Here is a 112,748-nt window from a genome sequence, read left to right as displayed (position 1 = left end):
GTATCAGCTACCTGCTGCTCGCCGTTGGTACCGGCCTGCTCGCCATGCCGTTTGGCACGTGGTGGCTGCTCTTTGCCCTTAGCATCTACTTTATCGCCTTCTACCGCCTCGAAACCGGCCTGCCGCACTGGGTGGCGCACATCGCCTCACCCGATGCGCGCGGGCGGGCGATGGGCCTCTATTCCAGTGCCCAATTCCTCGGCAGCTTCTGCGGCGGCGCGGTGGCGGGGCGCCTGTGGCACGACCTGCCGCCGGCGGTCGTCCTGCTGCCGCTCGTTGCCGTCTGCGCCTGCGCCGCGCTTCTTTTGCTGAAAATAGGCAAAACGACTACACTACGCGCCGCAACGCACAGCAACCCTTAACTCTTAACTTATTGAAACAGGAAAAAAAATGGCAGGCGTCAACAAAGTCATCATCATCGGAAACCTCGGCAACGATCCGGATATGCGCTACATGCCCAGCGGCGAAGCCGTAGCAAACCTCTCCATCGCGACCTCGGAAACCTGGAACGACCGCAACACCGGCGAAAAACGCGAAAAAACCGAATGGCACCGCGTCGTCGCCTTCCGCAAACTGGCAGAAATCATCGGTCAGTACTGCAAAAAAGGCAGCAAAATCTACATCGAAGGCAAACTGCAAACCCGCAAATGGACTGACCAGAGCGGGCAAAACCGCTACACCACCGAAATCATCGCCGACCAGATGCAAATGCTTGACAGCCGCAACAGCGGCGGCGACTGGGGGGGAAATCACCAGGGACAGGATTACGGCAACAGCAGCCAGGGCAGCTACAACCCCAACCGTGGCGGCGACGAAGACTACTATGGCAACAGTGGCGGCAATGCGCGCAACCCCATGCCGAACAAACCCGTCCCCCCGCAAAGCGATAACGGCAGCTTCGGCGGCCCGGCGCTTGATCAAGACACCTTCGACGATGACATCCCGTTCTGAGTTACCCACAAAACCGCGCCCGGCGCGGTTTTTTACTACGCGGCTGCCAAGCGGCGTCATTGCCGGGTTTTGTAGAGACGTTGCCTGCAACGTCTCAAAACAAAAACCGCGTCATAACCCCGCTTGGCGGTCACGTTTGCCGCAAAGTCGGCAAAATCGCCAACCTAACCCTCGAAACCCCATGACCTACCGCATCATCCTCTTCGACTTCGACGGCACCCTTGCCGACAGTGCCCAATGCAGCATCCTTGCCACCCAGGCCGCCTTCGCCGCGCAGCACCTGCCCGTGCCGGATGCCGCTGCCATCGTGCATAGCATGGGCATCCCCATTGAAACCACTTTCCGCAGCCTCGGCGCGGCAGCGCTGAGTGACGCGGCCTACGCCGCGTTGCTGGCCGATTTCCGCCGCTATTACAGCGACTATACCGCCGACCACGTCCGCCTCTTCCCCGGTATCCCCGCCCTGCTCGCCACCCTCAAAGCGCAGCACAAAACCCTCGCTATCGTCAGCAGCAAGCGAAACGCCCGTCTGCGTGATAACAGCGCCCGGCTCGGCATCGACGGCTACATTGACGTCTGCATCGGCTCGGACCAGGTGACGCACTACAAACCGCATCCTGACAGCGTCCACGTTGCCCTTGCCGCCCTCGGCTACCACGGCGCACCCGAAGCGGTCATCACCGTCGGCGACGCGACAGGCGACATCCGCATGGGGCAAGCAGCCGGCATCCGCACCTGTGCCGTCACCTGGGGCGCACATGACGCCGCCGCCCTGCGCGCCGCCGAACCCGACTATCTCGCCGACAGTGTCGCTACCCTGCAACACATCCTGCTCGCCTGATATTCCCCCTTTGCACACGATAAAAATCGGTAAATTCAGGCAGTTGCGCGCCCCCCTTTTTTCTGCTTGCGGGAGGCACCGCGCGGTAACAGAAGGGGGGGGCGCCAAGCGGCGTGGCTGCGGGGTGTTGTCGGTCCGGAGACGGGCATAAAAATAGCGCCAACGATGTTGGCGCAAGGAAAAGGAAAAACAATGAAAAACTGGCCCGCCCGAAGGGATTCGAACCCCTGACCTTTGCCTCCGGAGGGCAACGCTCTATCCACTAAGCTACGGGCGGGAAGGTGGCGCATTGTAGCGGAAGCCTTATCCTTCGGCAATTCTCCCGCGCGGTGGCACCGGCCGCGTATTCTCGTGCGTATTCCCGTTTCCCGGCCTCATCTGTCCGTTTCCTTTTTTCACCATGAGAGATCTGCTGTTAACGGTATTTTTTCGCTTTATCGGCAAAAGTCGCTCAAGTTTTCGCAAAGAACATAAAAAATAGCGTGCCGGAATAAAATATTCACGCACCACGCTTTCCCGCTTCTTTGTGGTGAATGTCGCCATTGTTTCCCGCTCGATCGACAACCTCTTCCCGCTTGCTGCGGTGAATATCGCCGTTTCTACCGCCGCCTGCCCTCATCTCGCCGCTTGCCACCCGTCAGGCGGGACCATGCGCGGCTTGACGCTCTGCAATGTGATGCGTACCGTTATCCGTCCGTAACGAGAAGAAACAGCTATGGCGAAGAAAAAACATCACATCAGCGGTGCAGACATCATCATTGAGGCATTGCGCGAGGAGCAGGTTACGCACGTTTTCGGTTATCCGGGCGGCGCGGTGCTGCATATCTATGACGCGATTTACAAGCAGAAGGACATCACCCACATCCTCGCCCGTCACGAGCAGGGCGCGGTACACGAGGCAGACGGTTACGCGCGCGCGTCCGGCAAAGTCGGCGTGGCAATTGTCACCTCCGGGCCGGGGCTGACCAATGCCGTGACCGGGATTGCCACCGCCCATGCCGATTCCATTCCGCTGGTCGTCATTTCCGGGCAGGTGCCGTCGGTATTGATTGGTAACGATGCTTTTCAGGAGGTGGATGCGGTTGGCATCACCCGCCCCTGCGTCAAACACAGTTTTTTGGTGAAGGACGTAACCGAGCTGGCGCTGACCATCAAAAAGGCTTTCCACATCGCGCGCAGCGGCAGGCCCGGTCCGGTGCTGATTGATGTCGCCAAAGACGTGACCGGTGCTTTCACCGATTTCCACTACCCCGACGAGGTCTCGTTGCGCTCTTATCAGCCGACGGTGGAAGGGCACGTCGGGCAGATCAAGCGTGCGCTGAAATCGCTGAAAAAAGCGAAGCGCCCGGTGCTGTACTTCGGCGGCGGCGTCATTCTCGACAATGCCCATGCGGAACTGATTGATGTGGCGCGCCGCCTGCACCTGCCCGTGACGGGCACGCTGATGGGTCTCGGCGGTTATCCCGGCAACGACCCGCAATTCTTGGGGATGCTGGGGATGCACGGCACCTATGAAGCGAACATGGTGATGCATCATGCCGATGTGCTCTTTGCCGTTGGCGCCCGCTTCGACGACCGCGTGACGGGCGATGTGAACAAATTCTGCCCGCATGCGGAAATCATCCACGTGGATATTGATCCCTCTTCCATCTCGAAAAACGTCACCGTGCACATCCCCATCGTCGGCTCGGTGCGCGCCGTGCTCGGCGAGATGCTGCACCAGATAGGCGAAGAGACAGCCGATCCCGCGCACACCGCCGACTGGTGGGCGCAAATCGCCAAATGGCGCGCGGTTGACTCGCTCAAGTACGAAACCGACGGCGAACGCATCAAGCCGCAGCAAGTCATCGAAATCCTCTACAAACTCACCGGTGGGCGCGCCATCATCGCTTCCGACGTCGGCCAGCACCAAATGTGGGCGGCGCAATACTTCCCCTTCCACGAACCGCGCCGCTGGATCAATTCCGGCGGCCTCGGCACGATGGGCTTCGGCTACCCGGCGGCGATTGGCGCAAAAATCGCCCGCCCCGAAGAAGACGTGTACTGCATCACCGGTGACGGCTCCATCCAGATGATGATTCAGGAAATGACCACCGCCCTGCAACACCAAGTGCCGGTGAAAATCCTCTGCTTGAACAACGGCTACCTCGGCATGGTGCGGCAGTGGCAGGAATTCTTCTATGACCGCCGCTACTCGATGAGCACCATGGATGTGCAGCCCGATTTCATCAAACTCGCCGAAGCCTACGGCCACAGCGGTGTGCGCATCGAACGCCCCGCCGACCTTGAGCCGGCCCTGCGCGAAGTCATCGCGCAAAAAGACAAAACCATCTTCGTGGATATCATCACCGCCCCCGGCGAAAACGTCTATCCGATGATTCCGGCGGGCGGCGGCCAGGCGGAAATGCTGCTCGGCAAAAGCTGCCGCCGCAATAAAGACAACGACCAAGACAGCGACAGCCAGGAAATGGTACTGATATGAGCACAAAACGACACGTCATCTCCCTTCTCATGGAAAACCGCGCGGGCGCGCTCTCGCGCGTCGTCGGCCTCTTCTCGGCGCGCGGTTTCAACATCGAAAACCTGAACGTCGCGCCGACGCAGGACGAAACCATCTCGCGCCTGACTCTGGTCACCTACTGCGACGAAAAACTCATCGAACAAATCAACAAACAGCTCAACAAACTCATCGAGGTCATCAAGCTGGTGAACCTGAGCGACACCGAATTCGTCGACCGCGAAATGCTCTTAATCAAAATCAACGTGGACGCGAAAAACCGAGGCCAATACCTGCAACTGGCGGAAGCCTTCCGCGCGCGCATCATCGCCATCACGCCGGGCACCGTCATCTTCGAAGTGACCGGTTCGCAGCGCAAACTCGACGCCTTCATCGGCGTGCTGGAACCGGAAATCATCGCCGAAATGGCGCGCACCGGCGTTACCGGCCTTGCCGCCACCGGCACAGATAAATGCCTCATCCTCTAAACACAACGGAGAACATCCATGAAAAAAACCGCCCTCCTCATCCTCGGTGCCCTGCTGGCAGGCAATGCCCTCGCGCAGTTCGACTATCCCGGGCGCAAACTCAACAGACTGACCCTTGAAATCATCGAAAAAGCCAAACAGGCGGCGGAAAAAGCGCCGGACGAAGCGGCGAAAATCGAAGCCTTCATCGCCTACCTCGAAACCCGGCGGGAAGAATACAAAGAAACCTCGCTGGAAACCTGTATCGCCGAGCGGGGCGTGGAAAAAGCCGGGGCGTGCAGTTGCGGCGTGGAAAAATCCGACTACCCGCGCCTCTTCCGTTTCTGGGCGCTGCACAACCTCACCGAGCAGGACACCAGCGCCGAACTCGACGCACTGACGGCAGCCAACGACGCCGTCGCGCAAGAATGCGGCCTGACGGACGAACAGGCGCAATAACACAACGGCGGACTTCGGTCCGCCATTTAATCATTTCAACAAACCCGAAAACGGAGAACTCATGAAAGTCTATTACGACAAAGATGCGGACATGAGCGTCCTGCAAGGCAAAACCGTCGCCATTCTCGGCTACGGTTCACAGGGCCACGCCCATGCCAACAACCTCAAAGAAAGCGGCGTGAACATCGTCGTCGGTCTGCGCGAAGGCGGTGCGAGTTGGAAAAAAGCCGTGAATGCCGGACTCGCCGTCAAACCCGTCAAAGACGCCGTCAAAGGCGCGGACATCGTCATGATCCTGCTGCCGGACGAAAACATCGCCGAGGTGTACCGCAACGTTGAAGCCGACATCAAAAACGGCGCGGCGCTCGCCTTTGCCCACGGCTTCAATATCCACTACGGACAAGTCAGCCCCAGAGCCGACCTTGACGTCATCATGATTGCGCCGAAAGCCCCCGGCCACACCGTGCGCAGTACTTACCAGCAGGGCGGCGGCGTACCGCACCTCATCGCGGTCGAGCAGGATAAAAGCGGCAAAGCGCGCGACCTCGCCCTCGCTTACGCCGTGGCGAACGGTGGCGGCAAAGCGGGCATCATCGAAACCAGCTTCAAAGAAGAAACTGAAACCGACCTCTTCGGCGAACAGGCCGTACTCTGCGGCGGCGTGGTCGAACTCATCAAAGCGGGCTTCGAGACGCTCGTTAATGCGGGCTATGCGCCGGAAATGGCCTACTTCGAATGCCTGCACGAAATGAAGCTCATCGTGGACCTCATCTACGAAGGCGGCATCGCCAACATGAACTACTCCATCTCGAATAACGCCGAATTTGGTGAATACGTCACCGGCCCGGCGGTTATCAACGAGGAAAGCCGCTATGCGATGCAAGAATGCCTCGCCAACATCCAGAACGGCGAATACGCCAAGCGTTTCATCACCGAATACAAAGTGGGTGCGCCGTCCATGACCGCCCGCCGCCGCCAGAACGCCGAACACCCCATCGAAATCGTCGGCGCCAAACTGCGCGACATGATGCCGTGGATAAAAGCGAACCGCCTGGTGGATCAGGAAAAGAACTGAGTCCGCTATATCACAAAGCAAAGCCCCTTCAACGAAGGGGCTTTTTTATGCGGGATTCAAGTCTGAACGTGCGTCAAGCGGGATATAGTTGAATAGATAAAAAAGCGTAACAAGGCGCGCCGCCGCAGACAGTACAGGTAGTACGGCAAGGTGGCGCAACGCCGTTACGATTTTTTAGATGTTTAACTATAAACACTGGGTTTGCGGCTTCCCGCCAAGCGGGACGAATACCAGGCTTTCGGGCTCACCAAGCGGGATAAACACAAGGTTTTTATTCCCCCCCTTCCTCCCTTTGGGCATCTTCCCCCGCAAGCGGGGGAAGGGATTTTGTGTCAAGCGGCGTCAATACTGGGCTCGTCAAGCGGCATCAATCCTGAACCGTCAGGCAGAATAAAGGCGCTGCCGGTGGTGGGGATTAGGGGGTTTCTCCGTTTTGCCGGGTTGTGGCCGGAAGATGCGTTGCCAGTAGGCTTCGTCAAAGGGTTGTGTCTGCATGTAGGCGGCGATTTGCGGGTAGGCGGCGCGCACTTGGCGCACGGTTTTCCAGGTTTGCCAGAGCAGTTCCCGGGTCTTTCTACTGGAGTAGGTGCAGTAGTAGCCGGTGCTGCCGTCCGGGTTGTAGAGGAAGTATTGCCGGTAGGGATAGATGATGGGGAAGTTGCCGTTATCCATCGAAAGCAGCGGGATTTTGCCGTTGTCCAATGCTGCTTTTTTCCACGGGATGATGAGGCGGATGGAGGCCAGCATCATACGCAGCGCGCGTTTGACAAAGGTACCGCGTGGGTAACGTGCTTTTTCTTGTTCGTAAAAGATGTCGATGTTGTTGTCAATGTCGGTCAGTTCCGGCATGTATTCCCGCGCGAGTTTGACCGGGTAGTCGCCGTGGCCGTCGGCGACGAATTGCGGTGACAGGATGCGGCGGTAATCAAGGGCGTCATGCAGCGCCTTGAGGCGGATTTCCGCGCGGCGGTAGTCGTACATCAGGATGTCGCGCACGATCATGGCAAAGGTGCGGCGGAAGGCGATTTTCATCTGTTTGGCCGGAATGTTGAGGAAGGCGAAGGTGAGTACTTCGTTACGCATGCTGAGGTAGTCGGTCATCATCAGGTGGCGCTTGATGCTGAAGTCTTCGTGCCAGACGAAAATGGTCGGGAAAACGCTGATAGCGGTGCCGCGCTGGCGCAGGTAGAGCGAGGAGCAGATGTCGTCCCATTTGAAGAAGTAGTTGGGCAGGATGGGGGTATCGCGGGTTTCCGCCATGTAGAACCACCAGCCGCTGAAATCGGGATGGCCTTCGCTGTACAGCGGGGCGTAGAGGTCGCTGTCTGCTGCAACTTTTTCCGCCTGTCCGGATGCGGCAAGGGCTTCTTGCGCCACTTTTTGTTGCGTTTTTTTGAGAATGGCATCGTCGTTGATGGCCTGGAAGAAGTTGTGGATTTTCCAGGGCAGGCGGCCGCCTTGTTCGTGGATTTTGTCTTTGCGCGTGTAGTGCAGCATCATGCCGCCGAAGGCCCGCTTGGGCTTGGCGATTTGCGCGATGGCAACAGCGCGGTAGATCATTTCCGGCACGAGCAGGATGTCATCGTCCATGAAGAGGATGTAGTCGCTTTGTTTGTCCCGTGCATCCAGCAGGCCGCGCATGAAGCCGCCGGTGCCGCCAAGATTGGCCTGGCGGATAAGGATGAAGTTGTCTGCGTGGGGAAAGTCGTCGGTGCCGAGGGTGCTGCCGTTATCAACTACGGTGATGCGGTAGTTCATGGCGGCGAGCGGCGGATAGGCAAGCAGGGCGCTGACGTTGGCGGTGACGTAGTGTTCTTTTTTGAAGGTGGTGATGCAGATGTCCACGCTTTTGTCTTGCGGTTCGGCATCCACCAGCCAGCAGCCTGCATGCAGGATGATGTCGGCGCGGGTTTCAATGGAAAAGGCGTAGCGCTTGGTGTTTTTCTCCAGCGGGAAGGGGCCAAGCAGGATGTCGCCTTCAGCGGGCGCAGGCTCGGTATGGATTTTTTCGCTATGCCAGCGAGTCTTGCGGTACACGGTGATGCTGTCTGCCCGGCCACTGAAGCGCAGTTGCAGATAGACCTGTTGCGCCCGGGTATTGATGAGGAAGTGTTCGGCGGGGAAGCTGTTGAACAGGGTGGTGAGGTTGAGCGAAACCTGTCTGCCATAGGCAGCGAGATGCAGACCGTCTTCTTTGACCTGGCAGGCGTGTTCGCCGTCGCTGCCGGTGTAGAAGAGTTTTTCAGGGATGGTCGGGAAGGCGAATTGCAGGTGCTGCACGATGTACATAGAGGTTCCTGTATTTGAGGTTTATTGTGCGTGGCGGTCGTGGAAGACGCGCAGGGCAGTCAAGGCGATGATTTTCAGGTCAAGCGCCAGTGACCAGTTATTGATGTACCACAGGTCGTAGTTGATACGCTCTTCGAGGTCGGTATCGCCGCGCCAGCCGTTTACTTGTGCCCAGCCGGTTATGCCCGCCTTGACCATGTGTTTTTGCATGTAACCGGGGATTTGGCTTTTGAATTGTTCGACGTATTGCGGGCGTTCCGGGCGCGGGCCGACTACGGACATTTCGCCTTTGAGGACGTTCCAGAATTGCGGCAGTTCGTCGATGCTCAGGCGTCTGAGCCAGCGGCCGAGCGGGATAGTGGGCTTTTCCGCCGCCCCGCCCCAGGTGCTGCCGCTTTTTTCGTTGTCCACCGGCATGGTGCGATATTTGATGATGTTGAAGGTATCGCCGTTCCAGCCGACGCGTTCCTGCCGGTAGAAGACGGGGCTGCCACTCGTCACGCGTATCCACAGGGCAACAAGGATGAGTAGCGGCGAAAGCAGGATGAGGGCGAGGATGGCGATGGTTTTGTCTTCCAGCCATTTGGCAAAGCGTTTGCCGCCGTGCATCGGCGAGATGCTGAGATCAAGCGCGTAGTGGCCGACGATGTTGGAGGCGCGGTAGTTGATGAGGCGGATGTCGCGCAGTCTGGGGATGTAGCGGATGTTGGCGGTGCTGTATTTGAGGGTGTCAAAGATGTCGCTGACGGTATTCGCGTCAACAAGTGGCAGGCAGATCCAGATTTCGTCGCAGGGCGGTTCGCCATCGCGTGTTGGGTCGTAGGCGCGGATGTCGTCAATGTCGTGATAGTGAGCCTCTTCGGTATCGGTCAGGCGGATTTGGGTGATGCGGTAGCCTGAAAGCGGTTCACGGCGCACAGAGCGGTAGATGTCGCGGCAGGCAGCCTGGCTGCCGATGAGGGCGATGTGGCGGGTATTGTAACCTGCGCCGCGCAAGCGGTTGAGGAGGGTGTAGGCGAAGAGGCGGATGGTGATGCAGGCGGCGCAGGCGGTACTCAGCCAGATGCCGAACCACAGGCGCGAGAAATGGTGGCCCGCTTTGGTGAGGTAGAGGTAGGCGACGATAAGGGCAGCGAGGTAGGTGTAGCCACGCACAAGGCGCAGGAAGAGGCTGCCGCGCAGGGTACCCCACCAGGAGCGGTACACGCCGCCGGCGCTGAAGAGGTATACGGCGGCAAGCGAGGACAGGGTGGTCATCCACTGGTAGCGTTCCCACTGCCAGATGGGATAGCCGAAGTAGGCCCAGAAAGTGAGGGCACCGGCGAGGTAGATGAGGATGGCGTCAACGGTTTTGGCGAGCCAGTGCATGTGGTGCGTGGCACCGTTGCGCGCGGGATTAGCGGGCAGTTGGTGCGTCATCGGGGTAATCGCGGATGATGGTGGCAGGATCACGGCGCAGGTTGCGGCGCAGGCCGTCGCCGACCGCCTGACGCCACAGGCGCAGGTAGCGGCGCTTATGGTGGTAATGGCGCACGGCAACCAACCAGAGCAGCGCTTTCAGCAGGGCGACGGGGTAGTACCAGATGCCTGCCGCCAAGCGGTAGATGAGCAGGCCGTTGCGGTAGGTGTAATAGGCTTTCCACATGGGGTGGTAACCACGACGCGTACTCTTGAAGGTGGAGCAGTCGTGGATGAAGCGGACGGTCGGCAGGAAGGCGTGGCGCGCGCCCTGTTTGCGCAGGCTGAGGGTATAGAGGATATCGTCGCCGTAGATAAAAAGGGCGGCATCAGGCACGCCGCAGCGGCGCACCCAGTCGGCGCGCACAAAGTAGCCGACGAAGGATGAGCTATCAATGGCGACGGGAGCGTTCTGCGCGTAGGCGGCGTGGTCAAGGTGGAAGGCGGCGCGGGCGCGGCCGGTGATGAGGCCGAGAGCGGTCTGCCACAGTTTGCGCGGGTGCCAGAAGGGGTTGTAGCTGGGGCGGTTCATTTCACAGATACGGCCGTCGGGGTAATACACGGCGGCAGCGGCACTATCGGTGTTGCTGAGGTCAAGGGCAGTGAATTGTTGCAGGGCATCAGGGGCGGGATAGGCGTCGTCGTCGTAGCAGACGAGCCAGTCGGGGTTGTGCGCAAGGGCGGCGGTCATGCCCTGGGCGAAGCCGCCTGCGCCGCCGCTGTTTTGTTCGCTCAGGATGAGATGCAGGCGCGGGTCATGTTGCCCTGCGAGCCAGGCGCGAGTGCCGTCGGTCGAGGCGTTATCGACAACAATGACGGCGGAAAAGGGTTGAGCGAGGGTCGCTGCCAGGGTGTGTTGCAGTTTTTGGCAGCGGTTGTGGGTGACGATGACGGCAGCGATGTTCATGGGTGGAGCAGGTTATTCCCAGAACATGGCATAGAGGCGCGGGCAGAGGCGCTGCATGGTCGCAGGATCGTCTTCTTCCCAGTCAAAGGTGATGTCGGGATAGCCGCGCTCGTCAGGCGGGAGGTATTCGTAGATTTCTGCGCCATTGGTTTTTTGGGCAAAGATGCCGCGGGCGATATAGGCGATGTCTTCGCGTTCGTAGTCGTCGTTTTCCGGGTCGGCGATGGCAGCGAGGCTGTCGGGATTAGTGATGGCAGCTTTGTACACGGCCTCGCCGCGCGAGATGAGCCAGTAACGGAAGTAGTCAAAGCCGTCATCCGAGCAACCACCGCACATAAGGTAAGCGGCGCACCACAGGTGACCGGTGCAGGAGGCACGGTGCAGGAGGCGCGGTGCAGGGTGTTAAAGCGGTTTTCGAAGGCGAGAACGTCTTGCCAGGCAAGCTCGCTGAGGAGAGCAGCAAGTGAGGCGTTTTGTGCTTTGTCCTGGGCGTCAGGATCGTCGCCTGCGGCGGCAGCAGCGGCAAGGGTGGTGGCAATAATGCCCCAGAAGCGCTCTTCGGGCATGTGTGCAATGATAGGGTGCAGGTTCATGATTTTCCCCTTTTGCGAGGTGTTTTCGGCGGCAGGCTGCGGTTATGGGTGAGCGCAATGTCCAGCCAGCGGTAGAGATCGGCATCGCTGGTGATGATGCTGTGAGCGAGGTTGATCCAGCCTGCCCCCATGCGGCATCCGGCTCCCATTTCGGCTGGACTGATGCCTGTTTGTTGTAGGTAGTGGGCATGGTCAGCGGGGGCAACGCGCAGTAGCAGGGTGCTCTTGGCAATGGCGACGCAAGCGAGGATGTGTTCACGCACCATAAAGGCCAGTCCCCCGAACATGTTGACTTCGCGGATGTCGATTTCGCCGGCGAGGGCGGTACGGATGCGGTCTATCAGAACGGTATCAGTCATGCAGGAAGACGGGGACGGGGCTGCCGTTTGTTTGGGCGGCGAGGTAGGCGCGCGCGGCGTCCAGTGCTTCGCGGATGGTGACGTCCATGTCGAGGTAGCGGTAGGTGGCCAGCCGCCCGATGAAGGTGATGTTCTCAAGGCCGCGCGCCGCTTGCTGGTAGGTATCAAGCAGTGGTTGGGCAGCAGTGAGACGGATGGGGTAGTAGGGCAGGTCATTTTCGCCACAGGCACGGCTGTATTCGCGGTAGCAGACGGTGTTGTCGTGATTTTCCCACGGGGCGAAGTGTTTGTGTTCGGTAATGCGGGTATAGGGAACGTCCAAATCGCCGTAGTTCATCACGGCGGTGCCCTGGTAGTCCCCTGTGGCGGTGAAGCGCTCGAAATCGAGGGTGCGGTAGTCGAGGCGGCCGTGCTGGTAGTCGAAGTAGCCGTCCAGCGGGCCGCTGTAAAAGGTATGGGCGTAGGCGGCACTGTCGCTGCGCTGGTAGCGGGTGTTGAGGCGCAGATGGATGTTGGGATGATCCAGCATGGTGGAGACGATAGCGGTGTAGCCGTCTTGCGGTATGCCCTGGTAGCGGTGCGCGAAATAGTTGTCGTTGTAGTTGAAGCGCACTGGCAGACGTTTGAGGATGGATGCGGGCAGGGTGCGCGGGTCAAGCCCCCACTGTTTTTGCGTGTAGCCTTTGAAGAAGGCTTCATATAAGGCGCGACCAACGTATTTCAGCGCCTGTTCTTCGAAGTTCTGCGGCTCGGCGATACTGTTGTCCGCTTGTTCTGCGAGAAAGGCACGTGCTTCGTCCGGACGCAGGGCTTTGCCGTAGAACTGGTTGATGGTGTGCAAGTTGATGGGCAGGGAATAGACTTGACCGCCCACGGTGCTTTTGACGCGGTTGGTGTAGGACATCATGGTGCCGTAGCGCCGGATGAAGTCCCAGACTTCGCTGTCGTCAGTATGGAAGATGTGCGGGCCGTAAATGTGCACCATCACGCCGGTTTCGGCGTCGCGCGCGCTGTGGCAGTTGCCGGCGAGGTGATCGCGGCTGTCGATGATATCCACTGATAATCCCGCTTCGGCGAGGGTACGGGCGATGGTGGCGCCGGAAAAGCCGGCACCGACGATAAGGATGCTTTTATTGGTCATGAGAGTTCTCCGTGTGTTCTTCGCGCACGATGCGGCCGTGTTCGAGGATGAGCATGCGGTTGCAAAGGCGCTTGGCGAGGTCGAAGTCGTGGGTGGCAAAGACGAGGATGCCCGCGTGTTCGATGAAGCGCATTAGCCGCGCCTCGGCTTTCTGGCGGAAAGCTTCGTCGCCGACGCTCATCCATTCGTCCATCAGGAGGATTTCCGGTTGCAGACTGGTCGAGATAGAAAAGGCCAGACGCAGCACCATGCCGCTGGAATAGGTACGTACCGGCATATTGATGAAGTCACCCAGTTCGCTGAATTCGACGACTTCATCAGTGATATTTTCGATTTGTTTCGGCGAGAGGCCGAGGAAGAGACCGCGCATGCGGATGTTTTCAAAACCTGTTGCCTCGCCGTCCATGCCAAGCATGGCATCCAGCAGACTGGTCACTTTGCCTTCGACGGCGATGTGACCGCTGGATGGCGCATAGACGCCAGCGAAGATGCGCAGCAGGGTGGTTTTACCGGAACCGTTATGCCCGACCAAGGCGACGCGTTCGCCTTCGCGGATGTCAAGACTGATGTGTTTCAGTGCTTCAATTTCGGCAAAGCCTTTGCGGAAGCTGTTTAGTCCGCCGCCTGCCGCTGCCTTGAAGAAGGTTTTTTTGAAAGAACGCTGATGGGCGTCAAAGACGGGAAAGGTGACGCTGACGTCGTCTGCTGTGATACGCATGGGTTATAGCCAGTAGGTGATTTTGCGGCGGGTGAGGCTGAACACCCACACCGCGAATAGCGAACCGACGACGGCAAAGACCGCCGCTACCTGCCAATAGAGGGTATCGGGTCGGTGGCCCAATACGGGATCGCGTAGCAGCGTAATCAGTGAGGTGAACGGGTTGATTTGGGCAATATGCAGACGCGTGGGTGGCAGCTGTTGCAGCTGCCAGATAATCGGTGTGACGAAAAACAATAGGGTCACGACGCTCTGGATGACCGGCAGCATGTCGCGGAAACGGGTGCAGAAAATGGCGATGATCAGCCCCAGCCAAAGGATATTGATTGCGACCAGCAGGAAGGCGGGCAGCAACCAGAAGACATTGCCGTTGACAGGAATGCCAAGGAAAAGCATCACCAGCGGGTAAATCAAGAGGTTGTGCAACAGAATCAGTAGTTGCCGGTAAAACACCCGCAGCACCAGCGCCGAAAGCGGTAAGTAGGACTGTTTAAGGATATGTTCGTTCGCGGTGAAAGTCTCGGCATATTCCGTCAGCGACCCGGCAATAAAAGCCCAGAAGATCAGGCCCAGCGCCAAATGCGGAACAAAATTCGACAAATCAATGGCAAACAGCGTCCCATATAAAGGTCCCATAGCCGACACCGTGACCGCCATACTCAACGTAATCCAAAACGGCCCCAAGGTGGAACGGCGGTATTTCAGGCGAATATCCTGCTTCGCCAAAGCCTGCCACAGGCGGAAAGCGGCGATACCACGACGGATATCTACCATTGCATCATTTCTCATCAAGATATAACGCCTCATTATTGAAGACAAAACGACGCAATTATCCATAATTGCCCTTACAAAGCAATGTAAGGTATGGCAAGGCTTTCTTGCATTTCTCCAGACCCTATGCTTAAATGCGCCGCTTCTTTTACTGCGAGAGTGGCGAAATTGGTAGACGCGCTGGATTTAGGTTCCAGTGGGGCAACCCTTGAGAGTTCGAGTCTCTCCTTTCGCACCAGTTTTCTTACATTTTTGGCAGTTGCCATATTGAATCGAGGACAGCATGCAATCATCCGTTGAACATTTGGAAGGTCTGACACATAAATTAACGGTTGAGGTTCCGGCGGAACGGTTGGATCAGGAAGTTGAAAAACGCTTGAAGGACATCCGTCCACGTATCCGGATTGACGGTTTCCGTCCTGGCAAAGTGCCGCCTGCTGTCGTGAAGCAAAAATACGGCGACAGTGTCCGTCAAGACGTTCTCGGTGAAATCATTGATGAAACCTACCGCGAAGCTATCAAGGATGGCGGTTACGCTCCGGCGGCATCCCCGCAAATCGAACTGGTCTCTGGCATGGCGGTTAACGAACCGGTCAAATACATCGCTACTTTCGAGGTTATGCCGGAAGTGAATGTGCAAGGATTGGATAGCATCAGCATTACCCTGCCGCATACCACTATCGGCGATAAAGATGTCGATGACATGATTACTACCTTGCGCCGTCAGCAAGGTACCTTTGTCGAAGTTGATAAGGCCGCAGAAGACGGTGACCGCGTGACCGTAGATTTTGTTGGCAGAATTGATGATGTCGCCTTTGATGGCGGTAGTGGTGAAAACGTGAACTTCATCATCGGTAACGGCCAGATGTTGCCGGATTTCGAACAGGGGCTGCGAGGTGGTAAAGCAGGGGAAGAGCGTACTTTTGACGTTCATTTCCCGGAAGATTATCACGGTAAAGATGTGGCTGGTAAAACAGCGCAATTTACTGCGACCGTCAAAAAAGTTGAACAGCTCAATCTTCCTGAAGTGGATGGGACTTTTATCCAAGCTTTCGGTATCAAGGATGGGGATGTTGATGCCTTCCGCAAAGCTATTTATGACAACATGGCTCGTGAGCTGAATAATGCTATGTTGCGTATTCGTCGTGCCTATATGTTTGATGCATTGCTGGAAAAAAATGCCGAACAGCCCGTCGCTGAAGGTATGGTACGCAACGAAATTGCCCGTATGGCGCGCGAAATGCAACTAGAGCGGCAAATACCTGACGCCAAAGCACGTGAAGAACTGGCGACCCGAGTCTTTGACGAAGCAGCACGTGGTCGCGTACGTCTTAGTTTGCTAATCAATAAACTCTTTGATGAGCGCAAACCTGAGCTGGATAAAGCACGTGTTGAGGCGCGCATCCAGTCTATTGCGACAACCTACGAAGACCCGCAGGAAATTATCAATTTCTATAATAATGACCGCGATGCGCGGACAAATCTTGAAGCGGCGATCCTTGAAGAACGACTGATTGATCAGCTTTACGAACAGGCGCAGGTCAGCGAGGAAGAAAAAACCTTCCAGGAAGTCATGGCACTTGGCCAGCAGCGCGGTTAAGTATTTCGCACTCGCAGGGCAGCCTTGGGCTGCCCTTCATTTATTTCTGCCTGTCATACTTGCCGCGTCTAAAAAACAGCGCGGCTGTCTCGCTTGGACGGGTATCACCTTCATAGAAACCGCCTAGTTGCCTCGCTTCAAAGCGTGCTTTACATCCCAGCCTTGAAATTTTTATCAACCACCCGCACATCGGGGACTAGCCTTTTCCAGGAGAAAACACATGGACATTCAAGATAATCTACTCATCCCGATGGTCATCGAACAGACTGGTCGTGGTGAACGTTCTTATGACATCTATTCTCGTTTGTTGAAAGAACGGGTCATTTTCCTCGTCGGCCCAGTAAACGATGCCTCTGCCAACTTAGTCGTCGCCCAGCTACTCTTTCTTGAAGCAGAAAATCCGGATCAGGATATCCACCTTTACATCAACTCACCGGGCGGCTCTGTTACCGCCGGCATGTCCATCTACGACACCATGAACTTCATTAAACCCGATGTTTCCACCCTCTGTCTCGGCCAAGCGGCGAGTATGGGCGCCTTTCTGCTTTCTGCCGGCACCAGGGGCAAACGCTATGCCCTGCCGCACAGCCGCGTCATGATTCACCAACCGCTGATTAGTGGCGGCTTGGGCGGACAGGCATCTGACATTGAAATCCATGCCCGCGAGCTGCTCAAAACCAAGGCCACCTTGAATGAATTACTGGCCAAGCACAGCGGTCAACCGCTGGAAAAAATTGAACGCGATACCGATCGCGACAACTTCCTATCTGCGCAAGAAGCGGTTAATTACGGCCTGGTGGATCATGTGACCACCTCGCGCACTGATCTTGCCGCTTCCTAAGGCCTTATCCCGAATTCCGGAGCCAATTATGACTGACAAACACCACCGCTGCTCCTTCTGCCACAAACCGGATAGCGAAGTCCGCCGCCTGATTTCTGGGCCGGACGGCATCAATATTTGCGACGAATGTATCACCCTCTGCGGTGACATGCTGAAAGACGGCGCTCCTGTTGCAGAGACCCCGTCCTTATTTGAAGGCAAGCCGTTACCGACCCCGTCGGAAATCAAAGCCTTCCTTGATGACTACATCATTGGCCAGCATCAAGCCAAAAAAACGCTGGCTGTTGCGGTGTACAACCACTACAAACGCCTGCTGCTGAATCAGCAAAAAGCTGACGATGGTGTGGAAATTGTAAAAAGTAACATCCTGATGATTGGATCAACCGGATCAGGCAAGACCCTGCTCGCACAGACTCTGGCCAAATGCCTTGATGTGCCCTTTGCCATCGCCGATGCCACAGCCTTAACCGAGGCCGGTTACGTTGGCGAAGACGTGGAAACCATCGTGCAAAAACTGCTGATGAACTGCGACAACGATGTGACTCGCGCTGAAAAAGGCATCATCTACATTGACGAAATCGACAAAATTGCGCGCAAGAGCGAGAACCTGTCTATTACCCGTGACGTATCAGGTGAGGGCGTGCAACAAGCCCTACTCAAACTGGTTGAAGGCACAGTCGCTGCCGTACCGCCGCAAGGCGGACGCAAGCACCCGCAACAAGAACTCATCCACGTCAATACCACCAACATCCTCTTTATCTGTGGCGGGGCTTTTGCCGGGCTGGAAAAACTGATTGCCAAGCGCACCGAACAGGGCGGTATCGGTTTTGGTGCCCATGTACATACCAAAGCGGAGGCGGATGAGAACAACAATCGTCTGCTGCAACAAGTTGAGCCGGAAGACTTGGTCAAATTCGGTCTGATTCCCGAATTTGTCGGTCGCCTACCCATTATCGCCCTGCTGGATACCCTTGACGAAGACGCGCTGGTGCACATCCTGACTGAGCCGAAAAATGCTATCGTGCGCCAATTCGAGAAAATCTTTGGTTATGAAGACGTAGCGCTCGAATTTACGCCAGAAGCGCTGCATGCTATTGCGCAAAAAGCCATCAGCCGCAAAACCGGCGCACGCGGCCTGCGTTCCATCGTTGAGCAGACCTTGCTGGATACCATGTTCGTCCTGCCAGATCAGAAAGACATTAACAAAGTGACCGTTACCGCTGACACCATCCTGCAAGGCAGCGCCCCCCAAACACACCAAAAAGTCACCGCCTGAACCGAAGAAACCTGATGCAAGAAAACAACCTTCCCGTATTGCCACTGCGCGACGTCGTCGTTTACCCTCACGTTATCGTGCCGCTTTTCGTTGGCAGAGAAAAATCCATTGCCGCCCTGGAAGCTGCTAACAAAGAAAACCAGGAACAACTGCTGCTGGTGCCGCAGAAAGACGCTACTGTGCGCGAACCGGAAATTGCCGATCTGCATCCCATCGGCACGGTTGGCCGTATCGTCCAGATGGCGAAACTATCTGATGGCACCGTCAAAGTGCTCGTAGAAGGCCTGCGGCGTGTCGAAATAGAGCAATGGCAGGACAATAGCAGCTATCTGCAAGCGAGCTATCGCGATTATGGACAGCCGGAAGCGGATAATGTCGCTACCGACGAGCAGCGGGCGATGGCCAAAACAGCCGTCGAACAATTTGCCCGTTTTCTCAAAGAGAACGATAAAAACGCGGATGACCTGCTGCAAAACCTGCGTCAACTGAATAATCCTGGACGCATTGCCGACACCATTGCTGCGCATATGGATCTCACACTGGAACGGCGTATCGCCATTCTAGACAGCGTGATTCTCAGCGAACGCTTACAGCACATCCTGATTATTCTGGAAGAAGAACTCGAAAAAACTGACCTTGACCGCAAAATCCGCAAGCGGGTCAAGCAGCAAATGGAACGCAACCAGCGCGAATACTATCTGAACGAACAAATCAAGGCCATCCAGAAAGAATTGGGCGAGATGGAAGACGCCTTGAATGACGTCGAACAACTGGAAAAATCTATTAAAGATGCCGGCATGTCTGCCGATGCAGAGAAAAAGGCTTTGTCCGAGCTGAATAAACTCAAACAAATGTCGCCCATGTCGGCCGAAGCAAACGTCATCCGTAACTATCTTGAATGGATGATTGATTACCCGTGGTCAAAACGTCGCCGCAGTCAGTACGACATTGCCCGCGCTGAAAAAATTCTTGATCGCGATCATTACGGTCTCAAAGACGTTAAAGAACGCATCCTCGATTACCTTGCCGTACAAAAGCGCAACAGAAACGGTAAAGGGCCGATTATCTGCCTCGTTGGTCCACCTGGCGTGGGTAAAACCTCGCTGGGTAAATCCATCGCCGAGGCGACCGGACGCGACTTCGATCGTATCTCACTCGGCGGCGTACATGATGAAGCCGAGATTCGCGGTCACCGCCGTACCTACATTGGCTCCCTGCCGGGCAAAATTGTGCAGAAATTGTGCAAACTCGGCAGCAACAACCCGCTTATTTTGCTGGATGAAATCGATAAAATGGGCATGGATCACCGTGGCGACCCTGCTTCCGCTTTACTTGAAGTCCTTGATCCGGCGCAAAACTCCGCATTCAGCGACCACTATCTGGAGACCGATGTGGATCTGTCCAGCGTACTCTTCATTGCTACCGCCAACACTCTGAATATTCCAGTCCCGCTGCTGGATCGCATGGAGGTTATTCGCTTGCCTGGTTATACCAGCCGCGAAAAAAACGAAATCGCCACGCGTTACATCCTGCCGCGCCAAATCCGCGAACATGGGCTGCACAAAAATGAATTCCAACTGGAAGACGGTGTCATCAACGATATCATCGAAGACTATACTCGCGAAGCAGGCGTACGTAACCTTGAGCGGGAAATTGGCAAATTAGCGCGGAAAAGCGTGCGCAAACTGCTGACTCCGGAGATCAAGAGTATCACCATAGATCGCGCTAACCTGGAAGATTACCTCGGCGTCGCCAAATACCGTCGTAGCGAAGATGACCTGCGCAACAAAATTGGTTGTGTGACCGGCCTTGCTTGGACATCCGTCGGTGGTGAGACCTTACAAATCGAGGCAACCGTCTTTCGGGGTAAGGGTAAACTTAATCTGACCGGGCAACTCGGCGACGTGATGAAAGAATCCATACAGGCTGCATCGTCCGTCATTCGCAGCTATCTCGAAACTCATTTGCCCGATCTGCGTTATGACGAATACGACATCCATATGCACCTACCAGAAGGTGCAACCCCGAAAGATGGTCCTAGCGCCGGCATCGGCATGGCAACCGCATTGCTTTCGGCACTGTGTAAAATCCCGGTGCGTGGAGACCTCGCCATGACCGGTGAAATCACCCTGCATGGACGCGTGCTGGCCATTGGTGGTTTGAAAGAAAAACTGCTGGCCGCCGTGCGCAGTCACATCACAACCGTACTGATTCCGGAAGAAAACCGTAAAGACCTGCGCGATATCCCTGACGAAGTCAAGGATGCGCTGATCATCATTCCGGTCAACCACATTGAGCAAGTCTTTGAACATGCCTTTGAAGCATCGGAAATTCCCCTCAGCCAGCGGTTGGGCACGCATAAACAACCGCCTCCGATTAGCACTGAGGCCGTAAAAAACGTGCGCTGCTAGGTAGAAAAACCAGCAAAGCCCCAAATAGCCACCTAATAGGTGGCTTAATAATATCCATGAAAACATATGATTAGCAGAAATACCACGCTAACGTGGTAAAAACGCAACAAAAAAGTGAAAAAAAGATTGCACCCCGCCACTATGACTGTATAGAATTTCGCCGTCGGCGTAGTAAGAGCGCCGTCTAATCCTGTAAAACTCACAAAAAAGGTAGATTTATGAACAAGACGGAATTAGTTGATGCTATTGCTGCCGCTGCGGATATTACCAAAGCACAAGCTGGTAGAGCGCTGGATGCCGTACTCGAAAGTGTGACCGAAACCCTGAAAAAAGGCGAAAAAGTTACATTGATTGGCTTTGGTACATTTGAAACCCGTGAACGTGCAGCCCGTACTGGCCGTAACCCGCAAACGGGCAAAGAAATCCAAATTGCTGCCAGCACAACTCCTGCATTCAAAGCAGGTAAAAAATTGAAAGATGCTCTTAATGCCTCTGCCAAAGGGAAAGGCAAAAAAGGCAAATAAATCATCCTAAAAAAGATGGCAATAAATAAGGCCGTCTTTTACAAAATAGGGTGTAAAAAACGTTGCAAGCAAAAGAAAAAACTTTATAATGCACGCCCTGCCTAGCCTGAGTGGCGGAACTGGTAGACGCAGCGGATTCAAAATCCGCCGGTGGTAACACCTTGAGAGTTCGAGTCTCTCCTTAGGCACCAATTATAAAAAGCCCCGCTTGCGGGGCTTTTCTTTATGTTGTTTATATACAACACTCTCGATAGACGAGCATCTAGGAGTTCGCATGAAAATTCTCGTAACTTGCGCACACGGCACCAGTACCGGCCCCATCATGAAAAACAAGGTCGAGCTGGTACTGCAAGAATTCGAAATTCCCTTTGAAAAGATTGATTACTGCGCGATTGTCAAGGCAAAGGATATTGCCGAACAATACGATGTCATTTTCTGTGCCACCAGCTTTGCCAGCCTTTTCAAAAATGCGGCGGCTAAGGGGACGGTCGTAATCGGTATGCGCAATATTCTATCGTTAGAAGAAATCCGTCTGCGTCTGCAAAATGCGGGGCTTGCGCCTAATACAACGGGTATGGATTAGGCGCGCTAAAAACGGGCGGCTATCCGGCCTTTCTCTCCATACAGCATTCAAAGCCATAAAAATCTTATCTGGATAACGCATGCAGCCTTGCTGTCCCTTGGCAATAGGTTTTGCCAAGAGCCCGCAACGGATTTTAGTGTCCATAATTCACGGGCGTTAGCAGTAATAGCTAGAATCCTCTTTCCCGTAAGAACAAGCAGGGCAAAAATAATAGGACGACGAATATATCGCATTGTTTGGAAAAATTTTCTCACCATATCTGCATGCTCTTCATGCGAATCGCTAGGTAGCGTCTTTTCCCGCAGAGTTGGTGCTCTCTTCTTTTCTCCGCGTTTTAAATCATGCAGTACCCACCTATCCGAAAACTCAAGACGATCTCTAAAAATGAAAACCGCCTCTTTAGCTGCGCGTTTGCTATTACCGTCTGTGTCTCTTTGTTTGTCTTTGCCGATGATTTGCTCAATGACCGCCAGCTGGTTGGCTTTGGCAAGATACTGCTGGTACAGATGGTTATTGTCATGCCTCCGCTATATGTTCTGAGCAAATGGAATGAATCCCGCCGTCGGCATTTGATAACGCAGGCTATCGCTGAATTGGGATTAACCATCCATATGGGGCATTGGGAAAAAGAACCGTTGAGCTTATTAGCGCTTGATACCGCGCAATGCAAAATCGCGCTGTTGCGTGCCGATAACGATTATGCGCCTATCGTCATCGACAAGGCGGATATTCTGCAGTGCCGGATCGTGACAGACAGCAAGGACCGCACTCGCAGCAGCGGTTTTGTCTGGGGTAATTATTTTAGTGAAAGTGTCTCGGTTGAGAGCAAAGAAACCTACACGCTGGAAATTCATTATAAAGAAAGGGATAAGACCGTCCATATTCTGCAATTACCCTTTGGCAAAGATCGTATTGCTGCAGAATCTTTATCGCAAACCATTCATCTTTTCGGCATATGAATAAACCACTAACGGAAATGACGCTTGCCGAATTATGGCAATTATTCCCCATCGAGCTTACCCCGCATAATCCCGTTTGGGCGGATTGGTATCAGGAAGAAGCGGCATTATTACGGCAATATCTCCATCCGGAACATGTCCATATTCATCATATCGGCAGCACGGCAATTCCTGCTATTTGGGCCAAACCAATTATTGATATCTTGCTGGAAGTTACCGACAGGCAAACCATGCAACGCGTTACTGCTGTATTGGTAGCGCACGGCTATTTGCAAATGTCTGCCAATGAACAGCGCATTTCCCTCAATAAAGGCTACACGCCGCAAGGCTTTGCCGATAAAGTTTTCCATGTCCATCTTCGCCTGCCACAAGACAATGACGAACTTTATTTCCGCGATTATTTGCAAACGCATCCTGCCATTGCGCGGGCATATGAAGCCTTGAAATTGTCGCTGTGGCATCGCTACGAACATGACCGGGATGGCTACATGGCTGCCAAAGGCGATTTCATCCGCCGATACACGCAGGTGGCCAAGTCGCTTTATCATGCGCCTATCAACACGGAGGATTCTGTATGAATGACATTATGCAACGCTGGCGGCTGGTACTGGGCACTGAAGCGCAGGAAACGACCGGCTGTGTGCTGGGCGAGCGCGAGCTGCGGATGGACAAGGCGCTGGCGGCACTCTATGATGAATCCGACAAACGCGAGCGGCGCGGTGGCTTGGGTACATCCGCGCCGGAGGTCAGCACCTGGCTGGGCAATATCCGCGAGTTTTTCCCGCAGTCGGTGGTGCAGATAATGCAGTCGCGGTCAAGCGCCTCAATCTCTCCAGTTTACTCACGGAGAAGAAAATGCTGGCAAACGTTGTGCCGGATGTGCATCTGGTTGCGACCCTGATGAGCCTCAGCCGCGTCATCCCGGAGAAGAATAAGGCGCTCGCACGTGAGTGGTACGCAGGGTGGTTGAAGAGCTGCTCGCCCTAAGCGACGACGGCGCACCGTTTTACGACAAAAGCCATGCCGCTTTCCTCACTGGCTTCGGTGTGCCTGTTTTCACCTGCACACCCGACCGCTTCTCCGATCTGATGGCGGCCACGCTGAATCGGCAAGATCTGTCACTTTGGGTGTCACAAAATATCCAGAGCTGACTACCAAGCGGCATAAATACTGGACCCGCCAAGCGGCGTAAACACTGGCCTCGTCAAGCGGCGTAAACACTGGCCCATCAAGCAGCGTAAATGCAGGCCCCGCTAAGCGGCGTAAACACTGGCCTCGTCAAGCGGCGTAAACACTGGCCTCGTCAAGCGGCGTAAACACTGGCCCCGTCAAGCGGTATAAACACTGGCTCCGTCAAAGCGGTATAAACACTGGCCTCGTCAAGTGGCGTAAACACTGGCCTCGTCAAGTGGCGTAAACACTGGCCTCGTCAAGCGGCGTAAACACTGGTCCTCCAAGCGGCGTAAACACTGGCCCCGTCAAGTGGCGTGGTTGCAGGGCTTGTTGCAGACACAGAGCCGGACGAAGGCGCTTTTTTGTCGTGAACGAAGCCCCGCCTGTTAAAATACACCGCCACTGTCATTTCAGAGGCACCCCATGCGTATTATTGAAGAAGCACTCACATTCGACGACGTCTTGCTCGTTCCTGATTTTTCCGATGTTCTGCCGCGCGATGTGGACTTATCCGTCCGCCTCGCCCGCGACATCCGGCTTAACATCCCCCTCTTTTCCGCCGCGATGGATACCGTTTCCGAAGCCCGCCTCGCCATCGCCCTCGCCCAGCTCGGCGGCATTGCCATCATCCATAAAAACATGACGCCGGCGCAGCAGGCAGCGGAAGTGCGCAAAGTGAAGCGCTTTGAGTCCGGCGTCATCCGCGACCCGCTCACCACCACGCCGCTGGCAACCGTTGGCGAAGTGCGCGAATGTACCCACGAACACAAATTTTCCGGACTGCCGGTGATTGAGAACGGCAAAGTGGTCGGCATCGTTACCCGCCGCGACCTGCGCTATGCCGAAGACCACGAACTCGTGCGCGACTACATGACCCCGCAGGATAGGCTCGTTACCGCCAAAGAATCGGCAAGCACCAGCGAAATCAAACTGTTGCTGCAAGAACGGCGTATTGAAAAAGTGCTGCTTATTGACGACGAATACCGCCTGAAAGGCCTTGTTACCGTCAAAGACCTGCGTAGCGCACGTGACTACCCCTTTGCCTGCAAGGACAGTAACGAAAGCCTGCGTGTCGGTGCTGCCATCGGCCCCGGCGGCGACAGTGAAGAACGCATCGAACTGCTCACCAAAGCAGGCGTGGACGTGCTGGTGGTGGACACCGCGCACGGTCATTCCAAAGGAGTGCTTGATCGCGTGCGTGAATTGCGCCGCCAATTCCCGGAACTCGTCATCGTCGGCGGCAACATCGCCACCGCTGAAGCCGCCATCGCTTTGGCGGATGCTGGCGCGGACGTGGTTAAAGTTGGCATTGGTCCCGGCTCCATCTGCACCACCCGCATCGTCGCGGGTGTTGGTGTGCCGCAAATCTCGGCCATCAGCAACGTCGCCAAAGCCCTTGCCGGACGTGAAGTCAGCATCATCGCCGACGGCGGTATCCGCTACTCCGGCGACATCGCCAAAGCCATCGCCGCCGGCGCACACGCGGTGATGGTCGGCGGTCTGCTCGCCGGCACCGAAGAATCGCCCGGCGAAGTTGAACTCTACGAAGGCCGCTCCTACAAAGCCTATCGCGGCATGGGCTCCATCGGCGCGATGGCGGCCGGTTCCTCCGACCGCTACTTCCAGAGCGGGCAAAAAGCGGAAAAACTCGTGCCGGAAGGTATCGAAGGCCGCGTGCCTTACAAAGGCCTGGTCTCCGGCGTTATCGAACAACTGATGGGTGGCCTGCGTGCCTCAATGGGCTATACCGGCTGCCACAATCTCGCGGAAATGCGCAGCAAACCGCGCTTCGTGCGTATCAGCAACGCCGGTATGCAAGAATCGCATGTCCACGACGTGACTATTACCAAAGAACCGCCGAACTACCGCCGCTAGGCAGGGAAATTAAAAGGCAGGCTGCGGCCTGCCTTTTTCGTTTTTGCCCATGATGCCTATGCCTACGCCCGCCAAGCGGCGTAGTTGCAGGGTTTTGCCGCTGTGCGGGCCGGAGGATGAGGACTTTTGGCGTGTATGAAGGGGATTGGTATCAGCCTTTGATGATTTCCACCCAGTAGCCGTCCGGGTCCTTGATGAAGGCGATGTCGCGCATCGTCCCTTCTTCCGGGCGTTTTTGGTAGGGGACGTGGTTGGCGTCGAACCAGCGGATAGCCGCGTCGAAGTCCGGCACGCTGATGCAGATATGCCCGTAGCCACGTGGTTCGCTGTTGCCGTTGTGGTAGCTGAAGGCGGGATCTGTTTCCGTGCCCCAGTTGTGGGTGAGTTCGAGGACGCCGCTTTGCCGCGCGATCCAGCGGCGGCGTTCTTGTTCATCGGCGGGAATCTGCTCGTCGCCTCTGAGCATCACGAGGAAGTAGAGGCTGAATTTACCGCCTTCGTAGTCGCTTTTGCGCACCAGGGTCATGCCGAGGATACGGGTGTAGAAGTCCAACGATTTGGCCGGGTCTTTCACGCGCAGCATGGTGTGGTTGTAGGTGAAGCCTTGGGTGGCCGGGTTGTGGTTGTTGCAGGCGCCTTCGGCGCTGATGCCGGTGAAGGTCATGGTTTTCTCCGTTTCCTTTATGATGGCGCGCCATTTTAGCAACTGGATATGTATATGCCGCGCTGGTTTTTTGTTTTGTTCGTTTTTCTTGTGATGCAATTGCTGCTGTGGGTGTTCGCCCGCTCGCTGCGTTTTTTGCTGGGTGACCGCCCCCGCCGTCGCCTCACGGCATCGATTTTTGTCCTCGCCGACGGGTTGCTGCTGGTCACGATGACCCGCCTGTTTCCCGTCCTTTTTATTGTGCAGGCCTGGATGATCGCGTCGCTGTGGCTGTGGTTCATGGTGGCAGCGGTTGCTTATCCGCTGTACCGTATCGGCAGGCGTTTTGCCCCGCAGCGGGCAGCGCGGTTGCTGCGCGTGTTTTTGCCGGCGGGCTTTGCGGCGCTTTTTGCCTGGGGATTTTTTAACGCCAACGCGACGGTCGTGCGCCATTATCAGGTGAGGTTGCCAAAAGCGATGGCGCCGCTGCGTATCGGCGTCGCTTCCGATATTCATCTCGGTGGCAATTTCTTCTACGGCGCACGCGAACTGGATCGCCTTGCCGCGCTGATGGCGCAGGAAAAGGTGGACATCATCCTGTTGCCGGGGGATGTGATTAACGACAATGTGCGCGCCTTCCGCGCAGAAAATATGCAGCCGCATTTGCAGGCTTTGCGTGCGCCGCTCGGTGTCTATGCCACGCTCGGCAATCATGAATTCTATGGCGATGCTGAAGAAAACGCGCAGGCGTTGCGCGATAGTGGTGTGCGGCTTTTGCGTGATGAAGCGGTGGTGGTCGCTGATCGTCTGGTACTGGTTGGCCGTGATGACGAAATGCATGCCAACCGTCCACCGCTCGCTACCCTGCTTGACGGGGTGCGCCGCGACCTGCCCATTATCGTCCTCGACCACCGCCCCAGCGACATTTCCGCCAACGTGCAAACGGCGATGGATATGCAAGTATCCGGACATGCACACCGCGGCCAGGTTTTCCCCGCCAATTTTATTGTGCAAGCGATGTACCACCTCGCTTACGGCCATGAAAATATCGAGGGAAAGGAAGTGTTTGTTTCTTCCGGCTACGGTTTTTGGGGCGTGCCGCTGCGTCTCGGCTCACGTTCTGAAATCTTTGTGATAGATGTGAATGACATCAAATCTTAAAAACTTGGCATCCGAACTGTTGTATGTATAATACACCCTATCAGGATGATACATAGGTACCGGCTCGCAGGGATGCGGGCTTTATTTTTGTCTGTTTTTTGTGGATTTGTAGCGAATTCCGCTAAATGTGTATAAAAATAAAGCCCCTTTTGTGGGGGCTTTATTGCAAAAATACAGCGGTATTAAGCCGTCATCACCGTGCCGAAAATCTTGTCCCCCGCGTCCCCCAGGCCGGGGATGATATAGCCGTGTTCATTCAGATGACTGTCCAGCGCGGCGGCAAAAATTTTCACATCAGGGTGGCGCTCGTTCACCAGCTTCACCCCTTCCGGCGCGGCGACCAGCACCAGCGCCTTGATGTCCTTGCAGCCCTTGCTTTTCAGCAAATCAATCGTTGCCGCCAGCGAGCCGCCGGTGGCCAGCATCGGGTCAATAATCCAGGCGGGGCGTTCGTTCATGCGGCTGGTGAACTTCTCGAAGTACGACACCGGTTGCAGCGTCTCCTCATCGCGTTGTAAGCCAACCACGCTGATCTTCGCCGTCGGGATCAAATCGAGTACGCCATCCAGCATCCCCAGACCCGCACGCAGGATTGGCACGACCGTCAGCGTCTTGCCGGCAAGCCGCCGTCCAGTCACCTCGCCGCACCAACCCTGCAACACATATTCCTCACTCGGCAGCTCGCGTCCGGCCTCATAAGCCATCAGCCGTGCCAGCTCACGCGTCAATGTGCGGAAGCTGTATGTGCTGCAATCCGCCTCGCGCATCAGCGACAACTTGTGCGCCACCAGCGGATGATCAATCACCGTCAGATTCATAAAACACCTCAGTCGTGGAAAAAACGGCCGCATTATAAGCTGCCGACCCCGCCTCCGCAGCGCCTTGCCCGTCCGCCAGGGGCACACTATCATCACCACTTTTCCGCTTTCCCTGCGACATGAATCACTGGCACACCCTCGGCATCCCGCCCACCCGCGACGAAGCCGCCATCAAGCGCGCCTACGCGCAAAAACTCAAGCAGCACCGCCCCGACCGCGATCCGCAAGGATTCATCGCCCTGCGCGCGGCCTACGAAGAAGCGTTGGCATACAGTGCGGGTGAGGCAGCGCCGGTCTATACCCGCCCCGCAGACAACGCGCTGCTGCTTGATCTGCGTACCCTCAGCCGCAGTTGGCGCAAAGCTAAAAGCGACGACGCCCTGCTTGCGCTCTTCCAGGAACAAAGCCGCTTGCTGCCGACCATCGACGAACAGCTTGATTACCGCGAAATCCTTTCCAGCTGGATCGAAGCGCGCGACCGCCCGCGCCGCTACCCGCAAAGCCTCCTCTGGGCGGTGGACAGATACCGTTTGTTGCACGGTCTTGACCCCGACGATCCGCTGCGTGCCGACTACCTGCGCGCCCTCATCATCTGCGGCAGGCGCGATAAAGCCCTGTCCCTCCTCGCCGTCCGCTCACCGGCGCTGGCCCGCTGGCTGCAACAGCCTTTCCCGCTGCAAATGCTCCTGCTCTTTGTGGTTGACCGCGACCTCGCCGAGCTGCAACACAACCTTGATCTTGATGACGACGCCATCCGTGCCGCCTTCCCGGACGCTGCCATGCTGCTGCCCCGCTTCGGCCTGCCGCAACTCGGCCTTGCCTTCGGAGCTGCCCTCGCCTGGTGGCAGGACTGGCGACAGACCGCAGTCTGCCTCGCTATCCTCCTTGCCTATAGCCAATGGCGACACATCCAGCTGCGCATCGCGCGTGGTGGTGCCAATCTGCCGTTCATCGCTCCAGCGCCATTTTTCGCGGGTGCGCTCGCCTGCTACGCCGTCCTCGGCACCTACGCCCCCGCCGCCTGGCATCTGCCCGTCGCGCTTGTCGGCATCCTTACCGCTGTCCTGGCCTACAGCCGCGTCCCTGCTGATGACATTCCCCGCCGTCACTATCTTTACAGCGGCATCACCCTTGGCATTCCGCTCAATCTCAGTGCCACTGACCCCCTCCTCGCCCTCTACTGGTTCATCCCCTGCCTTGCCGATGGCGCCCGCCGCTACCGCGACTACGATCTACACTTCCTGCGCTTCTTTGCCAATACCGCCTACGTCGCCGTCCTCATCCAGACCGGTTGGCAACTGTGGCGGCTGCGCAGCGATGCGCCCGTCCCCGCTGCCCTTGCTGCCGCCTGCCTTTTTGCCGCCGTGGGCAACAGTCTCCGGCTAGCTTGCTGGGACATGTCCGAAGATGAGGAAGCATCATGACCACCCCCATCATCCGTTTCTACGTCCTGCCCGCTGACAGCGGCCTCGAACACCGCCTTGATCTCGCCTGCAAACTCGCCGAAAAAGCCCAGCAGGAGCAGCTGAAAACCCTCATCCTCTGTGCCGATGACAACATGGCGGCACAACTTGACCACGCCCTGTGGCACTACCGCGCTGACAGTTTCCTGCCGCACTGCCGCAGCGGCGATCCGCTGGAAAGCGAAGCCGCCGCCGTTCTCACCGTGCCGCCGGAGCGCGCCGCTGCCTGCGACGTGTTCATCAACCTCAGCAACGAAACCACCCCTGACCTGCCGCGCGGCTGCCGTCGCGTCTTTGAAATCGTCAGCCCGCAGGCTGATGTGCTGACGAGCACCCGCCACCGCTATGCCGCCTACCGCGAACGCGGTCTCGAACCGCAAACCCACCGCCTGGACGGCAGCAAATAAAAGCATGGAAACCTTGCAGACGAAGTGCATGCACGCCCCGCTTGACGATTGCCCGACGCAAGGCTTGCCCCCGTTCGTCAGGCGAGACAATCAGGCGGATTGCGGCGACAATACCCCCATCCACACATCCCAATACAAGGAGACACCATGATCCTCGTCACCGGCGGCGCCGGCTACATCGGCTCGCATACCGTCCTCACCCTGTTGCAACACGGCCACGACGTCCTCGTCCTCGACAACCTCTGCAACAGCTCGGCCGAAGCCATCCACCGCGTCAACCGCCTAACCGGCAAAAACGCGCGTCTTATCGAAGGCGACATCCGCGACCGCGCACTGCTTGACCAAATCCTCGGCGAACACCCCATCCGCGCCGTCATCCACTTTGCCGGCCTGAAAGCCGTCGGCGAAAGCGTACAAAAACCGCTTGCCTACTACGATAACAACGTCGGTGGCAGTATCACCCTCATCGAAGCCATGCAGGCGGCGGGCGTAAAAAACCTCGTCTTCAGCTCTTCGGCGACCGTTTACGGCGAGCAGGGCGGGGCGCGCGAATACACCGAAACCATGCCGCTTGGCGTGCCGAGCAGTCCCTACGGCAAAACCAAAGTCATGATCGAGACCATCCTCGGCGACACCGCTCATGCCGACCCGGCATGGACCATCGCTCTCCTGCGCTACTTCAACCCCGTCGGTGCGCACGAAAGCGGCGACATTGGCGAAGACCCACAAGGCATCCCGAACAACCTCGTGCCTTACATCTCGCAAGTGGCGGTCGGTCGCCTCGAACGCCTCGCCGTCTATGGCGACGACTACGACACCCCGGACGGCACCTGCCTGCGCGACTACATCCACGTCATGGATCTCGCCGCCGGTCACGTCAAAGCGCTGGAACACATTGCAGACAAAACCGGCGTGTACACCTGGAACCTCGGCAGCGGCACAGGCAGCTCGGTGCTGGATGTCGTCCGTGCTTACGAAAAAGCCTGCGGCAAAGCCATTCCCTACACCATCGCGCCGCGCCGCGCCGGCGACCTGCCCGCCTTCTGGGCCAATCCGGAGAAAGCCGCACGCGAACTCGGCTGGCGCACCGAACGCAGCCTGGATGACATGATGGCCGACACCTGGCGCTGGCAGGCGAAAAACCCGCAGGGTTATCGCTGAAATCCGTCGCCCGTACCTCTGCCGCGTATTTCCTAACCGCTTGAAGGAAATCCTTATTCTTGCGGAATGCCGCTATGAAAGGCATGGGTTTCCCGCGAAAATTCCCGCCCGCTGCCGGGCGGGAAATTTTCGTGCGCGCAAAGCGCGTCCCCGCCTGAATCAAGGTAAAATGCCCCCGCTTTTCATCCATTTTTTGTAATCTTGGCAAATGATTAAGAGGATTCGGAATATGAAATACCTATGGCTTGGCATTACCACCGCACTGTTTTTGAGCGGATGCAGCGTGTATGGCGACGGGCAGGCGCCGGTCGTGAACCGCAACACCCAATACGGACAGCAGCCTGCCTTTGGCGGGCAGATGCCGCCGCAGGACGGCGGTTTTGGTTTTAACCCTCAGGGCGGCGGTTTCAACAATATGGCAATCGGCGGGCAACCGCCCGTTCATCCGCAGCAGCCGCCGATGCGGCCGCCGGTCAACCAGCCCCCAGTGAATCAACCGTTGGCACAACTGCCGGATATACCGGTCAACCCGCCGCAGCCTGCCGGACAGACGCAGGTGCAGGCGGCCAGCCCGTATCAGCCTGCAGCGCCAACCATCAAGGCCGCTGCTAACGCCAATAACCCTGTCACGCCGCCGAAGACGCCGCAGGAACCCGGGGTAATCGCGGTGCGCGAGGCGGTAAAAGAAGCACCGAAGACGGCGGCGAATACACCCGCCACGCCGCCCGCTGATAACAAGCGCCAGGCGCTGCGCCCGAATAGCGGCGATGTGAACGTTGGCGCGCCAAGCACTCCGACGGTTGCCGATAACAAAACCGTCGCCAGCGCCCAGCCTGCCGCCAAAGCCGAAGGCGAGACCGCCGTATCCGCGCTGCTGAAAAAGGCCTCCGGCGCGCTCGGCAAGGGCGATCTGGACGGGGCTGCCGCTTTCCTCGAAAACGCGCAGCGGCTTGATCCGAAGAACAGCAAAATCCTCTACGACATCGCCAACATCCGCTATCACCAGGGACGCTACAAGGAAGCGGAAAGCATGGCCAGCCGTGCCGTGCAATCCGGTGGCAATAATGCGATGTTGAAGAAATCGTGGTCGCTGATTTCCAATTCGCGCAACAAGCTGGGCGACAGTCAGGGCGCGGTGCAGGCCGCCACCAAAGCCGCTTCTTACTGATTTGAGCGATATTTCCGCCCTGTTTGCGGCAGGCGACGCCCTGAGCGGCGCCGTCAGCGGTTATCAGCCGCGTCAGGGGCAACAGGAACTGGCCGAAGCCGTCGCCGGCAATTTGTCGTGCGACGGCATTTTGTTGGCCGAAGCGGGCACCGGCACGGGCAAGACATTTGCCTATTTGCTGCCGCTCCTGGCATCCGGCCGCAAGGGGCTGGTGTCCACCGCCACGCGCAATTTGCAGGAACAGATTTACGGCAAGGATTTGCCGCTGGTGCGCAAGGTGCTGGGCAGCGTGTCCCGCGTTGCGCTGCTGAAAGGGCGGCGTAATTACCTCTGCCACCATCACTACCACCAGTATCTTGATGATGACTGCACGACGGCGACGGACAAGCGGCAGCGCCGCGCCATCGAGCATTTTTTTGACACGACGGCCGACGGTGATCTGGTCGGCCTGAAAGAAGTGGCGGAAGACGCGCCGGTACTGGCGCGCATCACCTCGACGATTGAGAACTGCCTTGGCCGCGACTGCGCGTTTTACGAAGAATGCTATTTGCAGAAGGCGCGGCAGAAGGCGAAGGAAGCGGATGTGGTGGTCATCAACCATCACCTGCTGCTGGCCGATTTTGCCCTGAAAAGCGAGGGATTTGCGGAAATCCTGCCGGATATTCAGGCATTTGTGATTGACGAAGCGCACCACCTGCCGCAGACCGCCATCCATTTTCTCGGCGACCGTTTTTCGGCGCGGCAACTGCTCGGCTTCATCAACGATGGTGAACACGCCGCCTTGCAGGAAGCGCCGGATGCGCTGGAACTACGCGAGTGCCTGCGCGATTTGAAGCTGCAAAACAGCAAAATCCTGCTGACGGTGCGCCAACCGGCGGAAACACGGCTGGACGAAGAACAACTCGCCGCCCTCCCCGATTTCTGGACGGAACTGCGCCGCCTCGCCGAGCTGTTTGCCCGGTTTCAAAGCCAGCTCAACACGCAGAAGATGCGCGGCAAGCTGCTCGCCCACCTGTACGGACGCGGGCAGGATTTGCAGAAGCTGATTGCCGCCTTCCTCGCGCAGGCGCCTGTCATTGAGGATGAAGACGCCGCCAAGCGGGATAACCACGCGCTTCAGGATGAAGACGCCGTCGGGCAAGACAACGACGCAGCGCAGGACGAATCGCCCGCCGGCGAACCCACCCCCCGCGCCATCTGGCTGGACGTCGGCCCGCGTCACTACACCCTCTGCTCGGTGCCGGTGAATGCTGCCGGACGCTTCGCCACCTGGATTGCGAACAGCAACGCCAGTTGGACGTTTCTCTCGGCGACGCTGGCGGTGAACGGCAGCTTCGCGCATTACGCGCGCGAACTTGGCCTGCGTGACTACCAGTCCCTGCTGCTCGCCAGCCCTTTCGACTTCCGCCATCAGGCATTGCTCTACCATCCCGAAGGCCTGCCCGACCCGAACCATCCGCAATATAACGACGCGCTGATTCAGGCCGTCCTGCCCGTGCTGGCGCGCAGCAAAGGCCGCGCCTTCCTGCTCTTTACCAGCTACCGCGCCATGCACGACGCCGAACGCGCCCTGCAAGACAGCGGCTATCACCTGCTGGTGCAGGGGCGGGCGGGGAAGAACGCCCTGCTCGCCGATTTCCGCCGTCACGACAACGCCGTGCTGCTCGCCACATCGAGCTTCTGGGAAGGTGTGGACGTGCGTGGCGACCGCCTCGTCTGCGTCGTCATCGACAAACTGCCTTTTACTGCGCCGAACGACCCCGTCGCCCGCGCCCGCCACCGCCTGCTCAGCGACAAAGGCCTGTCGCCCTTCATCCACGATACCCTGCCGCAGGCCATCATCACCCTCAAGCAGGGCGTCGGCCGCCTTATCCGCGACCGGAGCGACTACGGCGTCCTCGTCCTCGCCGACCCGCGCCTGACCCGCAAAAACTACGGCGCCACCTTCCTCAACAGCCTGCCGCCCATGACCAAAACGCGTAAAATAGAAGTCATTGACCGCTTCTTCGCTTACCACGAAAACAACAACGGAAAACCGCATGAACCTGCCGACCAGACACAGCACCCTGCTCGCCCTTGATACCTCCGGCCCCGCCTGCTCCGTCGCCGTGCAACACGGCGGCGCGGCCAGCCAGGCCTACGAAATCGAAGCCCAGCAGCACACGCGCGAGCTGCTGCCGCTTATCGACAAACTCCTGCAAAAAAACGGCCTGGAAAAAACCGCCATCCAGGGCATCATCCTGAGCGCCGGACCCGGCGCCTTCACCGGCCTGCGCATCGGCGCAGCGGTCGCCACCGGCCTCGCCACCGCCTGGGACGTACCGCTTCTGCCCATCTCCTCGCTTGCCCTGCTCGCCGCCACCATCCGCCGCCACAGCGGCGCGGAGAAAATCCTCGCGGTGATGGACGCACGCATGGGCGAAGTCTATGCCGGCCTGTACGAAAACGGCGCCTGCACCGGTGCTGACCGCGTCTGCCCGCCGCAAGACATCCCCGCCGACTGGTTCGACGGCGCCCTCGTCGCCGGCGCGGGCACCATCTATGCCGAACACTTCCCGGCTGACGCCAACGTCGCCGAAGACGATTACCTCCCCGAAGCCATCGACGCCTTCAGCCTTATTGACAGCGCCGACTGGCAGCCGCCGCAACAAGGCGTCGAACTGCACTACCTGCGTAACGAAGTCGTCCAGCCCCAGCCATGACCACACCCTTTACTGCGGATCACACCAGCCGCCTCACCGTCCGCATCGGCGACATCAACTACGGCGGCCACCTCGGCCACGACCGCCTCATCACCCTGCTGCACCAGGCGCGCATCGAGCTGCTGCACGCCCTCGGCGCGACGGAAACCGACTGCTTCGGCGCGGGGCTCATCATGCGCCATCTGACCTGCGACTATCGCGGCGAAGCCTTTTTGAACGACACCCTCGACATCGCCATGCGCGTGGACAACCTGCGTAACGCCGCCTACACCCTGCAATACAGCGTGACGAGCGGCGACCGCCCCATCGCGGCCGCTGCCGCCGAAATGGTCGCCTACGACTACCAGCGCCACAAAATCATCGCCCTGCCGCCCGCCTTTGCGGACGCGCTGCACCGCCGCCGCGAGAACCACCATGACCAATAACAACAGCGTCTCCCTCATCCGCAAAGCCATCATCCTGCTGACCGTCCTCATCGTCCTGGTCGTCTTCCTCATCATCTTCCAGTTCACCGACATCGCCTTCCGCGTGTGGGACCGCATCCAGCATACCCCGCCCGCCTTCATCGCCATCTACCTCACCATCGTTGCCCTCATCGCCGCCATCGGCCTCGGCCTCATCTGGAAAATCTGGACCGTCGGCCGCAAGCGGCGCGGGCAGGGCACAACCACTGCCGAAAAAAAACGCCACACCCTCGAAGAACTGCAAGCGCGCGCCGCCGCCGCCCGCGCCCAGGGGGTGGACGTCTCCGCCATCGAAGCCGAACTCGCCGCCATCGAAGCCGAGCCGCAAGAACTCGAACTCGCCTTCTTCGGCAAAATCAGCACCGGCAAAAGCTCGCTCATCCAGACCCTGCTGCCGAACGCCAGCGTTGATACCTCCATCATCGGCGGCTCCACCACCGCCATCGAGCGCTACCACTACGAAAACAACCGGGGCCTCAGCCTGACCCTGCTCGACATGCCCGGCACCCACCAGGCGGGGGCGGATGGCACCCTGGACCGCGAAGTCATGACCGCCGCGCGCCGCGTGCACATCGTCGCCTACGTCATCGACCAGGATCTCACCGAAAGCGACATCATCTCCATCCTGCGCCTGCATGCCTTCGACAAACCCATGCTTGTCGTCCTCAACAAAACCAACCTCTACACCGCAGACGAACTCGCCGAACTCAAAACCCGCATCAAAAGCCGCCTGCCCGACGGCGTCAACTACATCGCCTGCGCCAGCGCCTACCGCCAGAAAATCCAGCGCATCGCCGCCGACGGCAGCGCCACTTGGGAAGAAGAATACCGGGGCGGCGACATCGCGCCGCTCCTGCAAGCCATCGCGCAAATGACCACCGCGCGCGGCACCCTCACCGCGCGCAACCGCGAAGCCCTCTTGAGCCTCGCCCACGAAAACCTCAACCACCGCCTCAGCCACTACCGCCGCGAACGCGGCGAAGCCCTCGTCAAAAACTACGCGCGCAAAGCCATGCTCGGTGGTGTCGCCGCTGTCGGTCCCGGTACCGACATCCTCATCCAGGGCTACCTCGGCATGGACATGTTGAAACACCTCACCCGCCTCTACGACATCCCCGCGCGCGACATCGACCTGCAAACCCTCGTCGAAGCCGCGAGCAGCAAAGTCAAAACCCAACTCACCATCATCCTCGCGCTCGCCGGCAACGTCTGCAAAGCCTTCCCCGGCATCGGCACCGTCATCGGCGGTGCCTCCCACGCCGTCGCCTACGGCCTCATCTTCGAAAGCCTTGGCCGCGCCACCCTGCAAGCACTCGAAAGCGGCAGCGACAACATCAACACCCAGCACATCATCCAAAACTTCGAGGAACAACTGCACAATGAACTGGAAACGCGGGCGCAAAACCTCGTCCGACTCGCTATCGGCCGCGACAAACAAAGCTGACGCCCACCTCGAAAAAGCCCGCGACAGCCTCACCGCCCTGCTTGAAGACAACCGCCTGCCGGAAGATGCCCGCGCCCGCTTGGGAGAAGACTACCGCCAACTGCAACGCCTGCTCGACAAACTCGAAAAAGGCCACGTCCACGTTGCCGCCTATGGCCGTGTCAGCGTCGGCAAATCCGCCCTCTTAAACGCGCTGGCCGGGCGTGACGTCTTCGCCACCAGCGTCCTGCACGGCAAAACCCGTCATAGCGAACAGACCCTCTGGCAAGAATACGACAGCGGCGGCGTGTACCTCATCGACACCCCCGGCATCGACGAAATCAACGGCCAGGAGCGCGCCAAACTCGCCGCCCACGTTGCTCGCCAGGCTGATGCCGTCCTCTTCGTCGTCGATGGCGACATGACCCGCGCCGAATACGAAGCCCTGCTGCAACTGCACGAAAAAACCCAGCCGCTCATCCTCGTCCACAACAAAGCCGACCGCCTGAGCGACGCCGACCGTGCCACCCTGCACAAACACCTCATCCGCCGCACCGCCGGCATCATCCCGGCCGAGCGCATCGTCTCCGCCAGCGCCCGCCCCGAAACCTACCGGCAAATCCGCATGGATGCCGACGGACGCGAGATTGAGACCACCGTCCGTCCCGAACCCGACATCGCCGCATTAAAAAGCGTCCTCTGGCAACTCCTCGAAGCCGACGGCAAAAGCTACGCCGCGCTGAACGCCAGTGTCTTCGCCGGAAAACTCTCCGAACGAGTCGGTCGCGAAATCATCGCCGCGCGCAAACACCTCGCCGACCACATCATCCGCCAATACGCCCTCATCAAAGCCGTCGGCGTCGCAGTAAACCCCATTCCCGCCGTGGACCTGCTCGCCCTCGCGGCGGACGCCAGCATGGTCGTGCACCTCTCGCGCACCTACGGCATCGACATCACCCGCCACCAGGCAGGCGAACTCGTGCGCACCATCGCCGTACAAACCGGCGTGCTGATGGGCGCGGTATACGGCGTGCAGGCCCTCTCCTCGCTGCTCAAAGGCCTCACCGCCGGCTTCTCCACCATCCTCACCGCTGGCGCGCAAGGCGCAGTGGCCTACTACGGCAGCTACGTCATCGGCAAAGCGGCCGAACACTACTTCGCACAAGGGGCGAGCTGGGGCGAAGCGGGCGCCAAACCCGTCATCGAAGAAATCATGCGCGACCTCGACAAAGACCGCCTGATGCAGGAAGCCAAGCAGAGCATCGCCCAATACCTGGGCAAAAAAACAGGAGAAGAATAAGGCAGGGCGGGGAAGTCAGGTTTTACCCCGCTTGATAGCTTCCTCAGCCGCTGCATGGGCAAAAGAACCCGTTCTGTGCGTGCTACCATGAAAATTTTCCCCACGAGGTTCCCCCATGCACTATCAAACCCTGCTGCAAGCCATCGAAAACCGCCGTTCCATCTACGCCCTCAACCGCGACCTGCCGCTGCCCGCCGGTGAAATCGCCACCATCATCAAACATGCGCTTTATCACGCCCCCTCACCCTTCAATACCCAATCCACCCGCCTGCTGGTGCTGTTTGGCTGCGAGCATGAACGTCTGTGGGACATCGTGGCGGATGTGTTGCGCGCTACTGTCTCCGCCGACAAGTTTGCCCCCACCGCGCAAAAACTGGCGGGATTCCGCGCCGCTGCCGGCACCATCCTCTTTTACGAAGACAGCGACATCATTGCCGGTCTGCAGCAGCGTTTCCCCACTTACGCCGACACTTTCCCCGGCTCGGCGGACAAGGCTGATGCCATGTTGCAATATGCCCTGTGGACGACCTTCACCGCTGCCGGTATCGGTGTAAATATCCAGCACTACAACCCGCTGATTGACGCCGAAGTCGCGAAAACCTGGGACATCCCTGCCCACTGGCGCCTGCGTACACAAATGCTCTTCGGCGGTATTGCTGCGCCTGCGGGCGAGAAAAGCCATGAACCGCTGGATACCCGCATCCGCATCTGCGGCCTGTGATATCCCGTAAAGCCAGCATTTATCCCGCTTGGTGGCGCCCCAAACCCGAAAAGCGCATGCAGAAATTTCGCCTGCCTGTGATTGTCTAAATACACGACGGGTGACACTTACCCGCCCCAACCGACGGAGGCTCCCATGCCCTGGAAAACCCAAAGCGCAAAAGAACAACGCATAGAACTCGTTACCCTCGCCCGCAAGCCAGGCGCCAATATCAGCGAACTCGCGCGCCGCTTTGGCGTCAGCCGCAAGACCGTCTACAAATGGCTCAAGCGTGATGACATGGACGATCGTTCCCGCCGCCCGAAGAACAGCGCCAAACGCGTCCCGCCGCGGCAAGGCGCGATACAATCCCGCCCGCAATCCCCTATCCGGGACAATCCCATGACTCCTCCCTACCTCGACATGCTGCTTGATGCCGTCCGCCGCCCGCAGGAACGCCTGCTGCGCACCATGGACGGCCTCAGCCTCGCCCAACTCAACGCCCTGCCCGTGGCAGCGAGCGCACCGACTATCAAAAGCATCGGCTGGCTCATCTGGCATACCGCGCGCGAACAAGACCTGCAAATCGCTGCCTTGGCGGGCATGGAAGCACTGTGGACGCGCGACGGCTGGAACCGCCGCTTCGCCTTCGATCTGCCTGATGACACCGAAGACTGGCGGCACACCCCGGCGGAAGCGGCGCAAGTCATCATCCGCGATGCCGCACTGCTGCGTGACTACCTTGCCGCTGCCACCCAGGCGGTCATTGACTACCTGCAACAACTGCCGCCGGACGCCTTGCCCGACATTATCGACCGGCACTGGAACCCGCCTGTCAGCCGCGCCGTGCGCCTCATTTCCATCATCGACGATGCCGCCATGCATTCCGGACAGGCGGTGTATGTGCGTCGTCTGCTGGGACTCACGGATTAACCCATGCAAAACTTCGTCGCCCTTGATTTCGAAACTGCCAACCGCAACCCCAGCAGCGTGTGCAGCATCGGCCTGGTGTTCGTCGCGAACGGCCGGCTTGTGGACAGCTACTACCGCCTGATCAAACCCATCCCCGACTACTACAGCGCCTTCAACACCGGCATCCACGGCATCACGGCCGCCAACACCCGCCGCGCGTCACGCTTCCCCGACATCTGGCAGGAAGTGCTGCCGAAAATCGCCGGCCTGCCGCTGGTCGCGCACAACAGCCCGTTTGACGCCGGCTGCTTGCGCGCGGTGCTCGCAGCTTACGACCTGCCGCCACAAGAAAACCGCTTCTACTGCACCTGCCGCCAGGCGCGCAAAACCTTCCCCGAACTGCCCAACCACCGGCTCGCTACCGTTGCCCACTACCTCGGCATCCCGCTTGACCGCCACCACCACGCCCTCGCCGATGCCGAAGCCTGCGCCCGCATCGCCCTGCGCGTCTTCGCCGACCACCCCCACTAAAACCATGGAACAAACCACCCTTTTCACCGCCGCCGACGAAGAAAACCAGCCGCTGGCCGCCCGCCTGTGTCGCGCTGAACACCCTCGAACTGGCCGTCAAAAACAGCACCGCGCGGGACAACTGCCTCCACCTCAACCGCCGCCAAATCCACTGCGACAAAAACGGCGAAGAGCACTACAACATCATCTTGGCCCTGCATAAAACCATGCGCAACAGCGACCCCGATGGCGAGGGCTACCAGCTCGCGCACTACCACGCGGACAAACTGACCACCATGCAGACCATGCCGGATAACCTCATCGGCCGGGAATACTACTTCCCGACGGAAGAAGACCACGAACAGCGCTTCAAGGCGCGGCTGGAACAAATCAAGCGCCGGAAAGCAGAACATTAGGGCGGGCTGGGCGCCGCTTCTTGGTCTTCCATCCGGAATCTGCTAAAAACGGCAGCGCGCACCGCCCATCCCGACAAATGACACCTCCCCATGACCCGCCTCAGCATCATCCTCACCACCGCCCTTGCCCCGCTGATCTGGGGCAGCACCTACCTCGTTACCGCCGAATTTCTGCCGCCGCAGCGGGCGATGGGCAAATACCGATAATGCCGCCAAGCGGGATAAAACCTGGGCTCTTGGCTGGCTGCCCTGCATTACCCCTGTAATTCTGCCGCGATACGCGAGAAGCCGGCGATGTAATCCACCTCGCGTTCGTCTTCGCGCACGCCGAGGTAGATGTGTTTGAAGATGCCTTCTTCACCGAGACGCAGGCAGACAAGCGGCATCTCCGCTGCCTGCTGTTCTATCAGCCAGCGCGGCAATGCGGTCACGCCGCGTCCCGCCGCGACCATTTGCAGAAGGATTTCCGTGGTTTCAATGGTTTTGTGCGCCGCCACGCCCCGGTTGGCGGGGAGCAGGAAGGCCTGGTAGATGTCGAGGCGTTCGGTCGGTACTGGGTAGGTGATCAGGGTTTCTTTTTCCAAATCCGCCGGATAGGCGACAGTCTGCCGTGCCAGCGGGTGATCGCTGGCGACCACCAGCACTTGTTCATAATCAAAGACGGGGGTGAACACCAGGCGCTCGCCGAAGACGGGGTCGGGGGTGATCAGCATGTCGATTTCGTAGGCGTAGAGCGCGGCGACACCTTTGAACTGGAATTGTTGTTTGACGTCCACATCCACGCGCGGCCAGGCGGCGAGATACGGCGCGACGACGCGCAGCAGCCACTGGTAGCAGGGGTGGCATTCCATGCCGATGCGCAAGAGCCCCTGGCCGCCGCCGGCGTAGTGGCGCAGCTGGTTTTCGGCATGCTCGAATTGTGGCAGCAGGTTTTGCGCGAGCTGATGCAGGTAGCTGCCCGCCTGGGTCAGGCGCAGGCTGCGTCCTTCTTTCACCCACAGCGGTGTGCCGACCTGTTCTTCCAGTTTGCGCGCGGCGTGGCTGAGGGCGGATTGGGAAAGGCAGAGGGCATCGGCGGCGCGGGTCAGGGTGCCGTGTGCGACGACGGCGCGAATCAGCGCCAGGTGTGAGCGTTCCAGCATGGTGGGGGTTCCTTCGGGAAAAACGTCATCATGAATGACTTTCATGAAGTGATGCAAATTTGCCATTTCCTTTCAACTTTACCTGCCGTTATAGTGCGCGCGTTTTTTCATCCAAACCTCACGGAGAATGTATGACAACCATCCACAATCTTGGTTTCCCGCGCATCGGCGCCAAACGCGAGCTGAAATTTGCCCTCGAAGCCTACTGGAAAGGCGAGAGCACTGCCGCTGAATTGCAAGAGGTCGCGAAAGCCCTGCGCGCGCGCCACTGGCAGAATCAGGCCGGCTTTGACTATGTGCCGGTCGGCGATTTCACACTGTATGACCACATCCTCGACATGAGCGTCACCCTCGGCAATCTGCCGAAGCGTGCCTATGAAGGCGGTGGCGACGGGCTGGATGCGTTTTTCCGTACCGCGCGTGGTCGCAGCCCCATCGATAAGGGCGCTGGCGTGGCCGCCGGCGAGATGACCAAGTGGTTCAACAGCAACTATCACTACATCGTCCCCGAATTCGACAAGGACACCCGGTTCAAGCTCAACCCGCAGCGTCTGCTGGATCAGATCAAGGAAGCGCAAGCGCTCGGCGTGAAAAGCGTCAAACCCGTCATCGTCGGCCCCGTCACCTACCTCTGGCTCGGCAAGAGCAAGGATGATTCCAACCGCCTTGACCTGCTCGAACGCCTGCTGCCCGTCTATAAGCAACTGCTGAACGAACTGGCGCAAGCGGGGGCAGAATGGGTGCAGGTGGATGAACCCGCGCTGGTCACCACCCTGGATCAGGATTGGCGTCACGCGGTCAAGACCGCTTATCACGAGCTGAACCGCACCGTGCCGAAAATCCTGCTCACCACTTATTTCGGCGACTTCGGCGACAACCTCAACCTCTTGCACGACCTGCCCGTGGATGGCGTCCACCTCGACACCATCAACGCCGCTGGCGAAATCAACAAACTTGTGGACCTGCTGCCGGCAACCAAAATCATCTCGCTTGGCGTGGTCGATGGCCGCAACATCTGGAAGGCTGACCTCAACCGTCTGCTCGGCACCCTTGAACCCATCCGTGACCGTCTTGGCGACCGTCTCTGGCTGGCACCAAGCAGCTCGCTGCTGCACGTGCCGGTTGACCTCGCCCAGGAAGACACGCTGGACGTCGAAATCAAAAACTGGCTGGCGTTCGCCCTGCAAAAACTCGACGAACTGCGCATCCTGAAAAAAGCGCTTGACAGTGGCCGCGACAGCGTCAAAGCCGAACTGGACGCCAATGCCGCCGCTCTTGCCGCCCGCCGCGCCTCGCCCCGCGTCCACAGCGAAGCCGTGAAAACACGCGTCAAAGCCGTTACCCCGGACATGGGCAACCGCCAATCGCCCTACGCCGCGCGCGCGCCGAAACAGCACGCTGCTATCCAGCAGCCGCTCTTCCCGACCACCACCATCGGCTCCTTCCCGCAGACCGTCGAAATCCGCAAATCGCGCAGCGACTTCCGCAAAGGCGCCATCAGCGAAGCACAATACATCGAAGACATGCAGGCCGACATCCGCCAGTGCGTGAAAATCCAGGAAGAACTGGATATCGACGTCCTCGTCCACGGCGAAGCCGAACGTAACGACATGGTCGAATACTTCGGCGAACAGCTTGACGGCTACATCTTCACCCGCTTCGCCTGGGTACAGTCCTTCGGCTCGCGCTGCGTCAAACCGCCGGTTATCTACGGCGACATCTCGCGCCCGAAACCGATGACCGTCTTCTGGTCACAATACGCACAATCGCTGACCAGGCGCCCGATGAAAGCCATGCTCACCGGCCCGGTCACCATCCTCAACTGGTCTTTCGTCCGTGACGACCAGCCGCGCTCCGAAACCTGCCTGCAAATCGCGCTCGCCATCCGCGACGAAGTGCTCGACCTCGAAAAAGCCGGCCTCGGCGTCATCCAGATTGACGAACCGGCGCTGCGTGAAGGCCTGCCGCTGAAAAAAGACCAATGGCAAACCTATCTGGACTGGACCGTCTTCGCCTTCCGCGTCTGCGCCAACGGCGTGGCAGATGAAACCCAAATCCACACCCACATGTGTTACAGCGAATTCAACGACATCATCCAATCCATCGCCGACCTGGATGCCGACGTCATCACCATCGAAACCTCGCGTTCCGACATGGAGCTGCTCAAAGCCTTCGACGACTTCAACTACCCGAACGAAATCGGCCCCGGCGTGTACGACATCCACTCGCCGAACGTGCCCAGTGTCGAAAGCATGGTGGATCTGATGGACAAAGCCATCGCCCGCATCCCGAAAGAACGCCTCTGGGTCAACCCGGACTGCGGCCTGAAAACCCGCGCCTGGCCGGAAACCAAAGCGGCGCTCGCCAACATGGTCGAAGCGGCGAAAATCCTGCGCAAAAAATACGCCTGATAAAGCATGTATAAACAGAGCGGTGCTTCGGCACCGCTTTTCACATCCACCACAAGAGGAAACCCCCATGCACCACCACAATCTTCCCATCACCGCCATTACCCTGGGCCTGCTCACCGCCTGTGGTGGTGGCGGCGACAACAACACAACCACCAACCCGCGGCATGGAGCGGGCAATTACAACAATTGACAAGCATAGCCCGCATAAACAGTTTGCAGTAGCCGCAGGATGGATACCTGAATCCGGCCCATTGCTGCGCTTTCAGACAACCTCAGGCGGCGGGAAAACAGTCTGCAAAAATTTGCTACACTCCGGCCAGCGGCAATACTCTTTTTCCCTTTTCAAAACAGACAGGAGCGGCAAGATGAAGCAAACCATGATGAACACGGCAGCGGGCACGTTGGTGGCAGTGCTATTGGGCGGCGCAGCTTTGGCACAAGGCGTAAGTGAGGGCTATATCAACGAAGAAGTGTTGCGTGACAATCACGGGATACAACAACAGCCAACCTACTCCGGCCCCACCGCCGCTGAAATACGCGCCTGGGAGCAGCGCGAGGCGGAGGTGCAAGCCGAAATCGCGGAACTGCGCCGCACGCCGTTTTACATGGCCATCGCCTATGATTTCGACACCCGCCAATCCATGTGGAGCGGCGGCTATATTTCCGAGCACCGAGCCGTGGAAGAAACCCTGAAGCAATGCAGCTCGTCCAATTGTCGGGTTATCAGAACTTTTGCCAACACCTGCGCCGCCGTGGTTGAGCCAGACAACCGGGCAAAATCGGCGGCAGATATTTTCGTTGCCTTAGATAAGGATGACAGGCAGGCAGCGACCAAAGCCATGCACTCCTGCGAAGCGCAGCACGGCGCGGGCAATTGCAGCTATTGGCAAGTCCGTAAACCCTTGTGTACTGGCTACGATTACAGTATCTACGGCCAGCATTAAGCCAGTTACAGCCAAAAGGCTACCTGAAATTTCAGGTAGCCTTTTGCCAAGTGTAACCTGCACAAGTGACTTGCAGCTTCCGCCGCCCATGTGCCACTTCGTTTTATTTTTCGGCCCGCAGGAACTTCGGCCCACCGTTCCAAGCCTAACAGCGGGCTGCCTATATGACACTTTTCAGATAGCCTTCAAGCAGCAGGGGCGGTTGGCGAAATTTTGTTACACTCCGGCCAGCGGCAATACCCTTTTTCCCCTTTCAAAACAGACAGGAGCGGCAAGATGAAGCAAACCATGATGAACACGGCAGCGGGCGTATTGGTGGCGCTGCTATTGGGCGGCGCAGCTTTGGCACAAGGCGTAAGTGAGGGCTATATCAACGAAGAAGTGTTGCGTGGCAATCACGGGATACAACAACAGCCAACCTACCACGGCCCCACCGCCGCTGAAATACGCGCCTGGGAGCAGCGCGAGGCGGAGGTACAAGCCGAAATCGCGGAACTGCGCCGCACGCCGTTTTATATGGCGGTTGCCTATGATTTCGGTACGTTTGAAATCATGTGGGCCGGTGGCTATTATTCTGAACGCCGGGCAGTTGAGAGAAGCTTGGCACAATGCAAAACATCCAATTGCCGGGTATTTGCAACCTTCTCAAACGCTTGCGCCGTGGTTACGCGCCCGGACAGGGGCGCGCGCTCAACAGAAGATTTGTTTGTCGGCATTGATACCGACGACTCAAGAGCCGCGGCCAAATCCATACAAGCCTGCGAAGCCCGACATGGGCAAGGGCAATGCAGCTATTTGAACCCGCGTACTAAAAACGGCATGGCTTTCTGCACGGGCTACGATTACAGTATCTACGGCCATCGTTAAGCCGGTTACAGCCAAAAAGGCTACCTGAAATTTCAGGTAGCCTTTTGCCAAGCGTAACCTGCACAAGTGACTTGCAGCTTCCGCCGCCCATGTGCCACTTCGTTTTATTTTTCGGCCCGCAGGAACTTCGGCCCACCGTTCCAAGCCTAACAGCGGGCTGCCTATACGACACTTTTCAGATAGCCTTCAAGCAGCAGGGGCGGTCTGCGAGACTTTGTTACACTCCGGCCAGCGGCAATACCCTTTTTCCCCTTTCCAAACAGGAGCGGCAAGATGAAGCAAACCATGATGAACACGGCAGCGGGCGTATTGGTGGCAGTGCTATTGGGCGGCGCGGGCTTGGCTTGGGCACAACTCACACCAGCGCAAATTCAGCAACAAGAATTCCAGCGGCAGCAAAACGAAATCGGTATGTATTACCAACAGCAGCAGAATAATCAGCAAGCTACTCCACGCGGCCCCACCGCCGCCGAAATACGCGCCTGGGAGCAGCGCGAGGCGGAGGTGCAAGCCGAAATCGCGGAACTGCGCCGCACACCGTTTTATATGGCGATTGCCTATGATTTCGACACCCGCCAATCCATGTGGAGCGGCGGCTATATTTCCGAGCACCGAGCCGTGGAAGAAACCCTGAAGCAATGCAGCTCGTCCAATTGTCGGGTTATCAAAACGTTTGCCAACACCTGCGCCGCCGTGGTTGAGCCAGACAGCCGGGCAAAATCGGCGGCAGATATTTTCGTTGCCTTAGATAAGGATGACAGGCAGGCAGCGACCAAAGCCATGCACTCCTGCGAAGCGCAGCACGGCGCGGGCAATTGCAGCTATTGGCAAGTCCGTAAACCCTTGTGTACTGGCTACGATTACAGTATCTACGGCCAGCATTAAGCCAGTTACAGCAAAAAGGCTACCTGAAATTTCAGGTAGCCTTTTGGCTGTAACCTGCACAAGTGACTTGCAGCTTCCGCCGCCCATGTGCCACTTCGTTTTATTTTTCGGCCCGCAGGAACTTCGGCCCACCGTTCCAAGCCTAACAGCGGGCTGCCTATACGACACTTTTCAGATAGCCTTCAAGCAGCAGGGGCGGTCTGCGAGACTTTGTTACACTCCGGCCAGCGGCAATACCCTTATTCCCCTTTCAAAACAGGAGCGGCAAGATGAAGCAAACCATGATGAACACGGCAGCGGGCGTATTGGCGGCGCTGCTGTTGGGCAGTGCGGGCTTGGCCTGGGCGGATGGTTTCGATCCGTGGCTGGCAGACGGGCTGAACAAGCAAATCCAGCAGAACCGCGAAGCACAACAACAGCCAACCTACTCCGGCCCCACCGCCGCCGAAATACGCGCCTGGGAGCAGCGCGAGGCGGAAGTGCAAGCCGAAATCGCGGAACTGCACCGCACGCCGTTTTATATGGCGGTTGCTTATGACATCCCAAACCGGCGGGTGGTGGCTGCCGGCGGCTACCGCACTGAAGCCCGTGCGGTGGAAGAAACCATGCGCCAGTGTGGTCGTGGCAGAAGCTGCCATCTGGTAGCCACTTTCGCCAACACCTGCGCCATGTTCGCCTATCCCGACGGCGGGCCAAACGGGCCGTCTGATTTCTTTGTCGGCAAAGACCATAACGGGCAGCAGGCCATCGTGCAGGCGGTGCGCGCCTGCGAAGCGGTGCACGGCCACAACCAATGCAGCTATGCTGATGTGCAAACAACCCGCACTGGCGATACGTTCTGCACGGGCTACGATTACAGCGTGTACGGGCAAGATTGACATTGGATTGGGTATCGGCAAAAGGCGACCTGAAAGCGCAAGCTGCAACGCAAGTAAAACAGGCCACGCGAGTTTCTGCGAAGTCGCCGCAGGCCGGACACCTGTATCCGGCGGCCCGACCCGCCACCATGCGGCGTTGTTACTGGGTCCGTCAAGCGGGATAGCGACGCGGTTTGTAGAAGAGGGTAGGGTGGCTGCCACGCGGCGTAATGGCTGGATCCGTAATGATGTGAACCTCTCTGTGTTTTTCACACAAAACCCCGCATCGTTAATACCAAATCCACGGCATTAGCGTTAAAATACGGTTAGTTTTCCCGCCACCGAAGAGGTAACTCTATGAATATCAAGACGATTAAATTCGCAACGTTCGATGATCAACGTCCCGGTACTTCCGGTCTGCGCAAGACAGTGCCGCATTATCAGCAGCCGCATTACACCGAAAGTTTCATCCAGTCCATCTTTACCTCGCTGGGCGGCGTCGCCGGCAAAACGATGGTGCTCGGTGGCGACGGGCGCTATTACGGCGCAGAGGCTGCCGCCATCGTGCTGAAAATGGCGGTGGCACAAGGTGCGAAGCTGGTGCTGGTTGGTGAGAACGGTCTCCTGTCCACGCCTGCTGCCTCGCACGTCATCCGCCACTATCACGCCGATTTCGGCATTATTTTGTCAGCCAGCCACAACCCGGGTGGCAAGGATGGCGATTTCGGCATCAAGTTCAATCTCGCCGCCGGGCAACCCGCGCCGGAGCATGCCACAGAAGCAGCCTTCGCCGTATCCAAGTCGCTCACGGAATACACCATCGCCGATGTCGAATTGCCGTCTTTGGCCACACCAGGCAGTTACCGCCTGGGCGACACGGAAATCCGCGTCATCAGCAGCACCGCCGATTATGCTGACCTGATGGAATCGCTCTTCGATTTTCCCGCCATCAAGGCGCATATTGCCAAGCATCCGTTTGTGTTTGACGCGATGCACGCCGCGACTGGCCCGTATGCGATTGAGGTTTTCAGCAAGCGCCTCGGCCTGCCGCAGAATTTTCTGCTGAACACCAAGCCCCTGCCCGATTTCGGCGGTGGTCACCCCGACCCGTCACCCGCGCATATTGATGAATTGGAAGCGGCGATTGCCGCCAACCCGGCAGTGGTGATGGGCGCGGCCAGCGATGGTGACGGCGATCGCAACTTGATTACCGGGCGCAAGCATTTTGTGAATCCTTGCGACAGTCTCGCGGTGATTGCCGACAATCATCAGTTCATCCCCTGCCTGCGCACACTGAAAGGTGTCGGGCGGACGATGCCGACCAGCCGCGCCGTGGATGCAGTCTGCACCGCGCGTGGCCTGAACTGTTATGAAACGCCGACCGGCTGGAAGTATTTCGCCAATTTGCTGGACGCCGACCTGATCCACCTCTGTGGCGAGGAAAGCTTCGGCACCGGCGGTAACCATATCCGCGAGAAGGACGGCATCTGGGCGGTACTGTGCTGGCTCAACCTGCAAGCCGCTACGGGCAAGACGCCGGATGACATCATCGAGGCACACTGGAAGAAATATGGCCGCCACATTTTCAACCGCTTCGATTACACCGCGCTCGACAAGGCCACTGCCGACGAAATGCTGAAACAATTTGAAATTCAGCTGGAAAAACTGCGCGGGCAAACGGTAAGCGGGCTGCTGATTACCGATGCGCAGCAGTTTAATTATGTGGATCCGACCAACGGTGAAACCAGCCCCGGTCAGGGTCTGCAAATCCAGTTCGGCGAGCAGGCGCGCATCATCTGCCGCCTCTCCGGCACCGACAGCCGTGGCACCACCCTGCGCATGTATGTTGAATACTGGCAATCAGACGTAGATACCCCGCCCGCACTCGCCGGTACTACCTCGACGCTCGCCACGATGGCGCAAGGCATGATGAATCTCGAACACTATTGCCAACGCACTCAACCCGACAACATCGTTTAAGGTAAAAGGACATGACGACAATGAGCACACTGCACGAAAAACTGAAGTCCCACAAAGACACCATCCAAAGCAAAACCCTGAGTGAATGGTTCGCCGCCGAACCGGGTCGTGTGCAGGAATGGACGCTACACCACGCCGGTATCTATCTTGATCTCTCCAAAAACCATATCAACGCGCAAACCAAGGCACTGTGGCAACAATGGGTGGATAGTGCGGGTGTCGCCGAAGGTATCGCCGCCATCACCCGGGGCGACAACGTCAACACCGGCGAACACCGCCCGGCGCTGCACCACCGCCTGCGTGCACCTGCCGATCAGTCCTTCGTCGTTAACGGCGAAGACGTCAGCCCGCACATCCGCGATGTGCGGGCGCGCATGAAAAACATCGCCGAGCGCGTGCGCAGCGGCGAATGGAAAGGTTTTGACGGCCAGGCGATTACCGACGTCATCCATATCGGCATCGGCGGTTCCGAACTCGGTCCGCGCCTGCTCTGCACCGCCTTCAAACACCTCGCTGATGAGCGTATCCGCGTCCACTTCCTTGCGACCCCGGATCCCGTCAAAATCAGCGAACTCAAACGTCGCCTCAACCCGGCCACCACCCTGCTGATTGCCGCGTCCAAGAGCTTCGGCACCGAAGAAACCCTCTCCAACGCCGGTTACATGCGCGAATGGTTACGCGCGGCAGGCGGAGAGAAAGCGGACGAACAAATGATTGCCCTCTCGGCCAACGTCGAAAAAGCTGCTGCCTTCGGCATTGCCGCCGAACGCGTCCTGCCCTTCTGGGATTGGGTCGGTGGGCGCTTCTCGCTGTGGTCGGCTATCAGCCTGCCGTTCATCCTGCAAAACGGTTACGAAGCCTACGAAGACCTACTCGCCGGCGCGCATGAAATGGACAAACACTTCCAGACTGCGCCGCTGATGGCGAACATGCCAGTGTGGCTGGCAACGCTTGAAGCGTGGTACAACCACTATTACAACTGGAACAACCGCGCTGTCATCACCTATTGCAACTCGATGGAACCCTTCCCGCAATACCTGCAACAGCTTGATATGGAAAGCCTTGGCAAACGCGCCAACCGCGAAGGCAAACCGCTGACCAAACCGAGCGGCATCATCGTCTGGGGCGGCACCGGCACCGAAGCGCAGCACGCCTTCTTCCAGCTCATCCATCAAGGTCAGCGCAACATCCCGATCGACTTCGTCACCGTCAAAACCCCGCCGAAAGGCTACGAAGACGCACAACGCATCATCCACGGCCACTGCACTGCGCAGGCCGAAGCCCTGATGCGTGGCCGTGACGACAGCGACCTGCAAAATATTCCTGAGAACGAGCGCTACCAGCGTACCTGTCCGGGTAACCGCCCCAGCACCACCATCATCCTGGATGAGCTGACCCCGGCGAATCTTGGCGCCTTCATCGCCCTGTACGAACACAAAGTCACCGTGCAGGCCATCCTCTACGACGTCAACGCCTACGACCAATGGGGCGTCGAACTCGGCAAAGTGCTGGCAAAAGGTACCGAAGCGAGTCTCGCGGGCAGAACCGGCGAACACGATCCTTCCACCACCGCCATCATCAACTACCTCAAGAGCTGATAGGCGCTATCCGCACAAAGCCCCTGAATGGGGGCTTTGTTTCGCGTAATTAAAACATCAGAATCCGGGACTTATTTTCTGACAATTTACATAAACGCATCATCTTGTAATACAAGTTGATTTTTATTTAAATTTGATGTTAATCAATACGTTAAAAACAAATCAATTTGCTATAAATTTATAAAAAAATATAATATCTGCAGTCAGAAAGTGGTTGCCATAGTATTCGCAGCCGCAAGTAACAGTTTCATTTTTCATGCACATAGGAGTAATCATGCTAACCAAAACTGAAAATCGCCCTGCCGCTTGGGCTAACTTCATCGCTGGGGATTGGGAAAACAGCGTTAACGTACGCGATTTTATCCAGAAGAACTACACCCCGTATGAAGGCGACGGCAGCTTCCTCGCCCCAGCCACCCCCGCTACCACCAAACTGTGGGACAGCGTGATGGAGGGTGTGAAAGAAGAAAACCGCACCAAAGCCCCGCTGAAAATCGACGCCGACATCGTTTCCGGCATCAACAGCCACGCGCCTGGCTATATTGACAAAAATCTTGAAGTTGTTGTCGGCCTGCAAACCGATGAACCGCTGAAACGCGCCATCATGCCTTACGGCGGCATCAAGATGGTCATGGATTCCTGCAAGATCTATGACACCCCGCTCAACGAGCAAGTGAAAAAAGCCTTCACCGAATACCGCAAAACCCACAACCAGGGCGTATTCGACGTCTATACCCCGGACATCCGTCGTTGCCGTAAATCCGGCGTACTGACCGGCCTGCCGGACGCTTTACGGACGTGGCCGCATCATTGGTGACTACCGCCGTGTCGCCCTTTACGGTATTGATTTCCTGATGGCTGACAAAGTCAAACAATTCAACTCCTTCCAGGCTGACCTCGAAGCAGGCAAAGACCTGGAAGAAACCATCCGTCGTCGCGAAGAGATCGCCGAGCAGCACCGCGCCCTCGGCCAAATGAAAGAAATGGCTGCCGCTTACGGTTACGACATTTCCGGCCCGGCCACCAACGCCAAAGAAGCGGTACAGTGGACTTACTTCGGCTACCTCGCTGCCGTCAAATCCCAAAACGGCGCCGCCATGAGCTTTGGCCGCGTTTCCACCTTCCTTGACATCTACATCGAACGCGATCTGAAAAACGGCGTCATCACCGAAAGCGAAGCGCAAGAAATGATTGACCACCTCGTCATGAAACTGCGCATGGTTCGCTTCCTGCGTACCCCGGAATACGACCAGCTCTTCTCCGGCGACCCGATTTGGGCGACCGAATCCATCGGCGGCATGGGGCTTGATGGCCGTACGCTCGTTACCAAGAACAGCTTCCGCTTCCTGCACACCCTCTACAACATGGGCCCGTCGCCGGAACCGAACATGACTATCCTCTGGTCCGAACAACTGCCGGTCGGCTTCAAACACTTCTGCGCGAAAGTCTCCATTGATACCTCCTCCATTCAGTACGAAAACGACGACTTGATGCGCCCGGACTTCAACAGCGATGACTACGCTATCGCCTGCTGCGTCAGCCCGATGGTGGTCGGCAAACAAATGCAGTTCTTCGGTGCCCGCGCCAACCTTGCCAAAACCCTGCTGTATGCCATCAACGGCGGCGTTGACGAAAAATCCAAAGACCAGGTCGGCCCGAAAATTGCCCCGCTCACCGATGAAGTGCTCGACTATGACACCGTCATCACCCGCATGGACAACTTCATGGATTGGCTGGCTACCCAGTACGTTACCGCGCTGAACTGCATCCACTACATGCACGACAAATACAGCTACGAAGCTGCACTGATGGCGCTGCATGACCGCGACGTTTATCGCACCATGGCTTGCGGGATTGCCGGGCTTTCCGTCGCTGCCGACTCGCTCTCCGCCATCAAATACGCCAAAGTCCGCCCGGTGCGCGACGAAAATGGCATCGCCGTTGACTTTGAAATCGAAGGCGAATACCCGCAATTCGGCAACAATGATGAACGCGTGGACAGCATCGCCTGCGACCTCGTCGAACGCTTCATGAAGAAAGTTGCCAGCCACAAGATGTACCGTGGTGCCACCCCGACCCAGTCTGTGCTCACCATCACCTCCAACGTCGTGTACGGCAAGAAAACCGGCAACACCCCGGATGGTCGCCGTGCTGGCGCACCGTTTGGCCCAGGCGCCAACCCGATGCATGGTCGTGATGTGAACGGTGCGGTTGCTTCCCTGACCTCGGTCGCCAAACTGCCGTTTGCCTACGCCAAAGATGGTATCTCCTATACCTTCTCCATTATTCCGGGCGCCCTCGGCAAAGACGACACCACGCGTCAGGCTAACCTTGCCGGCCTGATGGATGGCTACTTCCACCATGACAATGACATCGAAGGTGGTCAGCACCTGAACGTCAACGTCTTGAACCGCGAAATGCTGATCGAAGCGATGAACGATCCGGAACTCTATCCGCAGTTGACCATCCGCGTCTCCGGCTATGCCGTCCGCTTCAACTCACTCACCAAAGAGCAGCAAATGGACGTCATCACCCGCACCTTCACGCAAACCATGTAAGACACTGTCGTGCCCAAAAAGTGCCGGGGTCTTCCCCGGCACTTTTTATGTTTGCTACCTTCGTAGCGGTGACAAGCCCAGTATCTACGCCGCTTGGCGAGCCCAGTATTGATGCCGCTTGATGCAATGTTGTCGTGCACGAAGGCCTGACGCCAAACCCTGACAGCGCTTATACTAAACTCGTTCCTGCCGCGCCCCGTGCGCGGTTTCTCTTTCAACCAGCCCGAAAACCATGAGCGACATCCTCTCCAACGACTACCGCGACCGCCGCACCTTCGCCATCATTTCCCACCCCGACGCGGGGAAAACCACCCTCACCGAAAAACTGCTGCTCTTTGGCGGCGCGATAGCACTCGCCGGCACGGTCAAAGGACGCAAGGCAGCGCGCCATGCCACCTCCGACTGGATGAAAATGGAGCAGGAACGCGGTATCTCCGTTACCAGCTCGGTGATGCAGTTCCCCTATAACGGTCGCGTCATCAACCTGCTCGACACCCCCGGCCACGAAGACTTTTCCGAAGATACCTACCGCACCCTTACCGCCGTGGACTCGGCACTGATGGTCATTGACTGTGCCAAAGGCGTCGAAGAACGCACCATCAAGCTGATGGAAGTCTGCCGCCTGCGCGACACCCCCATCTTCACTTTCATCAACAAGCTTGACCGCGAGGGACGTGAGCCGATGAGCCTGCTCGATGAAGTCGAAGACGTGCTGAAAATCCGCTGCGCGCCCGTCACCTGGCCGATTGGCATGGGACGCACCTTGCGCGGTGTCTATCACCTGCTGGAAGACAGGGTCTATTTTTACGACGCGGGCAAAGGCGCGCTGGTCAACAACGGCGAAGAAGTGCAGGGCCTCGACAACCCGCGCCTTGACGAACTCCTGTCCGACACCATCGCCGCCTTCCGCGACGAAATCGAGCTGCTGCGCGAAGCGGGTAACCCCTTTGATCATGATGCCTACCTGCGCGGCGAATTGACGCCGGTGTACTTCGGCTCGGCGATTGGCAACTTCGGCGTGCGCGAAATGCTGAACGGCTTTGCCGAATACGCCCCTGCGCCGCGCGCGCGGCAGACCACGGCGCGTGCCGTTGCCCCGCAGGAAGACAAATTCAGCGGCTTCGTCTTCAAAATCCAGGCGAACATGGATCCGAAACACCGTGACCGCATCGCCTTCATGCGCATCAATTCCGGCACCTTCACCCCCGGCATGAAACTGCGCCAGGTGCGTCTCGCGCGTGACGTGAAAATCCCCGACGCACTCACCTTTCTCGCCGCCGAACGCGAACACATCAGCAGCGCCGTCGCCGGTGACATCATCGGTATCCACAACCACGGCACCATCCGCATCGGCGACACTTTTACCGAAGGCGAAGACCTGCAATTCACCGGCATCCCTGATTTCGCGCCGGAACTCTTCCGCCGCGTCCGCCTGAAAGATCCGCTGAAAATGAAAGCGCTCCTGAAAGGGCTGGAACAACTCTGTGAAGAAGGCGCGACCCAATTCTTCAAACCGCTGATTGGCAACGACCTCATCCTCGGCGCGGTCGGCGTGTTGCAATTCGATGTTGTCAAAGAGCGCCTCAAAACCGAATACAACGTCGAGTGCCAGTTTGAAGGGGTAAATGTCGCCACCGCGCGCTGGGTAGAAGCGCCGGATGATAAAGCGCTGAAAGCCTTTACCGACAAAAACCAGGCAAACCTCGCCCACGACCACTACGGGCAGCTGGTGTACGTCGCGCCCAGCCGCGTCAACCTGCAACTCACCCAGGAACGCCACCCCGACATTGGCTTCGCCGCTACCCGCGACCATTTGGCGCAATAAATCCGGAGGAAACCATGGCCGTTATTGAAGGCTTCCGCGTGCAAAACTTTCGCGCCTTGCGCGACATCACCCTCGGCAAAGTGTCATATGGGCAAAACGCCACAGCATTGACACCCTTCACCGTCGTCATCGGTAAAAACGGCGCCGGCAAAAGCACGCTGCTTGATGCTTTCGGCTTCATCGCCGACTGCCTCGCTACCGATGTGGAAACCGCCTGCGACATGAAACAGCGCGGCGGCTTCGAGCGTCTGCGCAGCAAAGGTACGGATGAACCTATCCGCTTTGAAATCTATTACCGCGAATCCAAAAGCGAGCGCCCCATCACCTACGAACTCGCTATCAACCTTGATAAACACGAGCGTCCTTACGTCGAATCAGAAACCCTCAAACAGCGGCGTAAAGGGCAAAAACACGGCCAACCCTTCCCCTTTCTCCGTCTTAATCACGGCAAAGGCACCGCTTGGGCCGGTCAAGATGCTGTCGAAAGCGAAGAAGACAGCAGCAAAATTCCCGTCGAATTGACCGATCCGCGTCAACTCGGCATCGCCACCCTCGGCACCCTGCGCGAACATCCGCGTATCCAGCGTTTTCGCGACTTCCTGAAAAGCTGGTATCTGTCCTACTTCTACCCTGATGCTGCGCGCACCCTGTCCAATGCTGGAGCGCAGCGCCACCTCAACATCCACGGTGACAACATCGGCAACGTCGTGCAATACATGGAGCGCGAACACAAAGAAAGATTCCGCAAAATCCTCCTCCGTATTGCCGAAAGAATCCCCGGCATCACCCATATTGACACCGAAGTTACCGCCGACAAACGCGTACTCCTGCGCTTCAACGACGGCGCCTTCACCGATCCCTTTTTCGCCCAGCAAATGTCCGATGGCACCCTGAAAATTTTTGCCTACCTGCTGCTTTTGGAAGACCCCGAACCGCCGCCCTTTATCTGTATCGAAGAACCGGAAAATGGTCTTTACCACAAGCTGCTGGAAACCCTGGCCAATGAATTCCGCGCCCATGCCACCGGCAAAAAAAATGCGCCGCAAATCTTCGTGACGACGCACCAACCCTATTTCGTTGACGCACTCTCGCCGGAAGAAGTATGGATACTGGAAAAAGGCAGCGACGGATTCTCCACCATCCGTCGCGCCTCCGACATCGCGCTGGTCAACCGTTTGGTGAAAGAAGGCCTGCCTCTGGGCGGACTGTGGTACAGCGACTATTTGGATCGGGCTTAACCATGCACATCGAATTCCTGGTTGAAGACGCCTCTGGTAAAAAACTGCTGAGTGCCTTACTGCCCAAACTGCTAGATCCGGCACACACATGGCGCATCCACGCTTACAAAGGAGTCGGCCATATTCCGCCCAACCTTAAAGGAACAACCGACCCAAACAAACGTATTTTGCTCGACAACTTGCCCCGCCTCCTGCAAGGCTATGCCAATACCCCCGGCATTGATGCTGTCGTCGTGCTGGTCGATACCGATAACCGCAACTGTGCGGCCTTCCTTGCCGAGCTTAACGCGTTGGTAGCGGTCAGCGCTCCCGCACTTACCGTCCTCATCCGCCTGGCCATCGAAGAAATCGAGGCCTGGTATCTGGGCGACAAGCACGCCCTATTGCGAGCTTACCCCACAGCCAGACAGCGCCAAGACAAACTCAAACGCTACAAACAAGACAGCATTTGCGGCACATGGGAACTCTTGGCCGACGTCATTTACCCCGAAGGCGCGACCGGCCTCAAACGCGACAAAACCGTCGGCAGCAAAAAATACGAATGGGCGGAAAACATAGCCCCCTTGCTCGAACCCGAACGCAACCTCTCACCCAGTTTCCGTAAATTCTGCGCCGGTATCCGCCGCCTGAGTGCAAATCCCTGAACCAGCCCAATGGCCAACTTGCGCATTCCGCGCAATAACCCCACTCACAAGGAGACCCCATGAACTACCACAACGGCTTTTTCAGCTCGCGGGTCAAATGGAGTTCGTACGACTAACGGCATGAAAATCGCCGCTATCTGTTGCTGACACGCAACAAAAACCTTGCCCGCCCGCCCCCGCATCCCTGTAATCCGCGCCCGTTTTATCCCGATTCACTTAACCGCAAGGAGGTTCCCATGATGCGTACCCGCACGACTGACATCACTCCCTGCAATCACAACGCCTGAGCGGCTTCCCATTCTTCCGCCCGCTTGTGATTGCGTCTTTCACCGAACAATCACAGGATTCCTATGGGCAATTAAAAAGCCGTGGTCATCATTGCCGACCACAAAACCACCCCCGAAGGCAGCGCCATTGAGCAACTCAACCGCACTGCCGCCCTTGCTCACATTGACGCTGCCGCCGGTATGCCTGACCTGCATCCGGGGCGCGGCTATCCCGTTGGTGCCGCATTTTGCAGCCACAGCCACCTCTATCCCGCCCTCATCGGCGCTGATATCGGCTGCGGCATGAGCCTGTGGCAGAGTGACCTTGCCGCGCGCAAAACCAGTGCGGACAAGCTACTGCGCCGCATCGGCGAACTTGAAAGTCCGCTTGATGACGACTGGCTGCCGCATATCGTGGCCACAGGCATCACCGCCGACCACCCCTACCGTCACGCCCTCGGCACCATCGGCGGCGGCAACCACTTCGCGGAAATCCAGCGCGTTGATGCCGTCCTTGCCCCTGCGCAACTGCCGCCGGATTTCGACGCGGATGCCTTGTGCGTCCTCGTCCACAGCGGTTCACGCGGTTATGGCGGCGCTATCCTGCGCGCGCACATCAAGCAGCACGGCCATGCGCCGCTTGCCGCCGCAAGTCCGGATGCCGCCGCTTATCTCGCCGCGCACGACGCTGCCGTTGCTTACGGCAAAGCAAACCGCAGCCTCATCGCCGCCCGCCTTGCGCAAAACCTCGGCGCCACGCTGCACCCCGTCAGCGACACCGCGCACAACCAGCTCGTGCACACGCACCTGAACGGCGTGGATGGCTGGCTGCACCGCAAAGGTGCGGCCGGCCTCGTTGTTATCGCCGGATCGCGCGGCAGTGCCAGCTACCTCGTCCGCCCGGCCGGACGGGATGTAGGCAATCTTGCCAGCCTTGCCCACGGTGCCGGACGCAAATGGCAGCGTGGCGCCTGCAAAGCGCGCCTGTCCGGCAAATACCGTCCGAAAGAACTGCTGCGCAACCCCTACGGCGGCCATATCATCTGCGCCGACAAAACCCTGCTTTACGACGAAGCGCCGCAGGCCTACCGCAACATTGAGCACACCATCGCGGCCCTCACCGACTTCGGCCTTATCGAGCCGGTGCTGCGCCTCACGCCCGTCCTCACCTACAAAACGCGGGGGGATGCCTGATGAAACTGCAAATCAGCGCCGCACACGGCCCCGGCGAATGCGAACGAGCCGCCGCCTTTGCCCTGCAACGTCTCAGCGCCGAAGCTGCCGCGCATGGCATCCGCGTGGAAATCCACGACGAACGCCGCAGCCGGCACGGCATCCAGTCTGCCGTCATCACGTTAAGCGGCGACGAGGTGGCAGCCTTCGCCGCGCGCTGGCAGGGTACCATCCAGTGGATCTGGCAAAGCCGCATCCGCCCCAGGCATCCGCGCAAAAACTGGTACATCGGCATCTACCCGCTGGCAGAGACCGCTCCCGTTGCGCGGGGTGACATCCTCATCCAAAGCTGCAAAGCGGGCGGCAAAGGCGGGCAGCACGTCAACAAAACGCGCAGCGCGGTGTGGGCGACGGACAGCGTGAGCGGCCTGCGCGTCAAAGTGCAGGCGGAACGCTCGCAGCATGCGAACCGCCGTCTCGCGTACCAACAACTGGATGCGCGCCACGCTGCGCTGGTGGTGGAACGGGAGGCCGTGCAGCGACACGCGCAACACTGCCGCCATTTCCAGATTGAACGCGGCAATCCGGTGCGCATCTTTGTCGGCGACGACTTTCGCGAACGCGCTTAATCCTTTCACCAAAATCAAAGCCCCGCCCTGCGGGGCTTTTTTGAGGATGACCGCCAAGCGGGATAAAACCTGAGCTCGTGGACAACCAGCGGGGGAGGGCGTCGGTATCTTTTATTTCCTGCTGCAGACTTCGCGGTTCCAGAGGCAGATGGAAACCGGGGTATCTTGAGGCGGTATCCAACCCTTGACGGCGGTGATGGTCCACACGTCGTCTTTGTCCGGTTTGATGGTAGCGATGATCTCTTCACCGTCCACACCGGCTTTGAGTTCGCGGCTATTGCTCAACCAGCCGGATTTTCCAATGGTAATAGGCATATCCGAGTCGCAGATAAGTTTGCCGATGTTGACTTCCACTTCGCCGCCCTTGCGCCATGAATAGAGGCGGATGCGGTTTTCCGCGATGTCTTTCGCGCCGGATGCGGCGATAGCCGTTTGGCATTTGGCTTCGGCGACGGCGCTGTTGTGCGCCCGGACGCGTTGTTCGCAGCTATCAAAGGCACGCTGGATGGTGTCTGGGACACGGTAGGCATCCGGGCAGGCATCGCTGCTGAGAGCGCTGTCGGGGGATGCGGCAATTTTGGCGTCTATGTCGCTCAATATGAGTTTGGCGATGCGTTCGCGGGCGGGTTCGAGCGCGGCTTCTGCTTTGGCGATGGCTTCGTCAGAGGCGTTATTGACACGCGGCAGCTGCAGCCAGTCCACTTCGCGGGCAGCGGCAATGCTGTTAATGCTGTCCGCATTGGCGATGGCTTTGTTGAGGGCGGCTTGTGCCATGTGTGCCGGGGCGATTTCCGCGCATTGCTGGACGAGGTCGCGCATACCGGTTTGTTCAAAAAGTTCTTCGCAGAGTTTATATTGCGAGCGGTACTCTTGCTCTGCCAGCGCTTTGTCAATAATGGCAGGGATATCACCGCTGATTTTGTTTTTGATGGTTTCGCGTTTTTGCCCCAGTGCGCCGCCGCTCATCAGGTCGATATCGTCGTTTTTCAATTTGTATTGTTCGCGCAGCGTTTTATCTAGCGTCAGGCCGCCGGTTTTGACGAGGGTGTCGTGGTCATCCGGCAGGGCGAGCATTTCCTTGATTTTCGGGATGATAGCCTGGTAGGTGTCGGCTGCCTGGGTGATCGTTGGGAAGTTGTCTACAATCCAGTCAGCAGCATCACCCTGCTTGCAATTGCGCAGTTGATCAATGGTTTCTTGCGCTATGTCGCGGGTCCAGAAGGCAAACGGGATGCCCGTAGCGATTTGCAGGCGTTCGGAGGTATTGGCATACCACCCGCTGAACATGTTGAGGCGGTCGCATAGCGCTTTTGTAGAACGGCGGGCCAGCATCGGATCAAGACCGGTTATGGCCAGGCGGTAAGCGATAAGGGCGTTTTCATATTTTTGTGCGGCAGCGGCATTATCGTAACGGCGAAAAAGTCCTCTGGGCCCCATGTCGGCATTAAGCAGCGGTTGCACAGTAGAGAGATAGTCTTTGCCATCGCCCGTGATGGGCATAGTGGCGACTTTTTGCCGACGGTCGGCGAAAGCGCGCGCCCAGTAGTCGCTGCGCGCCTGATCAATCGCCTGTTTGGTGGCGGTCCGATCGAGTTCGGGCAGCATATCCGCCGGAGGCACGGCAGTTTCGGCTTCGGCAACGCTGCGCACACCTGTCGCATCGGTGCCGGCAGTTTTCAGGAGATCCAGCAGGGCTTGTGCTTCTTCCAGTGGCGGCTTTCTTGCACTGAGGGTGAAGGGGGTGCAGTCTTCATTAACTTTGCCGTCCCAGCCCAACCAGGTGGCTTTGTTGTCTTTGACGCGTAACCCGATACTGCCGTCGCGAAATTCACCGCCGTTTTTGCCCCATTCAGCTTCACCTTTGAGGTGGTAGTAACTGTCTTCTTCAACAAGGTAATAGCGAAGATCGACATTGGCGGGTTTGCCCTCGCTTACGGCGAGGTTGAGGTAACCCGGTGATTTGCACTGGTACATACCGCCGTAGTACTGCGTGGCAGCGAAGCTGGCCCCGCTGGTGAGCAGGGCAGCGGTGAGCAGGGTAATGCGTAATTGCATGGCGTATTCTCCTGTGAGGTTGAGGGTTTTATACCAACTCCCTTGGTACGCCGCGAGAAGGCGGTGCCCCATTAAGCAGCGTGAGTATGGGAAGCGGCCGGTGAGGGGGCTTTGGGGTCATGTACGAAGCCTACCGGGGTTAACGGGTTGGCATAGTTAAAGCGCAAAAAAAATAGTAATAGCAAAATGAACAAAAAATAAAGCAGAAACGGCGTAATTTTTCACATAACACACCCACAGACGGGGAAAAAACCGATACAGTGGCCCCCCCTACAACACATGAGGAAAAATCATGCAAAGACTCGCCCTTGCCCTGGCCATCGCCACTGTCGCTCTCACCGGTTGCGAAGACAAAAAAGCGGCAGAACCCGCCAAACCTGCCGCTGCCAGCACCCCTGCGGCTTCCGCTCCTGCCGCCGCACCCGCAGAGGCCACTCCGGCTGCCGCCCCTGCTGCAAGCCAAGCGGCATTCAGCGGCACTTACAAAGGTGTCCTGCCTTGCGCAAGCTGCCCGGGTATTGATACCACCCTCATCATCAACGATGACGGCAGCTACGAACTGACCACGCTGTTCCTCGAAGAAAAAGACGCCAAGCCGGAAACCGTGCGCGGCAAATACAGCCTGAACGAAGACAAAACCCTGCTACGCCTCGACGAAGCGGGCAACGGCTACGTTTACTTCATCGGCGACGGCCTCCTGGAAATGCGTGACGACGACGGCACCACCGGCGAACGCAACGCGGACGAACAAGCCAATTACCGCCTGAAAAAACAATAAACGGCGGCTGGCAAAATGAAAGGCAGACTGTGGTCTGCCTTTTTTATGTCCGATTAGCGCGGTACCAGTGAGTGTAGAGAGGCTCCTGCGACCATTCACCCGAGCCTCCGCTGGGCAGGCTCAGTATTTATCCCGCTTAGTGGGCCCAGTATTTACGCCGCTTGGCGGGCCCAGTGTTTACGCCGCTTGGTGGGCCCAGTATTTACGCCGCTTGGCGGGCCCAGTGTTTACGCCGCTTGGCGGGACCAGTATTTACGCCGCTTGGCAGGTCCAGTGTTTACGCCGCTTGGCGAGCCCAGTATTTACGCCGCTTGGCGGGGCCAGTGTTTACGCCGCTTGGCGGGCCCAGTATTTACGCCGCTGGGCGGGCTCAGTATTTATCCCGCTTGGTGTGCCCAGTGTTTGTGCCGCTTGGCGAACGTTGCCGCAAAAAAAACAGGCATCCTCGCGGATGCCTGTGTGTAGTGGTAAAGGGTTTTACCAGCCTTTGACGGCGGCGCCTTTGAAGGCTTTTTCGGCGGCCTCTTCGACTTCTTTGCTTTGGTAGGATTCGACGAATTTTTTGACTTCGTCTTTGTCTTTATCGGCGGTGCGCACGACGATGATGTTGACATAGGGCGAATCGGCGTCTTCCATGAAGAGGGAATCTCGTTTCGGGATGAGGCCCGCGTTCACGCCGTAGTTGGAGTTGATGATGGCGAGATCAACGTCGGGCAGCACGCTCGGCACTTGTGAGGCTTCGATTTCGCTGATTTTGTAGTTGTGCGGGTTTTCAGCGATGTCCATCACGCTTGCTTCGAGGTTGGTGTTGTCTTTGAGTTTGAGCAGGCCCTGTTTGTCGAGCAGGATGAGGGCGCGCGCGCCGTTGGTGGGGTCGCCCGGGATGGCGATTTTGGCACCGTCTTTGAGTTCTTTGATGTCTTTGATTTTTTTGCTGTAAGCGCCAACGGGATAGACGAAGGTGTTGCCAACGGCGACGAGGTCAAGGCCGCGCTCTTTGGTGATGACGTCGAGGTAGGGTTTGTGCTGGATGGCATTGGCGTCAATGGAGCCGTCGGAGAGGGCGACGTTCGGCATGACGTAGTCTTCGAATTCGATGACTTCCACGTCCAGGCCGTGTTTTTCTTTGGCGATTTTGGCGGCGATGTGCACGAGTTCGCCTTCGGGGCCGGTCATCGCGCCGACTTTGAAGGGAGCGGCCTGGGCGACGGCGGCAAGGCCGGCGATGAGGGCGGCAAGGGTCAATTTCTTCATGGGTTTTCTCCGGTTAGGTTGGGATTAGCGGTGATCGAAGCGGCGGGCGAGGGCGTCCCCCAGCCACTGGATGTTCTGCACCAGCACGACGATGATGCAGACGGTGTAGAGCATGATGTCCGGGCGGTAGCGCTGGTAGCCGTAGGCGTAGGCGACTTTACCGAGTCCGCCCGCGCCGAGGGCGCCGGCGATAGCGGAATAGCCGATGAGGGCGATGAGGGTGATGGTAAGGGCGTTGATGATGCCGGGCAGGGCTTCGGGCAGCAGCACTTTGCGCATGATTTGCGTAGGGCTTGCGCCCATGGCCTGTGCTGCTTCGATGAGGCCGCCGGGGACTTCGTTCAGCATGTTTTCCACCATGCGGGCGATGAAGGGGACGGCGGAGAGGGTGAGCGGGACGATGGCGGCGGTGTTGCCGATGGAGACGCCGACGATGAAGCGGGTGAAGGGCACGATCCACAGGGCGAGGATGATGTAGGGGATGGAGCGGCCGATGTTGACGATGATGCCGAGCGGGTAATAGACGTAGGGGTTCGCCAGGAAGCGGCCACGTCGCGTTGCATAGAGGATGAGGCCGAGCAGGGTGCCGAAGATGGCGGCGATGAGGGTCGCGCTCAGGGTCATGTAGAGGGTTTCGCAGGCGCTGACGAGCATGAGCCAGGCGGTGTCGCCGATGAGGGCGTGCAACCAGGCGGTAAAGGCGCCCCAATATTGTTGGAGGTTATTCAACATAGCCGAGGATTTCCGTGCTGACGGGTTGGGTGGTGAGGTAGGCGAGGGCGTCGCGGGTCTGCCCCGGTTCGCCGATGATTTCGGCGACGAGCAGACCGTGGCGGGTGCTGCTGCCGATGTGTTCAATTTTGGCTTGAATGATGCTGATGTTGACGCCAAAGCGTTTGGTCAGCGAGGAGAGGACGGGTTCGTCGATGTGGTGGCCGAGGAAGCCGATTTTGACGACGGAGTGCGTGCCGGCGGGTTTGAGGCGCCTCTGGTAGTCCTCCGGCAGGTCGAAGCGCTGGGTTTGCGCAACGAATTGTTTGCCAAGCGCCGAGGCGGGCGCGGTGAAGAAGGTGCTGACGTCGGCGGTTTCGACCAGTTGTCCGCCGTCGATAAGGGCGACTTTGTCGCAGATGTGTTTGACGACTTCCATTTCGTGGGTGATCATCAGGATGGTCAGCCCCAGTTTTTCATTGATGTTTTTCAACAGGTTAAGGATATCTTCGGTGGTTTTCGGATCGAGCGCCGAGGTCGCTTCGTCCGAAAGCAGCACTTGCGGCTCGGCGGCGAGTGCGCGGGCGATAGCGACGCGCTGTTTTTGGCCGCCGGAGAGTTGCGCGGGGTAGTGCCCGGCTTTGTCTTCAAGGCCGGTCAGCGCCAGCAGGGGTTGCACTTTGGCGGCGATGTTTTTTTTGTCCGCACCGATGAGTTCCAGCGGCAGGGCGATATTGGCGTAGACGGTGCGGCTGGAAAGCAGGTTGAAGTGCTGGAAGATCATGCCGATTTTGTGACGCGCGCGCAGCAGCCCGGCGGGATCAAGTGCGGTGAGGTCTTCGCCGGAGACAATGACGCGGCCGCTGTCGGGGCGTTCGAGCAGGTTGACGCAGCGGATGAGGGTGCTTTTGCCCGCGCCGCTTTGTCCGACAACGCCGTAGATTTCGCCCGGGGCGACGTGCAGGTTGATGTCGCGCAGGGCGTGGATGTCTTGGCCTTTGTGGCGGTAGGTTTTTTGCAGGTGTTGCAGGGTAATCATGGTTCTGTAAATGCGGGAAAGGCGGGCGATTATGTGCGCTTGCTATGGGGCGGTCAAGCGGGGAAGGGCGGCGGTGTGAGTGCTATTTGGCATGGGGTTATAACCATTCCGGATAGAACGGATGCGGTCAGATGCGCCAGCACATGCAGATGATTTGCCGGGTCCGCCAAGCGGCGTCGTTGCTGAGCCTGCCAAGCGGTGTAAACACCGGGTCCGTCAAGCGTCGCAGGTGGTATGAGCCTTTGTTGTACCCGAAGGGGTACCTGGTTTTAGTTCTATCGAAATCAGGGGCCGGGCATGTTTGGGGGCGTTCAGGCGAGCAATCCTTCTGCGGCGAAGCAGTCGCGGTAGGCCGCCGCTTTTTGTGCCAGCGGCAGCGGGTAGGCGCGCGAGGATGAGGGTAGGCGGTACAGGTGCAGGGGGCGGGCGGCGAAAGTGGTGCTGACCGGTGCGCCGATACGCGGGGCAGCGGTCGTGGCCGGCAGTTGCGTGAGCAGGGTGGCAGTCGCGAGAGCACCGGTGGTGATGATGGCACGGCAGGCGGGAAGGCGGTCAAGCAGTGCCGCAAGATTCAGGGGCTCAAGGATGCGTAGCGATTGGTCGGCGGCATTGCCGCGCAGACGTTCGACGCGTTGCGCGGTGTCGCTGATGGCGATGCCTGTTGCTGCTAGGAAGGTGCGCAGTTCGGCTTCGCGGAAGCCTTTGCCGTCGGCGGTGAGGAAGTGATCGCGGTCGGCAAAGAAGATGAGGCCGAAGATGCGCCACATGTCGTTTTGCAGGTTTGGGTAGTAGAACGGCATTTTCCAGCGCGTCTGCGGCGGCGGGAAACTGCCCAGCATGAGCAGGCGGGCCGCAGGCGGCAGGAAGGGGTCAAGCGGGTGGGTTTCGATAACGGCGGGCATATCGGCGGGGGAAGTGTCCGTCATGCGCCCTGGTAATCGCAGGGGTATTCGCTTTTTAGCGCCGCTGCTTTGTCGAGCACGCTGCGGCGCATTTCGTCCTGGTAGGCGGCGATGCGCTCGCGCAGGGCGGGGTCGTGGCTGGCGCAGATGCGCAGGGCGAGCAGGGCGGCGTTTTTTGCGCCGTTCAGCGCTACGGTGGCGACCGGTACGCCCGCCGGCATTTGCAGGATGGAGAGGATGCTGTCCCAGCCGTCGATGGAGTTGCTGGAATGTATCGGTACGCCGATGACCGGCAGCGGGGTGATGGCGGCGACCATGCCGGGCAGGTGTGCTGCGCCGCCCGCGCCGGCGATGATGACGTTGAGCCCGCGCCCGGCGGCGGTTTTGCCGTAGTCGAGCAGGCGTTCCGGGGTGCGGTGCGCCGAGACGATGGTGAGTTCGTAGGCGGTATGGAATTGTTCACAGGTGCGGGCAGCGTCCTGCATGATGCGGAGGTCGCTGTCGCTGCCCATGATGATGCCGATTTTGTGCATGTGGGTTCCTTGTGGGATGGGTATAGTCGTTTCAAATAGGACTGTGACAAGGCGGCGAGCCGAGGACTGTTCAGACAGTACGGCGAGCGGGCCGATGCGGTACCGGTTCTATTTGGAACGCCTATATCAGTCGTCTTCCCGCTCGCTGAGGGTTCTCCCCGCATGGGTAATGAGCAGGTCTGCCAGTGAGGCGGCAGAAGGTTCGAGCCAGTCTGCATCCATGACACCCATGCCGACTTCATAGAGGGCACCGCTGCGGTCGATGAGGATGGCCTGGCCGCCGCTATCGTCGCCAATCATGAGGTAGTCCGGCAGATAGGTCGGGACTTCGTAGTCGTGGTTGCGCGTGGCGAGGTCTTCGGCGGCATAAAGGACGAGGCAGCAGTCGCTGTACAGGCCGTTCGTGAGGCGCAGCAGGGCGCGATACTCCGGTGGGAAGGGGATGTTGGATGCGTCTTCCGCCGCGTTGATAGCAGTATCTGTGGCAGGCGGGTGGAGGGTGAAGTGTGGGTTGGCGGTGAGGTTGGCGCGGGTCAGCATGGTGGTTTCTGGGTGGGGTTTGTACCGTTGTTTTTTGCTCGGCGGGATGTCGCCAAGCGGCGTGGTTGCGGGATTTTGTCGCTGCGCGATGTGTTAAAGACAACTTGCCGCAGGGCGGGCTTCAGCCCACTAGAATGATGCGGATGGTGGGCTAAATCCCACCCTGCGAACGCTGTTTTATTTCTTGGTTTTATTTCCTGGGTTCGGTTTTAGTGGTAACTCACCACCCGCACGGCTTTGCGGATTTTGTCGATTTTGGCTTTGAGTGCGGGTTCGTGGTCGGCCAGCACGGTGATGTGCCCCATTTTCCGTCCCGGACGGGTTTCGGCTTTGCCGTACCAGTGGATGAAGGTTTCATCCAGCGCCAGGACTTCGTCCAGGCCTTCGAGGACGGCGGGGCCGCTGTGTCCGTAGGCGCCGATGAGGTTCACCATCGCGGCGAGGCGGTACTGTTGCACGGAGGCAAGCGGCATGCCGGCGAGCAGGCGCCACATTTGTTCGAACTGGGAGTTGGCGCAGGCTTCGATGGTGAGGTGGCCGCTGTTGTGTACACGCGGCGCGGTTTCGTTGATCCAGATTTCACCGCTCTGGGTGACGAACATTTCCACGGCGTAGAGGCCTGCCGCGCCGAAGGCCTGCACGAGTTCGACGGCGAGTGCCTGGGCGCGTTTGCGGATGTTGGCATTGAGGAAGGTCGGCATTTGCACGTAGTCCACAAGGTTGAGGACTTTGTCGAAGACCATTTCCACGACGGGGTACACAGCAGTTTTGCCGTCGTCATCAGCGGCGACGATGACCGCGATTTCGTGCGCGATGGGGCAGAGGGTTTCGATGACGGAGGGCACGTCGCGCAGTTTCGGCAGGTCTTCTTCGGTGACGATGACTTGCACGCCTTTGCCGTCGTAGCCGCCGGTGCGGGTTTTTTGCACGAAGGGCAGCGGGATGCGTTCGAGGTCAACATCGGCGAGGCTGTCGGCGAGGTAGAACGGCGCGGTGGGCAGTTTGTGGTCGGCATAGAATTGTTTTTGCAGGCCTTTGTCCTGGATGATGCGCAGGACGCGCGGCGCGGGGATGACGCGTTTGCCCGCCGCTTCGAGTTCTTCCAGGGCTTCCACCGAGACGTGCTCAATTTCGATGCCGACGGCGGCGGCGTCTTGGGCGAAGTTGAGCACGGTTTGTTTATCGTTGAAGTCGCCCTGTTTGAAGAGGCCGGTCATGGCAGCGCAGGGCGCGCGCGGGTCGGGGTCGAGAACGGCGACCGGCATGGGGTAGTCCGTCGCTTCTTGCAGGAACATTTTGCCGAGCTGGCCGCCGCCGAGGATGGCGAGTTTCATGGTTCTCTCCTTGTTTCAGTCGCGTATGAGGATGGCGTTTGCCACATCCAAAAGGCGGCTGGGTTTATCCTCGCCGCCGAGTGCGCCCGCAATCACCGGCAGGGCGGGGAAGTAGTGTTGCACTTCCGCCGCGCTGCGCGCCGGTGGCGCACCGCTGGGGTTGGCGGAGGTGGAGATGAGCGGGCTGTCCGCCCAGGCGCAGAGTTGGCAGACGAGCGGGTGACGCGAGACGCGGATAGCGATACGCCCCGTGGCTTCGTCGCGCAGCCAGGCGGGGACGTTATCGGCAGCGGGCAGGATGAAGGTGGTGGCGCGGTCGGCGGCCTCCTGTTCGAGGCGGGCGACGAGCGCGGCATCCAATCCTGCCACCCAGTCGTGGCACTGCGCCCAGTCGGCGGCGACCAGCAGCATCCCCTGTCCGGGGCGGCGTCCGCCTTTCAGGCGCAGGATTTGCGCGAAGGTGTCAGCATCCTGCGGATCGCCGCCGAGGCCATACACCGCTTCGGTCGGATAAGCAAAAACCTGCCGCGAGTGCAGCAGGCCAAGGAAGGTGGTTTTGTCCGGCGCGAGCAGCATCAGTAGGTGCGTGTGATGGGGCAGTCAAGCAGTTGCGCCTGATAGAGGGCGGCGCGGTCAGCGACTTTGTCGCTGATGGTCATCAGCCACGGTTTGGCGAGGAAGCTGCGGTTCTCAAAGCCGCCCAAGCCTTCGTGGTAGGCAAGGTACTGGTTTTTCACGTCGTTCAGGTCAACGCCATTCCTGATAACGTTCTGGTTGGCATACCAGCCGATGAAATCCACCGCGTCATCAAAGCGCTCGCGCGAGACGTTCTGCCGGCCGCGTTTCAGTTGATACCATTCCCAGGTTGGCTGCTTCACCTGCGCATAGCCATACGCCTGCGAAGAACTCATCGCCGTCGGGTTGAAGCGGGATTCCTGATGCATGAAAGCGAGTACATACCACGGCTCGATATGCCAGCGGATCTTCGTCGCATCCAGCGCTTCTGCCCAGTGCGGGCGCTGGCTGAGCAGCACACAGGCATTTTCCATGGAAGAGACGGCAGGTTGCGGCTCATTCTGATAACGCGGGTCGCGCGGCGCGAAATTGTCCCAGGGATCCTGCCCCATATCGGCACTTGCCGGCTGATGACGCGGCGGGTGGCGATGATGCTGCCGCTGATACGACGAACACGCCGTCAAAACCAGTAAACCGAGAAGACATAACAGCCCGTGCAAACGCATTGAAGCCCCATATAACCTGATAAAATGCCGCATTCTACACCGCCCTATGGCGAACCCAAACAGCAACGCACGAGGACATCATGAGCCAAACCCAGGAAGCCGCCAACTTCATCAAAAACATCATCGAAGAAGACCTGAAAAACGGCAAAAACGACGGCCGCATCGTCACCCGTTTCCCCCCCGAACCCAACGGTTACCTGCACCTCGGCCACGTCAAATCCATCTGCCTCAACTTCGACATGGCGAAGCGCTTCGGCGGCTACTGCAACCTGCGCTACGACGATACCAACCCCGAAAAAGAAAACGAAGAATACATGGCGAGCATCCAGCGCGACGTGCACTGGCTCGGCTTCGACTGGAAACACCTCAACCACGCCAGCGACTATTTCCCTGAGCTACTGGACTATGCCTTCCAGCTTATCGACAAAGGTCTCGCCTATGTGGACAGCCAGAATGCCGAAGAAATCCGCGAAAATCGCGGCACCCTGACCGAACCCGGCCGCAACAGCCCCTACCGTGAACGCAGCATCGAAGAAAACCGCGCCCTCTTTCAGGAAATGGTGGACGGCAAACACCCGGACGGCAGCCACGTCCTGCGCGCCAAAATCGACATGGCCTCGCCCAACATCAACATGCGCGACCCTGTCATCTACCGCATCCGCCACGCGGCACACTTCCACGCCGGTGACTCGTGGAAAGTCTATCCGATGTACGATTACACCCACTGCCTCTCGGATATGCTCGAAGGCATCACCCACAGCCTCTGCACCCTCGAATTCGAAGATCACCGCCCGCTCTACGACTGGGTACTGGACGTGCTAGACACCCCCTGCCATCCGCAGCAAATCGAATTCGCCCGCCTCTCGCTCGAATACACCGTCCTTTCCAAACGCCGTCTTATCCAGCTCGTGCAAGAAAAGCACGTGAGCGGCTGGGACGACCCGCGCATGCCGACCATCGCCGGTATGCGGCGGCGTGGCATCCCCGCCGGGGCGTTGCGCGACTTCTGCCGCAAAATCGGCATCAGCAAAGCTGACGGCACCATTGCTATCGACTACTTCGAAAGCACCATCCGCGACTACCTGAACGAACACGCTGCGCGCCGCATGACCGTCGTCCGCCCGCTCAAGCTGACCATCACCAGCCTGCCGGACGACCATGAAGAAACCTACCAGCTGCCGAACCACCCGCAGGATGACAGCCAGGGCAGCCGTGCCGTACCGTTTGGCAACACTCTTTATATCGAGCAGGACGACTTCGCCGAAGAACCGCCGAAAAAATGGAAACGCCTTGCGCCCGGTCAGGCGGTGCGTCTGCGTGGCAGCTACGTCATCACCTGCGACGAAGTTATCAAAGACGCTGCGGGCAACATCATCGAACTGCGCTGCCACCACGACCCGGATACCCTCGGTAAAAACCCCGAAGGCTACAAAGCGAACGGCGTCATTCACTGGGTTAGCGCCCGCCACGCGCGCGACTGCGAAATCCGCAACTACGAGCGCCTCTTCAGCCAGCCCGACCCGATGGCAGCGGATCACTTCCTCGATACCATCAACCCGCACTCGCTCACCATCATCACTGGCGCGAAAACCGAACCGGCCTCACCGGCGGAAGCGGGCACCGTGTACCAGTTCGAACGCCTCGGCTACTACGCCGTTGACCCGGACAGCACGACGGACAACCCCGTGTTTAACCGCACCGTCGGACTGCGCGACGGCTTCAAATAAGCGCAACGACGCATGGCGACAGCAGCGCGTGCCAAACCGGCTTGCCGCCGGGTTGCGACCTTCACAGCACTGTCGATGCCCAATCAACTGCTGCAACTCACCGCCTTATCACTATTCGCCTTTCTGGCATTCACCTGGATACAGGCGGGTGAGTGGTATCAAACAATACTGGCCGTTGGCGTGCTGCTTGAACTGGGACAAGAATGGCTGCACAAGCGTCGCCATCGTGAAGCTAACGCCGTGCGTTATATCGCTGCCAGTGACAGCTTCATACTGCTGGCCCGACGCTTTCTGCGTTGGCAGCGGCTTGCCACCTATCCCGCAGCCAACTACACCGGTTTGTATTGCTGCAAAAGCACCCGGCACGGCACGGAAATCTGGCTGACGGGCAAGGACGGCGTGGACGCATTGCTCATCCGTGTGCATTACACCTTGCGCGACAACAACGCTGCTGCACGACGCTTTGCCCGCGCTATCAGCAAAGCCAGCGGACTGCCGTTTTTGTACTGAATCGTGCAGAGACTGCCTCGTTGCGATAATCACGCCGCTTGACGGCCAGTAACAACGCCGCTTGGCGAACCCAGTACTGACGCCGCTTGACGGCCCAGTAACGAGGCCGCTTGGCGAATTTCGTCGCATACTAAGGCGCAAGGCAACATCAAAAGAGAGGTTCATCATGCTGAAATGGCTTTCCTTGGCGCTGGTCGCGACCGGCATCCTGCACAACACCCTGGCATTCATCCTGATGGGCGATACCCTGCGGCGGCTGTGGCGTAGCGGCCTGATGGCCGCCGTGCGTGCCGATGACGCCGCCGCGTTCGCCCTGCTGTGGTTCATCGTGGCTGGTTTTGCCCTGATGCTGATTGGCGCGGCATTCTGGCAACTGGCGGATGCAGGCCGCCTCGGTTGGTCGCTGATCCTGGGATTGTGGGCGCTGGCGGCGGGTATTTGCCTGCTCTTCCCGCAGCCGGGGCCGTTTTTACTGCTCGCGCTTGCCTGTGCCTTCGTGCTTGCGAAGGCAGGCGGGGCGGGATAGGCTGCCATTTCTTTCCATCCTGTCGTGAGGTCATCATGTCCATAAAAAGCCTGCCTGCCCTGGAAACCGCGCTGGCGCACCGCTCCATCCGCAAATTCAGCGACAAACCCGTGCCGCCGGAGACACTGGCTGCGTTAATGGATGCCGGACGGATGGCATCCACCTCAAATCATCTGCAATGTGTGTCCGTCATCCGCATCACGGATGCGGCGATTCGTGCCGGCATCCGCCGTGCCGCGTCAGACATGGCTTATGTGACGGAATGTCCGGAGTTTCTGCTTTTCTGCGTCGATTTCCACAAACACCACCTGCTCCTGCCAGAAGCGCAGACCGACTGGGCGGAAGCGCTGCTAATCGGTGCGGTGGATACCGGCATCATGGCGCAGAACGTGCTCCTGGTCGCGGAATCGCTCGGCCTCGGCGGCGTCTATATCGGCGCGCTGCGTAACGACATTGCGGCAGTAGCGGAACTGGTCGGGCTGCCCGCACATTGTTTGCCGCTAGTCGGTCTCTGCCTCGGCTATCCGGCGCAGGACCCGCCCGTCAAGCCGCGTCTGCCGCAGGAGGTGGTGCTGCATGAGAACCGCTATCGCGACCCCGACCCGCAAGCGTTCGCCGTTTACGATGAAGAACTGCGCGCTTATTACACGGCGCGTACGGGCGAGGCGCGGGATTGGCTGGATGCGGTGCAAAACACGCTAGACCAGCCACTGCGTCCGCATGTGTTGGCGTTTTTGCAGGCGCAGGGATTTATACGGCGATGAAAACGTGGTGGATGATGGCGGCGCTGCTATTGCTCGCTGCCTGTCAGCGGGAACGCCGACCGTTCGACGGACCTTGGGTCATGGCGGCAAAAACGCCGCTGGAAAGCCCCGGCTGCGCGGCGCGCAGCTGCCCTGAGGTGCATGATCCCGTCTGCGTGACCTTCGATGCAGACGGGCGGCGGCAGAGACTAACCTTTGTCAATGCCTGCCATATGTGCATCGCGCCCGAACATATCGTCAGCATGCAGGCGGGAGAATGCCCGCGTTAATGAGGATTGCGGGTAATGCTGACGAGCCCGGCGGCGATGATGATGGCGATGCCTGCCATTTCCTGCCAGCCGAGCGTTTCGCGGAAGAGATAGTGGCCGAAAACGACGGAATAGACGACGGTCAAATAAGAAAGCGCGGCGACGGTGAATTTCTGCCCGACGGCATAGGCGCGGGTGAGCGCCAGTTGCGCGGTGAGACCGCTCGCACCAATGCCGAACAGATAGGGCAGGGCGGCAAGCGGCGGCGCGTGCCAGCCTTGAGCGGTGGCTAGCATGGCGCTCATCAGGGTGCTGACCAGCGAAAAATAAAAAACGATGCGCCAGGCGGGTTCACCGGTGGCGCTCATCTCGCGTAACTGCAAATGGGCGAGGCCGGTCGCCGCCGCGCCGAAAAGACCGCAGGAAAGCCCCCAGGCCTGCCCGGCGGAAAAGCCCGGACGCAGCAGTACGACGACACCCATCAGACCAATGATCAGCACGGCGACGGTGCGGTGGGTGATGTGTTCATGCAGGAGGATAAAAGACAGCAGAGCGAGGAAAATGGCCGAGCTGTAGCCGAGCGTGACGGCGGTGGCCAGCGGCAACAGCGTGAGGGTGTAGAAATAGAGGAGAGTGGAAACACTGCCGGAAACACTGCGGATGACGTGTGCGCGCAGATGCTGCGTGGCAAAACGCTGCCCGCGCAGCAGGGCAAAACCGCCCAGGGCAAGCGTGGCGGGCAGATTGCGCCAGGTGGCGAGTTCGTTGGAAGAAAAAGGGAAATGCTGCGCGCTGGCTTTGGTGATGACACCCATCAGGGCAAAATTCAGGGAAGAAAACAGCGACCAAAGCACCCCGCGCCAGGCGGGGGAAAGAAAGCGGGACATGACGGCGTGACGGAAGCAAAGAGGCGGGCATTATAGCGGCGTGGTTGCCGGACAGCGGCGGGAGGGCAGGATGGGACAGCAAACAAAGCGTGCAGCAACAAAACCACAACTTCACCACTTGGTGAGCCCAGTAACTGCGCCGCTTGGCGAACTCAGTATTTATCCCGCTTGACGGGGCGAGTATTTACGCCGCCTAGTGCGTACCGAACGGGATAAAATCCGGGTTTGCGGCAATTACCAGCCTTGTCACGGTACGATTTTTCTTCTTTTTGACGACGTAGAGACGTTGCAGGGAACACCTCTACAAACTCCAGCATTCATCCTGCTTGACTGTACGCTTGTAAAGAACGCGAAAGGCAGGAGGTTCCTGCTGAAAATATCCGATGGTCACCAGTTTTTTTGTCAATATCTCTTAACATGTTATTTCTACACAGATCCATATGTAAAATAATTGCTGAAAACAACATTTTATAGTAAGATTCACCCGATTCTATAGATTCACCCGATTCTATAGATTCACCCGATTCTATAGATTCACCCGATTCTATAGATTCACCCGATTCTATAGATTCATATTTTGACTCTATAGGAAACGTAAACATTTTATAGAGGAAAATATGGCAAGTTATATAGAAGGGAACCTCTCCAGTGGAGAAAGTATTTATTACCGTGCACAAGTATCTTGGTTGTCCCAGATTGGGCGTTTTGCACTGGCAATTATCTTTATATTGATAGCAATGGGTGCTGAAGAAGGTGTGAGCATATTCTTCGGGATCTTTGCATTTTTTTTACTGATAAATGCTGTGCTAAACGTGATAAATACGGAAATGGCTATTACCAATAAACGTGTGATCGCAAAATTTGGCCTTATCCGTCGTAACACTATAGAAATGAATCTGAACCGTATTGAAAGTATAGCCATTAATCAGGGAATTTTGGGACGTATCTTTGACTTTGGCTCAATCGGGGTTCGGGGAACAGGCGGTGGACAGGCACCGGTTCCGTTTATTGCACGGCCACTGGAATTCAGGCAGCAACTAAATAATTTATTGGAAGAAGAAGGACTAACTAAATAATGATTTAGATAAAAAACCCGCGTTAGGCGGGTTTTTTTTGTCCTCTGGATCTTGAAGAAGAAATGACAAGCTGTGGTGGGTATCTTTCCTTCATATTCAATAAGATATGGGTGTTACGGCACGTCCTGCCACCACGTCCGCTGCGGCGGTTCGCGGTAGTCGAAGACTTCACCGATATAGGGTGTTGCCACGGTGAGCGGGGTTCTGGCAGCGGCTTTACGGAAGCGTTCGATCGGCTCTTGCCAGGTGTGGCTGGAGAGATCAAATTTTGCCCAGTGAATCGGCAGCACGGTTTGCGCGCCTACGTCCACCGCCGCCTGCACGGATTGTTCCGGCTTCATGTGGATGTTCGCCCAGTGGCTGTTATAGGCGCCGTTTTCCATCAGCACGATGTCAAACGGCCCGAAGCGTTTGCCGATGTCGGCGAAGTGCGCGCCGTAGCCGCTGTCGCCGTTGTAGAAGAGGCGGTAAGCGGGCGATTGCACCACCCATGAGCCCCACAGGGTTCTGTTGCGGTTGATGAAGTTGCGGCCACTGAAATGGCGTGCGGGAGCGAGGGTCAGGCGGATGTCGCCCAAGGTTGCTGCTTCGAACCAGTCCATTTCGGTGATTTTCTCGTCGGCGATGCCCCAGCGTTGCAGGTGCGCCTTGACGCCAAGCGGAACGTAGTAATGCCCCACTTTTTTGTCCAGTTCGCGGATGGCGCGGTAGTCGAGGTGGTCGTAGTGGTCATGCGAGATGAGGACGGCATCGAGCGGCGGCAGGTCGGCGGGCAGGGTAGGGTGGCTTTGCGGGAATGGTTTGCCGCCGAAGGGCAGGGGAGTGGCGCGGTAGAAAACGGGGTCGGTGATAAGGCGCTTGCCCGCCATCTGGAAGAGCACGGTAGAATGGCCGAACCAGACGAGGCGACCATCTTCGAGTTTATCCGCGCGCAGTGGTTCGCTTGGCAGCGGCGTGGCCGGGTTCTTGCCTTCCGGCGGGGTGAAGTAGCCGAGGAGCCAGGCAAGGGTGGAGTAGTTTTTGCCGTCCGGCGTGATGAGCTCGGTCGGTTCGAGGTTTTGGAAGAGGGTGCCGTTGTAGTGTTCGGAAGCCCGGATTTTGGTGAGACTGGCCGCATCCGGTTTGCCGCCGAAGGTTGGGTGGAAATGGATATAGGCGGTGACGGTAAGCGTCAGCAGCACGGTGAGGATGAGGAGCCATTTCAGGGTTTTCAGGGCGAGGAACAGGAGGTTCATGAGGATTCTGTTGGCAAAGGGCGGCTCTCGCCGGTAAGGTCGGGGCAGCAGTTTGAGGTGGGCAGGACCAAGGGCTTCGCGCAGGAGAGGTGCAGGGGCGGCTTTAATCCAGGTATTTGCTCGCTTCGCGGATGCTGAGTGCGCTCAGGCCGTCCCGGTGTGCGGCGATGTAGTGCCGCACCCAGGCAGCGTCGGTTTTGCTGTATTGGCGCAGCGCCCAGCCGATGGCTTTGTTGATGAAGAATTCGCGCTGGTTGAGGTTGTTGTTGATGACGGTTGCGAGCAGGGTGGTGTCGGTGGCGTCTTTGGCGAGCAGTTGTGCGGTGATGGCGGCGCGGCGCAGCCAGTAGTCGTCAGCGCGGCTCATGGCCTCTATGGGCGCTCGCGCTTGCGGGCAGCGGCGCAGGATGTCGCCGAGCGGGTGGATGAAGCTGTCCACGCTGTCCCACCAGGCGTTGCGGCTGATGAGGATTTGCAGGCGGGGGATGTCCGCTGCGGTGAGTTGGTTTTGTTTGGCATGCAGGTAGTCCGCCGCGATGTAGTGCATTTCGCGGTAAGGACTGGCCCAGCAGGTGTCGATAAAGGCCCAGTCCACCGTCCGCCCTTTGTCCGCCCGGAGATACGGCTTACCTATCTGGCGCCGCTCCGGCGTGGCGACGCCGAGAAAGGTGAAGCGGTTTTTCATGTAGGCGGCCATTTGTGCCGCTTTTTCAGGTACGGCAATGGCACGCAGGGCGGTGAGGATGGCTGGGGCGTCCATGGTTCAGTTCCCCACCAGTTGCCACAGCAGGCACTGGTGGGCGACGGCGTCGGCGAAGTCGGGTACACTGTGGCTGCCCGTGGCCAGGTCGGCATGAACGGCACGGTAGATGTCAATCAGGTTGTCCGCTGCCGCCGTGACCGGGTTGAAGGTATCCGTCCGTCCGCCGCGCGTCACGGTGATGGTCAGCGGTTCGTACTGGATGTGGCCGCTGTTGCCCGTCGCGCTGATGCGGCAGTTGTCGCATTCGATGTCCATGCGCAGGCCGCTGAGGGCGCCGGAGTAGATGGCGTTAATCAGCCCGCCGTCAGCGGTTTGCCCGCTGAACAGGACGTTATCGGTGGCGGTGCGCGGGATGGTTTCGCCGGTGTCTGCGAGATAAACCTGCGGGAAGGCGCAGCGGGTGAGTGCCGCCATGTGCGTCAGCTCGCCGAAGAGGTAGCGCAGGGCGGCGAGCAGGTGGGCGAAGGGGATGGTGAGGGTGTTGACGCCGTTTTCCTGCGCCTGTGCGTAGCGGTAGCGCGAGACGGTTTGCCGCGCCCGCGACGGGTCGCCGCCGAGAATGGTGCAACTGCGCATTGTGCCGCTTGCCGCGTCATCAAGGATGGCTTTCAGGCGGCGGACATAGGGCGAATGCGTCGCTTGCAGGCCGATGAAGGTGCGGCAATGGTAGTGGTCGGCGAGGTCGGTCAACGCCTGGGATTGCGCAGGATCGGTACCGAGTGGCCATTCGCAGTAGATGGCTTTGCCGCTGGGGATGATGCTTTCCAGCAGGGCACGGTGCTGCGGCAGGTTGACGGCGACGACGAGCAGGTCAATGTCATCGCGCGCCGCCAGTGCCGCCGCACTGGCAGTGTGATAAGGCACACCGTATTTTGCGGCGGCGGCAGCAGCGCTGGCGGGGCTGCCCGCTGCGAGGCCGTTCAGGGTGAAGTATTCCGGCAGGGCGCGCAGGGCAGGGTAGTGCGACATTGCGCCCCAGCCGCCGTTGGCGCTGAGGCCGATGATGCCGACGCGGATTTTTTGCATGGTTATGTCTCCTTATTCAAGCACGCGCGTTTCGCCGCTGACCGGATCATTGACGCTGACTTTGCCGTCGGCTTTGGCGACCGTCAGGGTGAAGAGGTGCGGCGCGGTGTTCGGGTCGCCGCCGCGCTGGCAGTGTGATAAGGCACACCGTATTTTGCGGCGGCGGCAGCGGTGCTGGCGGGGCTGCCCGCAGCGAGGCCATTCAGGGTGAAGTATTCCGGCAGGCGCAGGGCGAGGTAGTGCGACATTGCGCCCCAGCCGCTGAGGCCGATGATGCCGACGTGTTATGTCTCCTTATTCAAGCACGCGGGTTTCGCCGCTCACCGGATCATCGACGCTGACTTTGCCGTCGGCTTTGGCGACCGTCAGGGTGAAGAGGCGCGGCGCGGTGTTTGGGTCGCCGCCGCAGGTGGCGTCATGTTTTTCATGGACGTTGATTTGGTAGTTATCGCCTTCTTCAGCGGCATCGAAGAACAGGCACTCGGTTTTCAGCGAGGTCAGTTGGTGTTTTTCCAGCGCGGCGAGGGCGGCGGCGAAAGCGGCATCTTCGCTGTTAACGGGCGTGGCAACCGCGCTGATGCTGGCGGCGAACAGGGTGGTGAGCAGGATTTTTTGCATGGTGTTGTCCTCGTGGTGTGGGGGAGAGCGGAAGGTTTAATAAAAAACCGCAGATCTGCTGCGGTTTTTGCTGAAAGGCGCGGTTTAGTAGGCGCCGAGGATATCCAGTCCGGGCAGTTTTTTGCCTTCGAGGTATTCGAGCATGGAGCCGCCACCGGTGGAGATGTAGTCCACTTTGTCTTCGATGCCGAACTGGCCGATGGCCGCGATGGTGTCGCCGCCGCCGGCGAAGGTGAAGCCGGGGCAGGTAGCGATGGCTTCAGACAGTGCTTTGGTGCCTGCGGCAAACGGCGCCATTTCGAAGACGCCGACCGGGCCGTTCCAAACGACGGTTTTCATTTCCGCGATGATGCGCGCGTAGTTTTCGGCGGTTTTCGGACCGATATCCAGGATCATTTCGTTGTCGGCAACGTCTTCGACATTTTTAGTAACCGCTTTGGCGTCCGCCGAAAATTCGGTGGCAACGACGACGTCCACGGGCAGCGGGATGTTGACGCCGCGATCACGGGCTTTATCCAGCATGGCTTTGGCGTCGTTGAGCAGGTCGGGTTCGTAGAGGGAGGCGCCGACGTTGATGCCTTCGGCGGCAAGGAAGGTGTTGGCGATACCGCCGCCCGGGATGAGGGTGTCCACTTTTTCCAGGAGGGATTGCAGTACCAGCAGTTTGGTGGAGACTTTGGAGCCGCCGACGATGGCGAGCAGCGGACGGGCCGGGTTTTTGACGATTTTTTCCAGTGCTTCAACTTCTTGCTGGACGAGCAGGCCGGCAACAGCGGTTTTCGCTTTTTCGGCAACGCCGTAGGTGGAGGCTTGGGCACGGTGGACGACGCCGAAACCGTCGCTGACGAAGACGTCGCACAGGGCGGCGTATTTTTCGGCCAGCGCCGCTTCGTTTTTCTTTTCACCTTTGTTGAAGCGGCAGTTTTCCAGCATGACGATGTCCCCGGCGGCGACTTGCGGGGCTTTGTCGAGGTAGTCTTTGACGAGCGGGACGTTTTTGCCGAGCAGGTTGCCGAGGTAGGCGGCCACGGGGGCGAGCGAGAAGGCTTCGTCGTATTCGCCTTCGGTCGGGCGCCCCAGGTGCGCCATGATCATCACGGCAGCGCCGTGATCCAGGGCGTAGCGGATAGTCGGCAGGGCTGCCTGGATGCGGGCGTCGCTGGTGATTTTGCCGTCTTTGAGCGGGACGTTGAGGTCGAGCCGCATCAGGACGCGTTTGCCGTTGACGTCGATTTCGCTGAGTTTGCGCATGGTTTTTTCCTCTTTTTCAGGGGTTGTGGGTGTTCAGAGTAAGGCCTTGCTTTGGGCGACGATGTTTTCCACTGTCAGCCCGTAGAGCGGGAAGAGTTCGTCCGCAGGAGCCGAGGCGCCGAAGGTGTCGATACCGATGACGGTGCCGCGATCGCCGCTGATGCCGCGCCACGGCAGGGTAACGCCGGCTTCGACGACGACGGTCGGTACGCCTTTGGGCAGGACGGTGGCACGGTAGGCAGCATCCTGCTGCTGGTAGAGATCAAGACAGGGCATGGAGACGACTTGTACGCGCTGGCCTTCTTCGCGCAGCCTGGCGGCGGCAGCGACGATGAGCGCGACTTCGGAGCCTGTGGCGACGAGGACGAGGCTGGGGTGTTCTGCCGCTTCGAGGATGTAGCCGCCTCTGACGATGTTTTTGCGCGTGGCTTCGTCGCGTTTTTGTTCGGGCAGTCCTTGACGGCTAAGGGCAAGTGCGGTCGGGGTAGTCGGATTCAGGGCGCTGCGCCAGGCGACGAGGGTTTCCTGCTGGTCACAGGGGCGCCAGACATTGAGGTTGGGGATGAGGCGCAGCGAGGCGATGTGTTCAACGGGTTGGTGCGTCGGGCCGTCTTCACCGAGTCCGATGGAGTCGTGGGTGAGAACGTAGGTGACGGGCAATTTCATCAGCGCGGAGAGGCGTATGCCGTTACGCATGTAGTCCGAGAAGACGAGGAAGGTGCCGCCGTAAGCGCGCAGGCCACCGTGCAGGGCGATGCCGTTCATGATGGTGCTCATGGCAAATTCGCGCACACCGTAGTGGAGGTAGTTGCCGCTGAAATCGCCGGGCTTGATGCTTTTTGAAGCGGCCTTGCTCCAGGTGAGGTTGCTGCCGGTAAGGTCGGCCGAGCCGCCGATGAGTTCGGGCAGGTGCGGCAGGAGGAGGTTGATGGCGTTTTCGGAGGCTTTGCGGGTGGCGATGTTGCCACCGGCTTCGTTGTACTGGGCGAGGGTGTTGTCGATGACGCGGTCGAGGTTTTCCGGCAGTTTGCCGCTCATGACGCGGGCAAATTCCTGGGCTTCGGCCGGGTATTGATCTTGGTATTGTTGCCAAATGTGTTCCCAGGCGTCTTGCAGTTTGGCGCCTTTTTCGCGCAGGCTGGCCGCTTGGTAGGCGCCCTCTGGCAATTCGAAGTCGCCTTCCGGCAGGCCGAGCGCTTTTTTGGTCAGCGCGATTTCTTCTTTGCCAAGCGGGGCGCCGTGGGTTTTTTCGGTGCCTTCGAGGTTGGGTGAGCCATAGCCGATTTTGGTGCGGCAGATGATGAGCGAGGGTTTGCCGGTTTCGGCTTTGGCTGCGTTGATGGCGGTGTTGATGGCGTCGGTGTTGTGGCCGTCAATGTCGCGGATAACATGCCAGCCGTAGGCTTCGTAGCGCGCGGCGACGTCTTCGCCAAACCACGGCGCGATTTCGCCGTCAATAGAGATACCGTTGCTGTCGTAGAGGCAGATGAGTTTGCCAAGGCCGAGGGTGCCGGCCAGCGAACAGGCTTCGGCGGATACGCCTTCCATCAGGCAGCCGTCGCCGAGGAAAACGTAGGTGTGGTGGTCAACGAGCGGTAGGTTGTCGCGGTTGTAACGCGCGGCCAGGTGGCGTTCGGCGATAGCCATACCGACCGCGGTGGCAATGCCCTGGCCAAGCGGACCAGTGGTGATTTCGACTCCCGGGGTGTCGCGGTATTCGGGGTGGCCGGGGGTTTTGCTGTGCAGTTGGCGGAATTTTTTGATGTCTTCCAGCGAGATGTCAAAGCCGGTGAGGTGCAGCAGGGCGTATTGCAGCATGGAGGCGTGGCCGTTCGAAAGGATGAAACGGTCGCGGTTGTACCATCGGGTGTCGGCCGGGTTGACACGCAGGTGTTCGTGCCACAGGACGGCGGCCATGTCCGCCATGCCCATCGGAGCCCCCGGATGTCCCGAATTGGCTTTTTGCACGGCATCCATGCTGAGGATGCGGATTGATGCGGCGAAGGTTTGGATGGGGGTCATGCGGGTCTCCGGTCAGTATGGAAGGGGTCAGGCGGCGTCTGCAGCTGCCTGCGGGTTAAGAAGTTGCAGGTAGTCGAAGAAGATGTGCAGCGTCTCGAACAGGGCAACGTCGGGGACAAAACTTTCTTTTTCGTCCTCGTCTTCTACAACGGCATTGCGTTCTTCGATTTCTTTCTGGCTCTTTTTGTCGGCGTTGAGCAGGGGGACGTCTTTGCGTTGCGCCGCTTCATAGTCGTCCTGGTATTTTTTCCAGTCGGCATGTTCGTTCTTGCGGGTTTGCAGGTTGAGCGGCCAGGTTCTCTGCCGGTTTTTTTCCAGGACTTTGTCAACGTATTCCTGGTAACGGCGCAGTTCGGGTTTGCCGAGCATCCGGGTTTCATGCAGTTGGCGCAGGGTGCCGAGGGTGCTGTCGGTGATTCTGCCCGCCGGTTTGATTTTGACAGCGGTGATGGATTTCCACGGCAGGGCGTATTCTTCGGCCTGTTCGCCGACTTCGTCCGCCGAGAAAAGCGCGGGCAGGCGGATGTCGGGCGAGACACCCCGGAACTGGGTGCTGCTGCCATTGACGCGGTGGAACATGGAGATGGTGAATTTCATTGCACCAAGGTTGGGGGTGTTGTTGACGACAAAGTCGTTGAGGTTAACTATGGTTTGCACGGTGCCTTTGCCAAAGCTGTTGCTGCCGATAATAAGGCCGCGTCCGTAATCCTGGATGGCAGCGGCAAAGATTTCCGAGGCAGATGCGGCGTAGCGGTCAATAAGGACGGCAAGCGGACCATCATAAGCGGTACCCTCATCATCGTCGGTTTCGCTGCGCACGCCGCCTTTGGCGTCAGAAACGATGACGACGGGGCCCTTGTCAATGAAGAGGCCGACGGTTTTCACCGCTTCGTAGAGCGATCCACCGCCGTTGCCGCGCAAATCAACAACCACGCCATCCACTTTGGCATCGCGGAATTCTTTGAGCAGGCGCTCGACATCACGCGAGGTGCTGCGGTAATCGCTTTTTTCTTGCTGCGCGCCTTCAAAGTCCATGTAGAAGGACGGCAGCTTGATGACGCCGATGCGCCGGATCACACCGTCTTCGCTGACTTCTTCGATGGTGGATTGGGCAGCCTGCTCTTCAAGTTTGACTTCATCACGTTCGAGGGTGATTTCGCGCATGCCTTTGGCGGCATCAACAGGGTCAATCAAGAGGCGCACAAGGGTACCTTTTTTGCCCCGGATGAGGTCAACAACCTTGTCTAGCCGCCAGCCGGTCACGTCGACGAATTCACCATCATTTCCTTGGGCGATACCGATGATTTGGTCTTTGACGCTGAGTTTGCCGCTTTTATAGGCAGGACCGCCCGGCACGAGTTCGCGGATGGTAACGCGGTCTTCTTCTGAAGCCAGGATGGCACCGATGCCTTCCAGCGAGAGGCGCATGTTGATGTTGAAGTCTTCGTTAGTGCGCGGTGAAAGGTAGTTGCTGTGCGGGTCGAAGCGGCTGCTGACAACATTCATGTAGATGTCAAAGACGTCGTTCATGGTGATCTGGTTGAGACGGCGCAGAGCACCGGTATAGCGGCTGCGCAGCAGTTTCAGGGCTTTTTCTTCGCTTTTGCCGGAAACGCGCAGGCGGATGAGCTGGTCTTCAATACGCTTTTCCTGCTCTGCCTGGGCGACGGCGGCATCAGCCGGCCACGGCTGTTTTTTGCCGGCTTTGGCTTCGGGGTAGGTAATGGTGCTGTCACCGCTGAGGTCAAACGGGCGGGAGAGGCGTTCCAGCGACCAGCGGTTCAGTGCATTTGCCCGCTCGCTGTAGCGCTGATAGATGGCAAGCAATGCGCTCAGGTCGCCCTTGTTCGCCTGTAACAGCGCATCACCATAGTGTTTAAATTCGTCAATATCACTTTGCAGGAAGTAGATGTGCGAGGGATCCAGCGCTTGCAGGTAATCAAGATGAATGTCGCCAGCAATGGCAGAGAGTTTTTGTTTGCGGTAGTGGTGGTTGACCAGCAGGTTGGTTCCAAGACGGAACGCTTTTTTGTGTTCGTTGCTGATAATCAACGGTTCCGGGGCATAATCGGGAACGGTATCGGCGGTTGTTTGTCCCGCATTGCTGTGCACACAGGCAGAAAGCAGGATGGCAAGGAAGATGATGGGGAGTCGTTTCATCATAAAAAGTATAAAAAGTTTCGTGTTTGAGATAGTAAGACAGCGTTAGTTTAACATGCTTTCCACCCAGCGCGGGACCTCAACCGTGGCCTTGCCGCTGTAAATATGCTGGAATTTGCTGGCGCCGTGACTGGGTTCCAGGTTGATTTCATACGTCTCTGCCCCCCACTCGCGCGCGAGGGCGACGAAGCCGGCCGCCGGATAGACTTGCCCCGAAGTGCCGATAGCGGCGAAATGGGTGCAGTTGGCGAGGCGCTTTTCAATAATATTCATGTAATAAGGCATCTCGCCGAACCAGACGATATCCGGCCGCATGCCGTGGGCACGCTTGCAGACCGGGCAGACCGTTTCCGTTGAGCAGTCGTCGTGCCAGTTATCCTGCACGCTGTCGCAGTAGAGACAGCGCACACTGAGCAGGCTGCCGTGCATATGCAGCACTTCCGTGGCACCGCCGCGTTCATGAAGATCATCCACATTCTGCGTAATCAGCGTCACCTTGCCGGGCAGCGCCTGTTGCAGACGGGCCAAGGCGATATGGGCGGCATTCGGCTGTACATCGGCATCATGCAGGCGGGCGCGGCGGGCGTTATAAAAATCCTGCACCAACTTGGGATTACGCGCAAAACCTTCCGGCGTGGCGACATCTTCCACACGGTGGTTTTCCCACAAACCGTCGCTGGCGCGGAACGTTGCAATCCCGGATTCGGCGGAAATCCCCGCTCCGGTCAATACCACAACTCTCTTTTCCGTCATGATCGTTCCCCCACGCAAGCGGCGATAAACAGCATCGCCCAACCCACTAAAAATGCTACCCCGCCTACCGGCACCAAGTAGCGCACCGCTTCCGTGCCCAAGAACGCCATTACATACAAGCTGCCGCAAAAACAGCACAAACCCAGCAACCAGCACAACCCGGCGGCACGGCAAAACGACAGCGGAAGACGCAAAGGCAAAGTCGCAAGCAGCATTAACGCCAGCGTGTGCACAATCTGATAACGGTGTGCCTTGTCAAAAAAAGACGCGTGCAGCCCGCTGAACACCTCATGCCCGGCGATAGCGCCGAGAGAGACCCACAAAAATCCGCTCAGCGCGGCCGCGAGCAAAAACAGACGTGCCGTGCGGCTATGCGGATACCCCGCCGTCGCTTTCGGCATGGCAGGCGGTATCTCACCACTTGGCGACTTAACCTGATTGACCATAAAAACCTCACAATAGCAGCGGGAAACCGCCGCTTGAACCACAAATCACTGCTATAATCCCGCGCCTTCGGCGGGCGCAGACACGCATCTTACCACCGCCCGCAAGACCTTTCGCCGTACCCCAAAACAATGCGGCCATCCCGCCCAATCCCTCACGGAACATCGCCAACATGGTATTCAACTGGTTCAAAAAACGAAATAAAGCCCAAACCACTACCCCGCAAGAACAAGAAAATAACGCTGCCATCACCGAACAACCCGTCTCCTCCCCCGTAGAAAGCCCCGCTAGCGATAGCCCAAGCGAGACAACGGTGGCATCTATCGTCAACGAAGAATCGATAGCCGTTATCGCAGAAAACGCGTCAAGCGAGATAACTACGGCGTTTGCGGCAGAAGAAGCGCCCACAAACGACACCGACGAAACTGCACCAAGCGAGGAGGTGGCGGCACCTACCGTCAGCGAAGAATCAACAACCGTTACCGCAGAAACTACGCCAAGCGAGACAACTACGGCGCTTACAGCAGACCCAATAAGCGAAACCGCCGCCGAATACGACAACACACCCCAGCCGCAAGCAAAACCGAAAAGCGAGGGGGGCTACTTTGCCCGCATCCGTCAGGGACTCGCCAAAACACGGCACGGCTTCGCCAACCTTTTCCTCGGGAAAAAAACACTCGACCAGGACCTTATCGACGATCTCGAAGCACAACTGCTCACCGCCGACGTTGGCATCGAAGTCACCACCAAAATCATCGACACCGTCACCCAACAAATTGATCGCAAAGAACTCAAAGACGTGGATGCCGTCAAAGCCGCCGTGCGCGACCACATGCAGCAACTGCTCGCACCCTTTGCCCAGCCGCTTGATACCAGTAGCGCCAAACCCTACGTCATCCTCATGACCGGCATTAACGGCGCCGGCAAAACCACCACCATCGGCAAACTGGCACGCCACTTCCAGCAAGAAGGCAAAAAAGTCATGCTCGCCGCCGGCGACACCTTCCGCGCCGCCGCCGTTGAACAACTGCAAACCTGGGGGGCGCGCCACAACGTCCCCGTCATCGCTCAAGGTACCGGTGCCGATGCCGCATCCGTCGCCTACGACGCCCTGCAATCCGCGACCGCTCGCGGCGTGGATGTTCTTATTATTGATACCGCCGGACGCCTGCATACCCAGGATCATCTCATGGCCGAACTGCAAAAAATCAAACGCGTCATCGGCAAACTTAACCCTGACGCCCCGCACGAAACCATGCTCATCATTGATGCCGGCAACGGTCAGAACGCCTTGCGCCAGGCCGAACAATTCCACAAAGCCATGCAACTCGACAGCATTACCGTCACCAAACTTGACGGCACTGCCAAAGGCGGCATCCTCTTTGCCATCAGCGAAAAACTGGGCATTCCTATCCGCTACATCGGCGTCGGCGAGCAGTCGGAAGACTTACGACCCTTTAATGCAAACGAATTTGTGCGCGCACTACTATATGTAGAATAAAATGTAAACGTAAAATTGAACAGAAAAATCAAATATAGGAGCCTCGACATAATGACGACAACAGCACTAACCCTCAGCCACCAAAACTGGTTAACCCCCAGCACCGACATCGACCAATACATCGCTAAAGTCCGGCAAATCCCGGCTCTGGATGCCGACGAAGAACGCCGCTTGGCCATTGCCCTGCAAGAAACTAACGACATCAACGCCGCGCAAACCCTTATCGTCCACCACCTCAAATTCGTCGTCCATATCGCGCGCGGCTTCACTGGCTACGGCCTGCCGCTAGGCGACCTCATCCAGGAAGGTAACATCGGCCTGATGAAAGCCGTTAAACGCTTTGAGCCGCAACGTGGTGTGCGCCTCGTATCCTTCGCCGTGCACTGGATCAAAAGCGAAATCCACGAATACGTCATCCGCAACTGGCGCATGGTTAAAATCGCCACCACCAAAGCGCAGCGCAAACTCTTCTTTAACCTGCGCAGCATGAAAAAAGGCATCGGTTGGTTAAACGAAGAAGAAGCGCGCGTAATTGCCGACGAACTCAACGTCAGCACCAAAGACGTTTTCGAAATGGAAAGCCGCATCCACGGCCAGGACATCGCCTTCGAACTCGGCGATGACGACGAAGACAACGATCACTTCAGCCCCTCACAATGGCTGACAGACAGCAGCGTTGACCCAGCAGAAAGCGCAGAGAACGCCGAACACGACAACCTGATGCAGCGCAAACTTGCCAGAGGTCTGCAATCACTGGATGACCGCAGCCGCGCCATCGTCCAGGCCCGCTGGCTGAATGAAGACAACAAAGCGACTCTGCAAACCCTTGCCGATGAATACAAAGTCTCGGCAGAGCGCATCCGGCAAATCGAACAACAGGCCATGCACCAACTGCGTTCGCACATCGAAGCCTGAGTATTTCGGGAAAGCGGGACAACTGCTTTCTCCTTTCACCTCTAATCACATAAAAATAACAAAACCCGATCATCTACCGGCAAAGCTGCCGAGAGGCAATCCCCAAGTAAAAGAACATGACAACATTACACGGAGACGAAAACGACATGAGTTCTCAAATTAAAAAAGCCGGGCTGAAAGTGACCGGGCCGAGGATGAAAATCCTTGAAATCATGGAACGCGAGACTACGGACAACGCCCGCCACCTCAGCGCGGAAGACGTATATAAAATCCTGCTCAAAGCGGATGAAGACATCGGCCTCGCCACCGTGTACCGCGTCCTGACCCAATTCGAACAGGCGGGCATCCTCAAACGACACAACTTTGAAGGCAACCACAGCGTTTTCGAAATCAACAACGGTGACCACCACAATCACCTCATCTGTGTGAAAACCGGTAAAGTCGTTGAATTCTATGATAAAACCATTGCTGAGCGCCTCAAAGAAGTTGCGCGTGAATACGGCTACGAACTCGAAGACCATAGCCTTATCCTCTACGGCGTTTACAACGGAGATCTCGCCAAATAGTTGCAAACCCAGATGATGAAACCAGTGCTCACCCACAAAACGCTTCCGTAAGGAAGCGTTTTTCACGAATAAGCGGCGAAAAATGAATAAAGAATCTGTGGCAACCCGCGCACTTTGTTCTGCATCAACCTCATGCTGCGTTCCATACTATTCGTGTTCAAGACAAGAGGGAGGGCGGCCACGTCATCCACAAAGCCCATCAGGCGACACTTATCGCCTATCAGGTTTCCTTCGCATAAAATTGAGCGCGCTATCGTAAAAGACGACATCCTGTGAACAAACCCGCCTTCATCCCCACCCTGCTCAAACTTGCCGCCGTCGCCACCATCTTCTACCTCAGCTACGGCCTCACCAACCATTACACTGCGAGCCGCGCCGACGTTCCCGAAATCGCCTACGCCTGGGAACACCACATTTCCTTCCTGCCGTGGACCATCATCCCCTACTGGTCGCTCAACCTCTTCTACGGCCTTGGTTTTTTTCTCTGCGCAAGTACGCGCGAACAACACCGCTACATCGCGCAACTGCTCGCTGCGCAAGCCATCGCCATCAGCGGTTTCCTGCTTTTCCCGTTGCAAATCAGCTGGGCGAAAGACATCGGTGACGGCCTCTTTGCCGCGCTCTTCCGCTCGCTTGCCGCTTTCGATCAGGCTTACAACGAAATGCCCTCGCTGCATATCATCCTCACCCTCATCATTGGCCGCTTTTACTGGCCGAAACTGCCGTCGTGGTTACGCCCGCTGTGGTTTGCCTGGTGCCTGCTCATCGGTGCCTCAGTGCTCACTACCTATCAGCACCACTTCATCGACATCCCGACTGCGTTACTCGCCGGTGCCTTCATCCTCTGGGTGCTGCCGTGGCAGGGAGTCTCACCACTACGGGCGCACGAGCCCATAACTCCACGCCGCCGCCGCTTTGCCTTCCTTTATCTCGCCCTCGCCATCCTCATCGCCCTGCCGGCGCGTTGGGGTGGTGCCTGGTTGTGGCTACTCTGGCCTGCGACCTCCTGCCTCATCCTCGCTGCCGGACACGCCCGCCTCGGTGCTGCTATTTGGCAAAAACAGGCAGACGGGCGCCCGACGCTCGCCGCCCGCCTGCTACTCACGCCCTTGCATTTCGCTTACCGCTTCAACCAGTATGCTTGGTTACGCGGCAATGCACGCAGCACCGCTGCCCTCACCCCACGCCTGTACCTCGGCAGCATCCTCGCTGCCGACCAATACCACGCCGTAGTGGATACCTGCGCCGAATGTAGCCTGCGCCGCCGCTCCACCCATTACCACAGCGAACCCATGCTGGACATGACCGCGCCTGACCCCGCCGCCCTCAACCGCGCCGCTGCTGCCATCGAAGCTTTCCTCAACACACAACCTGACCCCGTCCTTATCTGCTGTGCCCTCGGCTATGGCCGCAGTGTCGCTGCTGCCCTTGTCTGGCTGGTGCGCTACGGCGGGGAAACCGATGTGGACAGCGCCTTGCGCCACATCCGCAGTATCCGTCCGCTCGCCCGTCTGCCGGAGGAAACCCGTATAGCCGTCGTACAAGCGCTGGAAAATGCCAATGAATGACCTGCTGTACACCACTACGGCGCTGCTGGATGCGACGCGCCGCCTACTACCGTTCAACCTGCTCCTGGCCGCACTAAACGGCTGGCGTGCGGATAGCATGCTGATGCTGATCGTGTGGGCGCTGCTGACCCTGGCGGCGCTATGGCTGCATTGGCGCATTGCTTTCGATACTGCCATTTTTCGCCGCTGGATGAATGAAAACGCTGACATTTCCGCCTTTGATACTGCGCTTGCCGACCTGGGGCTGCGTCGTGCCCGTCCCCACGTTCCGTTAGTAGCTCGCTGTCGTGGTGCAGCGCGTCTATGCAAGCGACTGCTGTTGCTCACTCTGTTGCAAACCGTGGTAACCGTCATTACTGTTTGTACCTGAAAACAGGTGACCGGCTTAAGAACGTGTTCATAGCCTTCGTAGCAGGATTCCCAAGAAAGCCAAAACCATCATTTGGGGCTGGTACTCAGCTTACGCTCGCAGTTCTTCCAAAGCTGTCTGTTCTTTTCCAGTCAGGAAAAACTGCGCCCTACTACCCATCGCTTCGGCAATACCGCAAAACGGTGCAATTCGTTTCGTTTGGCAATCCCTACCCCCGCACCAGTCAATTCCTGCACCGACAACGCAAATGCTCCGCCTGTGTAGCCACCGTCGGCAAGGACTTTTTGTACCGCGCCAAGATTATCCCGCTCACGTTCCAATGCCAGCAGGCAGCCTTTCCTATCCGTAACATCCGCCGTCGTCACCGCAAGGGCATGCGGCAAACCCTGCGTGTCAACCGCTATATGCCGCTTGATACCGCTCACTTTCTTGCCGGCATCGTAGCCTTTTTCCATGGCGGTATCCGTGTTCTTCACACTCTGCGCATCAATAATCAGGAAAGTGGTTGCTTCATTACGTCCCTGCTTGCGGCGTGCTGCTACCACCTGATTTTTTTAACACTTCCTCAAGGAGGCTGATGCCATTTTCGCGGGGTTCGCTCCATATCTGGAAGTAAGAATGAACGGTGCGCCATTTGGGAAACATGGCAAAAATTTCCCTCCCACCGATCGCTTGACGAGCCGGCGTTTATGCCGCTTGGCGGCCACGGCATTTTGCGTGGTTACAACGTTTTCCGCCTGAACAGCACGATGGTGAGTCCCAGCGGCGCGGCGATCCACAGTAGCAGGGTGGTGAGCAGGATGCCGCCGGCGATGCCGTTTTGTGCACCGAGGCCGCTCGCCACGTTACCGCTCAGGTTGTAGAGGCGGTAGGTGTCGGTGGGGTTGGCGAGCAGGAGTGCGTTCAAGATATTGGCGCTGATGTGCTGGCCTTTGTCGGCAATGAGCGCGCCGAGCAGAGCGAAGTCATAGAGGAGCACGAAGAAGAGCCACACGCCAATAGCCATGCCTGCGGCGCTGCCCCGCTGTTTGGCCAGCGCCGAGAGGACGTAACCGATGGCGAGGAAGACAGCACCAAGCAGCAGGGTGGTGACCGTCATTTTGATGAAGGGTTGCCATACCGCCCAGCTGAAGCCGGTTTTTTTGTGCAACAGGGCGACAGCCAACCCCGCGACGCTGTAACCGATGGCGATAGCGATAGCGAGGATGGCGCTTTGGCCGAGGAATTTGCCAATGACGATATGCCAGCGCGCCAGCGGGTAGGTGAGGACGAGTGCCATGGTGCCGCGCTCGATTTCGCCGATGATGGCGTCGTAGGAAAGGAGTAGGGCGATGAGCGGGATGAGGTAGATGTTCAGTGTGGCGAGGCTGACCACGGTGATGGCGAGCGGGCTGGCTTTGGTTTCGCCCGCCGGGGCGCTGCCGAGGAAGGCAAGCGTCAAGGCGAAGGCAGCGAGTAGCAGGGCGATAGCCAGCACCCAGCGGTTGCGCAGGCCGTCTTTGATTTCTTTACGGGCAAGGGTAAGTAGGGTCTTCATGGGTTTCCTTTGGGATCTTAGGGGATGAGTGCGCGCAGGATCGGGATGCGGCGGAAGATGTGGCTGATAGCGACGCAGGCGAGGAAGATGCCGACGGCGCCGCCGACGCGAAAGACGATGGATTGTTCGGGTAGGCCCAACCATTGCGGCACATACCAAACGAAATAGATATGCAGCAGGTACACGCCGAGCGCCGCCGTTTTGGCCAAGTGCAATAGACGGATAGCCACCGGATTCCTTTCTAGCCAATGGTAATGGCTGTAACGGCAATAAACGAATATGGCGGCGGAATACAGGACGCAGGGAAAATTCAGATATTCTTTGAATGTATGATCGATGCCGTCGGGCGGAGACAGATAGAGCGTGCCGAAGAAATGCAGGCACAGTCCGGCAATCCCCGATAGATAGAGGGCGATACGGATACGCCGCGATATGTCATAGTGGCCCAGATAGTAACCCAGCAAGGTGTAAAGCAAGTATCCGCCAACAAACGGTGCCTGTATCGCTTTATCGTAATCCAGCATTAACAGTTTGGCGGCTGTCGGCAACACGGCATAAGAAATGAAGGCACAGGCTATGGAATAGGCAAAGACTTTTTGCCGTTTATCTTGCGGTATCAGGCTGATAACGGGCAAGCTGAGGTAGATGGCAAAGAGCGGGATGAAAAACCAGTAAATGCCGACATAGCGGTGCGTCAATGTACTGCTGACGATATCGCGCCACCCGGTTTCAAGCGGTATGGCGTTCTTGTAGCTATACAACCATAAGCCGAACAGTGACCAGGCAATAAAGGGAATAACCGTCCTCCGGAATCGTTTTTGTAGAAACGTCTTGCTGTTGTAGCGTTGCCGGTAGTCCATCAGGGTATAGCCGCTGATCATGAAAAAAACGGGGACGGCATAGTAGAAAACGGTCTCAATGATATTTGCCGTTACCCACAATCGTCCTTGCGGGCGCTCCCAAAAGATTTTGTTGGTATGGAGGATGACGACGGCGAAGCAGGAAATGACGGTAAGGACGTCTATCCAGATCTGTTTGCCGGCTTGGGTGTTGTCAGGCGGCGTCATCGTGGTTTCCCGTGGCTTCTTCGCGGCGCAGGAAGTGGGCGTAGAGGTCATCCAGTGCAGGCGGGAGGATATCGATGTTTGTCGGTTGTCCCGCTTGCCACAGTTCGCCGAGACGCACGACTTTATCCGTTTCGCTGCTGGCGCAGACCCAGCCGTCGCCTTCTGGTTGCCATGGTGCGGGCAGCTTGACGGCATCGGCAAACCAGGCGCGCAGGCGGGTCGGCAGGCCGGCGTCGCGGCGCAGGGCGTGCAGGTCACCATCGGCGGTTTTCACGCCGCTTTTCATGATAACGATACGGTCGGCCTGGTCGGCAAGTTCGGCAAGGGCATGCGAGGAAAGGAGGATAGCGGTGCCTTGTGCGCGCAGTTCGTCGAGGATGCGGTAGAAATCGGCCCGTGAGGCGGGGTCAAGGCCGGTAGTCGGTTCGTCCAGCAGCAGGATTTTCGGCTGGCCAAGCAGGGCTTGCGCGAGGGCGAGGCGCTGCCGCATCCCCTTGGAATAGGTACCGACGCGTTTTTTCGCCGCCTCGATAATGCCGACGCGGGTGAGCAGTTCGCGGTTGCGCTCGCGGCTGACGTGTTTGAGGTCGGCAAAGAAATCGAGTGTTTCAAAGCCCGTCATGTTTGGATAAAGAGCGACGGTTTCCGGCAGATAGCCGATAAGCTGCCGCGCGGCGAGGCTGGTCGCGCTGTGGCCGTTGATGCTGATGCTGCCGCTTGTCGGCGTGAGCAGGCCGAGCAGCATTTTCATCAGGGTAGATTTGCCGGCCCCGTTATGTCCGGCAAGGGCGATCATTTCGCCGGCGTTGATGTGGATGTCCACCTTGTTTACGGCGGTGAAGTTGCCGAAGGTTTTGCTGAGTTGGCTGGCAGTGAGGAGTGCGCTCATGCGGGTTCCTTGTGGGCTGGTGTGATTGTTGGGTGGCGGTCTGTCTGATGCTGCTTTGCTAGAGACAGGATGGTGTTATACGCGACTGCGGAGGATTCAAGGCAGCTTTAGTGACAGGTAAAGAAATTCCCCCTGCCGGGCAGCAGGGGGAAGCAGGACGGATGCCGCTTAACCGCGCAGGGCAGCGAGGATGGCGTCCACGGTCGCTTTGGCGTCGCCGAAGCACATATAGCTGTTTTCGTTGAAGAACAGCGGGTTTTGCACGCCGGCGTAGCCGGTGTTCATCGAGCGTTTGAAGACGATAACGTTGGCCGCTTTCCACACTTCGAGCACGGGCATGCCGGCGATCGGGCTGTGCGGGTCGGTTTGCGCAGCGGGGTTGACGGTGTCGTTCGCGCCGATGACGAGGACGACGTCGGTATCCGGGAAGTCATCATTGATTTCGTCCATTTCCAGCACGATGTCATACGGCACTTTCGCTTCTGCGAGCAGCACGTTCATGTGCCCCGGTAGGCGGCCCGCGACGGGGTGGATGCCGAAGCGCACGTTCACACCCTGTTTGCGCAGCAGCTCGGTGATTTCGGCCACCGGATATTGTGCTTGCGCGACGGCCATGCCGTAGCCGGGGGTGATGATAACGCTGTGCGCGTTTTTCAGCATATCGGCGACATCCGTCGGCTGCAGTTCGCGGTATTCTCCGATTTCACCGCCGTCTGCCGCAGCCGAGCCGTCGGTACCGAATCCGCCCGCGATAACAGAGATGAAGGAGCGGTTCATCGCCCTGCACATGATGTAGGAGAGGATGGCACCGCTAGAGCCGACCAGTGCGCCGGTGACGATGAGCAGGTCGTTTGAGAGCATGAAGCCCGCCGCTGCTGCCGCCCAGCCGGAATAGGAGTTCAGCATGGAAACGACCACCGGCATATCCGCACCGCCGATGGAGGCAACGAGGTGCCAGCCGAAGGCAAAGGCGATGAGGGTCATGGCGGCGAGGGCGAAGATCATGATTCCCTGGCTGCTGACCGGGCGCACCAGCGCGGCGACAGGCTGGCCGTCCACCATGCGGTAGAGGGTTTCGGCCGCAGGCGCGTGGCTGCTGCTCAGGAAGATGAAAAGCAGGATGAGCGAGGCAACAAGCGCGACTAGATTGAGTTTGTGCTTGTGCGGCAGTTGCAGCGGTTTGCTGCTGATTTTGCCGTTCAGCTTGCCGAAGGCGACGAGCGAACCGGTGAAGGTGACGGCGCCGATGAAGATACCGACGAAAACCTCGATGAGGTGGATGGTGTGCATATCCGGTGCGACTTCGCCCGGGGCGGCGAAGCTGCTGATGCCAACCAGCACGGCGGCGAGGCCGACGAAGCTGTGCAGCAATGCGATGAGTTCCGGCATTTGCGTCATTTCGACTTTGCGCGCTTTCTGGATGCCGATAGCGGCACCGATAAGCATGGCGACGATGATGTAGCTGAAGCCTTTGGTGCCGTCGGCATAGATAGTGGCGATGAGCGCGATGGCCATGCCGATGATGCCGAAGACGTTGCCGTTTTTCGCGCTTTCCTGACGGGAGAGGCCGGCGAGCGAGAAGATGAAGAAGATGGCGGCGACGATGTAGGCCGCTGTGACGAGTCCGTGGGACATACTAATTAACCCCCTTAGCCTTTACGGAACATGTTGAGCATACGGCGGGTGACGTAGAAGCCGCCGAAGATGTTGATGCTGGCAATCAGCACCGCGATGAACGCGAGTGTTGAGACGAAGCCGTTGCCCTGGCCGATTTGCAGCAGCGCGCCGACGACGATGATGCCGGAGATGGCGTTGGTGACTGACATCAGCGGGGTGTGCAGCGAGTGGCTGACGTTCCAGACGACGTAGTAACCGATGACGCAGGCGAGGACGAAGACAATGAAGTGGTTGAGGAAGGCGGCGGGCGCGACGGCACCGACCCAGAGGATCAGCGCGGCACCGATGACGGCGGGCGCAAGTTTCTTCCAGAACGGCGTCGGCTTCGCTTCTTCCTGCACCGGAGCGGCAGATTTCGCCTGCTGCGGCGCGGCGGAAACCTGAATCGGCGGTGGCGGGAAGGTGATGCTGCCGTCTTTGCAGACGGTCATGTTGCGGATGATGACGTCATCGAAGTCGAGGGTGATTTCGCCGTCTTTATTCGGTGAGAGCAATTTGGCGAGGTTGACGAGGTTGGTGGCGTAAAGCTGTGAAGACTGGCCGGCGAGACGGTTTGCCATATCGGTGAAGCCGATGACTTTCACGCCGTTATCAGTGATGAACAGCTCGCCCGGCTTGGTGACCTCACAGTTACCGCCGGTTGCGGCCGCCAAATCGACGATGACCGAACCTGGCTTCATGCTGGCGACCATCTCTTTCGTAATCAGTTTCGGCGCGGGCTTGCCCGGAATGGCGGCGGTGGTGATGATGATATCCACTTCCTTCGCCTGCTCGGCAAAGAGCTTCATCTCGGCGGCGATGAACTCGTCGCTCATCACCTTGGCGTAGCCGTCGCCGCTGCCGCCGGATTCCTGCGGGAAATCGAGTTTCAGGAACTTGCCGCCCATGGATTCAATCTGCTCGGCGACTTCCAGACGCGTATCAAACGCCTTGACAATCGCCCCCAGCGAATTGGCCGTGCCAATCGCGGCGAGACCGGCGACACCTGCGCCGATAATCAGCACCTGTGCGGGCGGAACCTTACCGGCGGCGGTAATCTGCCCGGTGAAGAAACGGCCAAACGCATTCGCCGCCTCAATTACGGCGCGATAACCGCTGATATTGGCCATTGAAGACAGCGCGTCCAGCGCCTGCGCGCGGGAAATACGCGGCACCATATCCATGGCCAGCACATTGACCTTCTTGTCAGCCAGCTTCTGCACCAAATCCGGATTTTGCGCCGGCCAAAGGAAACTCACCAGCGTCTGCCCGGCGGACAAGCGGGAAACCTCCGCATCCGAGGGCGCGTTGACCTTATAAATCAGCGGGCACTGCCATACCTCGGCGGTATCAGCCAGCGACGCCCCGGCAGCGGCATACGCCTCATCGGCCAAAGATGCCCCGGCGCCCGCGCCACGCTCGACCACCACGGCAAAACCCAGTTTCTGCAACTGCGTAACCGTCGCGGGCGTACAAGCGACGCGGGTTTCACCGGCGAGAGATTCCTTCGGAATACCAATATTCATCAACTCATCCTCACTAAAACAAAAAACAAAGAACCGGCTTGGAGCCGGGCGAATATCATACCAACAATACCGCAGAAGCGGGCGGCAGCGCGTACAATGCCGCGCAGCCAAAAACGCACAGGAACGCCCATGCAACACCCCGACAACCTCATCTGGATCGACCTCGAAATGACCGGGCTCGACAGCCGGCACGACCACATCCTCGAAATCGCTACCCTCATCACCGACGCCGAACTGAACACCCTCGCCGAAGGCCCTGTCATCGCCATCCACCAGCCGGACAGCATCCTCGACCACCTTGACGACTGGAACCGCACACACCACGGCGCCAGCGGCCTGCTTGACCGCTGCCGCGCGAGCACCATCGACACCGCCGCCGCCGAAGCACAAACACTCGCCTTCATCCGGGAATACGTCCCGCCGCAGACATCACCGCTGTGCGGCAACAGCATCTGCCAGGACCGCCGCTTCATGGCGCGCCTCATGCCGACCCTCGAACACTACTTCCATTACCGCAACCTCGACGTCTCCACCCTGAAAGAACTCGTGCGCCGCTGGTATCCCGCGCACACCTACCCGAAAAAAGGCAGCCACGAAGCCCTTGCCGACATCCGCGAATCCATCGCCGAACTGCGCCACTACCGCGCCCACATCTTCAAACCGCGCGACGATAAACAAAACCAAACCAAAAACGGAAAACAATAAGAAAAACCCGCCAAAAAGCAGCGGCATAATAGCCGCCCACCCTAAAACACAGGAAACACATGACAACCTACACCTTTGCTGACCTGCCCTACGCCTACGACGCACTCGAACCCGTCATTGACGCGGTCACCATGCAAATCCATCATGACCGCCACCACAAAGCCTACTACGACAACTTCCTCACCGCCGTCAAGGACAACCCGCTGAACGGCCAGCCGCTGGAAACTCTCTTCACTACCATCAGCAAAGAAAGCGCGGCACTGCGCAACAACGCCGGCGGCTACTACAACCACAACCACTACTGGAACGTCATGCGCCCGCACGGTAGCAACGCGCCGAGCGGTGCCCTGCTGGATGCCATCAACAGCACCTTCGGCAGCGTGGACGCCTGCAAAGCCGCCTTCAAAGACGCCGGCATCAAACAATTCGGCTCCGGCTGGGCTTGGCTGATCGTCGGTAAAGACGGCAAACTCGCCATCACCAGCACCCCGAACCAGGACAACCCGCTGATGGACACCGCCGCCGTCCAGGGCACGCCCATCCTCGGCTGCGACGTGTGGGAACACGCCTACTACCTCCACTACCAGAACAAACGTCCCGACTACCTCGATGCCTGGTGGCAAATCGTGAACTGGGACTACGTCGCCGAACTCTACGCGAAAGCGACCGCCTGAGCACAGCGCCCACAACAAAGCCGGACTAAGTCCGGCTTTGTTCATATCGTGAGGCGCCAAGCGGGATAAATACTGGGTTTGCGCGCCGACATAAAAACCTGCCTGTTGAAACCAGAACAGCCCGCCATTGCGCATCCGTCGTTTTTTCCACTGCTCCTGGAAAGAAACCCTTGATACCATGACGTCGTTTGGCGAATTGCCAGACGGGAGATAAAGCCAGTCACCCGTTTGCGGCAAGCATGGCTCGCGGGCGGGAACCGGCAAACAAAGATGCCAAATGAATAAAGGGGGAATACATGAAAGACCAAAATCCAAACCATTTGGGAATACATTATTCCCATCCATGGCAGTATTTTCTGTTGGTATATATCTTAAGTGCTCCGTTTTGGTTACTGTCTTTATTCATTCAGCATAGCGCTTTGCCCGATAACCTTCCGCTTACGGATATTGGCGCGGCACTTACCCCTACAATTGCCGCCGCATTGCTGCGTTATCGAGAAGGGGGAATGACAGCAGTGCGTCAATTATTCTTGCGGATATTGGATTATCGGCGGATAAAACGAGTGGCTTACTTATGGACTGCAATACTCTTATTTCCCACGCTCTATTTATTCACTTATCTGGCAATACGTCAAACAGGGCAAAGTATACCGGCACATATTCCATTACAGATCTCACTATTGGGTGCCTTTATCATGTTTTTTATTGCTGCCATCGCCGAAGAATTGGGTTACGCCGCCTACGCGACAGAAAGTTTACAACGATATTTTACGCCAATTGCTACAGCGCTAATCATTGGAGTGCCTTGGGCATTGTGGCATTTGCCGTCAATGATAGCGATAGGACAGAATGCCGAACTCATTGCCTGGGGACTGGCTGGGACAATAGCAGTACGCATAATATATATCTGGTTATACAACGGGAGCGGTGGTTCAGTATTTGTACTGATTATGTGTCATACCGTTGCCAATACCGCACGAACAGGATTTCCAGGTGGGCGTTCCGCTTACGAAAATAACAATGGGGCAATTCCTTACGGCATTATTATTATTACCGCAATACTGATAATAGCTTTTTGGCATAAAGCCATGTGTCGGGCACACAAGACCCATTAAAAAACCAAGCTATTAAAGTCTGGGACATCCTCCGCCACTAACGCCTTTTTCCCAGCTGGCGGGCGCAGCCATATAATCTGCCACTACATCAACCATAAAAGGAAACCATGACAGCCTTTACCTGCCCCCACTGCGGCCAGCGAGGCATCACCGTTTGGCGCAAACTCGTCCTCGGCTGGGGTCGTGCCGTGCCCTGCCAATACTGTGGCCTGAAAATCACAGTCTCGCCACTGCCCGCTGTAGCGGCGATGCTGCCTGTGGCACTGATTGTGCTCGCCATCGGTACGGGTTGGTTGCGTGAGCCGGCAGCGCTAATCCTCCTTGGCCTGCTCGCCTGGATCAGCTACGCCCTGCTGCATCTCTACGTCGTGCCGCTCTCGCGGGCAGGAATTACCTGGAAAGCAACCGTCGAACAAGCGCATGAAAAACACCGCCGAGCTGCCGCCAAGCGGGACAACCACGCGGATTAACCCAAGCAAGGAACCCCATGCACCCCAACTACACCCCACTTGACACCAATCCCGGCCTCAGCGCCCAGTTCAGCGTCAACTACGACGACGGCAGCGTGGACGCCTGTAAAGCCGCCGACATCAAACAATTCGGCTCCGGCTGGGCCTGGCTGATCGTCGGTAAAGACAGCAAACTCGCCATCACCAGCACCCCGAACCAGGAAACCCGCTGATGGGCACTGCCGCCGTCCAGGGCACGCCCATCCTCGGCTGCGACATGTGGGAACACGCCTACTACCTCCACTACCAGAACAAACGCCCCGACTACCTCGATGCCTGGTGGCAAATCGTGAACTGGGACTACGTCGCCGAACTCTACGCGAAAGCGACCGCCTGAGCACAGCGCCCAACAACAAAGCCGGTTGCCCCAAACACCGCCAAGCGGGACAAATACTGGATTCCCGAAAGACAAACAAGCAGGAAAGACACAGGGCGCCGACGCGTCCTATAATCACCCCAACGCAAAACAAGAACGCCCATGCAAACCAAAAGACACTATCGCTGGCAATTCCGGCAAAAATACCTCTTCAGCTACCTGAGCATGATGCTCGTCTTTATCATATTTGGCGTAACAGGAGGTTATCGTTACATGGTCTATGTCATCCATAACCAATACTCATGGGGCAATTTATTGTTTGGGATTCTCTTCATTACGCTGATGCTTGCTATTGCTTACGGTGCCTATCACATTGGATTGCGAAGCTGGATAGCATCCTTTCGGCAGCCAGAATTTATAGAAGTCAATCACCATGGCATTATCTATTGCCGCGCTACGCAGCAAGAAAAAATAGCATGGGATGAAATATTAAAAATAACGCTTACCCGTAAGTATCTCTCGCATAGAGGGACAATAGGAAAAGATATTGGCACCATGCGGATCATCAAGAAAAACAGCAAAATTATTGACATTAACATTGCTGAAATGAATGGTGATCATATTGATGTCAACCTGATCCTTATCATTCCTGCCTTTATTATATTCATAATGTTTGTCAGTAAAATCTATGCGGTTATAGCCTTCATCACCATAAACCTTATCCTCTCAGTACCTGTGGGCAGAAAATCAGCCAAAGAAATACAACAAGCCCTGCGCCATTACGGCAAAGAAGCCTTGCTGGTGAGCAACGGCCTGCTTTGAAACACGGAGAACCCCATGCACCCCAACTACACCCCACTTGACACCAACCCCGGCCTCAGCGCCCAGTTCAGCGTCAACTACGACGACGGCAGCGCCGATAACTGGGACCTGCCCGCCCTGCTCGCCGACGTACTCGATGCTGAAGGCTACCCCACCACGCGCCACGGCGACTGGCTCCATCACGCGGCCAGCGGTTACGCGCTGCTGGTGCAAATCGCCGCGCTGGACCTCGGCGAGCACGTGCGAAGCACCACCACCATCCAAATCCACCACCCGGACCTCTTCCCGCAGGGCATTTTCGAATACCAGCACAGCTTTGGCGAAAGCCCGGAAGAGGCCATCCGCTACGGCTTCGAACTGTGGCTATCCAGCGATTGGCAACTGTTGCACGCCGTCGCCACTCACGATGACAAAGACCACACCGGCATGACCATGACCTTCTCCGACGGCGGCTCGCGCCGCGTCCACTTCGGCGCGCCGCAATACTGGCAGGAAAACCCAGCGCCCGTCCCGACAGACAGTGAAGACGACGACGCCCATCACCCCTTCTGCCCCTGCTGCCTCTTCACCAACAGCATGGACGCCTACCAACCGCTCCTGGAAGCGCAGGACAACTACGCCCTGCGCCTCTTCGCCGCGCGCAACGATGACGGCAGCACCGATGCCGATTGCCGCGTCAACGGTGAAGACTACGCGCCGGGCATAGACGCCCTACGAGCCTACGCCGCAACCTGGCCGGGTACAGGCAGTGAATTCCGCAAACAATACGTCCTCATCACGAACGGCTGACGGACCCAGTATTTACGCCGCTTGGCGAGCACAGTAATTACGCCGCTTGATGGGCCCAGCATTTACGCCGCTTGGCGAGCCCAGTATTTACGCCGCTTGGCGGGGCCAGTATTTATCCCGCTTGGCGGGCCCAGTATTTATCCCGCTTGGCGAGCCCAGTATTTACGCCGCTTGACGGAGTCAGTATTTATGCCGCTTGGCGGGGCCAGTATTTATCCCGCTTGGCGGGCCCAGTATTTATCCCGCTTGGCGAGCCCAGTATTTACGCCGCTTGACGGAGTCAGTATTTATGCCGCTTGGCGGGGCCAGTATTGACGTCGCTTGATGGAGCCAGTATTGACGCCGCTTGGCGGGGCCAATATTGACGTCGCTTGACGGAGCCAGTATTGACGCCGCTTGGCGGGATCAGTATTTACACCGCTTAACGGGACCAGCATTGACGCCGCTTGGTGGGCCCAGTATTTACGCCGCTTGGCGGAGCCAAGTATTTACGCCGCTTGACGAGCCCAGTAATTACGCCGCTTGGTGAGGTCAGCATTTACGCCGCTTGCGCGTATTCAAACCTAAATCCCGCATAAAATGCTTTCCCGGCTTCCGGCGGGACGGGGTAGGGCAGGGGGGAAGTCGGGTGCGGTGTTGGCTCACCCCGGCCTCGTTGTACTATCTGTACCATCTTCGGCTCGCCGTCTTGTTCCATCCCTATTTGTAACGACGTTATTCATCCCATGCCCCATATCGACACGCTGCCCGCCGGTGCCCTCGACATCATCGGTGACATCCACGGCGAATACACTGCCCTGCAACAACTGCTCGGCCACCTCGGCTACCGCCCGGACGGCAGTCATCCACAGGGGCGGCGCCTCGTCTTCGTCGGCGACCTCGTTGATCGCGGCAACGACGTTCCCGCCGTGCTGGACTGGTTCATGCGGGCTCACGCCGCCGGATATGCGCAAATGGTGCTCGGCAATCATGAAATCAACCTGCTGCTGGGTGATGCCAAGCCGGGCTCCGGCTGGTATTTCGTGCAGCGTGCCGACAAGGATGCCGCAGATTTCGCCCCGTGGCAGCATTACCCCGCCACCGGCAAAGCGGCGCTGCACCACTTTCTCGCTGCACAACCGCTCGTGCTGGAGCGGGACGACCTGCGCATCGTTCACGCCGCCTGGCTGCCTGCCGCCATCGCCCGTCTGCGCGCTGCGCCGGACGACGATCTCGTCGCCAACCACCGTCGCTGGGAAAACGCGCTTGCCGAAGAAGCGGGGCAACAGCCGTGGTATCCCGCCTGGCAGGCGGAGGAGGCGTGCGACGGCGACCTGCACGATCCCGGCCATCTGCCCGCCTACCGCCCCGCGACCGCCGCGCGTGATAGCTACTACAGCCGCGGCAATCCTGTCCGCGCCCTGACTTGCGGCAGCGAAAGCCCTGCCGCCGTGCCGCATTACGCCGGCGGGCGCTGGCGCTTCGTCGTCCGCACGCCGTGGTGGCAGGATTATCACGACGCGCCCGCCGTTGTCATCGGCCACTACTGGCGCCGCTGGCGTGGCGAACATCCGCTCTTTCCCTGCCCGCCGCAGCACTGGTTCGGCGCCCGGCACAACGTCTTCTGCTGCGATTACGCCGTCGGCGCGCGTTGGTGTGACCGCAAGGCGGGCATCGCACCGCAACATTCCGCTTACCGTCTCGCCGCTTTGCGCTGGCCGGAAAAAACGCTTGTCTTTGATGACGGCGAGACCGTCGCCACCCTTTGAACCTCCATGCACACCCTTGACATCCCCTACCACGGTCACACCTACCGCATCCACCTGCGCCCGCCGCGCCGCAACAACCGCCGCCTGCGCCTCAGCGTGGATGGCAGCGGCACCCTCTACCTCTCGCATCCGCCGCGCAGCCGCTGTGCCGACATCGAACATTTCATCCACAGCAACCTTGACTGGATCGCCGCTCACGCCCATCCGCAAGAAATGCGGCCACCCGCACCCTATGCCGATGGCAGCCCGCAGCAACTACTTGGCGATACTTACCGCCTCGCCCTGCGCGCGGACGCCACCGCCCGCATCCGGCTTGCCGGCGACATTCTCACTACCACCCCTGCGGATGATGCCACCCTTGCCGCCCGCTTCCGCGCCTTCCACCGCGCGCAAAGCCTGGCGCACATCCCCGCCCTCGTCGCCGCTGCCCTGCCACATTGCCCGTGGGTCGCCGTGATGCCGCCGCTGCGCTACCGCCATATGCGCCGTAGCTGGGGCAATTGCAGCAGAGGCGGCATCATCACTTTCAATACCGCGCTGATTCAGTACCCACCGGCGCAAATCCGCCACGTCATCATCCACGAACTCTGCCACCTGCAAGAGCATAACCACAGCGCCGCCTTTTATGCCCTGATGGATACCGCCCAACCCGACTGGCGCACGCACAAGGCGGCGCTCATCGCCTATCAGCGTGAGTATCGGCTTTGATCAGGTGGGGGGGGGTAATCTGGGTGGTTTGTGAAGGAAATGGTCGGGAAACAAGAGCGGGCGAAAGTAGAATGGAGCTTGACCCAGCAAGCAGGCGCAGTCAGTGTGCTTCGTCACATCTCGGTAAAACCGGTGTCTATCCCGCTTGACGCATAGGCAAACGGAAATCTCGCACGAAAATCTCCTCAACCCGTGGGACTGGAATGGCTCACGGAGCGAGAAAGGGGGTGGGTATGCAGAAGGCAGTTTCGTCATACACGTAATGACAGTCGCAGAAAAATCCACAATGTCCCCGCCCAGCGGCTATGCTCGCCTTGTTCAACCAGAGGAGCCCGTCATGACCACCATCATCACCGCTGCCGGTGGCAATGCTACCGCCATCGATACGCTTGCCGCCCCGCTGACGCGAGCCGCTTATGCTGCGCGGCGGGCATTGCGCTGGCGAGCGAGATGGCGGTGCTGGACGAGGTCAGAGTTTCTTGAAGTATCGCGCGACCGGCCAGCGTTGAAATCCTGCGGCTTCGTAGGCGGCGCGGGCGGGCAGGTGTCCTGCCTCATCGCCGGTTTCCACCATAACCATCGCCATGCCCGCTGCTCGGATAGCGGTGAAGGCGTGCGTCATGAGGTGGCGGCCAATACCCTGACGTTGGCAGGCGGGGTCAACGGCCAGGACGTAGATTTCGCCCATATTGTCTTCGGGATGCAGGCGAATGCCGACCCAGCCAACGGGCTGCCCGCCTCTCCATGCCAGCCAGACGCGTTCCGCCTCTTCATCTAAAAAAGTGTCCAAGTCGGCCAGCTGCCGTTTCTTCCAGCCTGCGGGATAGAAATTGTGATAGACGAAAGCGGGAACGGCCCGGCGCATTTCGGCAAAAACCGGCTGCCAGGCGCGCAGGGAGAGTGCCAACACGGCATTTTTATCTTGTACCCGGTAGGGCAGGATCTCTGGCTCGGCAGATAGCATCATTACCACTCCAGGGTTCTGCGTTTGCGGGTGCGGAAAGTCCAGCGTTCCGTTTGTTCCTTGCCGCCCTGGGTGTAGTGGAATTCGGCGGTGTATTCGGTGTCGTAATCGAGCGGGGCGGGGGCGAACAGGGCAAACTCGTTCGCCTGCATCAGGCGGTGGCGGTCGTTCGCGGCGGTGAGGATGATCGGGTTGCGGATTTCGCCTTTGTCGGAACGCAGGGTGAAAGCACGCATTTCCACGGGGGCCGTCGTGCCATAAAAGGCGATGCTGACTGGATTGCCGACGGCTTTGGTGCTGGGCATGGGGTTGGGGATTTCCTTGCCGTCGTAGGCGGGTTCGATGTTGCCACCGGCGGGGTATTTGACTGCGCCGATGTAGTAGCGGCGCGGTGCGGCATCAAGCGGGATTTTCACCGTCTGGCCGTTGCATTCCATGGTGAGGACGTAGCGTTTGCTCGCTTGGCTGCCCGCCTGCGCGCACAACTCGCGTTCGCGGCTGCTACCCTGCACGATGACGAAGGCGGCGTGGCGGCTGCGGACCCAGGCGACACCCGCTTCATCGTGGTCGGGGTCGAGCAGGGCGAGGCGGTGATAAAGGGCGGTCATCAGACCGTCGGTGCTGCGGATGCCGCTGCGTGCGAAGTTGCCGGCGGTGAGATTTTCCACCACCGGGGCGGGATAACCGGCGGCGGTGGCGCGCGCCTGCGGGTCGGCGCCGGTGTAGTGCGGGTTGCGGCGGTTGTTTTCCTTGTGGCCGTGCGCGTCTTTACCGAGATAGGCAGCGTGATTCTGCGCCGCTTGGGTCAGCGCGGAATTGGGGCGCAATTCCTGTATTCCTGCCTGCGCCCGCCAGTGGTTGAGGCGTTCCAGCCCCGCTTTCGCTTCTTTGTCGGGGTCATAGTGCCACTGTGAGAACCAGGCGATGCCGAGAAGGACAATGGCGAGCGGCAGCCAGAATTTAACGATGCGCTGCATCACGGAAGAGTGTTGCGACATGGGGGAGGGTGGGTGTGAATGGGTGGCAGATTGTACAGGCAGCCGGGAACGTATGCGGTTGTCTTGCTTGGTGCGATGCCTGCGCTTGCGTCCGAACGGAATGCGGGCGACAAAAGAAGAAGCCCCGCCGTGGCGGGGCATGTTGCTTTATGTGTCGTCTTCCTCGTCATCTTCGTCTTCGTATTGCGCGGGGGATTCGCCGACTTTTTTCACGATGACGGCATAGGGTTCGTCGCCAATGGCTGCCGCTTCCAGCGGATAGATTTTTTCCAGGCACAAGCGGTGCATCCAGTCGTCGCCGAAGTCGAAACGGTAGTAGATGAAATCTTTTTCTTGCAGCTTCGCGTCGTCAAGGGTGAAGGTCGCGGCGTTGTGGGCGATATCGCCTTCATCCATCATCATGTCGGCCTCTTCCATGCTGTACGGGTCAAAAACCCGCTCTTTGCAATCGTATAAGGCGTGGTCGCTTTTTGCTTCTTCGCGGGTGAGGATGAATTGGTAGAGGTGCGGGTCGTAGCGGTCAAAGGCGGTGAAGATAAGGTCGTGCAGGTCTTCGAAGGTGGCATTGCCGGCGATGTCGAGGATGCGGTGCAGTTTGTTGGCTGGCACAGCGTGGTATTCGATGAGCGATATTTTGAAGCGGTAGATGTTGATGGACATGGGGTTCTCCGGTTGGGGGCAGTTTCGCTGGATGCGGATTTTAGTCCTGCTTGGCGTCGGCTAGAAATCGAAGCGCATGCCTTGCGCGTAGGCAAAACGCAGTTCATCCGCGCCGATAAAGTCGCTGTCAATGCTGGCATCCTGCTGGCCGCTGGCTAAGGCGCTGTAAAGGTCGGCATAGCGTCTGCGATAGCCGCAGGCACGGATATGGTGGCTGAGGAAATCGTGCGCTGCCTCGCTGCCGCCACAGCAGAAGGCGTAATAAAAGAGGCCGGTGTGCAGGTTTTTGTTGTCCAGCCAGGGATTCAAAGCGCTGCCGTGCTGGCGCAGGTAGGCGACAGAGGCGGCTTTATCGGTAAACAGATCGCACAGGGGCAGGGCGTATTGCTGCAAATCAGCGACGATGCCGCGCACGCTGTGCGGCAGGCTGGCGCCTGCCAGTTGCCAGTGGCGCCAGTCTTTTCTGGGGGTCAGGTAACCGAGCTGGTTGGCATAGAAAATACCGCTGGTGTCACCGTTTGGCAGGGATTGGCTCTGCGCCCATTGTTTGAATTGCCTGGAGGAGAGCGTGAGATGCACCAGCATGGTGATGTTATGCGCACCGTTGTTGCGGCTGCCCTGAAAGCGGATTTCGCAGACGGTGTCTTTATCGGACAGGTCTTTTTTCAACACCTGCCCTTTTTGCAGGAGGCGGAAGCCGTCCAGCTGGGCGGAGATTTCTGCGCAGGCGTGGAGGAAGGTTTCGCGGGAGGTCATGGGTGGTTGAATTGAGTAAAAAGAAAATCATGTGAGTAACTTAAATTACCTATTCTAAACTTACTTCAGTCTCTCCAATAAATATATTGCCTATGATTTATATATAGAGAGTTTTCTGCATAGTAGAGAGTTAAAATTATAATAGGTGTATAAGCCAATATTGCAAATACTTTTGTAAACCCTTGTTTTATGCTGTCATCATTGGTAAGAATTATTTCAAATAATGTGCGGATAAGTATTGGTGAGCTACTAAAATTAGAAAATAAAAAATCTAATATTGTAAAAACAATAACCCCCCATGCAAAGTAAGACATCCTGTTTTGTGACTCTATCTCATGAATATAATTATTTAAATCTTCTACAAGCACACTATTGCTACTCTTTATAGCTCTTTCTCTTAGAACATAGACATTTTTTTTGTTGGGATCGTTGGCTGCAACTGAGTAGTATCGTGCGTACCAATGCCAGAAGTTATGCCTCATAAAAAAGTCATAAAAAAGACTAATGGTTTTAAATATTAATTTAACAATGGACGGCATAAGAATTATTACTATTGTATCAATGCATATAAATCCTTTTGGTTCTTGCAATAAATCAAATAATGATACTCCTTTTAATCTGTAGTAAAAGCTAGAAAGGGAAAGTAAGAATATTATAAATAAAAGCCACTCTTTGCTTGTGATCCACTTGATCAATTTAACATCAAGATCTTTAATGCTTCCCAATAAACTAAACATTTAGCATCACCTCCAGATAATAAATTTAAAAATTTTAATAGACTTCTTGCGTATATCCCTTTTTCCCTCAAACATATAATTGTTTATGTTTGAATTTACGATAGTTTCTGGTTCAGAAATTAGTTTCGCAAGAGGCTTGATAGAAATTAATAATTTAGTTTCAAAATCTATCTATAATGCAATCTAAAATAATTTTTTTTTGTACCTCTGGATGAAATTCTTCGCACATGGTATTGAGTCGAACATTATTTTTCTCTTTAGGCTTAGGAATGCGAATTTCTTTTTTAATAATCCATCGAACATGGCGTGCAAAGGAAAACCTACTTTCTAAAAATCTACTGTTGTCATCTTCTAATTTAGATTTTTCCACAAACCCTATTCCTTTGATAACAAAATCTTTAGAACTTGGAGGATACGATTTTATATATACGATATCTCCCACTTTTAAAGTAGATAAGAATTGTTCAATCTCTGGAGCATCTGTTTCATCCCAGCCCACTCCTACTACTCCATCATTTATGAAGTTTTGAGCCATATTTGTATCACCATAGCTAGCACCAATACCAAAAATTGCCATAGTTCTCTCCTTTTTTAAAATTAATCAACAGATTGTTATTTAACCCTCACAACTGCTGCAATTCAATAAATTGCGGTTAAAGCGTTGTGCCGCGCTGATGCTGTGCTGGTAGTAGATAGATTTAAGGCCGAGTTCGGCGGCGGTGAGGTAGAGCTGATTGATGTCGCGGGTCGGGGTATCCGGGTGGATCATGACGTTGATGCTTTGCCCCTGGTCAATGTATTTCTGCCGCTGTGCTGCCTGCTGGATGACCGCCAGTTGGCTGATTTCGGAGAAGGTTTTGTAGATTTCTTTTTCTTCGTCGGAAAGGGCGGCGAGGTGTTGCACGGAGCCGTCGTTCAGGAGGATGCTTTCCCAGGTTTTTTCGGTGTTCAGGCCTTTTTCTTCGAGGAGTTCGACGAGGAAGGGGTTTTTGTAGGTGGTTTTGATTTTGGCGAGGTCTTTGACGTGGTAGTTGGATTTGAAGGGTTCGACGGAGGGTGAGACGCTGCCGAGGATGAAGCTGCTGGATTTGGTCGGGGCGATGCTCATCAGGGTGGTGTTGCGGCGGCCATAGCCGGTGAGGATTTCCGGTTCGCCGAATTCGGCGGCAAGTTTTTTCGAGGCGGCGAGGGTTTTTTCTTGCAGCAGGCGGAAGATTTCGTTGTTTTTCTGCATGGCGGCGAAGCTGTCGAAGGCGATGCGCTGCGATTGCAGGTAGCTGTGCCAGCCGAGGACGCCAAGGCCGAGGGCGCGGTGGCGTTTGGCGAAGCGGTGCGCGCGGTCAAGGAAGGGGATGTCCGCGCTTTTGGTGATGAATTCGCTCATCACGGCGTCGAGGAAGCAGGTGAGGGTTTCGACGGCGTCGGTGTTTTTCCATTCTTCGTAGTGCAGCAGGTTCATGGAGGAGAGGCAGCAGACGAAGCTTTCTTCGTCGCTGGCGGGCAGCATGATTTCGGTGCAGAGGTTGGAGGCGTAGATGGGCAGGTCAAGTGCCTGATAGACGTCGGGGCGGCCAGCATTGGCGTTGTCTTTGAAGAAGAGGTAGGGGATGCCGGTTTCGGCTTTGCGTTGCAGGACTTTGGCCCAGATGCGGCGTTTGTCGGCATCGCCTGCTTTCATGTCTTCGAGCCACTGGTTGCTGATGCAGACGCCGTAGTACATAAGCTGGATGGGGTTGCCTTCAGTGTGAATGTCCAGCCATTCGTCGATGTCGCCGTGGTCAATGTCGATGTAGCCCGCGAACTGGCCTTTGCGTGAGGTGCCTTGCGAGATGACGTCAATGATGGTGTCGAAGAGTTTGCTGAAGTTGAAGGAGCCGTCGGATTTGCCGTTGTTGTTAATGGCGCTGCCGCGCGGGCGGATGTCGCCGAAGTAGGCGCTGGTACCGCCACCGATTTTGCTCATCATGCCGACTTCGGCGGTGGTGCGCATGATGTCGTAGATGGAATCGCCGATGTAGCTGCCGAAGCAGGAGATGGGCAGGCCGCGGCTGAGACCGAAGTTTGACCACACCGGCGAGGAGAGGGAGTAGTAGCCGCGCGCCATGTAGTGGTGGAAGCGGTCGGCAAAGGTGGGGTCGTTGAGGATTTTGCCGGCGTGGTTGGCAATGGCGCGGATGCGGGCTTCGGGCGTGGTGCCGTCGAGCAGGTAGCCGCGCTCCAGGAAGAGGCGGCTGCCTTCGTTCAGCCAGGCGAAGTCGGGGCGGGAGGCAGCGGTACTGTTGGTTGCGGTCATGGTGTTTCCTTGTGTGTGGGCGCAATGGCAAGGCGGGCTTTCCCGCCCGCTTGTTGGTGTTGCTGTGTGGGGTTAGAAAAGGTCGTCGGCGGTGATTTGTTTGGTCTTCTTGCTGTAATCGGTGCTGCGTTTGTAGAAGAAGTCGCTTTCTTTGCCGGAGAGGATTTCGATGTCGAACCACTCGGTTTCGCGCAGTTTGCGCGCGTCCACGAGGTAGGGCGCGTTGATGCCGAGGATGCCGAGTGAGTTGTTGTAGCGGTTGACGATGTAGTTTTCCACGGTGTCGCGGGTGATGAAGCTGAGGTCGCCTTCTTCAAACATCCAGTCGAGGATGCCGCGCTCGGCTTCAAGCGCCTGATCGGCCAGTGTTTTCAGTTCGTCGTAGAAATCAGGAGTGAAGAGGCGCGGGTGTTCTTCTTTGATGATGCCGTAGAGGGCGATGCCGAAGCGCCCGTGGATTTCTTCTTCTTTGGAGGTGGCTTCGACGGCGTTGGAAATGCCCTTGAAGAGGTTGCGGTGTTTGTTGAACGACATGATGACGAGGAACTGTCCGAAGAGCGAGATGTGCTCAACGAAGAGCGAGAACATCACCAGCGAAAGGACGAAGCGCTCGCGGCCGATGTCTTTGTCGCGCATGAAGTCTTCCATGTATTCGATGCGCCGCATCAGGGCGGGGATTTGTTTGATCTGGGTGAACATTTCGTTCATGCCGAGTTTTTCGAGGAGGAAGGAGTAGGCGTCTTTATGGCGCACTTCGCTTTCGGCAAAGGTACCGCCAACATCGTCGATTTCGGGTTTGGGGAAGTAGCGGTAGAGGTCGCCCCAGAAGCGCTTGACGCTGACTTCGACTTGCGAGATGGCCAGCATGGCGCGGGTGAGGACGCTGCGCTCGCGTTCGTTGATAACGGTGCGGTAGTCCTGGATGTCGC

General features: G+C 58.0%; 110 protein-coding genes, 3 tRNA genes and 6 pseudogenes (2 of these 119 only partly in view). 72 read left to right on the top strand and 47 right to left on the bottom strand.

Annotated elements, in window-relative coordinates; genetic code table 11:
• From DY250_RS09445 to DY250_RS09435, 3 genes are all read left to right on the top strand, one after another.
• Positions 1-362: the 3' end of an MFS transporter gene (locus tag DY250_RS09445; RefSeq protein WP_115612080.1), read on the top strand. 790 nt of this gene lie to the left of the window's left edge; the window shows 362 of its 1,152 coding nt (coding positions 791-1,152); its start codon lies beyond the left edge, outside the window; it ends in the stop codon at positions 360-362.
• Between the two features lie 28 nt (positions 363-390).
• Entirely contained in the window at positions 391-951 is a 561-nt protein-coding gene (gene ssb / locus DY250_RS09440; protein ID WP_115612079.1) for a single-stranded DNA-binding protein, read from the top strand.
• Between the two features lie 181 nt (positions 952-1,132).
• Positions 1,133-1,792: an HAD family hydrolase gene (locus DY250_RS09435; RefSeq protein WP_115612078.1), complete on the top strand. Its 660-nt coding sequence runs from the start codon at positions 1,133-1,135 to the stop codon at positions 1,790-1,792.
• A 201-nt stretch (positions 1,793-1,993) separates the two neighbouring features.
• Here the strand turns inward: DY250_RS09435 and DY250_RS09430 are convergent.
• Positions 1,994-2,069, bottom strand: a tRNA-Arg gene (locus DY250_RS09430).
• Positions 2,070-2,321: 252 nt separating this feature from the next.
• Here DY250_RS09430 and DY250_RS14050 point away from each other — a divergent pair.
• From DY250_RS14050 to ilvC, 5 genes are all read left to right on the top strand, one after another.
• Positions 2,322-2,492 (top strand): hypothetical protein, encoded by a 171-nt coding sequence (locus DY250_RS14050; protein ID WP_172542314.1) that lies wholly within the window; start codon positions 2,322-2,324, stop codon positions 2,490-2,492.
• 15 nt (positions 2,493-2,507) lie between these two features.
• Positions 2,508-4,274, top strand: coding sequence for a biosynthetic-type acetolactate synthase large subunit (gene ilvB, locus DY250_RS09425; RefSeq protein ID WP_115612077.1), 1,767 nt, complete (start codon positions 2,508-2,510; stop codon positions 4,272-4,274).
• Positions 4,271-4,777 carry an acetolactate synthase small subunit gene (ilvN, locus tag DY250_RS09420; protein ID WP_006985385.1) on the top strand — a complete coding sequence of 169 codons (507 nt, stop codon included), beginning with the start codon at positions 4,271-4,273 and terminating at the stop codon, positions 4,775-4,777. Before ilvB ends, ilvN begins: the two co-directional genes overlap by 4 nt.
• A gap of 18 nt (positions 4,778-4,795) precedes the next feature.
• Positions 4,796-5,215, top strand: coding sequence for a hypothetical protein (locus DY250_RS09415; protein WP_115612076.1), 420 nt, complete (start codon positions 4,796-4,798; stop codon positions 5,213-5,215).
• Positions 5,216-5,276: 61 nt separating this feature from the next.
• Positions 5,277-6,290 carry a ketol-acid reductoisomerase gene (ilvC, locus tag DY250_RS09410; RefSeq protein WP_115612075.1) on the top strand — a complete coding sequence of 338 codons (1,014 nt, stop codon included), beginning with the start codon at positions 5,277-5,279 and terminating at the stop codon, positions 6,288-6,290.
• A 381-nt stretch (positions 6,291-6,671) separates the two neighbouring features.
• Here ilvC and DY250_RS09405 read toward each other — a convergent pair whose 3' ends face one another.
• The 8 genes from DY250_RS09405 to DY250_RS09370 form a co-directional block, all read right to left on the bottom strand.
• Positions 6,672-8,579, bottom strand: a complete 1,908-nt coding sequence (locus DY250_RS09405; protein WP_115612074.1) for a glycosyltransferase — start codon at positions 8,577-8,579, stop codon at positions 6,672-6,674.
• 21 nt (positions 8,580-8,600) lie between these two features.
• Positions 8,601-9,998, bottom strand: a complete 1,398-nt coding sequence (locus DY250_RS09400) for an undecaprenyl-phosphate glucose phosphotransferase (protein ID WP_115612073.1) — start codon at positions 9,996-9,998, stop codon at positions 8,601-8,603.
• The gene (locus DY250_RS09395; RefSeq protein ID WP_115612072.1) at positions 9,976-10,944 is read right to left on the bottom strand and encodes a glycosyltransferase; all 969 of its coding nucleotides are present in this window, start codon (positions 10,942-10,944) and stop codon (positions 9,976-9,978) included. The genes DY250_RS09400 and DY250_RS09395 overlap by 23 nt, the downstream gene beginning before the upstream one ends.
• Before the next feature lie 12 nt (positions 10,945-10,956).
• Positions 10,957-11,328, bottom strand: a complete 372-nt coding sequence (locus tag DY250_RS09390) for a DUF4240 domain-containing protein (protein WP_115612071.1) — start codon at positions 11,326-11,328, stop codon at positions 10,957-10,959.
• A gap of 205 nt (positions 11,329-11,533) precedes the next feature.
• On the bottom strand, positions 11,534-11,896 hold the full coding sequence (locus tag DY250_RS09385) for a TfoX/Sxy family protein (protein WP_115612070.1): 363 nt from the start codon (positions 11,894-11,896) through the stop codon (positions 11,534-11,536).
• Positions 11,889-13,037, bottom strand: coding sequence for a UDP-galactopyranose mutase (gene glf, locus DY250_RS09380; protein WP_115612069.1), 1,149 nt, complete (start codon positions 13,035-13,037; stop codon positions 11,889-11,891). The genes DY250_RS09385 and glf overlap by 8 nt, the downstream gene beginning before the upstream one ends.
• On the bottom strand, positions 13,027-13,755 hold the full coding sequence (locus DY250_RS09375; protein WP_115612068.1) for an ABC transporter ATP-binding protein: 729 nt from the start codon (positions 13,753-13,755) through the stop codon (positions 13,027-13,029). Before DY250_RS09375 ends, glf begins: the two co-directional genes overlap by 11 nt.
• A 3-nt stretch (positions 13,756-13,758) precedes the next feature.
• The gene (locus DY250_RS09370; RefSeq protein ID WP_245951092.1) at positions 13,759-14,592 is read right to left on the bottom strand and encodes an ABC transporter permease; all 834 of its coding nucleotides are present in this window, start codon (positions 14,590-14,592) and stop codon (positions 13,759-13,761) included.
• 87 nt (positions 14,593-14,679) lie between these two features.
• Between DY250_RS09370 and DY250_RS09365 the strand changes: the two genes are divergently transcribed.
• From DY250_RS09365 to guaB, 13 genes are all read left to right on the top strand, one after another.
• Positions 14,680-14,764, top strand: a tRNA-Leu gene (locus DY250_RS09365).
• 45 nt (positions 14,765-14,809) lie between these two features.
• Complete coding sequence (gene tig, locus DY250_RS09360) at positions 14,810-16,126, top strand: trigger factor (RefSeq protein ID WP_115612066.1); 1,317 nt, start codon at positions 14,810-14,812, stop codon at positions 16,124-16,126.
• A 220-nt stretch (positions 16,127-16,346) separates the two neighbouring features.
• Positions 16,347-16,967 (top strand): ATP-dependent Clp endopeptidase proteolytic subunit ClpP, encoded by a 621-nt coding sequence (gene clpP, locus DY250_RS09355; RefSeq protein ID WP_115612065.1) that lies wholly within the window; start codon positions 16,347-16,349, stop codon positions 16,965-16,967.
• Positions 16,968-16,995: 28 nt separating this feature from the next.
• Positions 16,996-18,243: an ATP-dependent Clp protease ATP-binding subunit ClpX gene (gene clpX, locus DY250_RS09350; RefSeq protein ID WP_115612064.1), complete on the top strand. Its 1,248-nt coding sequence runs from the start codon at positions 16,996-16,998 to the stop codon at positions 18,241-18,243.
• 14 nt (positions 18,244-18,257) lie between these two features.
• A complete protein-coding gene (gene lon / locus DY250_RS09345; protein ID WP_115612063.1) occupies positions 18,258-20,654 on the top strand; it encodes an endopeptidase La in 2,397 nt (798 codons plus the stop codon).
• 218 nt (positions 20,655-20,872) lie between these two features.
• Complete coding sequence (locus DY250_RS09340) at positions 20,873-21,178, top strand: HU family DNA-binding protein (RefSeq protein ID WP_006985371.1); 306 nt, start codon at positions 20,873-20,875, stop codon at positions 21,176-21,178.
• A 104-nt stretch (positions 21,179-21,282) separates the two neighbouring features.
• Positions 21,283-21,369: transfer RNA gene (locus DY250_RS09335), tRNA-Leu, on the top strand.
• 83 nt (positions 21,370-21,452) lie between these two features.
• On the top strand, positions 21,453-21,761 hold the full coding sequence (locus tag DY250_RS09330; RefSeq protein ID WP_115612062.1) for a PTS sugar transporter subunit IIB: 309 nt from the start codon (positions 21,453-21,455) through the stop codon (positions 21,759-21,761).
• Between the two features lie 341 nt (positions 21,762-22,102).
• On the top strand, positions 22,103-22,720 hold the full coding sequence (locus DY250_RS09325) for a hypothetical protein (protein WP_115612061.1): 618 nt from the start codon (positions 22,103-22,105) through the stop codon (positions 22,718-22,720).
• Positions 22,717-23,298, top strand: a complete 582-nt coding sequence (locus DY250_RS09320) for a GrpB family protein (RefSeq protein ID WP_115612060.1) — start codon at positions 22,717-22,719, stop codon at positions 23,296-23,298. Before DY250_RS09325 ends, DY250_RS09320 begins: the two co-directional genes overlap by 4 nt.
• Positions 23,295-23,621, top strand: a complete 327-nt coding sequence (locus DY250_RS15125) for a hypothetical protein (RefSeq protein ID WP_218565575.1) — start codon at positions 23,295-23,297, stop codon at positions 23,619-23,621. The genes DY250_RS09320 and DY250_RS15125 overlap by 4 nt, the downstream gene beginning before the upstream one ends.
• Before the next feature lie 61 nt (positions 23,622-23,682).
• A complete protein-coding gene (locus DY250_RS15120; protein WP_218565574.1) occupies positions 23,683-23,871 on the top strand; it encodes a hypothetical protein in 189 nt (62 codons plus the stop codon).
• A gap of 445 nt (positions 23,872-24,316) precedes the next feature.
• Positions 24,317-25,768, top strand: a complete 1,452-nt coding sequence (guaB, locus tag DY250_RS09310) for an IMP dehydrogenase (protein WP_115612059.1) — start codon at positions 24,317-24,319, stop codon at positions 25,766-25,768.
• Positions 25,769-25,919: 151 nt separating this feature from the next.
• Here guaB and gloA read toward each other — a convergent pair whose 3' ends face one another.
• Positions 25,920-26,432: a lactoylglutathione lyase gene (gloA, locus tag DY250_RS09305; protein ID WP_115612058.1), complete on the bottom strand. Its 513-nt coding sequence runs from the start codon at positions 26,430-26,432 to the stop codon at positions 25,920-25,922.
• A 54-nt stretch (positions 26,433-26,486) separates the two neighbouring features.
• Between gloA and DY250_RS09300 the strand changes: the two genes are divergently transcribed.
• Positions 26,487-27,572 carry a metallophosphoesterase gene (locus DY250_RS09300; protein ID WP_245951091.1) on the top strand — a complete coding sequence of 362 codons (1,086 nt, stop codon included), beginning with the start codon at positions 26,487-26,489 and terminating at the stop codon, positions 27,570-27,572.
• Between the two features lie 182 nt (positions 27,573-27,754).
• Here the strand turns inward: DY250_RS09300 and upp are convergent, their stop codons facing one another.
• On the bottom strand, positions 27,755-28,390 hold the full coding sequence (gene upp / locus DY250_RS09295; RefSeq protein WP_006985359.1) for a uracil phosphoribosyltransferase: 636 nt from the start codon (positions 28,388-28,390) through the stop codon (positions 27,755-27,757).
• Positions 28,391-28,509: 119 nt separating this feature from the next.
• Between upp and DY250_RS09290 the strand changes: the two genes are divergently transcribed.
• From DY250_RS09290 to DY250_RS14925, 15 genes and pseudogenes are all read left to right on the top strand, one after another.
• Positions 28,510-29,814 (top strand): J domain-containing protein, encoded by a 1,305-nt coding sequence (locus DY250_RS09290; RefSeq protein WP_115612056.1) that lies wholly within the window; start codon positions 28,510-28,512, stop codon positions 29,812-29,814.
• Positions 29,811-30,260 carry a DNA polymerase III subunit chi gene (locus DY250_RS09285; protein ID WP_115612055.1) on the top strand — a complete coding sequence of 150 codons (450 nt, stop codon included), beginning with the start codon at positions 29,811-29,813 and terminating at the stop codon, positions 30,258-30,260. Before DY250_RS09290 ends, DY250_RS09285 begins: the two co-directional genes overlap by 4 nt.
• Positions 30,261-30,407: 147 nt before the next feature.
• Positions 30,408-31,421 carry a UDP-glucose 4-epimerase GalE gene (gene galE, locus DY250_RS09280; RefSeq protein ID WP_115612054.1) on the top strand — a complete coding sequence of 338 codons (1,014 nt, stop codon included), beginning with the start codon at positions 30,408-30,410 and terminating at the stop codon, positions 31,419-31,421.
• 229 nt (positions 31,422-31,650) lie between these two features.
• On the top strand, positions 31,651-32,589 hold the full coding sequence (locus tag DY250_RS09275) for a tetratricopeptide repeat protein (protein ID WP_245951090.1): 939 nt from the start codon (positions 31,651-31,653) through the stop codon (positions 32,587-32,589).
• A 1-nt stretch (position 32,590) separates the two neighbouring features.
• Positions 32,591-34,669: a DNA repair helicase YoaA gene (gene yoaA, locus DY250_RS09270; RefSeq protein WP_115612052.1), complete on the top strand. Its 2,079-nt coding sequence runs from the start codon at positions 32,591-32,593 to the stop codon at positions 34,667-34,669.
• Positions 34,629-35,291, top strand: coding sequence for a tRNA (adenosine(37)-N6)-threonylcarbamoyltransferase complex dimerization subunit type 1 TsaB (tsaB, locus tag DY250_RS09265; RefSeq protein WP_115612051.1), 663 nt, complete (start codon positions 34,629-34,631; stop codon positions 35,289-35,291). The genes yoaA and tsaB overlap by 41 nt, the downstream gene beginning before the upstream one ends.
• Positions 35,288-35,716, top strand: coding sequence for an acyl-CoA thioesterase (locus tag DY250_RS09260; RefSeq protein WP_115612050.1), 429 nt, complete (start codon positions 35,288-35,290; stop codon positions 35,714-35,716). The genes tsaB and DY250_RS09260 overlap by 4 nt, the downstream gene beginning before the upstream one ends.
• Positions 35,706-37,199 carry a GTPase gene (locus DY250_RS09255; protein WP_115612049.1) on the top strand — a complete coding sequence of 498 codons (1,494 nt, stop codon included), beginning with the start codon at positions 35,706-35,708 and terminating at the stop codon, positions 37,197-37,199. Before DY250_RS09260 ends, DY250_RS09255 begins: the two co-directional genes overlap by 11 nt.
• Complete coding sequence (locus DY250_RS09250) at positions 37,135-38,478, top strand: GTP-binding protein (protein WP_115612048.1); 1,344 nt, start codon at positions 37,135-37,137, stop codon at positions 38,476-38,478. The genes DY250_RS09255 and DY250_RS09250 overlap by 65 nt, the downstream gene beginning before the upstream one ends.
• 115 nt (positions 38,479-38,593) lie before the next feature.
• Positions 38,594-39,199: a nitroreductase family protein gene (locus DY250_RS09245; RefSeq protein WP_115612047.1), complete on the top strand. Its 606-nt coding sequence runs from the start codon at positions 38,594-38,596 to the stop codon at positions 39,197-39,199.
• A gap of 135 nt (positions 39,200-39,334) precedes the next feature.
• Positions 39,335-39,535: pseudogene (locus DY250_RS14935) on the top strand (helix-turn-helix domain-containing protein); the annotation flags it as partial.
• A gap of 45 nt (positions 39,536-39,580) precedes the next feature.
• Entirely contained in the window at positions 39,581-40,111 is a 531-nt protein-coding gene (locus DY250_RS09240; protein ID WP_342772562.1) for a mycothiol transferase, read from the top strand.
• A gap of 3 nt (positions 40,112-40,114) precedes the next feature.
• Complete coding sequence (locus DY250_RS14625) at positions 40,115-40,621, top strand: 3'-5' exonuclease (protein WP_115612045.1); 507 nt, start codon at positions 40,115-40,117, stop codon at positions 40,619-40,621.
• Between the two features lie 62 nt (positions 40,622-40,683).
• Positions 40,684-41,016: pseudogene (locus DY250_RS14930) on the top strand (AAA family ATPase); the annotation flags it as partial.
• A 90-nt stretch (positions 41,017-41,106) separates the two neighbouring features.
• Positions 41,107-41,202 (top strand): annotated as a pseudogene (locus DY250_RS14925) (EamA family transporter); the annotation flags it as partial.
• A 68-nt stretch (positions 41,203-41,270) separates the two neighbouring features.
• Here the strand turns inward: DY250_RS14925 and DY250_RS09220 are convergent.
• The gene (locus DY250_RS09220; protein WP_172542312.1) at positions 41,271-42,224 is read right to left on the bottom strand and encodes a LysR family transcriptional regulator; all 954 of its coding nucleotides are present in this window, start codon (positions 42,222-42,224) and stop codon (positions 41,271-41,273) included.
• A gap of 65 nt (positions 42,225-42,289) precedes the next feature.
• On the opposite strand from DY250_RS09220, the gene metE reads away from it, so the two are divergent.
• The 14 genes and pseudogenes from metE to prfH all read left to right on the top strand — a co-directional run bounded on the left by metE (position 42,290) and on the right by prfH (position 60,033).
• Entirely contained in the window at positions 42,290-44,569 is a 2,280-nt protein-coding gene (gene metE, locus DY250_RS09215; RefSeq protein WP_115612043.1) for a 5-methyltetrahydropteroyltriglutamate--homocysteine S-methyltransferase, read from the top strand.
• Positions 44,570-44,636: 67 nt separating this feature from the next.
• Positions 44,637-44,759 carry a hypothetical protein gene (locus DY250_RS14770; RefSeq protein ID WP_281270370.1) on the top strand — a complete coding sequence of 41 codons (123 nt, stop codon included), beginning with the start codon at positions 44,637-44,639 and terminating at the stop codon, positions 44,757-44,759.
• A 175-nt stretch (positions 44,760-44,934) separates the two neighbouring features.
• A complete protein-coding gene (locus tag DY250_RS09210; RefSeq protein WP_172542310.1) occupies positions 44,935-45,513 on the top strand; it encodes a DUF4189 domain-containing protein in 579 nt (192 codons plus the stop codon).
• Positions 45,514-45,789: 276 nt separating this feature from the next.
• Entirely contained in the window at positions 45,790-46,380 is a 591-nt protein-coding gene (locus tag DY250_RS09205) for a DUF4189 domain-containing protein (protein WP_115612041.1), read from the top strand.
• 273 nt (positions 46,381-46,653) lie between these two features.
• Positions 46,654-47,265 (top strand): DUF4189 domain-containing protein, encoded by a 612-nt coding sequence (locus DY250_RS09200; RefSeq protein WP_115612040.1) that lies wholly within the window; start codon positions 46,654-46,656, stop codon positions 47,263-47,265.
• 269 nt (positions 47,266-47,534) lie between these two features.
• Positions 47,535-48,143, top strand: coding sequence for a DUF4189 domain-containing protein (locus DY250_RS09195; RefSeq protein WP_115612039.1), 609 nt, complete (start codon positions 47,535-47,537; stop codon positions 48,141-48,143).
• Between the two features lie 336 nt (positions 48,144-48,479).
• A complete protein-coding gene (locus tag DY250_RS09190; protein WP_115612038.1) occupies positions 48,480-50,102 on the top strand; it encodes an alpha-D-glucose phosphate-specific phosphoglucomutase in 1,623 nt (540 codons plus the stop codon).
• 11 nt (positions 50,103-50,113) lie between these two features.
• Positions 50,114-51,700 (top strand): glucose-6-phosphate isomerase, encoded by a 1,587-nt coding sequence (pgi, locus tag DY250_RS09185; RefSeq protein WP_115612037.1) that lies wholly within the window; start codon positions 50,114-50,116, stop codon positions 51,698-51,700.
• A gap of 274 nt (positions 51,701-51,974) precedes the next feature.
• A pseudogene (gene pflB, locus DY250_RS09180) lies at positions 51,975-54,258 on the top strand (formate C-acetyltransferase).
• 232 nt (positions 54,259-54,490) lie between these two features.
• On the top strand, positions 54,491-56,083 hold the full coding sequence (locus tag DY250_RS09175; protein ID WP_115612036.1) for a peptide chain release factor 3: 1,593 nt from the start codon (positions 54,491-54,493) through the stop codon (positions 56,081-56,083).
• Between the two features lie 14 nt (positions 56,084-56,097).
• The gene (locus DY250_RS09170; protein WP_115612035.1) at positions 56,098-57,321 is read left to right on the top strand and encodes an AAA family ATPase; all 1,224 of its coding nucleotides are present in this window, start codon (positions 56,098-56,100) and stop codon (positions 57,319-57,321) included.
• Positions 57,322-57,323: 2 nt separating this feature from the next.
• On the top strand, positions 57,324-57,965 hold the full coding sequence (locus tag DY250_RS09165; RefSeq protein ID WP_115612034.1) for a DUF4276 family protein: 642 nt from the start codon (positions 57,324-57,326) through the stop codon (positions 57,963-57,965).
• Between the two features lie 368 nt (positions 57,966-58,333).
• Complete coding sequence (locus DY250_RS09160; protein ID WP_218565571.1) at positions 58,334-59,425, top strand: RNA ligase RtcB family protein; 1,092 nt, start codon at positions 58,334-58,336, stop codon at positions 59,423-59,425.
• Positions 59,425-60,033: a peptide chain release factor H gene (gene prfH, locus DY250_RS09155; protein WP_115612033.1), complete on the top strand. Its 609-nt coding sequence runs from the start codon at positions 59,425-59,427 to the stop codon at positions 60,031-60,033. The genes DY250_RS09160 and prfH overlap by 1 nt, the downstream gene beginning before the upstream one ends.
• A 111-nt stretch (positions 60,034-60,144) precedes the next feature.
• On the opposite strand, the gene DY250_RS09150 is transcribed toward prfH, so the two are convergent.
• Complete coding sequence (locus tag DY250_RS09150) at positions 60,145-62,088, bottom strand: hypothetical protein (protein WP_115612032.1); 1,944 nt, start codon at positions 62,086-62,088, stop codon at positions 60,145-60,147.
• A 292-nt stretch (positions 62,089-62,380) separates the two neighbouring features.
• Between DY250_RS09150 and DY250_RS09145 the strand changes: the two genes are divergently transcribed.
• Positions 62,381-62,866, top strand: coding sequence for a copper resistance protein NlpE (locus DY250_RS09145; RefSeq protein ID WP_115612031.1), 486 nt, complete (start codon positions 62,381-62,383; stop codon positions 62,864-62,866).
• Between the two features lie 477 nt (positions 62,867-63,343).
• Here the strand turns inward: DY250_RS09145 and DY250_RS09135 are convergent, their stop codons facing one another.
• The 9 genes from DY250_RS09135 to DY250_RS09095 form a co-directional block, all read right to left on the bottom strand.
• Positions 63,344-64,120 carry a MetQ/NlpA family ABC transporter substrate-binding protein gene (locus DY250_RS09135; RefSeq protein WP_115612029.1) on the bottom strand — a complete coding sequence of 259 codons (777 nt, stop codon included), beginning with the start codon at positions 64,118-64,120 and terminating at the stop codon, positions 63,344-63,346.
• 24 nt (positions 64,121-64,144) lie between these two features.
• A complete protein-coding gene (locus tag DY250_RS09130; RefSeq protein ID WP_115612028.1) occupies positions 64,145-64,852 on the bottom strand; it encodes a methionine ABC transporter permease in 708 nt (235 codons plus the stop codon).
• Entirely contained in the window at positions 64,842-65,870 is a 1,029-nt protein-coding gene (locus DY250_RS09125; RefSeq protein WP_115612027.1) for a methionine ABC transporter ATP-binding protein, read from the bottom strand. Before DY250_RS09125 ends, DY250_RS09130 begins: the two co-directional genes overlap by 11 nt.
• A gap of 311 nt (positions 65,871-66,181) precedes the next feature.
• Complete coding sequence (locus DY250_RS09120) at positions 66,182-66,796, bottom strand: uracil-DNA glycosylase family protein (protein WP_115612026.1); 615 nt, start codon at positions 66,794-66,796, stop codon at positions 66,182-66,184.
• Entirely contained in the window at positions 66,793-67,305 is a 513-nt protein-coding gene (purE, locus tag DY250_RS09115) for a 5-(carboxyamino)imidazole ribonucleotide mutase (protein WP_115612025.1), read from the bottom strand. The genes DY250_RS09120 and purE overlap by 4 nt, the downstream gene beginning before the upstream one ends.
• Positions 67,306-67,431: 126 nt before the next feature.
• Positions 67,432-67,845 (bottom strand): SMI1/KNR4 family protein, encoded by a 414-nt coding sequence (locus tag DY250_RS09110; protein WP_115612024.1) that lies wholly within the window; start codon positions 67,843-67,845, stop codon positions 67,432-67,434.
• 209 nt (positions 67,846-68,054) lie between these two features.
• Positions 68,055-69,179, bottom strand: a complete 1,125-nt coding sequence (locus DY250_RS09105) for a 5-(carboxyamino)imidazole ribonucleotide synthase (RefSeq protein WP_006985317.1) — start codon at positions 69,177-69,179, stop codon at positions 68,055-68,057.
• Between the two features lie 15 nt (positions 69,180-69,194).
• Positions 69,195-69,755, bottom strand: a complete 561-nt coding sequence (locus DY250_RS09100; protein WP_115612023.1) for an L-threonylcarbamoyladenylate synthase — start codon at positions 69,753-69,755, stop codon at positions 69,195-69,197.
• Positions 69,755-70,420, bottom strand: coding sequence for a transglycosylase SLT domain-containing protein (locus DY250_RS09095; RefSeq protein WP_245951089.1), 666 nt, complete (start codon positions 70,418-70,420; stop codon positions 69,755-69,757). The genes DY250_RS09100 and DY250_RS09095 overlap by 1 nt, the downstream gene beginning before the upstream one ends.
• Positions 70,421-70,500: 80 nt before the next feature.
• Between DY250_RS09095 and DY250_RS09090 the strand changes: the two genes are divergently transcribed.
• The 5 genes from DY250_RS09090 (at position 70,501) to DY250_RS09070 (ending at position 74,216) form a co-directional block, all read left to right on the top strand.
• Entirely contained in the window at positions 70,501-72,147 is a 1,647-nt protein-coding gene (locus DY250_RS09090; RefSeq protein WP_115612022.1) for a glutamine--tRNA ligase/YqeY domain fusion protein, read from the top strand.
• Between the two features lie 75 nt (positions 72,148-72,222).
• Positions 72,223-72,657 (top strand): hypothetical protein, encoded by a 435-nt coding sequence (locus DY250_RS09085; protein ID WP_115612021.1) that lies wholly within the window; start codon positions 72,223-72,225, stop codon positions 72,655-72,657.
• A 166-nt stretch (positions 72,658-72,823) separates the two neighbouring features.
• On the top strand, positions 72,824-73,183 hold the full coding sequence (locus DY250_RS09080) for a DUF6463 family protein (RefSeq protein WP_115612020.1): 360 nt from the start codon (positions 72,824-72,826) through the stop codon (positions 73,181-73,183).
• A gap of 35 nt (positions 73,184-73,218) precedes the next feature.
• Positions 73,219-73,947, top strand: a complete 729-nt coding sequence (gene nfsA / locus DY250_RS09075) for an oxygen-insensitive NADPH nitroreductase (protein WP_172542308.1) — start codon at positions 73,219-73,221, stop codon at positions 73,945-73,947.
• Positions 73,944-74,216, top strand: a complete 273-nt coding sequence (locus DY250_RS09070; RefSeq protein ID WP_115612019.1) for an alkaline protease — start codon at positions 73,944-73,946, stop codon at positions 74,214-74,216. Before nfsA ends, DY250_RS09070 begins: the two co-directional genes overlap by 4 nt.
• Here the strand turns inward: DY250_RS09070 and DY250_RS09065 are convergent.
• Positions 74,213-75,082 carry a DMT family transporter gene (locus DY250_RS09065; RefSeq protein ID WP_115612018.1) on the bottom strand — a complete coding sequence of 290 codons (870 nt, stop codon included), beginning with the start codon at positions 75,080-75,082 and terminating at the stop codon, positions 74,213-74,215. The two genes, DY250_RS09070 and DY250_RS09065, sit on opposite strands and share 4 nt — an antisense overlap.
• A 617-nt stretch (positions 75,083-75,699) precedes the next feature.
• Here DY250_RS09065 and DY250_RS09060 point away from each other — a divergent pair.
• Positions 75,700-76,158: a PH domain-containing protein gene (locus DY250_RS09060; RefSeq protein WP_115612017.1), complete on the top strand. Its 459-nt coding sequence runs from the start codon at positions 75,700-75,702 to the stop codon at positions 76,156-76,158.
• Between the two features lie 113 nt (positions 76,159-76,271).
• Here DY250_RS09060 and DY250_RS09055 read toward each other — a convergent pair whose 3' ends face one another.
• The 10 genes from DY250_RS09055 to DY250_RS09010 form a co-directional block, all read right to left on the bottom strand.
• Complete coding sequence (locus DY250_RS09055) at positions 76,272-77,393, bottom strand: MBL fold metallo-hydrolase (protein WP_245951088.1); 1,122 nt, start codon at positions 77,391-77,393, stop codon at positions 76,272-76,274.
• A gap of 103 nt (positions 77,394-77,496) precedes the next feature.
• Positions 77,497-78,153 carry a DNA alkylation repair protein gene (locus DY250_RS09050; protein WP_115612016.1) on the bottom strand — a complete coding sequence of 219 codons (657 nt, stop codon included), beginning with the start codon at positions 78,151-78,153 and terminating at the stop codon, positions 77,497-77,499.
• Positions 78,154-78,156: 3 nt separating this feature from the next.
• Positions 78,157-79,182: a Gfo/Idh/MocA family protein gene (locus tag DY250_RS09045; RefSeq protein WP_115612015.1), complete on the bottom strand. Its 1,026-nt coding sequence runs from the start codon at positions 79,180-79,182 to the stop codon at positions 78,157-78,159.
• 83 nt (positions 79,183-79,265) lie between these two features.
• Positions 79,266-79,430 carry a hypothetical protein gene (locus tag DY250_RS09040; RefSeq protein WP_174904603.1) on the bottom strand — a complete coding sequence of 55 codons (165 nt, stop codon included), beginning with the start codon at positions 79,428-79,430 and terminating at the stop codon, positions 79,266-79,268.
• A gap of 46 nt (positions 79,431-79,476) precedes the next feature.
• Positions 79,477-79,800, bottom strand: coding sequence for a hypothetical protein (locus DY250_RS09035; RefSeq protein ID WP_115612014.1), 324 nt, complete (start codon positions 79,798-79,800; stop codon positions 79,477-79,479).
• An 84-nt stretch (positions 79,801-79,884) separates the two neighbouring features.
• Positions 79,885-81,051: a phosphoglycerate kinase gene (locus tag DY250_RS09030; RefSeq protein WP_115612013.1), complete on the bottom strand. Its 1,167-nt coding sequence runs from the start codon at positions 81,049-81,051 to the stop codon at positions 79,885-79,887.
• 33 nt (positions 81,052-81,084) lie between these two features.
• A complete protein-coding gene (gene tkt, locus DY250_RS09025) occupies positions 81,085-83,073 on the bottom strand; it encodes a transketolase (protein WP_115612012.1) in 1,989 nt (662 codons plus the stop codon).
• A gap of 27 nt (positions 83,074-83,100) precedes the next feature.
• Complete coding sequence (locus DY250_RS09020) at positions 83,101-85,236, bottom strand: carboxy terminal-processing peptidase (protein WP_115612011.1); 2,136 nt, start codon at positions 85,234-85,236, stop codon at positions 83,101-83,103.
• A 42-nt stretch (positions 85,237-85,278) separates the two neighbouring features.
• A complete protein-coding gene (cobB, locus tag DY250_RS09015) occupies positions 85,279-85,986 on the bottom strand; it encodes a Sir2 family NAD+-dependent deacetylase (protein ID WP_115612010.1) in 708 nt (235 codons plus the stop codon).
• Positions 85,983-86,387 carry a DUF423 domain-containing protein gene (locus tag DY250_RS09010; protein WP_245951087.1) on the bottom strand — a complete coding sequence of 135 codons (405 nt, stop codon included), beginning with the start codon at positions 86,385-86,387 and terminating at the stop codon, positions 85,983-85,985. Before DY250_RS09010 ends, cobB begins: the two co-directional genes overlap by 4 nt.
• Positions 86,388-86,602: 215 nt before the next feature.
• Here DY250_RS09010 and ftsY point away from each other — a divergent pair, with 215 nt between their 5' ends.
• The 5 genes from ftsY (at position 86,603) to DY250_RS08985 (ending at position 91,350) form a co-directional block, all read left to right on the top strand.
• Positions 86,603-87,931 (top strand): signal recognition particle-docking protein FtsY, encoded by a 1,329-nt coding sequence (gene ftsY, locus DY250_RS09005; protein WP_115612008.1) that lies wholly within the window; start codon positions 86,603-86,605, stop codon positions 87,929-87,931.
• A gap of 51 nt (positions 87,932-87,982) precedes the next feature.
• The gene (rpoH, locus tag DY250_RS09000) at positions 87,983-88,846 is read left to right on the top strand and encodes an RNA polymerase sigma factor RpoH (protein ID WP_115612007.1); all 864 of its coding nucleotides are present in this window, start codon (positions 87,983-87,985) and stop codon (positions 88,844-88,846) included.
• Positions 88,847-88,992: 146 nt separating this feature from the next.
• The gene (gene fur / locus DY250_RS08995; RefSeq protein WP_040389087.1) at positions 88,993-89,412 is read left to right on the top strand and encodes a ferric iron uptake transcriptional regulator; all 420 of its coding nucleotides are present in this window, start codon (positions 88,993-88,995) and stop codon (positions 89,410-89,412) included.
• Positions 89,413-89,684: 272 nt separating this feature from the next.
• A complete protein-coding gene (locus DY250_RS08990) occupies positions 89,685-90,980 on the top strand; it encodes a phosphatase PAP2/dual specificity phosphatase family protein (RefSeq protein WP_115612006.1) in 1,296 nt (431 codons plus the stop codon).
• Positions 90,973-91,350 (top strand): hypothetical protein, encoded by a 378-nt coding sequence (locus DY250_RS08985; protein WP_115612005.1) that lies wholly within the window; start codon positions 90,973-90,975, stop codon positions 91,348-91,350. The genes DY250_RS08990 and DY250_RS08985 overlap by 8 nt, the downstream gene beginning before the upstream one ends.
• A gap of 27 nt (positions 91,351-91,377) precedes the next feature.
• On the opposite strand, the pseudogene DY250_RS08980 reads toward DY250_RS08985, so the two are convergent.
• From DY250_RS08980 to DY250_RS08955, 6 genes and pseudogenes are all read right to left on the bottom strand, one after another.
• Positions 91,378-91,992, bottom strand: a pseudogene (locus DY250_RS08980) (IS5 family transposase); the annotation flags it as partial.
• 79 nt (positions 91,993-92,071) lie between these two features.
• The gene (locus DY250_RS08975; RefSeq protein ID WP_115612003.1) at positions 92,072-92,887 is read right to left on the bottom strand and encodes an ABC transporter permease subunit; all 816 of its coding nucleotides are present in this window, start codon (positions 92,885-92,887) and stop codon (positions 92,072-92,074) included.
• Between the two features lie 17 nt (positions 92,888-92,904).
• Positions 92,905-93,954 carry an acyltransferase gene (locus DY250_RS08970; RefSeq protein WP_115612002.1) on the bottom strand — a complete coding sequence of 350 codons (1,050 nt, stop codon included), beginning with the start codon at positions 93,952-93,954 and terminating at the stop codon, positions 92,905-92,907.
• A complete protein-coding gene (locus DY250_RS08965) occupies positions 93,941-94,843 on the bottom strand; it encodes an ABC transporter ATP-binding protein (RefSeq protein WP_115612001.1) in 903 nt (300 codons plus the stop codon). Before DY250_RS08965 ends, DY250_RS08970 begins: the two co-directional genes overlap by 14 nt.
• 168 nt (positions 94,844-95,011) lie before the next feature.
• A complete protein-coding gene (locus DY250_RS08960; RefSeq protein WP_115612000.1) occupies positions 95,012-96,478 on the bottom strand; it encodes an NAD(P)(+) transhydrogenase (Re/Si-specific) subunit beta in 1,467 nt (488 codons plus the stop codon).
• Positions 96,479-96,492: 14 nt separating this feature from the next.
• A complete protein-coding gene (locus DY250_RS08955) occupies positions 96,493-98,025 on the bottom strand; it encodes a Re/Si-specific NAD(P)(+) transhydrogenase subunit alpha (RefSeq protein WP_115611999.1) in 1,533 nt (510 codons plus the stop codon).
• 129 nt (positions 98,026-98,154) lie between these two features.
• Here DY250_RS08955 and orn point away from each other — a divergent pair, with 129 nt between their 5' ends.
• The 9 genes and pseudogenes from orn (at position 98,155) to DY250_RS08900 (ending at position 105,411) form a co-directional block, all read left to right on the top strand.
• Positions 98,155-98,730 (top strand): oligoribonuclease, encoded by a 576-nt coding sequence (gene orn, locus DY250_RS08950; protein ID WP_115611998.1) that lies wholly within the window; start codon positions 98,155-98,157, stop codon positions 98,728-98,730.
• A 59-nt stretch (positions 98,731-98,789) separates the two neighbouring features.
• Positions 98,790-99,404, top strand: coding sequence for a superoxide dismutase (locus DY250_RS08945; RefSeq protein WP_115611997.1), 615 nt, complete (start codon positions 98,790-98,792; stop codon positions 99,402-99,404).
• Positions 99,405-99,700: 296 nt separating this feature from the next.
• The gene (locus tag DY250_RS08940) at positions 99,701-100,519 is read left to right on the top strand and encodes a CPBP family intramembrane glutamic endopeptidase (protein WP_115611996.1); all 819 of its coding nucleotides are present in this window, start codon (positions 99,701-99,703) and stop codon (positions 100,517-100,519) included.
• Between the two features lie 107 nt (positions 100,520-100,626).
• The gene (locus DY250_RS08935) at positions 100,627-100,989 is read left to right on the top strand and encodes a hypothetical protein (RefSeq protein ID WP_115611995.1); all 363 of its coding nucleotides are present in this window, start codon (positions 100,627-100,629) and stop codon (positions 100,987-100,989) included.
• An 80-nt stretch (positions 100,990-101,069) separates the two neighbouring features.
• Positions 101,070-101,365 (top strand): annotated as a pseudogene (locus DY250_RS08930) (superoxide dismutase); the annotation flags it as partial.
• A gap of 141 nt (positions 101,366-101,506) precedes the next feature.
• Positions 101,507-102,166, top strand: a complete 660-nt coding sequence (locus DY250_RS08925) for a hypothetical protein (protein ID WP_115611994.1) — start codon at positions 101,507-101,509, stop codon at positions 102,164-102,166.
• A 15-nt stretch (positions 102,167-102,181) separates the two neighbouring features.
• A complete protein-coding gene (locus tag DY250_RS08920) occupies positions 102,182-102,955 on the top strand; it encodes a DUF6348 family protein (protein ID WP_115611993.1) in 774 nt (257 codons plus the stop codon).
• Positions 102,956-103,680: 725 nt separating this feature from the next.
• The gene (locus DY250_RS08905) at positions 103,681-104,703 is read left to right on the top strand and encodes a metallophosphoesterase (RefSeq protein WP_115611990.1); all 1,023 of its coding nucleotides are present in this window, start codon (positions 103,681-103,683) and stop codon (positions 104,701-104,703) included.
• 6 nt (positions 104,704-104,709) lie between these two features.
• On the top strand, positions 104,710-105,411 hold the full coding sequence (locus DY250_RS08900) for a M48 family metallopeptidase (protein ID WP_115611989.1): 702 nt from the start codon (positions 104,710-104,712) through the stop codon (positions 105,409-105,411).
• Positions 105,412-105,880: 469 nt separating this feature from the next.
• On the opposite strand, the gene DY250_RS08895 is transcribed toward DY250_RS08900, so the two are convergent.
• The 8 genes from DY250_RS08895 to DY250_RS08865 all read right to left on the bottom strand — a co-directional run.
• Positions 105,881-106,378, bottom strand: coding sequence for a GNAT family N-acetyltransferase (locus DY250_RS08895; RefSeq protein WP_115611988.1), 498 nt, complete (start codon positions 106,376-106,378; stop codon positions 105,881-105,883).
• Positions 106,378-107,355 carry a CAP domain-containing protein gene (locus DY250_RS08890; protein ID WP_115612813.1) on the bottom strand — a complete coding sequence of 326 codons (978 nt, stop codon included), beginning with the start codon at positions 107,353-107,355 and terminating at the stop codon, positions 106,378-106,380. Before DY250_RS08890 ends, DY250_RS08895 begins: the two co-directional genes overlap by 1 nt.
• 165 nt (positions 107,356-107,520) lie before the next feature.
• Positions 107,521-108,033, bottom strand: a complete 513-nt coding sequence (locus tag DY250_RS08885) for an IS1096 element passenger TnpR family protein (RefSeq protein WP_115611987.1) — start codon at positions 108,031-108,033, stop codon at positions 107,521-107,523.
• 60 nt (positions 108,034-108,093) lie between these two features.
• On the bottom strand, positions 108,094-108,789 hold the full coding sequence (locus DY250_RS08880) for a hypothetical protein (RefSeq protein WP_115611986.1): 696 nt from the start codon (positions 108,787-108,789) through the stop codon (positions 108,094-108,096).
• Between the two features lie 65 nt (positions 108,790-108,854).
• Positions 108,855-109,526 carry a hypothetical protein gene (locus tag DY250_RS13760; RefSeq protein WP_147293501.1) on the bottom strand — a complete coding sequence of 224 codons (672 nt, stop codon included), beginning with the start codon at positions 109,524-109,526 and terminating at the stop codon, positions 108,855-108,857.
• Positions 109,527-109,686: 160 nt separating this feature from the next.
• Entirely contained in the window at positions 109,687-110,103 is a 417-nt protein-coding gene (locus DY250_RS08875) for a hypothetical protein (RefSeq protein WP_115611985.1), read from the bottom strand.
• A 39-nt stretch (positions 110,104-110,142) separates the two neighbouring features.
• Positions 110,143-111,819, bottom strand: coding sequence for a ribonucleoside-diphosphate reductase subunit alpha (locus DY250_RS08870; protein WP_115611984.1), 1,677 nt, complete (start codon positions 111,817-111,819; stop codon positions 110,143-110,145).
• 72 nt (positions 111,820-111,891) lie between these two features.
• Positions 111,892-112,748: the 3' portion of a ribonucleotide-diphosphate reductase subunit beta gene (locus DY250_RS08865; protein ID WP_115611983.1), read on the bottom strand. It continues 124 nt past the right edge of the window; the window shows 857 of its 981 coding nt (coding positions 125-981); the start codon falls outside the window, past its right edge — the gene reads right to left on this strand; its stop codon occupies positions 111,892-111,894.

This window comes from Cardiobacterium valvarum (assembly GCF_900460955.1).
GTDB lineage: Bacteria > Pseudomonadota > Gammaproteobacteria > Cardiobacteriales > Cardiobacteriaceae > Cardiobacterium > Cardiobacterium valvarum.
Note: the sequence above shows the minus strand (reverse complement) of the source record. Positions and strands in the feature narration are given on the sequence as shown.

What these genes read in the sequence shown, in the direction of transcription:
- ssb (WP_115612079.1), top strand. Translation starts at nt 391, where the DNA reads ATGGCAGGCGTCAACAAAGTCATCATCATCGGAAACCTCGGCAACGAT.
- DY250_RS09435 (WP_115612078.1), top strand. Translation starts at nt 1,133, where the DNA reads ATGACCTACCGCATCATCCTCTTCGACTTCGACGGCACCCTTGCCGAC.
- ilvB (WP_115612077.1), top strand. Translation starts at nt 2,508, where the DNA reads ATGGCGAAGAAAAAACATCACATCAGCGGTGCAGACATCATCATTGAG.
- ilvN (WP_006985385.1), top strand. Translation starts at nt 4,271, where the DNA reads ATGAGCACAAAACGACACGTCATCTCCCTTCTCATGGAAAACCGCGCG.
- DY250_RS09415 (WP_115612076.1), top strand. Translation starts at nt 4,796, where the DNA reads ATGAAAAAAACCGCCCTCCTCATCCTCGGTGCCCTGCTGGCAGGCAAT.
- ilvC (WP_115612075.1), top strand. Translation starts at nt 5,277, where the DNA reads ATGAAAGTCTATTACGACAAAGATGCGGACATGAGCGTCCTGCAAGGC.
- DY250_RS09405 (WP_115612074.1), bottom strand. Translation starts at nt 8,579, where the DNA reads ATGTACATCGTGCAGCACCTGCAATTCGCCTTCCCGACCATCCCTGAA.
- DY250_RS09400 (WP_115612073.1), bottom strand. Translation starts at nt 9,998, where the DNA reads ATGACGCACCAACTGCCCGCTAATCCCGCGCGCAACGGTGCCACGCAC.
- DY250_RS09395 (WP_115612072.1), bottom strand. Translation starts at nt 10,944, where the DNA reads ATGAACATCGCTGCCGTCATCGTCACCCACAACCGCTGCCAAAAACTG.
- DY250_RS09385 (WP_115612070.1), bottom strand. Translation starts at nt 11,896, where the DNA reads ATGACTGATACCGTTCTGATAGACCGCATCCGTACCGCCCTCGCCGGC.
- glf (WP_115612069.1), bottom strand. Translation starts at nt 13,037, where the DNA reads ATGACCAATAAAAGCATCCTTATCGTCGGTGCCGGCTTTTCCGGCGCC.
- DY250_RS09375 (WP_115612068.1), bottom strand. Translation starts at nt 13,755, where the DNA reads ATGCGTATCACAGCAGACGACGTCAGCGTCACCTTTCCCGTCTTTGAC.
- DY250_RS09370 (WP_245951092.1), bottom strand. Translation starts at nt 14,592, where the DNA reads ATGGATAATTGCGTCGTTTTGTCTTCAATAATGAGGCGTTATATCTTG.
- tig (WP_115612066.1), top strand. Translation starts at nt 14,810, where the DNA reads ATGCAATCATCCGTTGAACATTTGGAAGGTCTGACACATAAATTAACG.
- clpP (WP_115612065.1), top strand. Translation starts at nt 16,347, where the DNA reads ATGGACATTCAAGATAATCTACTCATCCCGATGGTCATCGAACAGACT.
- clpX (WP_115612064.1), top strand. Translation starts at nt 16,996, where the DNA reads ATGACTGACAAACACCACCGCTGCTCCTTCTGCCACAAACCGGATAGC.
- lon (WP_115612063.1), top strand. Translation starts at nt 18,258, where the DNA reads ATGCAAGAAAACAACCTTCCCGTATTGCCACTGCGCGACGTCGTCGTT.
- DY250_RS09340 (WP_006985371.1), top strand. Translation starts at nt 20,873, where the DNA reads ATGAACAAGACGGAATTAGTTGATGCTATTGCTGCCGCTGCGGATATT.
- DY250_RS09330 (WP_115612062.1), top strand. Translation starts at nt 21,453, where the DNA reads ATGAAAATTCTCGTAACTTGCGCACACGGCACCAGTACCGGCCCCATC.
- DY250_RS09325 (WP_115612061.1), top strand. Translation starts at nt 22,103, where the DNA reads ATGCAGTACCCACCTATCCGAAAACTCAAGACGATCTCTAAAAATGAA.
- DY250_RS09320 (WP_115612060.1), top strand. Translation starts at nt 22,717, where the DNA reads ATGAATAAACCACTAACGGAAATGACGCTTGCCGAATTATGGCAATTA.
- DY250_RS15125 (WP_218565575.1), top strand. Translation starts at nt 23,295, where the DNA reads ATGAATGACATTATGCAACGCTGGCGGCTGGTACTGGGCACTGAAGCG.
- guaB (WP_115612059.1), top strand. Translation starts at nt 24,317, where the DNA reads ATGCGTATTATTGAAGAAGCACTCACATTCGACGACGTCTTGCTCGTT.
- gloA (WP_115612058.1), bottom strand. Translation starts at nt 26,432, where the DNA reads ATGACCTTCACCGGCATCAGCGCCGAAGGCGCCTGCAACAACCACAAC.
- DY250_RS09300 (WP_245951091.1), top strand. Translation starts at nt 26,487, where the DNA reads ATGCCGCGCTGGTTTTTTGTTTTGTTCGTTTTTCTTGTGATGCAATTG.
- upp (WP_006985359.1), bottom strand. Translation starts at nt 28,390, where the DNA reads ATGAATCTGACGGTGATTGATCATCCGCTGGTGGCGCACAAGTTGTCG.
- DY250_RS09290 (WP_115612056.1), top strand. Translation starts at nt 28,510, where the DNA reads ATGAATCACTGGCACACCCTCGGCATCCCGCCCACCCGCGACGAAGCC.
- DY250_RS09285 (WP_115612055.1), top strand. Translation starts at nt 29,811, where the DNA reads ATGACCACCCCCATCATCCGTTTCTACGTCCTGCCCGCTGACAGCGGC.
- galE (WP_115612054.1), top strand. Translation starts at nt 30,408, where the DNA reads ATGATCCTCGTCACCGGCGGCGCCGGCTACATCGGCTCGCATACCGTC.
- DY250_RS09275 (WP_245951090.1), top strand. Translation starts at nt 31,651, where the DNA reads ATGAAATACCTATGGCTTGGCATTACCACCGCACTGTTTTTGAGCGGA.
- tsaB (WP_115612051.1), top strand. Translation starts at nt 34,629, where the DNA reads ATGAACCTGCCGACCAGACACAGCACCCTGCTCGCCCTTGATACCTCC.
- DY250_RS09260 (WP_115612050.1), top strand. Translation starts at nt 35,288, where the DNA reads ATGACCACACCCTTTACTGCGGATCACACCAGCCGCCTCACCGTCCGC.
- DY250_RS09255 (WP_115612049.1), top strand. Translation starts at nt 35,706, where the DNA reads ATGACCAATAACAACAGCGTCTCCCTCATCCGCAAAGCCATCATCCTG.
- DY250_RS09250 (WP_115612048.1), top strand. Translation starts at nt 37,135, where the DNA reads ATGAACTGGAAACGCGGGCGCAAAACCTCGTCCGACTCGCTATCGGCC.
- DY250_RS09245 (WP_115612047.1), top strand. Translation starts at nt 38,594, where the DNA reads ATGCACTATCAAACCCTGCTGCAAGCCATCGAAAACCGCCGTTCCATC.
- DY250_RS09240 (WP_342772562.1), top strand. Translation starts at nt 39,581, where the DNA reads ATGACTCCTCCCTACCTCGACATGCTGCTTGATGCCGTCCGCCGCCCG.
- DY250_RS14625 (WP_115612045.1), top strand. Translation starts at nt 40,115, where the DNA reads ATGCAAAACTTCGTCGCCCTTGATTTCGAAACTGCCAACCGCAACCCC.
- DY250_RS09220 (WP_172542312.1), bottom strand. Translation starts at nt 42,224, where the DNA reads ATGGCAAATTTGCATCACTTCATGAAAGTCATTCATGATGACGTTTTT.
- metE (WP_115612043.1), top strand. Translation starts at nt 42,290, where the DNA reads ATGACAACCATCCACAATCTTGGTTTCCCGCGCATCGGCGCCAAACGC.
- DY250_RS14770 (WP_281270370.1), top strand. Translation starts at nt 44,637, where the DNA reads ATGCACCACCACAATCTTCCCATCACCGCCATTACCCTGGGCCTGCTC.
- DY250_RS09210 (WP_172542310.1), top strand. Translation starts at nt 44,935, where the DNA reads ATGAAGCAAACCATGATGAACACGGCAGCGGGCACGTTGGTGGCAGTG.
- DY250_RS09205 (WP_115612041.1), top strand. Translation starts at nt 45,790, where the DNA reads ATGAAGCAAACCATGATGAACACGGCAGCGGGCGTATTGGTGGCGCTG.
- DY250_RS09200 (WP_115612040.1), top strand. Translation starts at nt 46,654, where the DNA reads ATGAAGCAAACCATGATGAACACGGCAGCGGGCGTATTGGTGGCAGTG.
- DY250_RS09195 (WP_115612039.1), top strand. Translation starts at nt 47,535, where the DNA reads ATGAAGCAAACCATGATGAACACGGCAGCGGGCGTATTGGCGGCGCTG.
- DY250_RS09190 (WP_115612038.1), top strand. Translation starts at nt 48,480, where the DNA reads ATGAATATCAAGACGATTAAATTCGCAACGTTCGATGATCAACGTCCC.
- pgi (WP_115612037.1), top strand. Translation starts at nt 50,114, where the DNA reads ATGACGACAATGAGCACACTGCACGAAAAACTGAAGTCCCACAAAGAC.
- DY250_RS09175 (WP_115612036.1), top strand. Translation starts at nt 54,491, where the DNA reads ATGAGCGACATCCTCTCCAACGACTACCGCGACCGCCGCACCTTCGCC.
- DY250_RS09170 (WP_115612035.1), top strand. Translation starts at nt 56,098, where the DNA reads ATGGCCGTTATTGAAGGCTTCCGCGTGCAAAACTTTCGCGCCTTGCGC.
- DY250_RS09165 (WP_115612034.1), top strand. Translation starts at nt 57,324, where the DNA reads ATGCACATCGAATTCCTGGTTGAAGACGCCTCTGGTAAAAAACTGCTG.
- prfH (WP_115612033.1), top strand. Translation starts at nt 59,425, where the DNA reads ATGAAACTGCAAATCAGCGCCGCACACGGCCCCGGCGAATGCGAACGA.
- DY250_RS09150 (WP_115612032.1), bottom strand. Translation starts at nt 62,088, where the DNA reads ATGCAATTACGCATTACCCTGCTCACCGCTGCCCTGCTCACCAGCGGG.
- DY250_RS09145 (WP_115612031.1), top strand. Translation starts at nt 62,381, where the DNA reads ATGCAAAGACTCGCCCTTGCCCTGGCCATCGCCACTGTCGCTCTCACC.
- DY250_RS09135 (WP_115612029.1), bottom strand. Translation starts at nt 64,120, where the DNA reads ATGAAGAAATTGACCCTTGCCGCCCTCATCGCCGGCCTTGCCGCCGTC.
- DY250_RS09130 (WP_115612028.1), bottom strand. Translation starts at nt 64,852, where the DNA reads ATGTTGAATAACCTCCAACAATATTGGGGCGCCTTTACCGCCTGGTTG.
- DY250_RS09125 (WP_115612027.1), bottom strand. Translation starts at nt 65,870, where the DNA reads ATGATTACCCTGCAACACCTGCAAAAAACCTACCGCCACAAAGGCCAA.
- DY250_RS09120 (WP_115612026.1), bottom strand. Translation starts at nt 66,796, where the DNA reads ATGACGGACACTTCCCCCGCCGATATGCCCGCCGTTATCGAAACCCAC.
- purE (WP_115612025.1), bottom strand. Translation starts at nt 67,305, where the DNA reads ATGCACAAAATCGGCATCATCATGGGCAGCGACAGCGACCTCCGCATC.
- DY250_RS09110 (WP_115612024.1), bottom strand. Translation starts at nt 67,845, where the DNA reads ATGCTGACCCGCGCCAACCTCACCGCCAACCCACACTTCACCCTCCAC.
- DY250_RS09105 (WP_006985317.1), bottom strand. Translation starts at nt 69,179, where the DNA reads ATGAAACTCGCCATCCTCGGCGGCGGCCAGCTCGGCAAAATGTTCCTG.
- DY250_RS09100 (WP_115612023.1), bottom strand. Translation starts at nt 69,755, where the DNA reads ATGCTGCTCGCGCCGGACAAAACCACCTTCCTTGGCCTGCTGCACTCG.
- DY250_RS09095 (WP_245951089.1), bottom strand. Translation starts at nt 70,420, where the DNA reads ATGCGTTTGCACGGGCTGTTATGTCTTCTCGGTTTACTGGTTTTGACG.
- DY250_RS09090 (WP_115612022.1), top strand. Translation starts at nt 70,501, where the DNA reads ATGAGCCAAACCCAGGAAGCCGCCAACTTCATCAAAAACATCATCGAA.
- DY250_RS09085 (WP_115612021.1), top strand. Translation starts at nt 72,223, where the DNA reads ATGCCCAATCAACTGCTGCAACTCACCGCCTTATCACTATTCGCCTTT.
- DY250_RS09080 (WP_115612020.1), top strand. Translation starts at nt 72,824, where the DNA reads ATGCTGAAATGGCTTTCCTTGGCGCTGGTCGCGACCGGCATCCTGCAC.
- nfsA (WP_172542308.1), top strand. Translation starts at nt 73,219, where the DNA reads ATGTCCATAAAAAGCCTGCCTGCCCTGGAAACCGCGCTGGCGCACCGC.
- DY250_RS09070 (WP_115612019.1), top strand. Translation starts at nt 73,944, where the DNA reads ATGAAAACGTGGTGGATGATGGCGGCGCTGCTATTGCTCGCTGCCTGT.
- DY250_RS09065 (WP_115612018.1), bottom strand. Translation starts at nt 75,082, where the DNA reads ATGTCCCGCTTTCTTTCCCCCGCCTGGCGCGGGGTGCTTTGGTCGCTG.
- DY250_RS09060 (WP_115612017.1), top strand. Translation starts at nt 75,700, where the DNA reads ATGGCAAGTTATATAGAAGGGAACCTCTCCAGTGGAGAAAGTATTTAT.
- DY250_RS09055 (WP_245951088.1), bottom strand. Translation starts at nt 77,393, where the DNA reads ATGAACCTCCTGTTCCTCGCCCTGAAAACCCTGAAATGGCTCCTCATC.
- DY250_RS09050 (WP_115612016.1), bottom strand. Translation starts at nt 78,153, where the DNA reads ATGGACGCCCCAGCCATCCTCACCGCCCTGCGTGCCATTGCCGTACCT.
- DY250_RS09045 (WP_115612015.1), bottom strand. Translation starts at nt 79,182, where the DNA reads ATGCAAAAAATCCGCGTCGGCATCATCGGCCTCAGCGCCAACGGCGGC.
- DY250_RS09040 (WP_174904603.1), bottom strand. Translation starts at nt 79,430, where the DNA reads ATGTCGCACTACCTCGCCCTGCGCCTGCCGGAATACTTCACCCTGAAT.
- DY250_RS09035 (WP_115612014.1), bottom strand. Translation starts at nt 79,800, where the DNA reads ATGCAAAAAATCCTGCTCACCACCCTGTTCGCCGCCAGCATCAGCGCG.
- DY250_RS09030 (WP_115612013.1), bottom strand. Translation starts at nt 81,051, where the DNA reads ATGCGCAAACTCAGCGAAATCGACGTCAACGGCAAACGCGTCCTGATG.
- tkt (WP_115612012.1), bottom strand. Translation starts at nt 83,073, where the DNA reads ATGACCCCCATCCAAACCTTCGCCGCATCAATCCGCATCCTCAGCATG.
- DY250_RS09020 (WP_115612011.1), bottom strand. Translation starts at nt 85,236, where the DNA reads ATGATGAAACGACTCCCCATCATCTTCCTTGCCATCCTGCTTTCTGCC.
- cobB (WP_115612010.1), bottom strand. Translation starts at nt 85,986, where the DNA reads ATGACGGAAAAGAGAGTTGTGGTATTGACCGGAGCGGGGATTTCCGCC.
- DY250_RS09010 (WP_245951087.1), bottom strand. Translation starts at nt 86,387, where the DNA reads ATGCCGAAAGCGACGGCGGGGTATCCGCATAGCCGCACGGCACGTCTG.
- ftsY (WP_115612008.1), top strand. Translation starts at nt 86,603, where the DNA reads ATGGTATTCAACTGGTTCAAAAAACGAAATAAAGCCCAAACCACTACC.
- rpoH (WP_115612007.1), top strand. Translation starts at nt 87,983, where the DNA reads ATGACGACAACAGCACTAACCCTCAGCCACCAAAACTGGTTAACCCCC.
- fur (WP_040389087.1), top strand. Translation starts at nt 88,993, where the DNA reads ATGAGTTCTCAAATTAAAAAAGCCGGGCTGAAAGTGACCGGGCCGAGG.
- DY250_RS08985 (WP_115612005.1), top strand. Translation starts at nt 90,973, where the DNA reads ATGAATGACCTGCTGTACACCACTACGGCGCTGCTGGATGCGACGCGC.
- DY250_RS08975 (WP_115612003.1), bottom strand. Translation starts at nt 92,887, where the DNA reads ATGAAGACCCTACTTACCCTTGCCCGTAAAGAAATCAAAGACGGCCTG.
- DY250_RS08970 (WP_115612002.1), bottom strand. Translation starts at nt 93,954, where the DNA reads ATGACGCCGCCTGACAACACCCAAGCCGGCAAACAGATCTGGATAGAC.
- DY250_RS08965 (WP_115612001.1), bottom strand. Translation starts at nt 94,843, where the DNA reads ATGAGCGCACTCCTCACTGCCAGCCAACTCAGCAAAACCTTCGGCAAC.
- DY250_RS08960 (WP_115612000.1), bottom strand. Translation starts at nt 96,478, where the DNA reads ATGTCCCACGGACTCGTCACAGCGGCCTACATCGTCGCCGCCATCTTC.
- DY250_RS08955 (WP_115611999.1), bottom strand. Translation starts at nt 98,025, where the DNA reads ATGAATATTGGTATTCCGAAGGAATCTCTCGCCGGTGAAACCCGCGTC.
- orn (WP_115611998.1), top strand. Translation starts at nt 98,155, where the DNA reads ATGCAACACCCCGACAACCTCATCTGGATCGACCTCGAAATGACCGGG.
- DY250_RS08945 (WP_115611997.1), top strand. Translation starts at nt 98,790, where the DNA reads ATGACAACCTACACCTTTGCTGACCTGCCCTACGCCTACGACGCACTC.
- DY250_RS08940 (WP_115611996.1), top strand. Translation starts at nt 99,701, where the DNA reads ATGAAAGACCAAAATCCAAACCATTTGGGAATACATTATTCCCATCCA.
- DY250_RS08935 (WP_115611995.1), top strand. Translation starts at nt 100,627, where the DNA reads ATGACAGCCTTTACCTGCCCCCACTGCGGCCAGCGAGGCATCACCGTT.
- DY250_RS08925 (WP_115611994.1), top strand. Translation starts at nt 101,507, where the DNA reads ATGCAAACCAAAAGACACTATCGCTGGCAATTCCGGCAAAAATACCTC.
- DY250_RS08920 (WP_115611993.1), top strand. Translation starts at nt 102,182, where the DNA reads ATGCACCCCAACTACACCCCACTTGACACCAACCCCGGCCTCAGCGCC.
- DY250_RS08905 (WP_115611990.1), top strand. Translation starts at nt 103,681, where the DNA reads ATGCCCCATATCGACACGCTGCCCGCCGGTGCCCTCGACATCATCGGT.
- DY250_RS08900 (WP_115611989.1), top strand. Translation starts at nt 104,710, where the DNA reads ATGCACACCCTTGACATCCCCTACCACGGTCACACCTACCGCATCCAC.
- DY250_RS08895 (WP_115611988.1), bottom strand. Translation starts at nt 106,378, where the DNA reads ATGATGCTATCTGCCGAGCCAGAGATCCTGCCCTACCGGGTACAAGAT.
- DY250_RS08885 (WP_115611987.1), bottom strand. Translation starts at nt 108,033, where the DNA reads ATGTCCATCAACATCTACCGCTTCAAAATATCGCTCATCGAATACCAC.
- DY250_RS08880 (WP_115611986.1), bottom strand. Translation starts at nt 108,789, where the DNA reads ATGACCTCCCGCGAAACCTTCCTCCACGCCTGCGCAGAAATCTCCGCC.
- DY250_RS13760 (WP_147293501.1), bottom strand. Translation starts at nt 109,526, where the DNA reads ATGTTTAGTTTATTGGGAAGCATTAAAGATCTTGATGTTAAATTGATC.
- DY250_RS08875 (WP_115611985.1), bottom strand. Translation starts at nt 110,103, where the DNA reads ATGGCAATTTTTGGTATTGGTGCTAGCTATGGTGATACAAATATGGCT.
- DY250_RS08870 (WP_115611984.1), bottom strand. Translation starts at nt 111,819, where the DNA reads ATGACCGCAACCAACAGTACCGCTGCCTCCCGCCCCGACTTCGCCTGG.